Origin of the sequence: Ilumatobacter fluminis, from assembly GCF_004364865.1 — a bacterium.
Taxonomy (GTDB): domain Bacteria; phylum Actinomycetota; class Acidimicrobiia; order Acidimicrobiales; family Ilumatobacteraceae; genus Ilumatobacter; species Ilumatobacter fluminis.
This window is the reverse complement of record NZ_SOAU01000001.1, coordinates 4,550,908-4,664,700: the sequence shown is the minus strand read 5'-3', so window position 1 is coordinate 4,664,700 and position 113,793 is coordinate 4,550,908. Positions and strand designations below refer to the sequence as shown.

At 68.5% G+C, this 113,793-nt stretch carries 106 protein-coding genes, 5 tRNA genes, 1 other RNA gene and 1 pseudogene (2 of these 113 cut by a window edge); 55 read left to right on the top strand and 58 right to left on the bottom strand.

Annotation, left to right across the window (positions count from 1 at the left end):
- Positions 1–1,427: the 5' portion of a DUF6049 family protein gene (locus BDK89_RS22280; RefSeq protein ID WP_208294157.1), read on the bottom strand. The gene continues 1,027 nt to the left of window position 1, outside the view; 1,427 of the gene's 2,454 nt are visible here — the first part of the coding sequence; the start codon lies at positions 1,425–1,427; its stop codon lies off the left edge, out of view.
- 3 nt (positions 1,428–1,430) lie between these two features.
- Positions 1,431–2,147 carry a GNAT family N-acetyltransferase gene (locus tag BDK89_RS21030; RefSeq protein WP_133870826.1) on the bottom strand — a complete coding sequence of 239 codons (717 nt, stop codon included), beginning with the start codon at positions 2,145–2,147 and terminating at the stop codon, positions 1,431–1,433.
- Positions 2,148–2,262: 115 nt separating this feature from the next.
- Between BDK89_RS21030 and BDK89_RS21025 the strand changes: the two genes are divergently transcribed.
- Positions 2,263–3,684: a CCA tRNA nucleotidyltransferase gene (locus tag BDK89_RS21025; RefSeq protein ID WP_133870825.1), complete on the top strand. Its 1,422-nt coding sequence runs from the start codon at positions 2,263–2,265 to the stop codon at positions 3,682–3,684.
- Between the two features lie 72 nt (positions 3,685–3,756).
- Complete coding sequence (locus BDK89_RS21020; RefSeq protein ID WP_133870824.1) at positions 3,757–5,916, top strand: putative bifunctional diguanylate cyclase/phosphodiesterase; 2,160 nt, start codon at positions 3,757–3,759, stop codon at positions 5,914–5,916.
- A gap of 180 nt (positions 5,917–6,096) precedes the next feature.
- Here BDK89_RS21020 and BDK89_RS21015 read toward each other — a convergent pair whose 3' ends face one another.
- The 4 genes from BDK89_RS21015 to BDK89_RS21000 all read right to left on the bottom strand — a co-directional run bounded on the left by BDK89_RS21015 (position 6,097) and on the right by BDK89_RS21000 (position 10,119).
- Positions 6,097–7,533, bottom strand: a complete 1,437-nt coding sequence (locus tag BDK89_RS21015; protein WP_208294156.1) for a DUF2252 domain-containing protein — start codon at positions 7,531–7,533, stop codon at positions 6,097–6,099.
- Positions 7,534–7,617: 84 nt separating this feature from the next.
- A complete protein-coding gene (locus BDK89_RS21010; RefSeq protein WP_166657754.1) occupies positions 7,618–8,211 on the bottom strand; it encodes a class I SAM-dependent methyltransferase in 594 nt (197 codons plus the stop codon).
- A gap of 61 nt (positions 8,212–8,272) precedes the next feature.
- Entirely contained in the window at positions 8,273–8,863 is a 591-nt protein-coding gene (locus tag BDK89_RS21005) for a hypothetical protein (RefSeq protein WP_133870822.1), read from the bottom strand.
- Complete coding sequence (locus BDK89_RS21000; RefSeq protein WP_133870821.1) at positions 8,860–10,119, bottom strand: hypothetical protein; 1,260 nt, start codon at positions 10,117–10,119, stop codon at positions 8,860–8,862. The genes BDK89_RS21005 and BDK89_RS21000 overlap by 4 nt, the downstream gene beginning before the upstream one ends.
- Before the next feature lie 107 nt (positions 10,120–10,226).
- Between BDK89_RS21000 and BDK89_RS20995 the strand changes: the two genes are divergently transcribed.
- The 3 genes from BDK89_RS20995 (at position 10,227) to BDK89_RS20985 (ending at position 12,907) form a co-directional block, all read left to right on the top strand.
- Entirely contained in the window at positions 10,227–10,625 is a 399-nt protein-coding gene (locus BDK89_RS20995; RefSeq protein ID WP_133870820.1) for a DUF5318 family protein, read from the top strand.
- A 103-nt stretch (positions 10,626–10,728) separates the two neighbouring features.
- The gene (gene mftD / locus BDK89_RS20990) at positions 10,729–11,889 is read left to right on the top strand and encodes a pre-mycofactocin synthase MftD (protein WP_133870819.1); all 1,161 of its coding nucleotides are present in this window, start codon (positions 10,729–10,731) and stop codon (positions 11,887–11,889) included.
- Between the two features lie 31 nt (positions 11,890–11,920).
- Positions 11,921–12,907, top strand: coding sequence for an acrylyl-CoA reductase family protein (locus tag BDK89_RS20985; protein WP_133870818.1), 987 nt, complete (start codon positions 11,921–11,923; stop codon positions 12,905–12,907).
- A gap of 27 nt (positions 12,908–12,934) precedes the next feature.
- On the opposite strand, the gene BDK89_RS20980 is transcribed toward BDK89_RS20985, so the two are convergent.
- The gene (locus tag BDK89_RS20980; RefSeq protein WP_133870817.1) at positions 12,935–13,114 is read right to left on the bottom strand and encodes a hypothetical protein; all 180 of its coding nucleotides are present in this window, start codon (positions 13,112–13,114) and stop codon (positions 12,935–12,937) included.
- Between the two features lie 65 nt (positions 13,115–13,179).
- Here BDK89_RS20980 and BDK89_RS20975 point away from each other — a divergent pair, with 65 nt between their 5' ends.
- Positions 13,180–13,839, top strand: a complete 660-nt coding sequence (locus BDK89_RS20975; protein WP_133870816.1) for a DUF192 domain-containing protein — start codon at positions 13,180–13,182, stop codon at positions 13,837–13,839.
- A 10-nt stretch (positions 13,840–13,849) separates the two neighbouring features.
- Here the strand turns inward: BDK89_RS20975 and BDK89_RS20970 are convergent, their stop codons facing one another.
- From BDK89_RS20970 to BDK89_RS20960, 3 genes are all read right to left on the bottom strand, one after another.
- Positions 13,850–14,194 carry a 4Fe-4S dicluster domain-containing protein gene (locus BDK89_RS20970; RefSeq protein ID WP_133870815.1) on the bottom strand — a complete coding sequence of 115 codons (345 nt, stop codon included), beginning with the start codon at positions 14,192–14,194 and terminating at the stop codon, positions 13,850–13,852.
- Positions 14,195–14,371: 177 nt separating this feature from the next.
- Complete coding sequence (locus BDK89_RS20965; protein ID WP_133870814.1) at positions 14,372–16,174, bottom strand: ABC transporter ATP-binding protein; 1,803 nt, start codon at positions 16,172–16,174, stop codon at positions 14,372–14,374.
- Positions 16,175–16,185: 11 nt separating this feature from the next.
- Positions 16,186–17,922: an ABC transporter ATP-binding protein gene (locus tag BDK89_RS20960; protein WP_133870813.1), complete on the bottom strand. Its 1,737-nt coding sequence runs from the start codon at positions 17,920–17,922 to the stop codon at positions 16,186–16,188.
- A gap of 302 nt (positions 17,923–18,224) precedes the next feature.
- On the opposite strand from BDK89_RS20960, the gene rpsF reads away from it, so the two are divergent.
- From rpsF to dnaB, 6 genes and pseudogenes are all read left to right on the top strand, one after another.
- Entirely contained in the window at positions 18,225–18,554 is a 330-nt protein-coding gene (rpsF, locus tag BDK89_RS20955; protein WP_133870812.1) for a 30S ribosomal protein S6, read from the top strand.
- Positions 18,555–18,592: 38 nt separating this feature from the next.
- Complete coding sequence (ssb, locus tag BDK89_RS20950; protein ID WP_133870811.1) at positions 18,593–19,066, top strand: single-stranded DNA-binding protein; 474 nt, start codon at positions 18,593–18,595, stop codon at positions 19,064–19,066.
- A 92-nt stretch (positions 19,067–19,158) separates the two neighbouring features.
- Positions 19,159–19,407 (top strand): annotated as a pseudogene (rpsR, locus tag BDK89_RS22750) (30S ribosomal protein S18); the annotation flags it as partial.
- 173 nt (positions 19,408–19,580) lie between these two features.
- A complete protein-coding gene (gene rplI / locus BDK89_RS20940) occupies positions 19,581–20,024 on the top strand; it encodes a 50S ribosomal protein L9 (RefSeq protein ID WP_133870810.1) in 444 nt (147 codons plus the stop codon).
- Between the two features lie 271 nt (positions 20,025–20,295).
- Positions 20,296–20,802 carry a hypothetical protein gene (locus BDK89_RS20935; protein ID WP_133870809.1) on the top strand — a complete coding sequence of 169 codons (507 nt, stop codon included), beginning with the start codon at positions 20,296–20,298 and terminating at the stop codon, positions 20,800–20,802.
- 145 nt (positions 20,803–20,947) lie between these two features.
- A complete protein-coding gene (dnaB, locus tag BDK89_RS20930) occupies positions 20,948–22,357 on the top strand; it encodes a replicative DNA helicase (protein WP_133870808.1) in 1,410 nt (469 codons plus the stop codon).
- 66 nt (positions 22,358–22,423) lie between these two features.
- Here the strand turns inward: dnaB and BDK89_RS20925 are convergent, their stop codons facing one another.
- Together BDK89_RS20925 and BDK89_RS20920 are read right to left on the bottom strand one after the other, a co-directional pair.
- Positions 22,424–23,911, bottom strand: coding sequence for a hypothetical protein (locus BDK89_RS20925; protein WP_133870807.1), 1,488 nt, complete (start codon positions 23,909–23,911; stop codon positions 22,424–22,426).
- The gene (locus tag BDK89_RS20920) at positions 23,908–24,546 is read right to left on the bottom strand and encodes a GTP-binding protein (RefSeq protein WP_166657753.1); all 639 of its coding nucleotides are present in this window, start codon (positions 24,544–24,546) and stop codon (positions 23,908–23,910) included. Before BDK89_RS20920 ends, BDK89_RS20925 begins: the two co-directional genes overlap by 4 nt.
- Before the next feature lie 300 nt (positions 24,547–24,846).
- On the opposite strand from BDK89_RS20920, the gene BDK89_RS20915 reads away from it, so the two are divergent.
- Positions 24,847–24,934, top strand: a tRNA-Ser gene (locus tag BDK89_RS20915).
- 90 nt (positions 24,935–25,024) lie between these two features.
- Here the strand turns inward: BDK89_RS20915 and BDK89_RS20910 are convergent.
- Positions 25,025–26,632, bottom strand: coding sequence for an alpha/beta hydrolase (locus BDK89_RS20910; protein ID WP_133870805.1), 1,608 nt, complete (start codon positions 26,630–26,632; stop codon positions 25,025–25,027).
- Between the two features lie 112 nt (positions 26,633–26,744).
- Between BDK89_RS20910 and BDK89_RS20905 the strand changes: the two genes are divergently transcribed.
- Entirely contained in the window at positions 26,745–28,586 is a 1,842-nt protein-coding gene (locus tag BDK89_RS20905) for an ABC transporter ATP-binding protein (protein ID WP_243839265.1), read from the top strand.
- Between the two features lie 103 nt (positions 28,587–28,689).
- Here the strand turns inward: BDK89_RS20905 and BDK89_RS20900 are convergent, their stop codons facing one another.
- The 7 genes from BDK89_RS20900 to BDK89_RS20870 form a co-directional block, all read right to left on the bottom strand.
- A complete protein-coding gene (locus BDK89_RS20900; protein WP_133870804.1) occupies positions 28,690–28,974 on the bottom strand; it encodes a hypothetical protein in 285 nt (94 codons plus the stop codon).
- A gap of 298 nt (positions 28,975–29,272) precedes the next feature.
- The gene (gene msrA, locus BDK89_RS20895) at positions 29,273–29,965 is read right to left on the bottom strand and encodes a peptide-methionine (S)-S-oxide reductase MsrA (protein ID WP_133870803.1); all 693 of its coding nucleotides are present in this window, start codon (positions 29,963–29,965) and stop codon (positions 29,273–29,275) included.
- A 242-nt stretch (positions 29,966–30,207) separates the two neighbouring features.
- The gene (locus BDK89_RS20890) at positions 30,208–30,519 is read right to left on the bottom strand and encodes a hypothetical protein (protein ID WP_133870802.1); all 312 of its coding nucleotides are present in this window, start codon (positions 30,517–30,519) and stop codon (positions 30,208–30,210) included.
- A gap of 44 nt (positions 30,520–30,563) precedes the next feature.
- Positions 30,564–31,376, bottom strand: coding sequence for an ABC transporter permease (locus BDK89_RS20885; RefSeq protein WP_133870801.1), 813 nt, complete (start codon positions 31,374–31,376; stop codon positions 30,564–30,566).
- A complete protein-coding gene (locus BDK89_RS20880) occupies positions 31,373–32,155 on the bottom strand; it encodes an ABC transporter permease (protein WP_133870800.1) in 783 nt (260 codons plus the stop codon). The genes BDK89_RS20885 and BDK89_RS20880 overlap by 4 nt, the downstream gene beginning before the upstream one ends.
- A gap of 42 nt (positions 32,156–32,197) precedes the next feature.
- Positions 32,198–33,136 carry an ABC transporter ATP-binding protein gene (locus BDK89_RS20875; RefSeq protein ID WP_133871189.1) on the bottom strand — a complete coding sequence of 313 codons (939 nt, stop codon included), beginning with the start codon at positions 33,134–33,136 and terminating at the stop codon, positions 32,198–32,200.
- Positions 33,137–33,269: 133 nt separating this feature from the next.
- The gene (locus tag BDK89_RS20870; RefSeq protein ID WP_133870799.1) at positions 33,270–33,932 is read right to left on the bottom strand and encodes a C40 family peptidase; all 663 of its coding nucleotides are present in this window, start codon (positions 33,930–33,932) and stop codon (positions 33,270–33,272) included.
- A gap of 20 nt (positions 33,933–33,952) precedes the next feature.
- On the opposite strand from BDK89_RS20870, the gene BDK89_RS20865 reads away from it, so the two are divergent.
- The 3 genes from BDK89_RS20865 (at position 33,953) to BDK89_RS20855 (ending at position 35,585) form a co-directional block, all read left to right on the top strand.
- Positions 33,953–34,150 (top strand): hypothetical protein, encoded by a 198-nt coding sequence (locus tag BDK89_RS20865; protein WP_133870798.1) that lies wholly within the window; start codon positions 33,953–33,955, stop codon positions 34,148–34,150.
- A 29-nt stretch (positions 34,151–34,179) separates the two neighbouring features.
- Positions 34,180–34,680 (top strand): GNAT family N-acetyltransferase, encoded by a 501-nt coding sequence (locus tag BDK89_RS20860; protein WP_133870797.1) that lies wholly within the window; start codon positions 34,180–34,182, stop codon positions 34,678–34,680.
- Between the two features lie 167 nt (positions 34,681–34,847).
- Entirely contained in the window at positions 34,848–35,585 is a 738-nt protein-coding gene (locus BDK89_RS20855) for an SDR family oxidoreductase (RefSeq protein ID WP_166657752.1), read from the top strand.
- Between the two features lie 25 nt (positions 35,586–35,610).
- Here the strand turns inward: BDK89_RS20855 and BDK89_RS20850 are convergent, their stop codons facing one another.
- Positions 35,611–36,507, bottom strand: coding sequence for a DegV family protein (locus BDK89_RS20850; RefSeq protein WP_133870795.1), 897 nt, complete (start codon positions 36,505–36,507; stop codon positions 35,611–35,613).
- Between the two features lie 6 nt (positions 36,508–36,513).
- Positions 36,514–37,176, bottom strand: a complete 663-nt coding sequence (locus BDK89_RS20845) for a glycerol-3-phosphate acyltransferase (RefSeq protein WP_166657751.1) — start codon at positions 37,174–37,176, stop codon at positions 36,514–36,516.
- Positions 37,177–37,276: 100 nt separating this feature from the next.
- Here BDK89_RS20845 and BDK89_RS20840 point away from each other — a divergent pair.
- The 3 genes from BDK89_RS20840 to BDK89_RS20830 all read left to right on the top strand — a co-directional run bounded on the left by BDK89_RS20840 (position 37,277) and on the right by BDK89_RS20830 (position 37,569).
- Positions 37,277–37,352, top strand: a tRNA-Glu gene (locus tag BDK89_RS20840).
- A gap of 10 nt (positions 37,353–37,362) precedes the next feature.
- A tRNA-Asp gene (locus tag BDK89_RS20835) sits at positions 37,363–37,436 on the top strand.
- A gap of 60 nt (positions 37,437–37,496) precedes the next feature.
- Positions 37,497–37,569 (top strand) — tRNA-Phe (locus BDK89_RS20830).
- Between the two features lie 95 nt (positions 37,570–37,664).
- Here the strand turns inward: BDK89_RS20830 and BDK89_RS20825 are convergent.
- The 5 genes from BDK89_RS20825 to BDK89_RS21960 all read right to left on the bottom strand — a co-directional run bounded on the left by BDK89_RS20825 (position 37,665) and on the right by BDK89_RS21960 (position 43,405).
- Positions 37,665–39,308: a serine/threonine-protein kinase gene (locus BDK89_RS20825; protein ID WP_166657750.1), complete on the bottom strand. Its 1,644-nt coding sequence runs from the start codon at positions 39,306–39,308 to the stop codon at positions 37,665–37,667.
- A 13-nt stretch (positions 39,309–39,321) separates the two neighbouring features.
- On the bottom strand, positions 39,322–40,095 hold the full coding sequence (locus BDK89_RS20820) for an FHA domain-containing protein (RefSeq protein ID WP_208294154.1): 774 nt from the start codon (positions 40,093–40,095) through the stop codon (positions 39,322–39,324).
- A 5-nt stretch (positions 40,096–40,100) separates the two neighbouring features.
- Positions 40,101–40,859: a PP2C family protein-serine/threonine phosphatase gene (locus tag BDK89_RS20815; RefSeq protein WP_166657749.1), complete on the bottom strand. Its 759-nt coding sequence runs from the start codon at positions 40,857–40,859 to the stop codon at positions 40,101–40,103.
- Between the two features lie 140 nt (positions 40,860–40,999).
- The gene (locus tag BDK89_RS22270; RefSeq protein WP_208294153.1) at positions 41,000–42,364 is read right to left on the bottom strand and encodes an LPXTG cell wall anchor domain-containing protein; all 1,365 of its coding nucleotides are present in this window, start codon (positions 42,362–42,364) and stop codon (positions 41,000–41,002) included.
- Positions 42,365–42,580: 216 nt separating this feature from the next.
- On the bottom strand, positions 42,581–43,405 hold the full coding sequence (locus BDK89_RS21960; protein ID WP_166657748.1) for a hypothetical protein: 825 nt from the start codon (positions 43,403–43,405) through the stop codon (positions 42,581–42,583).
- A gap of 188 nt (positions 43,406–43,593) precedes the next feature.
- Between BDK89_RS21960 and BDK89_RS20790 the strand changes: the two genes are divergently transcribed.
- Positions 43,594–44,529: a type IV toxin-antitoxin system AbiEi family antitoxin domain-containing protein gene (locus tag BDK89_RS20790; RefSeq protein WP_133870787.1), complete on the top strand. Its 936-nt coding sequence runs from the start codon at positions 43,594–43,596 to the stop codon at positions 44,527–44,529.
- 85 nt (positions 44,530–44,614) lie between these two features.
- Here BDK89_RS20790 and BDK89_RS20785 read toward each other — a convergent pair whose 3' ends face one another.
- Positions 44,615–47,668: an efflux RND transporter permease subunit gene (locus BDK89_RS20785; protein ID WP_133870786.1), complete on the bottom strand. Its 3,054-nt coding sequence runs from the start codon at positions 47,666–47,668 to the stop codon at positions 44,615–44,617.
- Between the two features lie 262 nt (positions 47,669–47,930).
- Here BDK89_RS20785 and BDK89_RS20780 point away from each other — a divergent pair, with 262 nt between their 5' ends.
- The 7 genes from BDK89_RS20780 (at position 47,931) to BDK89_RS20750 (ending at position 56,206) form a co-directional block, all read left to right on the top strand.
- A complete protein-coding gene (locus BDK89_RS20780; RefSeq protein WP_133870785.1) occupies positions 47,931–48,533 on the top strand; it encodes a hypothetical protein in 603 nt (200 codons plus the stop codon).
- Positions 48,530–50,098, top strand: coding sequence for a collagen-binding domain-containing protein (locus tag BDK89_RS20775; protein ID WP_133870784.1), 1,569 nt, complete (start codon positions 48,530–48,532; stop codon positions 50,096–50,098). Before BDK89_RS20780 ends, BDK89_RS20775 begins: the two co-directional genes overlap by 4 nt.
- 359 nt (positions 50,099–50,457) lie before the next feature.
- Positions 50,458–51,270: an Ig-like domain-containing protein gene (locus BDK89_RS20770; protein ID WP_133870783.1), complete on the top strand. Its 813-nt coding sequence runs from the start codon at positions 50,458–50,460 to the stop codon at positions 51,268–51,270.
- Between the two features lie 27 nt (positions 51,271–51,297).
- Complete coding sequence (locus tag BDK89_RS20765; RefSeq protein WP_133870782.1) at positions 51,298–52,524, top strand: nickel pincer cofactor-dependent isomerase, group 22; 1,227 nt, start codon at positions 51,298–51,300, stop codon at positions 52,522–52,524.
- Between the two features lie 202 nt (positions 52,525–52,726).
- Positions 52,727–53,185, top strand: coding sequence for a hypothetical protein (locus BDK89_RS20760; RefSeq protein ID WP_133870781.1), 459 nt, complete (start codon positions 52,727–52,729; stop codon positions 53,183–53,185).
- Complete coding sequence (locus BDK89_RS20755; RefSeq protein WP_133870780.1) at positions 53,178–54,803, top strand: Ig-like domain-containing protein; 1,626 nt, start codon at positions 53,178–53,180, stop codon at positions 54,801–54,803. Before BDK89_RS20760 ends, BDK89_RS20755 begins: the two co-directional genes overlap by 8 nt.
- On the top strand, positions 54,803–56,206 hold the full coding sequence (locus BDK89_RS20750; protein ID WP_133870779.1) for a hypothetical protein: 1,404 nt from the start codon (positions 54,803–54,805) through the stop codon (positions 56,204–56,206). The genes BDK89_RS20755 and BDK89_RS20750 overlap by 1 nt, the downstream gene beginning before the upstream one ends.
- Here BDK89_RS20750 and pyrE read toward each other — a convergent pair whose 3' ends face one another.
- The gene (gene pyrE / locus BDK89_RS20745; RefSeq protein WP_133870778.1) at positions 56,207–56,776 is read right to left on the bottom strand and encodes an orotate phosphoribosyltransferase; all 570 of its coding nucleotides are present in this window, start codon (positions 56,774–56,776) and stop codon (positions 56,207–56,209) included.
- Positions 56,777–56,901: 125 nt separating this feature from the next.
- Between pyrE and BDK89_RS20740 the strand changes: the two genes are divergently transcribed.
- Positions 56,902–57,840 (top strand): LLM class F420-dependent oxidoreductase, encoded by a 939-nt coding sequence (locus BDK89_RS20740; protein WP_133870777.1) that lies wholly within the window; start codon positions 56,902–56,904, stop codon positions 57,838–57,840.
- Positions 57,841–57,924: 84 nt separating this feature from the next.
- Here BDK89_RS20740 and BDK89_RS20735 read toward each other — a convergent pair whose 3' ends face one another.
- A complete protein-coding gene (locus BDK89_RS20735) occupies positions 57,925–58,731 on the bottom strand; it encodes an acyl-CoA thioesterase (protein ID WP_133870776.1) in 807 nt (268 codons plus the stop codon).
- A gap of 48 nt (positions 58,732–58,779) precedes the next feature.
- Between BDK89_RS20735 and BDK89_RS20730 the strand changes: the two genes are divergently transcribed.
- On the top strand, positions 58,780–59,193 hold the full coding sequence (locus tag BDK89_RS20730) for a hypothetical protein (RefSeq protein WP_133870775.1): 414 nt from the start codon (positions 58,780–58,782) through the stop codon (positions 59,191–59,193).
- Between the two features lie 84 nt (positions 59,194–59,277).
- Here the strand turns inward: BDK89_RS20730 and hisD are convergent, their stop codons facing one another.
- Positions 59,278–60,594: a histidinol dehydrogenase gene (gene hisD / locus BDK89_RS20725; protein WP_243839264.1), complete on the bottom strand. Its 1,317-nt coding sequence runs from the start codon at positions 60,592–60,594 to the stop codon at positions 59,278–59,280.
- A gap of 85 nt (positions 60,595–60,679) precedes the next feature.
- Here hisD and BDK89_RS20720 point away from each other — a divergent pair, with 85 nt between their 5' ends.
- The 4 genes from BDK89_RS20720 (at position 60,680) to BDK89_RS20705 (ending at position 65,447) form a co-directional block, all read left to right on the top strand.
- On the top strand, positions 60,680–61,954 hold the full coding sequence (locus tag BDK89_RS20720; RefSeq protein ID WP_133870773.1) for an adenylosuccinate synthase: 1,275 nt from the start codon (positions 60,680–60,682) through the stop codon (positions 61,952–61,954).
- Between the two features lie 92 nt (positions 61,955–62,046).
- Positions 62,047–63,363 carry an adenylosuccinate lyase gene (purB, locus tag BDK89_RS20715; RefSeq protein WP_133870772.1) on the top strand — a complete coding sequence of 439 codons (1,317 nt, stop codon included), beginning with the start codon at positions 62,047–62,049 and terminating at the stop codon, positions 63,361–63,363.
- Positions 63,364–63,512: 149 nt separating this feature from the next.
- The gene (locus BDK89_RS20710) at positions 63,513–64,193 is read left to right on the top strand and encodes a response regulator transcription factor (RefSeq protein WP_133870771.1); all 681 of its coding nucleotides are present in this window, start codon (positions 63,513–63,515) and stop codon (positions 64,191–64,193) included.
- Between the two features lie 12 nt (positions 64,194–64,205).
- Entirely contained in the window at positions 64,206–65,447 is a 1,242-nt protein-coding gene (locus BDK89_RS20705) for a sensor histidine kinase (RefSeq protein WP_133870770.1), read from the top strand.
- Between the two features lie 21 nt (positions 65,448–65,468).
- On the opposite strand, the gene BDK89_RS20700 is transcribed toward BDK89_RS20705, so the two are convergent.
- From BDK89_RS20700 to BDK89_RS20665, 8 genes are all read right to left on the bottom strand, one after another.
- The gene (locus tag BDK89_RS20700) at positions 65,469–67,118 is read right to left on the bottom strand and encodes a hypothetical protein (protein WP_133870769.1); all 1,650 of its coding nucleotides are present in this window, start codon (positions 67,116–67,118) and stop codon (positions 65,469–65,471) included.
- The gene (locus tag BDK89_RS20695) at positions 67,111–67,623 is read right to left on the bottom strand and encodes an RNA polymerase sigma factor (RefSeq protein WP_166657746.1); all 513 of its coding nucleotides are present in this window, start codon (positions 67,621–67,623) and stop codon (positions 67,111–67,113) included. Before BDK89_RS20695 ends, BDK89_RS20700 begins: the two co-directional genes overlap by 8 nt.
- Before the next feature lie 167 nt (positions 67,624–67,790).
- Positions 67,791–70,307: an ATP-dependent Clp protease ATP-binding subunit gene (locus BDK89_RS20690; RefSeq protein ID WP_133870767.1), complete on the bottom strand. Its 2,517-nt coding sequence runs from the start codon at positions 70,305–70,307 to the stop codon at positions 67,791–67,793.
- 59 nt (positions 70,308–70,366) lie between these two features.
- Positions 70,367–71,722 carry a hypothetical protein gene (locus tag BDK89_RS20685; RefSeq protein ID WP_133870766.1) on the bottom strand — a complete coding sequence of 452 codons (1,356 nt, stop codon included), beginning with the start codon at positions 71,720–71,722 and terminating at the stop codon, positions 70,367–70,369.
- A complete protein-coding gene (locus BDK89_RS20680) occupies positions 71,719–72,054 on the bottom strand; it encodes a hypothetical protein (protein WP_133870765.1) in 336 nt (111 codons plus the stop codon). The genes BDK89_RS20685 and BDK89_RS20680 overlap by 4 nt, the downstream gene beginning before the upstream one ends.
- A gap of 126 nt (positions 72,055–72,180) precedes the next feature.
- Entirely contained in the window at positions 72,181–72,792 is a 612-nt protein-coding gene (locus BDK89_RS20675) for a hypothetical protein (RefSeq protein ID WP_133870764.1), read from the bottom strand.
- Positions 72,793–72,867: 75 nt separating this feature from the next.
- Positions 72,868–74,679 (bottom strand): acyl-CoA dehydrogenase, encoded by a 1,812-nt coding sequence (locus tag BDK89_RS20670; protein WP_133870763.1) that lies wholly within the window; start codon positions 74,677–74,679, stop codon positions 72,868–72,870.
- Positions 74,680–74,714: 35 nt separating this feature from the next.
- Entirely contained in the window at positions 74,715–75,125 is a 411-nt protein-coding gene (locus BDK89_RS20665; RefSeq protein WP_166657745.1) for a hotdog fold thioesterase, read from the bottom strand.
- Positions 75,126–75,196: 71 nt separating this feature from the next.
- On the opposite strand from BDK89_RS20665, the gene BDK89_RS20660 reads away from it, so the two are divergent.
- From BDK89_RS20660 to BDK89_RS20630, 8 genes are all read left to right on the top strand, one after another.
- Positions 75,197–75,739, top strand: a complete 543-nt coding sequence (locus BDK89_RS20660; protein ID WP_166657744.1) for a CAP domain-containing protein — start codon at positions 75,197–75,199, stop codon at positions 75,737–75,739.
- 52 nt (positions 75,740–75,791) lie between these two features.
- Positions 75,792–76,886 (top strand): ResA-like WAxxUGC motif-containing protein, encoded by a 1,095-nt coding sequence (locus BDK89_RS20655; protein WP_133870760.1) that lies wholly within the window; start codon positions 75,792–75,794, stop codon positions 76,884–76,886.
- Between the two features lie 94 nt (positions 76,887–76,980).
- Positions 76,981–79,959 carry a DEAD/DEAH box helicase gene (locus BDK89_RS20650; RefSeq protein ID WP_133870759.1) on the top strand — a complete coding sequence of 993 codons (2,979 nt, stop codon included), beginning with the start codon at positions 76,981–76,983 and terminating at the stop codon, positions 79,957–79,959.
- 370 nt (positions 79,960–80,329) lie between these two features.
- Positions 80,330–81,076 (top strand): hypothetical protein, encoded by a 747-nt coding sequence (locus tag BDK89_RS20645; RefSeq protein WP_133870758.1) that lies wholly within the window; start codon positions 80,330–80,332, stop codon positions 81,074–81,076.
- Between the two features lie 251 nt (positions 81,077–81,327).
- Positions 81,328–82,278 (top strand): AAA family ATPase, encoded by a 951-nt coding sequence (locus tag BDK89_RS20640; protein WP_208294150.1) that lies wholly within the window; start codon positions 81,328–81,330, stop codon positions 82,276–82,278.
- The gene (locus BDK89_RS20635) at positions 82,278–83,483 is read left to right on the top strand and encodes a DUF58 domain-containing protein (RefSeq protein ID WP_133870757.1); all 1,206 of its coding nucleotides are present in this window, start codon (positions 82,278–82,280) and stop codon (positions 83,481–83,483) included. Before BDK89_RS20640 ends, BDK89_RS20635 begins: the two co-directional genes overlap by 1 nt.
- A complete protein-coding gene (locus tag BDK89_RS21955; RefSeq protein ID WP_166657743.1) occupies positions 83,474–83,620 on the top strand; it encodes a hypothetical protein in 147 nt (48 codons plus the stop codon). Before BDK89_RS20635 ends, BDK89_RS21955 begins: the two co-directional genes overlap by 10 nt.
- A complete protein-coding gene (locus tag BDK89_RS20630) occupies positions 83,611–85,731 on the top strand; it encodes a transglutaminase TgpA family protein (RefSeq protein ID WP_133870756.1) in 2,121 nt (706 codons plus the stop codon). Before BDK89_RS21955 ends, BDK89_RS20630 begins: the two co-directional genes overlap by 10 nt.
- A 216-nt stretch (positions 85,732–85,947) precedes the next feature.
- Here the strand turns inward: BDK89_RS20630 and BDK89_RS20625 are convergent, their stop codons facing one another.
- Together BDK89_RS20625 and yihA are read right to left on the bottom strand one after the other, a co-directional pair.
- The gene (locus BDK89_RS20625; RefSeq protein WP_133870755.1) at positions 85,948–87,693 is read right to left on the bottom strand and encodes a class I adenylate-forming enzyme family protein; all 1,746 of its coding nucleotides are present in this window, start codon (positions 87,691–87,693) and stop codon (positions 85,948–85,950) included.
- A gap of 128 nt (positions 87,694–87,821) precedes the next feature.
- A complete protein-coding gene (yihA, locus tag BDK89_RS20620; protein WP_133870754.1) occupies positions 87,822–88,421 on the bottom strand; it encodes a ribosome biogenesis GTP-binding protein YihA/YsxC in 600 nt (199 codons plus the stop codon).
- 115 nt (positions 88,422–88,536) lie between these two features.
- Between yihA and BDK89_RS20615 the strand changes: the two genes are divergently transcribed.
- Positions 88,537–89,238: a hypothetical protein gene (locus BDK89_RS20615; RefSeq protein WP_133870753.1), complete on the top strand. Its 702-nt coding sequence runs from the start codon at positions 88,537–88,539 to the stop codon at positions 89,236–89,238.
- A 46-nt stretch (positions 89,239–89,284) separates the two neighbouring features.
- Here BDK89_RS20615 and BDK89_RS20610 read toward each other — a convergent pair whose 3' ends face one another.
- The 9 genes from BDK89_RS20610 to BDK89_RS20570 all read right to left on the bottom strand — a co-directional run bounded on the left by BDK89_RS20610 (position 89,285) and on the right by BDK89_RS20570 (position 96,168).
- Positions 89,285–89,497, bottom strand: coding sequence for a hypothetical protein (locus BDK89_RS20610; RefSeq protein ID WP_133870752.1), 213 nt, complete (start codon positions 89,495–89,497; stop codon positions 89,285–89,287).
- Between the two features lie 106 nt (positions 89,498–89,603).
- Positions 89,604–90,359 (bottom strand): mycothiol-dependent nitroreductase Rv2466c family protein, encoded by a 756-nt coding sequence (locus BDK89_RS20605; protein ID WP_133870751.1) that lies wholly within the window; start codon positions 90,357–90,359, stop codon positions 89,604–89,606.
- Between the two features lie 244 nt (positions 90,360–90,603).
- Entirely contained in the window at positions 90,604–91,383 is a 780-nt protein-coding gene (locus BDK89_RS20600; protein WP_133870750.1) for an ABC transporter permease, read from the bottom strand.
- Positions 91,380–92,363 (bottom strand): ATP-binding cassette domain-containing protein, encoded by a 984-nt coding sequence (locus tag BDK89_RS20595; RefSeq protein WP_133870749.1) that lies wholly within the window; start codon positions 92,361–92,363, stop codon positions 91,380–91,382. Before BDK89_RS20595 ends, BDK89_RS20600 begins: the two co-directional genes overlap by 4 nt.
- Before the next feature lie 77 nt (positions 92,364–92,440).
- Positions 92,441–92,887: a tRNA adenosine(34) deaminase TadA gene (tadA, locus tag BDK89_RS20590; protein WP_243839230.1), complete on the bottom strand. Its 447-nt coding sequence runs from the start codon at positions 92,885–92,887 to the stop codon at positions 92,441–92,443.
- 180 nt (positions 92,888–93,067) lie between these two features.
- Positions 93,068–93,769: an aquaporin gene (locus BDK89_RS20585; RefSeq protein ID WP_133870748.1), complete on the bottom strand. Its 702-nt coding sequence runs from the start codon at positions 93,767–93,769 to the stop codon at positions 93,068–93,070.
- Between the two features lie 254 nt (positions 93,770–94,023).
- On the bottom strand, positions 94,024–94,908 hold the full coding sequence (locus BDK89_RS20580; RefSeq protein WP_133870747.1) for a riboflavin kinase: 885 nt from the start codon (positions 94,906–94,908) through the stop codon (positions 94,024–94,026).
- Between the two features lie 22 nt (positions 94,909–94,930).
- Positions 94,931–95,015 (bottom strand) — tRNA-Ser (locus BDK89_RS20575).
- 250 nt (positions 95,016–95,265) lie between these two features.
- Entirely contained in the window at positions 95,266–96,168 is a 903-nt protein-coding gene (locus tag BDK89_RS20570; protein WP_166657742.1) for a LysR family transcriptional regulator, read from the bottom strand.
- Between the two features lie 126 nt (positions 96,169–96,294).
- On the opposite strand from BDK89_RS20570, the gene BDK89_RS20565 reads away from it, so the two are divergent.
- The 5 genes from BDK89_RS20565 (at position 96,295) to BDK89_RS20545 (ending at position 99,555) form a co-directional block, all read left to right on the top strand.
- On the top strand, positions 96,295–97,191 hold the full coding sequence (locus BDK89_RS20565; protein WP_133870745.1) for a HalD/BesD family halogenase: 897 nt from the start codon (positions 96,295–96,297) through the stop codon (positions 97,189–97,191).
- Complete coding sequence (locus tag BDK89_RS20560; RefSeq protein ID WP_133870744.1) at positions 97,191–98,396, top strand: M24 family metallopeptidase; 1,206 nt, start codon at positions 97,191–97,193, stop codon at positions 98,394–98,396. The genes BDK89_RS20565 and BDK89_RS20560 overlap by 1 nt, the downstream gene beginning before the upstream one ends.
- 146 nt (positions 98,397–98,542) lie before the next feature.
- Positions 98,543–98,641: signal recognition particle sRNA small type (ffs, locus tag BDK89_RS20555), an RNA gene on the top strand.
- Positions 98,642–98,711: 70 nt separating this feature from the next.
- Positions 98,712–99,209: a hypothetical protein gene (locus tag BDK89_RS20550; RefSeq protein WP_133870743.1), complete on the top strand. Its 498-nt coding sequence runs from the start codon at positions 98,712–98,714 to the stop codon at positions 99,207–99,209.
- Positions 99,210–99,240: 31 nt separating this feature from the next.
- Positions 99,241–99,555, top strand: a complete 315-nt coding sequence (locus BDK89_RS20545; protein WP_133870742.1) for a YbjQ family protein — start codon at positions 99,241–99,243, stop codon at positions 99,553–99,555.
- An 81-nt stretch (positions 99,556–99,636) separates the two neighbouring features.
- Here the strand turns inward: BDK89_RS20545 and BDK89_RS20540 are convergent, their stop codons facing one another.
- Genes BDK89_RS20540 through BDK89_RS20525 form a run of 4 tightly spaced genes read right to left on the bottom strand, consistent with a single transcriptional unit; the run spans position 99,637 to position 101,784 of the window.
- Entirely contained in the window at positions 99,637–99,990 is a 354-nt protein-coding gene (locus BDK89_RS20540; RefSeq protein ID WP_166657741.1) for a c-type cytochrome, read from the bottom strand.
- Positions 99,991–100,025: 35 nt separating this feature from the next.
- On the bottom strand, positions 100,026–100,547 hold the full coding sequence (locus BDK89_RS20535; RefSeq protein WP_133870740.1) for a hypothetical protein: 522 nt from the start codon (positions 100,545–100,547) through the stop codon (positions 100,026–100,028).
- Positions 100,548–100,564: 17 nt separating this feature from the next.
- Positions 100,565–101,215 carry a hypothetical protein gene (locus BDK89_RS20530; protein WP_133870739.1) on the bottom strand — a complete coding sequence of 217 codons (651 nt, stop codon included), beginning with the start codon at positions 101,213–101,215 and terminating at the stop codon, positions 100,565–100,567.
- Positions 101,212–101,784, bottom strand: coding sequence for an RNA polymerase sigma factor (locus BDK89_RS20525; RefSeq protein ID WP_166657740.1), 573 nt, complete (start codon positions 101,782–101,784; stop codon positions 101,212–101,214). Before BDK89_RS20525 ends, BDK89_RS20530 begins: the two co-directional genes overlap by 4 nt.
- 185 nt (positions 101,785–101,969) lie before the next feature.
- Between BDK89_RS20525 and BDK89_RS20520 the strand changes: the two genes are divergently transcribed.
- Entirely contained in the window at positions 101,970–102,848 is an 879-nt protein-coding gene (locus BDK89_RS20520; protein WP_133870737.1) for a 5'-3' exonuclease, read from the top strand.
- An 89-nt stretch (positions 102,849–102,937) separates the two neighbouring features.
- On the opposite strand, the gene BDK89_RS20515 is transcribed toward BDK89_RS20520, so the two are convergent.
- Positions 102,938–104,086 (bottom strand): IS30 family transposase, encoded by a 1,149-nt coding sequence (locus BDK89_RS20515; protein WP_133870736.1) that lies wholly within the window; start codon positions 104,084–104,086, stop codon positions 102,938–102,940.
- A gap of 222 nt (positions 104,087–104,308) precedes the next feature.
- On the opposite strand from BDK89_RS20515, the gene BDK89_RS20510 reads away from it, so the two are divergent.
- The 6 genes from BDK89_RS20510 (at position 104,309) to BDK89_RS20485 (ending at position 111,608) form a co-directional block, all read left to right on the top strand.
- Positions 104,309–105,070: an ABC transporter ATP-binding protein gene (locus tag BDK89_RS20510; protein ID WP_133870735.1), complete on the top strand. Its 762-nt coding sequence runs from the start codon at positions 104,309–104,311 to the stop codon at positions 105,068–105,070.
- Positions 105,067–105,780 (top strand): ABC transporter ATP-binding protein, encoded by a 714-nt coding sequence (locus BDK89_RS20505; RefSeq protein WP_208294149.1) that lies wholly within the window; start codon positions 105,067–105,069, stop codon positions 105,778–105,780. The genes BDK89_RS20510 and BDK89_RS20505 overlap by 4 nt, the downstream gene beginning before the upstream one ends.
- Before the next feature lie 4 nt (positions 105,781–105,784).
- A complete protein-coding gene (locus BDK89_RS20500) occupies positions 105,785–106,675 on the top strand; it encodes a branched-chain amino acid ABC transporter permease (protein WP_133870734.1) in 891 nt (296 codons plus the stop codon).
- A 3-nt stretch (positions 106,676–106,678) separates the two neighbouring features.
- Positions 106,679–107,968, top strand: coding sequence for a branched-chain amino acid ABC transporter permease (locus tag BDK89_RS20495; protein WP_133870733.1), 1,290 nt, complete (start codon positions 106,679–106,681; stop codon positions 107,966–107,968).
- Positions 107,969–108,103: 135 nt separating this feature from the next.
- Positions 108,104–109,666, top strand: coding sequence for an ABC transporter substrate-binding protein (locus BDK89_RS20490; protein WP_133870732.1), 1,563 nt, complete (start codon positions 108,104–108,106; stop codon positions 109,664–109,666).
- A gap of 445 nt (positions 109,667–110,111) precedes the next feature.
- Positions 110,112–111,608 carry an ABC transporter substrate-binding protein gene (locus tag BDK89_RS20485; RefSeq protein ID WP_133870731.1) on the top strand — a complete coding sequence of 499 codons (1,497 nt, stop codon included), beginning with the start codon at positions 110,112–110,114 and terminating at the stop codon, positions 111,606–111,608.
- Positions 111,609–111,808: 200 nt separating this feature from the next.
- Here the strand turns inward: BDK89_RS20485 and BDK89_RS20480 are convergent, their stop codons facing one another.
- The 3 genes from BDK89_RS20480 to BDK89_RS20470 form a co-directional block, all read right to left on the bottom strand.
- The gene (locus tag BDK89_RS20480; RefSeq protein ID WP_133870730.1) at positions 111,809–112,627 is read right to left on the bottom strand and encodes a transposase; all 819 of its coding nucleotides are present in this window, start codon (positions 112,625–112,627) and stop codon (positions 111,809–111,811) included.
- A gap of 198 nt (positions 112,628–112,825) precedes the next feature.
- A complete protein-coding gene (locus BDK89_RS20475; RefSeq protein WP_208294148.1) occupies positions 112,826–113,428 on the bottom strand; it encodes a GTP-binding protein in 603 nt (200 codons plus the stop codon).
- Positions 113,412–113,793: the 3' portion of a DUF742 domain-containing protein gene (locus BDK89_RS20470; protein WP_133870729.1), read on the bottom strand. 11 nt of this gene lie beyond the right edge of the window; only the last 382 of its 393 coding nucleotides appear in the window; its start codon lies beyond the right edge, outside the window; it ends in the stop codon at positions 113,412–113,414. The genes BDK89_RS20475 and BDK89_RS20470 overlap by 17 nt, the downstream gene beginning before the upstream one ends.

The window sequence follows — 113,793 nt, the reverse complement described above, 5'->3', positions numbered from 1 at the left end:
GTGAGCACCATGCCGCGTAGATCGGGCTCGAGCCCGTAGCGGACGGCGCCGGTGCCGGCCACGACCCGGACGGCGCGCTCGGTGGCATTGAAGCGGTCGTCGACGTCGCCGGCGAGACGCTCGTCGATCGCATCGACGATGATCATCCGCATCAGGGACCGGTCGGGGAGTTCGGCGCCCGACAGCAGCGTCGTGTCGACGAACGCGCCGATGTTGTCGTCGAACTCGAGGTACCGCTCCTGGGACACGACGAGGAGCGGGATGCCGAGGTCGCGCAACGTCGCTGCGCCGTCGGGGGTGATGTCGGTGGTGACCGGCCACGCCGACCGGGCGATCGGCACGCCGGGGAACGTCCGGGTGAGGAGTTCCTCGCCGACGACGACCCGGTCGGTGAACGTGCCGACGAGGTCGACCGAGGCGGCGGACGACGGGTCGAGCTCGACGTCGGGCAACGCCAGCAGCAGGTCGCCGGGCCCGAGCGCCGCCTGCAGCCGTTCGATCGCTGCGGGCTCGGTCGCGACGAACTCGGTGACGACGGTCGGTGGCAGGGAGAGGGTGACGGGCCCGTCGACGGCGTCGACCAGCTCGGCGACGCGTTCGAGCTGGGTGCGTGCGTCGTCGAGTTGTGCCTCGGTCGGTGTCGGTCCGAAGTCGTCGATCGCGGCGAACACGGCATAGGTGAGTGGTCCGCGACCGAACCGTGAGGTGTCGAGCACCTCGATGAAGGTCGTGTGGTCGGCGGCGATGCGGCCGTCGCGCCGGATCTGGACCGTGAGTGGGTACACCCCGGCCTCGGTGAGGTCGAGCCGATCGAAGTCGGTCCCGGTCTCGGTGAGTTCGATCTGGAGGTCGACGATGCGGTCGCCGGTCGCCTCGTCGACCCGGGCGACGTCGTCGAGATCGAACTGGACGATGTCGATGATGGGACCCGGGTCGCCGTCGTCGACCGCGTCGACCTCGGCGCGTGACTCGACGGAGGCGTGGGCGCGGACCTGGACGACCATCTCGGGACCGGCCGGCACCGTCGGGGTCGGGGCCGGTTCGGTGGTCGGCACCGTCGCCGCCGGTGTCGTCGGCTCGGGTGCGGGCGGCGGCTCCACCTGCCCGGGCACGGTGGTGGGGACCGTCGTCGTGGTGGTGGTCGTCGTCGTCGTGGTGGTGGTCGTCGTGGTGGTCGTGTTCGTGGTGGTGATCTCGGGGACGTCGCCGGTCACGAGCAACGAGAGGCGCACGGTGCCGCCCGGGTCGACGGTGTAGGTCTCGTCGAGCAGCGACATGCCGTCGGACGTGTCAGCCGTGTCGGACGTGTCGGACGATTGGGCGGGCCGCGCCGACGATGCGGTACCGGCCACGGTGACCACTGCGACCGTGACCAGCGCGACGACGAAGGCCGCCGTGATCGACGCGATGCTGCGGAGACGCGCCACGGGTCAGGTGAGCCGACGCTCGGCGATCACGAGTTCGTCGGTCAGGTCGACGAAGCCGAGCGACCGGTACAGGCTCAGCGCGGCATCGTTGGTGACGCCGGTGTTGACGAGCGCCTGATCGGCGCTCCGGCGCTGCATCCAGCGCAAGGCGTCGACGACCAGATCGTGTCCGGCGCCACGTCGGCGGGCATCGGGCCGGACGGCGAGTCGCTGCAGGTAGCCGTGGTCGCCGGCGGCCCCGGAGATCGCGAATCCGATGATCCCGTCATTGGATCGGGCAACGCGCGACGACGAACTGGGCGTGGCGTGGCGAATGTCGCGCAGGCTCGTCGCCGAGTTGCCCCACAGCAATCCGAACGACTCACGATCGATCTGGCTGCACGGGGTGAGGTGCCACGGTCGGAGCCGACCGAGCTGCACCTCGCCGCGCAGCTCGGGGAGTTCGGTGTCGAGATCGAACGCGAGCAGTGCCAGGCGGTCGATCACATCGAAGCCGTCGGCGAGCACGACGTCGGCCGCGCCCGGGAACATCGCCGAGGTCCGAATCGCGCGGGCGCCCTTGCGGATCGCGTGGGCGATTGCGTCGTCGAGTTCGTCGCGCGACGGGAGGTGCTGATGGTCGGTGAAGATCAGGTGCGCGACGGATGCGTCGCTCGGCCACGCACGCATCCGCCATGTGCGTGCCACGGGCCTGGTGGTCCGCACCGCAGATTGATTCACGCGCGAAACGGTAGTCCGCTCGACGAGCGTTTTCCTGGGCGCCCCGCCTGCGTCACCTCGTGATCATGGGTCGTTCGTGCCTGGCCTGCCGTCGGCTCGTTAGCCTGGTCGGGCCATGATCCCGGACCGCTTCGCCCCTGTTCTCGACGAACTCCGACCCGTCGCCGAACGGTTCGAGCAGGCGGGTCATCGGCTCTACCTGGTGGGCGGAACGGTCCGCGACCTGCTCGTCGACACCGGGCGGAGCGACTTCGACCTCGACCTGACGACCGACGCCCGACCGGATGCCATCAAGGCGTGCATCGAGGGATGGGCCGACGCGATCTGGACACAGGGGGAGCGGTTCGGCACGATCGGCGCCAAGTTCGGCGACCGCACCTACGAGATCACGACGTTCCGGGCCGAGATCTACGCCGACGACTCGCGCAAGCCCCACGTCACCTACTCCGACGACATCGAGACCGACCTCGCCCGACGCGACTTCACGATCAACGCGATGGCGCTCGAGCTGACCGGCGGCGCCACCCCCACCCTCGTCGATCCGCACGGCGGAGCAGCCGATCTGATGCAGCGGGTGCTGCGTACCCCGCTCGGCCCCGACATCAGCTTCAGCGACGACCCGCTCCGCATGCTGCGCGCCGCCCGGTTCATCGCCCGGTTCGAACTGACACCGACCGACGAACTCGTCGCGGCCGTCGAGACGATGCGCGCACGGATGGAGATCGTGTCGGCCGAGCGCATTCGCGACGAGTTCGACAAGCTGATCACCGTCGACCATCCCGCGGCGGGGCTCTGGTTCCTGCACGACACCGGTCTCGCCGACGAGTTCCTGCCGGAGCTGTCGGCGATGCGCCTCGAGCACGATCCGATCCATCGTCACAAGGACGTCCTCACCCACTCGATCGCGGTCGTCGAGAACGTCCGGCCGCCGCACGAGCAGCCCGACGACCGGCCCGAGTTCGACTTCCGGCTGGTTCGCCTCGCAGCACTGTTCCACGACATCGGCAAGCCGCGCACCCGCGGCTATCTCGAGGGCAAGGGCACCACGTTCCACCACCACGACGCGGTCGGTGCGCGGATGACCAAGAAGCGGATGACGGCGCTGCGCTACTCGAACGACGACGTCGCCGCCGTGACCGAGCTGGTCGCGCTGCATCTCCGATTCCACACGTACCGCCTGGGGTGGAGCGATGCGGCCGTGCGACGGTACGTGCGCGACGCCGGCGACCTGCTCCACGAGCTGAACGTCCTGACGCGTTGCGACTGCACGACCCGCAACGAGCGCAAGGCCCGCACCTTGTCGAAGCGGATGGACGATCTCGAGGAGCGCATCGCCGAACTCGCCGAGGCCGAGGAGATCGCCAAGATCCGACCCGAGCTCGACGGCAAGGCCGTGATGGACCATCTCGGCATCGGCCCCGGTCGTGAGGTCGGCGAGGCGCTCCAGTTCCTCCTCGACATCCGCCTCGACGAGGGGATCCTCGGTGAGGACGAGGTCACCCGACGCCTCGACGAGTGGTGGGCCGCCCGTTCCTGACACGGCCCGTCGTCGAACCTGATCACACTGCTATCCCCGATCTCACCCGGCGCGCGGCCCTAACCTCGTCACGTGAACCTGAGCGCTGACACCACCCTGGTCGTCATCGGCACCGTCTCGGTGCTGGCGCTCTCGGCGAGCGTCTGGAACACGCGGCGTCAGACGGTTCGGATGAACCGGCAGCTCGCCGTGGTCGAATCGGCCGAGGCCGAGGTGCGACGCCTGCTCGACGAACTGCCCGAGGCGGTGATGCTCGTCGACCGTGACGGCATCGTCCGCTCGACCAACGCCGCTGCGCTCGCGATGTTCGACCTGACTCGTCGGGCGATGGTCGACACCCACCTCGCCGACTACGTCGAGACCGATGATCAGGCCGACCTGCTCGCCGGATTGCAGCGTGCCTTCACCGGCGACGACGTCGAGCCGATCCAGATGCAGGTCCACACCGGCGCGACCGAACGCGCCGTGATCGAGGCGTCGTTCCACCTGCCGCGTCAGACCACCGTGTTCGATCAGGAGTCGCGTCTCGTCGTGCGGTTCCGCGACATCTCCGAACGCGAGCAGCAGGCCCGCGAGCTGAGCCAGGCGCGCAAGCGGTTCCATCAGGCGTTCCAGTCGGCACCGACCGGGATGGCCCTGGTGCGGCTCGACGACGGGCGCATCGTCGACGCCAACCAGTCGCTCGCCGACATGCTCCGCTACGACGTCAACGAGTTGGTCGGCTGCACCCTGCGCGAGTTCACCCATCCCGACGACGTGCGTGCGGCGCAGCCGCATCGCGCCCGGCTCGAACTCGGCATCGTCGACTCGTTCCGGATCGACCAGCGGTACCGCCGACGTGACGGCGAGTTCGTGTGGGCCCGCACCAGGGTGTCGACCACCGAGGACGACGGCCAGATGCTGGCGATCACCCATGTCGAGGACGTCACCGAGCAGCGCCGCGCCGCCGCCCAGCTCCGGTACGCGGCACGTCACGACGAACTGACGGGGCTACCCAACCGGTCGTTCATGATGCACAAGCTCGCCGACCGGTTGGCGACCGCCGAGATCAACGACGTGGCGGTGCTGTTCGTCGACGTCGACCAGTTCAAGGTCGTCAACGACAGCCTGGGGCACGAGGTCGGCGACCAGCTGATCCGCGAGATCGCCCGGCGTCTCTCGTCGGCGTTGCGTGACGACGACGTGCTCGCCCGCTTCGGCGGCGACGAGTTCGTCGTGATGCTGCGCGGCGAGCCGGTCGACGTTGCCGAGCGGCTCCGACGTGCGGTACATCCGCCGGTCACGATCGACGAGCACGACCTGTACGTCACCGCCTCGATCGGGTACTCGACCAACTACGAGGTCGGCATGTCACCGAACGACATGCTGCGCGACGCCGACGCCGCCATGTACCGGGCCAAGGCTCGTGGCCGCGACTGCGTCGAGGCGTTCGAGGCCGGCAGCCACGTGACCGGCGTGAAGGCGCTCAAGACGACGGGCGAGCTGCGACGCGGGATCGAGCGCGGCGAGATCGTGCCGTACTTCCAGCCGATCGTCGACCTGCCGTCGGGTCGCATCCAGGGGTACGAGGTGCTGTGCCGATGGCTGCACCCCGACCGCGGTCTGCTGCCACCGGGTGAGTTCCTCCCGTTGGCCGAGGAGTCGGGACTGCTGACCGATCTCGGCAACCGGATCCTGCGCGACTCGCTCGCGCAGCTGGCGGCGTGGCAGGCGTCCGACCTGCCCTTCGCCGACTGCTATCTGTCGGTGAACGTCGGCACCCGCCAGCTCGTCGACCCCGGCTTCTTCGACACCGTGTCGGAGGCGCTCGCCGAGACCGGCACCGACGCCGACAAGGTGTGGCTGGAGATCACCGAGACCGCGCTGCTCTCCGATGTGAAAGCGGCCAGCGTGGCGTTGCGTGAGCTGCGCAGCCTGGGCCTGCACCTGTCGGTCGACGACTTCGGCACCGGCTACTCGTCGCTCACGTACCTGAAGCGGTTCCCGGTGGAGACGATCAAGATCGACCGCTCGTTCGTCGCCGGGCTCGGCATCGAGCAGGAGGACTCGACGATCGTCGAGGCGGTCGTCCGGCTCGGACAGTCACTCGGGTTGAGTGTCGTGGCCGAAGGCATCGAGTCGCCCCTGCAGCTGAACCGGCTGCGCGAACTCGGGTGCGACAAGGGGCAGGGATACCTGTTCGGCCGGCCCCGTCCGGCCGCGCTCATCGAGTCGGAACGCGCCGGCGTCTGACGACGCCTGCGTGACCCTCGCCACATCGGCGCGAGAGTTCACCGGGACGAAACACGCGCGTCGGATCCGGCCCGTAGGTTGGTCGTCAGGCGTCGAGCCGGCGGGTGAGCGCAAACCCCCTCACGCTCACCCGCAGGCTCCGCCGTCCGACCCGCTCCGGTGCGCGATTCCACCGTTTCGTCAGATGTCGCGGACCGCGTCGATCGTGCCGTCGTCGATCGCCGCCAGGTGGCGACGGTGGTCGTCGTCGGTGAGATCGGCGTAGCGCTCGGAGAAGTCGGCGACCGCCTCGTCGAAGGTCGCGTCGTCGCCGAGGTACCCGGTGATCGCTGCGGCGTCACCGGTGCGTGCGTGGGCGACCGCGAGGGTCCGACCGCACAGGTCGCCGTAGATGCGGAGTGCTTTGCCGCCGAGTTCCTCGATCGGCCACGATCCCTTGCCGTCCCAGAGTTGCCGGAAGTAGAAGTCGGCGGTCTGGCCGGTGCTCGTGTAGGTGAACCGCGACCAGCCGAGGAAGACGTCGCCGGCGGCCTGCATGAGGCGCTGCCCCTGTACGACGCGTTCACCGGCGGTGTCGAACGCGCTCGGTTCGAGGGCCGGTTCGAGCACCGACGCCGTCGCCTCCTTGAACTGCAGCACCAGCGGGTCGCCGTCGGCGGTGGTGCACAGCAAGATCAGGCAGCGAGTGCCGACACTGCCGACCCCGACGACCTTGCGGGCGACGTCGACGGTCCGGTAGCGCTCGAGGACCCGACGGCGCGAGAGCGGCAGCGTGGCGAGGTACTGCTCGAAGAACGATCGGATGTCGTCGCGTTCGTCGTCGTCGAGGTCGGGCAGTCGTTCGACGAGCGGCGGGTCGTCGACGAAGCGGAGGCGACCGTCGACCTCGTTCGTGAGCTTCGACACGGCACGCAGACTGTTCTTCTTGCGAGCCTTGCCGATCAGCTTGTCGGCGTGTTTGCGACCCTCCGAGCGCAACCGGGCGATGATCTCGTCGACCTCGAGGCGGAAGTAGTAGAGCTCGAGCGGGTCGACGACGGCGAGCTTCGCGATCGCGTCGCGGTAGCCGGCGACGGCGGCGAGCGCGGCGCGGCGGGCCTTGCTCTCGCCGAGCTCGTTGGCGCGGGCGGCGACGACCATCGAGGCGGCCAGTCGTTTGACGTCCCACTCGAACGGACCGGGCAGCGTCTCGTCGAAGTCGTTGACATCGAACACCAGTCGGCGGTCGGGCCCGTTGAACACGCCGAAGTTCGACAGGTGGGCGTCGCCGCACAGCTGGACCCACAGCCCGCTCGACGGGACCGTCGAGAGATCGTCGGCCATGACGGCCGCTGCCCCGCGGTAGAACGTGAACGCGCTGGCGCTCATGCGGCCGTGGCGGATCGGGACGAGGGAGGCGAGTCGGTTCGTGTCCTGCCCGGCGAGGATCGCGACGGGATCGCCGCGTTCGGTCGGGACTCGTGCGTGCTCGTCGAGCGGGACGTCGCGTCGGCGTTCGACACCGAACGAGCGTCGGTCGGACGCCGTGGTCGTGGCGGATCGGCGGACGGCGTCGCCCGCCGACTCGTGGGATCGTCCGGTTCGGGGGGTGACCGGGGCCGGGAGTTGGTTGGTCACGGCTCGACGGTACTGCGTCGCCGGACTGCCCGTCGACGGGCCGTTGGTCCCGAACTCACGTCCACGATGGGGACGTGCCGAGTGTCAGTCGCCTTCTTTGACCGCCCGCAGGATCAGGGTGGTCGGCACCGGGCTGATCTCGCTGACACCCAGTTCGAGGATCTGGTCGACTCGGAAGTTGGAGCGCGCCAGATGGATGAACCAGTCGCCGATCGTGCGACCCACGGTGCCGTACGGATGCACCTTCGAACCCATCTCGTCGGTCGTGTAGACCCGGGCGAACGGGTGCGGCACGGCGATCACGAACGGCTTGCCCGATCGCATCACCCGGTGCACCTGGCGCAGCAAGCGGCCCAGGTCGTCGACGTCGAGGAGCGAGTGGTTGGCCACCACGAGGTCGAGCGACGCGCTGCTGATCGCGCCGAGGTCGGCGAGCTCGGTCGTGATGCCCTGGACGGTCACCTCCGCCTCGGCGGCAGCGCTGCGCAACGCCTCGATCTTCGACTCGTCGGGATCGACGGCGATCGATCGGGCGCCGCACGATGCGAACGCCAAGGCGTTCTGTTCGCGGCTGACGCCGAGTTCGAGTGCGCGCTTGCCGTCGCCGATGTCGCCGCAGACGCGCAGCTCTGCGTCGGTCGGGATGTCTCGGCCGAATCTGATCACTGACGTGGTCACGGCACCAGTTTGCCGGATCTCGCCCGGTTCGGACGGGATCGCTCGCTGCGGGGTGACGGGCTCAGGGTGTGATGGAACGCATCGGGCTGGCGGCCACGGGAAGGAGATCGGCGTCGTACGCGACGACCGCCCAACTCATGCCGTCGGAGACGCTGGGTCCGGGTGACCCGTCGGCCAGTTGGGTCGCGCCGCCCACGAACACCTCGGTCTCGCGTCCTCGCCACGCCCAATACGCCTCGCCGGACGGTGCGTAGAGGTAGACGGCGTAGTGATCGGCGCCGTCGACCGCATCCCAGATCAGGCGTGGTCGGAGCCCGCCGCCCGATTCCGGGGTGTGCTGTGCGATGACGACCTCGAAGTCGCCGTAGAACGGTTCGGGCGGCACCGTGGTGGCGATGGGCTGTGTGGTCGCCGTCGGGGCGGTGGTGGCGGGCGACGCAGGCTCGGTCGTCGCGGCGGTCGAGTCGGTGTCGGCCGGCGTGGTGACGGCGCTCGTGTCGTCGGGGCTGTCGTCCGCCGCCGTGTCCACGACGGTGGTCGTGTCGCCGTCGGAGGTCGTGTCGCCGTCGGTCGCCGTGTCGTCGTCGCCGGACGCGCAGCCGGCGACGAGCAGCAGCGCAGCGGCGGCCGCCACGAGGCGTCGGGCGGTCACTCGTCCGCTCCCGGCACGGCGCCTTCCCAGCTCTCGCCCAGGTCGGTCTGGTACACGGCGCGGGCGTCGTACGGGACGCCGTCGACCTCGTACGTCCACCCCATCGCCGCCCCGATCGCCATCACGCGGCGGGTGTCGTCGTTGATCGCGATCAGCCCGTCGGCCGGGTCGACGTTGGCGGCGAGGATCCGGCTCCCACCGTCGATGAGGGTGTTGAGGGCGGCGTCGGCGTAGAAGGGGTTCGGCGAGCCCGGACCGATCGCGGCGTTGCGGACCCCGAGGTGGACGAGGTGCTGGAACTGGGTCGACGTCATGGCGTCCTGGCCGGCGGTCGAGATGATGAGGTTCTGGATGACGAACGTCAGCCCGTTGATGAAGGTCTCGACGTTGTCGGGTCCGTAGAGCCGTCGGTCGCACTCCGACAGGTTGCGCAAGGTCGTGAGGACGGCCTCAGTCCGGGCGCCGAGCGACGCGACCTGGTCGAAGGTCCAGCTGCCCGCCCCGGCGAACGAGTTGTACTCCTGCAGGAGGCTGGCGGCGAGTTCGAGGATCTTGGCGCGGCTCGTGACATCGGCGCCGTCGACGGTTGCGGCGTCGAGGAGCTGGTCGATCCCGTCGGTCACCTCGGCCGACTGTCGATAGCCGAACCAGTAGCCGTCGAACGTCGCGTCCCATCCGAGGGTGTCGAACTCCTGCTCGACGGCGTACGCCCAACGGCCGTAGGCCTCGTCGCACGTCGTCGACTCGACCTCCAGCGCGATGGGGCTGATCGTGTTCGCATTGTCGATCGACATCGACCGTGCGGCGCCGGCGACGTCGACCCGGACCTGGCCGGTCGTCGACGAGTTGCCGCTGAGCACCAGTTGCTCGTTGCTGCCCCCGATCGGACCACCACCGGCGAACGTGAGGTCGGCGACGGCGGACAGCGTCGCCCCACCCGCGGATCCGGAGAACTCCATCGTCGCCTCGCCCTGGTGCGCCCAGGTGCCCTCGGCGGTGTCGTCGTCGAACACGCTGAACTCGAAGTCGGCGGGGATGCTGCCGTCCCAGGTGATCGTGATGCCGTCTTGCGTTGCCGTGGCTGCACCGAACGCGTAGCCGACGGCCAGCCACGGTCCGACCTCGAGCGGGAACGTCTCGACCGCCGGTTCGTCGGTGCTCGCGTCGACGCGCGGTGTCGCCGCCACCAACAGTCCCGCGACGACGGTGAGGATCGCCGCACCGCGCAGTCGCTTCCGCCGAAGTCGTCCGCCCATTGGCGTTGCACCTTAACAAGGCGGGCGGAGGGCGGCCGCCGGCGCTCGACGGGCGGGCGCGTGGGTGCGCCGGAGGCAGGTCGGGCGGGAGCATCTATGCTCGATGTATGGGCTTCTCGGTCGGTGCGTTGCGTGGAGGCGAACAGCCCCAACGCGGCATCGTCGACCATCGGCTGGCACGCCGGATGCTGATCAATCAGGTGCGGCTGGGGCGCATCTCGCGCACCGAGGTGTGCGACGCCCACCCCGAGCTCATCCGTGCCGCCCGGAACGTCGGCACCGAGACGGCGGCCGAATGCCCGATCTGCGAAGAATCGAAGCTGTCGATCGTCACCTACGTGTTCGGTCATCGGCTCCCGGCGTCGGGCAAGTGCGTGTCGACGGCGAAGGAGATCCGCGATCTGCGTCGCATGCTGCGCAAGTACGGCGGTGAGATGACCGCCTACGTCGTCGAGGCGTGCCCCGAGTGCCGCTGGCACCACCTGCTCCGCATCATCCCGGTCTGACCAGCCCGTCGACGACCGCGGTCCACCCGGTCGACCGATCGCCCCTCCCGGATCGCCGGTCCCGGATTGCCGGTCCGGGCGATGGCACCCCTACGCTCGGCCCATGCCCAACAGCTGGTTCGAATCGGTCGCAGTCGCGCAGCGGCGCGCGAAGCGGCTCCTCCCCCGTTCGGTCTACAAGGCGCTCGTCGCCGGCACCGAGCGCGGCCAGACGCTCGACGACAACGAGGCGGCGTTCCGCGAGCTCGGCGTGAAGCCGCTCACCGCCGGTCAGCCGGCCGAACGGGCCATGGCAACCGAGGTCATGGGCCAGCCGCTGTCGATGCCGGTGATGATCTCGCCGACCGGCGTGCAGGCCGTCCATCCCGACGGTGAGGTCGCCGTGGCTCGTGCGGCCGCCGCCCGCGGCATCGCGATGGGACTGTCGTCGTTCGCCAGCAAGCCGATCGAAGAGGTCATCGCCGCGAACCCGCAGACGTTCTTCCAGATCTACTGGGCGGGCGATCGCGACTCGATGGCGGCTCGGCTCGACCGTGCCAAGGCAAACGGCGCGGTCGGCCTGATCGTCACCCTCGACTGGTCGTTCGTGCACAGCCGCGACTGGGGCAGCCCCGACATCCCGCAGGACATGAGCCTGCGCACGATGGCCAAGCACGCACCCGAAGTGGCCGTGAAGCCGCTGTGGCTGTGGGAGTGGGTGCGCACGGGCGCGCTGCCCGGTCTCGGTGTGCCGAACTTCGTCCAGCCCGGTGAGCGCGTGCCCGGGTTCTTCGAGGCGTACGGCACCTGGATGGGCACGCCGCCGCCCACGTGGGACGACATCGCCTGGCTGCGCGAGCAGTGGGGCGGCGAGTTCATGGTCAAGGGCATCATGCGCGTCGACGAGGCCAAGCGGGCGGTCGACGCCGGCGCGACCGCCATCTCGGTGTCGAACCACGGCGGCAACAACCTCGACGGCACACCGTCGCCGATGCGGGTGCTGCCCGGCATCGCCGCGGCGGTCGGAGACCAGGTCGACGTCGTGATGGACGGCGGCATCCGCCGCGGCAGCGACGTCGTGAAGGCACTGGCGCTCGGCGCCAAGGCGACGATGATCGGCCGTGCCTACCTGTGGGGCCTCGCCGCCAACGGTCAGGCCGGCGTCGAGAACGTGCTCGACATCCTCCGGATGGGCATCGACTCGGCCATGTTGGGCCTCGGCAGGTCGTCGATCGACGACCTGTCCCCCGACGACCTCCTCATCCCCGACAACTTCGAACGCTGAAGCGGCGAGGCGTGGTCGGTACGGTGGCGGCATGACGGAGTTCCGGGGTTTTCAGGCGGTCACCGACGGCGAAGCGGTCGAGCGTGGGGTGACCACGCTCACCACCGACGATCTGCCCGATGACGGTGTGCTCGTCGAGGTGCATTGGTCGAGCGTCAACTACAAGGACGGCCTGGCCTCCACCCCGACCGGCAAGGTCGCCCGCATCTCACCGATCGTCCCGGGTGTCGACCTGAGCGGTGTGTTGCTCGAGGACGCGCCGGGTATGCCGGCCGGCACCGAGGTGATCGCCCACGGTTACGGCATCGGCGTGTCGCGCCACGGCGGCTACGCCGAACTCGCCCGCGTCCCCGCCGACTGGCTGGTGGCGTTGCCCGACGGCTTGTCGTTGCGCGACTCGATGGTGGTCGGCACCGGCGGCTTCACCGCCGCCCTGTCGGTGATCGCCCTGCAGGATCACGGCGTCACACCCGACGCCGGTCCGGTGCTCGTCACCGGTGCCACCGGTGGTGTGGGCTCGACCGCCGTCGACATCTTGTCGAACCTCGGGTACGAGGTCGTCGCCAGCAGCGGCAAGGCCGACGCCGCCGACTTCCTGCGTGGCCTCGGCGCCTCCGACGTGATCGACCGGGCCGAGTTCTCGGAGGAATCGAAGCGTCCGCTCGAGTCGACGCGGTGGGCCGGCGCGGTCGACTGCGTGGGCGGTGTCACGCTGGCGAACGTGCTGAAGCAGGTGCACTACGGCGGTTCGGTCGCAGCGAGCGGGCTCACCGGTGGCCCCGGCCTGCCGACCACCGTGCTGCCGTTCATCCTCCGTGGCGTCAACCTGCTCGGTATCGACTCGGTCGAGATGGACATCGCGCGGCGCCGCGCGGCATGGGCCCGCATCGGCTCCGACCTGAAGCCGTCGAATCTCGACGCGATCGGCCACGACGTGACCCTCGACGATCTCGACACGGTCCTCACCGACATTCTCGCCGGCAAGGCCAAGGGCCGCAGCGTCGTCGCGCTGCGCTGACGCGCGATCGACCCCCTGAGCTGTCGGCTACACGGCCGGTTCGTGGGGGTACTGGGTGAGGCACGAGAAGCACCAGCGCTCGACCTCGTCGACGACGCGCTCGCCCGCCTCCTGATCCCACGATCCGATCGTCACGTATTTGCGTCGGACCGGGTGGAGTTCGTCGGCGTCGGCGCCGCACGACTCGCAGATGAGCGCACTCGTCATGATCACGACGATACGGGCTCGGGCGACGGGTGTCCGATGTGGACGAGGCCTAGCCTGCATGGCCGATGCGTGGCGTGCTCGTGACCTTGATGCTGGTGGCCGGATTGGTCGGCTGCTCGTCCGACGACGGGTCGGGTGATGCCACCGCTGTCGCCTCGACCCTCGTCGACACGGCGCCGACGACACCGCTCGTGGCGACCGAGCCGACCGTCACGGCGAACGCCGAAACCGCAAGCACCGAACCGGCAGTCACCGATCCAGCCGGCACCGAGCTCGCGAGCACCGAGCCGGCGAGCACCACGGTGCCGGCCGAGTCGGTGACACCGGAGGGGTTCGACCGGGTGCGGGCCACCGTGACCACCGCCGACGGCGAGGTGTGCGAGTTGTGCCTGTGGATGGCCGACTCGTCGCGGTCGCGAGCACAGGGCTTGATGGGCGTCACCGATCTCGGCGACGGCGACGGGATGGCGTTCGTCTACGGCGCGCCGCACACCGGCACGTTCTGGATGAAGAACACGCCGCTGCCGCTCTCGATCGCGTTCTTCGACGAGCAAGGTGGCTACCTCGACTCGTTCGACATGGAGCCGTGCGAGGCCGACCCGTGCCCGGTGTACCCGACCGCTCCGCAGTTCCTCGTCGCGATCGAGACGGTGCAAGGCGGCCTCGACGCCCTCGGCATCGCCGAGGGCAGCCGCCTCCGACTCACCACCCTCGCCTGCGAATAGTGACCGCCGGTCAGGCGGTGGCGGTCGCTTCGGCGAAGACGAACCGGTTGACGTCGACGAACTCGGCTTCGTCGTCGGGCACCTGGTCGCCGGGGAAGATGGCGTCGACCGGACACACCGGCATGCAGGCGTCGCACGCCGTGCACTCGTCCGGATTGATGTAGAGCATCGAGTCGCCGTGCAGGTGCTGCAGGTCGGGGTGCGGCTGGTGCTCGTTGGCGACCTCGCCGTCGGGGAACTCGGAGACGAGCTTGCCGTCGCGGATCTCGTAGATGCACTGCACCGGACACACCTCCACACAGGCCTTGTCCTTGGTGTCGATGCACGGTGACGTGATGACGTACGGGTCTGCCATGTCGAGGTTCCTCCTCGTGTCGCTGACACCCGGGCCTACCCGCGGCACCGGTCCCCGAAACAGATGGGGTCAGGCACCTTCTGTTCCCTGACCGATCGGTCATCACCACCAGTTGAACAGAAGGTGCCTGACCCCTTCTGTTCAGGAGCTGAACAGAAGGTGCCTGACCCCATCTGGTCAGGTGGTGGAGGTGGCGGCGAGCCAGGCGTCGTACAGCCGGCGGTACGGGCCGTCGGCGGTGAGGAGCTCGTCGTGGTGGCCGTCTTCCACGAGCCGGCCGTGGTCGAGCACCAGCACCCGGTCGGCGCGCGCCGCCGTCGACAGGCGGTGTGCGATCGCGATGGTGGTCCGGCCTTCGGCGAGGTGCTGGAGGGCGCGTGACGTGCGCACCTCGGTGAGCGCGTCGACCGACGAGGTCGCCTCGTCGAGGATCAGCACGTCGGGGTCGGCGACGCCGGCACGCAAGAGCGCGACGAGCTGACGTTCGCCGGCCGAGAGCGCGTCGCCTCGTTCGCCGACCCGGGTGTCGAGACCCTCGGGCAACGAGTCGATCCAGTCACGGATGTCGAGCGTGTCGACGAGCCGATCGACCTGTGCTCGGCTGGTGTCGGGCTCGGAGAACACGGCGTTCGCGTAGATCGAGTCGTCGAAGAGGAATGGTTCCTGCGCCACGACGACGAGCCGGGAGCGCAGATCGGCGTCGGCCACCTGGCTGAGCGGCACCCCGCCGAGGCGGATGTCGCCGGCGATCGGGTCGGCCATGCGGGCGATGAGGCGGCCCAGCGTGGTCTTGCCCGAACCGGTCGCACCGACCATCGCCACCTGCTGGCCGGCGGGGATGTGGATCGAGATGTGTTCGAGCACGACATCGTCGGAGCCGGTGCGCACGCCGCGGCTGCGGTAGGCGAAGGTGACGTCGTCGATGTCGATGTCGAGGCGGCCGGCGGGCAGGGGGCGTGGGTGTTCGGGCGGTGGCGGTTCGACGGGGATGTCGAGCACGCCGAGCACGCGGCGCAGGCCCGCCACGGCGGTCTGGGTCTGGTCGAGCACCTCGGTGAACTCGGCGATCGGTTCGAGGAACCGGTACGTGAGGAAGATGAAGCCGATCAGGGCACCCGACGTGAGCCCGCCGCCTGGGCCGATGCCGACGCCGACCGCGACGATGGTGGCGATCGTGACGACCGAGAACACCTCGCCGAGCGGGAACAGGAACGCACCGATGATGCCGCCGCGGATCTGGGCGTCGGATCGCTTCTTCACCAGCTCGTTGTTCCGTTCGAGCAGCATGTCGCCGGCGTCGTACTCGCGAATCGTCTCGGCGCCGGTGACGAGTTCGCTGACGGAGCCGAGCATGTCGCCGACGCGACGACGTGCCGTCTCGTAGGCCTTCACCAGGTGACGCTGCACGGCTTGCAGCACGATGAAGAGCGGGATCGCGAACCCGATCGCGATCAGGGCGAGCAGCCAGTTGTAGGCGAGCATGACGCCCGCGACGATCACCATCAGGGTGCCGTTGATCAGCCAGGCGAGGCCTCCCCATCGGAAGAACTCGGCGAGGGTCTCGATGTCGCTGGTGGTGCGGGCGACGAGCGCGCCGCGACGTTCCTCGTTGTGGTCGGCGAGGCTGATCTTGTGGATGTGGTTGATGAGCCGCGTCCGCAGGTCGTTGAGGGCCTGCTCGCTGCGTGTGCCGAGGCGGACGATCGCGGTGCGTTGGCTCACCGCCGCGATCAGTTGGGCGACGATGCCGATCACGGCGCACCAGGCGACGAACGACATGTCGACGCTGATGCCAGACCCGCTGTCGTCGAGGCCGCGGTCGATCGCCTGCTGGATGACGATCGGCACGATGACGCGGCCACCGGCGCCGACGGCGGCGAGGAGCCAGGTGAGCGCGAGGCCCTGGCGCAGGATCGGTGCCTCCTGGAGGCCGCGGCCGATGGTGCCGGAGGCGGAGAAGCGGCCGATCGGTTCGGTCATCACGTGGTGGGTCACGACGCACCTCCGGCCGGTGCTGCGCGGTCGGTCTCGAACGCTTCGACGAGTTCTCGGTAGTCGGGCACGTCGTGCATGAGCCGCTCGTGTTTGCCGTGGTCGAGGATGCGGCCCTGCGCCATGAACAACACGTCGTCGGCGAGGGCGATGGTGGAGGGGCGGGAGGCGACCATCACGATCGAGGTGTGCTCGAGCGCAGTGCGCAGGTTGTCGAGCACGGCGAGTTCGGTCGCCGGGTCGAGCGCTGAGGTGGTGTCGTCGAGCAGCAGCAGGGCGGGCCGCCGGACCAGGGCGCGTGCGAGTGCGATGCGCTGACGCTGGCCGCCCGACAAGGTGACGCCGCGTTCGCCCACGGCGGTGTCGAGACCGTCGGGCAGGTCGCGGACGAAGCCGTCGGCGCATGCCCAGCCGAGCGCCTCCCACACCTGGTCGTCGGTGACGTCGAGACCGACCGTCACGTTGTCGCGGACCGTGCCGCCGAACAGGAAGGCCTCCTGGAACACGATCGCGGTCGGTCCGGGTGTGACCGAGACCGTCCCCGCCGTGGCAGGCAGCACACCGCCGATGAGGTCGACCATCGTGCTCTTGCCGGCACCGGTCGCTCCGACGATGGCGGTGACGGTGCCTCGCGGCACGAGCAGGTCGGCGGGGTGGACGACCGGTGACGACTCGCCGGGGTACGTGTACGACGCACCGTCGAGCTGCACGGCGAGTTCGCCGTGGGTGTGGCCGATCGAGTCACGTGGGTCGGGGTCGAGCGGCTCGTCGAGCACGGCTTTCACGCGGCGGTAGCCGGCGTCGGCGTGGGGCAGCTCCGACAGGGCGTAGCCGATGATCCGGAGCGGGAACACCAGCAGCGTGAACATGAAGATGAAGCCCGACAGCTGGCCGATCGTCAGGTCGCCCGACTGCACCCGGCTGGCGCCGAGCACGACGAGGCCGATGTTCGTGAGCGACGGGATCGACTCGAGAAACGCCTCGAACGTGCCGCGCAGGTAGACGGCGCGGACGCGTGCATCGCGGATCTTCGACGCCATGGTCGACAGGCGCTGCGTCTCGCGTTCGCCCGCGCCGTACGCCTTGACGAGCTGGACCGCCTCGAAGCTCTCGTGCACGGCACCGGAGAACTCGCCGAGTGCCTGCTGGGCGTTGTCGAAGTGGGCGTCGACACGGTGCTGGTAGATCACGTTGAGGATGATCAGGACCGGGAAGATCGACACGGCGACCGCGCCGAGCACGAGGTCGGTGGCGAGCAGGTAGGCCGCCGACACGAAGATCAGCAGGACGGTGCCGCATGCGAACGGGATCGGCGCGAGAGCGCTGATCGAGGTCTCGACGTCGACGCCGGCTCGGGCGACGAGCTGGCCGTCGCTCTGGCGGCGGTGCCAGCTGGCCGGCTGGCGGATGAAGCGTTCGCTCACCCGGTCGGACAAGGTCTCGGCGACACGCCACTGGGTCATGCCGGCGAACGAGCGCCGCATGACGACGCCGGTGGCGCGGACGACGCCGACGCCGATGATCAGGGCGCAGCCGGCGACGAGGGTGCTGCGGCTCACACCACCCGGTTCGAAGGCGGGCAGCACGACCTCGTCGATCACCCACTCGATCGCCATGCTGGACGCGACGGTGAACAGGGCGAAGACGAACGCGCCGGCGACCGCCGCCGCGAACAGTTTCGGGTGGAGACCGACGAGTTCGCGGACGAAACGGGCGTACCGCCGAGCGCGACTCACGGAGCGTTTCTACCAGCACACCCCGACAACCCGCATGTCGGTTGTCGGATGAGGTCAGACCCCAACCGACGAGTCTCGCGATGCGGGAGTCCTGGGTTCGTCGGTTGGGGTCTGACCTCATCCGACGTGTCGGTTCGGGAAACCCTGTCACAGCCCTGTGGCAGGCTCGTGCACATGTGCGAGTTCGCTCCGATACGCTTGCGGGGTCATATTCACCCTGCTCCCACACGCCTCGCACGGCACGGGGGAGCCTCAGGTCGGGCCGAGGGGCCCGATCGCAGTCCGAAGGGAGTGCATCACGCATGACGCGTGCTTACGAACTGATGGTCATCATCGACGGTGACGTCGACGAACCCAAGGCCCAGGCGTTCACCAAGATGGTGTCCGACGAGATCGACAAGGCCGGGGGAGTCCTGCACGGCAAGCCCGATTGGTGGGGCAAGCGAGCATTCGCCTACCCGATCAACAAGAGGGAAGCCGGCTTCTACTTCGTGGTCGAGTGTGTCGCCGACGGTGGCGCCCTCGACGAACTCGAGCGCCAGCTCCGCCTCGCGGACGAAGTCGTCCGCCACAAGCTGATCCGACTGCCCGACGCCGAGGCTGCTCGCCGCGGCATGGCGGTCACGGCCTGATCAGCCCCGGCTGACAGGCGAACACGAAGGGAGCCATCATGGCCAACGACAATTTCGTCCAGATCATCGGGAACGTCACCCGCGATCCCGAGCTGCGCTTCACGACCGGCGGCACCGCCGTCTGCTCGTTCGGCGTCGCTTGGACCCCGCGTCGGCGTAACCCCCAGACGGGCGAGTGGGAAGACGGCGAAACGACGTTCTTCAACTGCTCGGCCTGGCGTGACCTCGGTGAGAACATCGCTGCGACCATCTCCAAGGGCACCCGCGTCGTGGTGACCGGCTCGGTCCGGTCGCGCGACTGGGAAGACCGCGATGGCAACAAGCGCACCTCGATCGAGATCGACGTCGACGATTGCGCACCGAGCCTCCGCTGGGCCCAGGCCCAGATCGAGCGCACCTCCCGTCAGGGTGGGGGCGGCGGTCAAGGCGGCGGCGGTGGCTTCTCCGGCGGTGGCGGTGGCGGCGGTGGCCGTCAGCCCGATCCGGTCTACGGCGACGAAGAACCCTTCTGATCAGCCCCGACTCCTCTGTCGGCGTCGAGCGGTCGCTCGGCGCCCATTCGTAACGAACCGATCTCTGCATCGTCCAGGAAGGACCTGAACTCATGGCCAAGAAGGCACAACGGGGACGCGGGAAGCCCGAAAACCCCCGCAAGTACAAGAAGAAGACCAGCCCGCTCATCATCGAAGACGTCGAGTACGTCGACTACAAAGACGTCGACCTGCTCAGCCGCTTCATGAGCGACCGCGCCAAGATCCGCAACATGCGGGTCAGCGGCAACGACCGTCAGCAGCAGCTCGAGGTCGCCAAGGCGATCAAGATCGCCCGCGAGATGGCGCTGCTGCCCTACGCCAACCGTGTCGCCTCGGCGCCGCGTGGCGGCCGCCGCGACGACCGTCGCGACGGTGGTCGTGACGGCGATCGTCGTCCCCCGCGCGACGAGGGCTCCGACAGCCAGGTCGAGGGCAACGAGGCCGAGGGCGACGACAACGACGACGCCCCGACGCAGGAGGGTGAGGACTGATCATGCAGGTGATTCTCCGCAACGACATCGACGGCCTCGGCAAGCGCGGCGACATCGTCGACGTGGCCGACGGCTACGCCCGCAACTTCCTCCTGCCCAAGGGCCACGGCATCAAGGCGTCGGCCGGCGCGATCGAGCAGGCCGCCAAGATGCGCAAGGCACGCGACCTGCGTGACGCGAGCGACCGCGAGGCCGCCACGACCGTCGCCTCGACGCTCGTGCCGAAGGTGATCACGCTCACCGCCAAGGCGCACGACGGCAAGCTGTTCGGCTCGATCCACGACGCCGAGATCGTCGCCGCCGTGGCCGAGCAGACCGGCATCGAGATCGACCGCAAGGCGATCATCATCGACGATCCGATCCGCACCCTCGGTCAGCACCAGGTGAAGGCGAGCCTCCATCCCGAGGTCTCGTTCCCCATCACCCTCGACATCACCGAAGCCTGACCGAGTCGGGCCAGATCGCCCGCTCGCGGCGTTGCCATCGCCCGCTCGTTGCCGGAAGGCAACTCGGGGCTCGGCTGCCTGGCGAGCGAACGATCTGATCCCGACTCGGAGTCGGGAATTCGGGACACGTGTCCGTACTGCAGAGCCCGGCCTCCTCGATGAGGCCGGGCTCTGTCGCGTCCCGACCCCATCGATGTACTCCGGGTAGCCGGAGTGGGGTGGGGTGGGTAGCCCACTGTCGGCCGTGTCCACGGCCGTGTTCGATGGACCCATGAGCAAGCGTGTGTGGCATTCGACTCTCGGGCTGGCGCTGATCGCCTCGTTGGCGGCGTGCGGCGGGGGTGACGACGAACCGGCGGCCGAACCCGCCGCCTCGGCCGAGGAGTCGGCCGACTCGGCGGACGATGCGGTGAGCGACACGACGGTCACGGCGGAAACGGTCGACGAGGGCGGCAGCGGCCTGATCGCTGCCTCGCAGTCCTGTCTCGAGTCGGCGGGCATGACGGTCACGGCGCCCGACGAGTCGAACACCGGCATGAACGACGACATGCGGGCCAACCTCGGCATCGTCGACATGGTCGTGTGGAGCAAGGGCGCCGGATGGGGCGGCACGGTCGAGGCCTACGGTTCGTCGGAGCAGGCCGACGTCGCCGAGGCGGGCTACACCGACTCCGACTGGGGCTACGAGGTCGGTCGCGTCGACGACATCGTGTTCCGGTCGACCGGCAACCCCGACGACATCACCGAGATCACCACCTGTCTCGAACAGAACGGGTGACCGTCGGGGGGTCGCACAACTCGCGCGCACCCCCGCGTCAGACTTGTACACATGGGCGACCCCGGTGTCCACGTGCAATTCACAGCAAGTCCACACCCTTGTCCCCTTCCTCCACACAGGGGTTTCCCGGCAGGCTGGTCCCCCCATGGCTGGTGACGAGTACTTCCCCATCGAAACCAGCGGCGGCGACTTCCGACCACGCGACGAACGACCATCCCAGAGTTCGCGCGGGCGCGTCCCGCCGCACAACATCGACGCCGAAGAATCGGTGCTCGGTGCGATGCTGCTGTCTCGCGAAGCGATCGGCATCGTCAGCGAGATGGGCCTCATGCCGGCCGACTTCTACCGGCCGGCCAACCGCCACATCTTCGACGCCATCCGTTCGCTGTACTCCCAGGGCGCCCCGGCCGACACCGTCACCGTCGCCGACGAGCTGCGCCGTGCCGGGCTGATCGACGAGGTCGGCGGGCCTGGCGCGCTGCACGAACTGCAGAACACCACGCCGGCCATCTCGTCGGCGGGTCACTACGCCAAGATCGTCCAGGAGACGGCGCTGCTGCGTCAGCTGATCTTCGCCGCCGGCGACATCGCCGAGATCGGCTACAGCGAACCCGACGACGTCATGAAGGCGCTCGACGAGGCCGAGTCGAAGGTGTTCAACGTCGCCGAGCAGCGCGTCACCGACTCGACCCGCCAGATCGAAGAATTGCTGCCCCAGGTGATGGACCACCTGCAGGCCACCTACGACCGCGGCGACACGATCACCGGCGTCCCGAGCGGCTACGCCGATCTCGACGAACTGCTGTCGGGGTTGCAGGAGAACGCGCTGTACATCGTCGGCGCCCGCCCCGCCATGGGTAAGTCGGCGTTCCTGCTCGGCATGGCGTCGCACGTCGCGATGGAATCGGTGAAGCCGGTGCTGTTCTTCTCGCTCGAGATGGGCCACCAAGAACTCACCCAGCGAATCCTGTCCAGCGAGGCGCGGGTCGACTCCACCAAGATCCGCACCGGCAAGCTCGCCGAGTCCGACTGGGCCAAGATCGGCAAGGCGATCGGCCGCCTCGAGGTGCCCCTGTTCCTCGACGACAACCCGCGCGTCACCGTGATGGAGATCCGCGCGAAGGCCCGTCGCATCAAGGCCCGCTACGGCGGCCTCGGTCTGATCCTGATCGACTACCTCCAGCTGATGGGCGGCACCGGCAACTCCGAGAACCGCCAGCTCGAGGTCAGCGAGATCAGCCGAAACCTGAAAATCCTCGCCCGTGAACTCGAGGTTCCGATCATCGCGGCCAGCCAGCTCAGCCGAAGCCTCGAGGCCCGAGCCGACAAGCGCCCGATGCTGTCCGACCTGCGTGAGTCGGGTTCGCTCGAGCAGGACGCCGACGTCGTCATGTTCCTGTACCGCGACGAGGTGTACCACCCCGACTCGCCCGACAAGGGTTCGGCCGAGGTCATCGTCGCGAAGCATCGTGCCGGCCCGATCGGCACCAAGCGGCTCGTCTTCCTCGGCCAGTACACGAGGTTCGACAACGCGGCCCGCAGCGGCGGCGTGTAACGCTCCTCACGCTCGGCCCCGAGGCCCCGAGGCCTCGACGACCCGCCGCGATCGGCGCAGGACGCGTCAGTCGTCGGTCTTGCGGAGGCTGCCGATCAGGCGACGCAGGGCGCCGGCGCGCCGCTCGTTGTCGTCGTCGGCCGGTGCGTCGTGCACGGGCGCCGTCGGCGGTTCGGCCGGCTGGGCGTCGAACACGGATCCGGTCGGTCGCTCGCTCCCGTTCCGCCAGGCCGTGTGGTGGTCGCGGCCGACGATGAGACGGCCCGGCGGTGTCGGCAGATCCTCACCCGGCGACGCGAGTCGGCGGCGCACGGCGAGCGATCCGGTGTCGATCGTGGCGACCGCCCGTCGCACTGCGAGCGCGTCGTCGTGCGGTGCCGGTTCGTCGACAGAGTCGTCGCGATCGCCTGTCGACTCGGCCGGCTCGGTTGCGTCGGTGCCGTCGGTCGGTTCGGGCGACGACGACCGGGTCGACTCCGTCTGCTGCTCGCCGGCGTCGTCGATGCCGTCACCGGCGTCGTCGTGCGGCCCGTTCGTCGTGTCGCCACCCGTCGGCTCCGGCGAAGACGTGTCATCGCCGTGGTCGAGCGGCCCGGAGGTGGTGACGTCGTCGACTTCGCCCGAGGGCCAGATCACCTCGAACTGCTCCACCGGTGGCACCGCAACGGGCGGCAGCTTCGCGTGTGTCGCTGCTGCGGCGGGCGCATCGCCAACGCCGTCGGGTCCGAGCTCGTCGACCCAATCGGTCTCGCGCAGCGGCGGACTGGCCGGGAACAGCTCCCGTCGTTCGTGCGTGGTCGCGGCGGTGATCGTGCTGGTCGTCGTGCTGACGAGCATCGACGGCTCGTCCCACTGGACGACGTCGTCGAGGAACAGGTCGGCCGCCGGGTCGGACTGCAGGTCGGGTCGCTCCTGCGTCGGCGGCGCCGGTCGGGCGGCCGCCGAGTCGGTGGGAGCGGGACCGGGTGCCTCTGTGGTCGGAGCTGGAGCGGGCGCCGGAGCGGGCGCCGGTTCCTCGTCCGACACCGGGCGGGCGTCGGGCGCCGGCGCCGGGAGTGCCAGCTCGGGGAGCTCGCCCCACGGTGCCGGACTGCGCGACAGATCGAGCGTCGTCCAGCGGTGCATGCCCGACGGGTGGTGCCGGTACGGCGTCGCCTCGACGTCGGTGATCGACCGCGCCGCCATCGAGCGCATCGTCTCCTCGGTCATCAACTGGTTGAGGACGAACACGGCGTCGCGGTTGATCGACGGCACACGGTCGAAGAGCCGACCGAGGTGCTCGATCTCACCGATGCGCAACATGCCGTACTCGAGTTGGGCGGTGTTGATCGCGCCGGCCTCGACGAGGCGGATGCCGAGCGTCGGGTCGGTCGAGCGTTCGGCGCAGTACACGTCGCCGCGATCGACGTACACGTGGAACTCGAGACCGTTGTCGGTGTGCGCGCGCAGTTCGCCCGTGAAGCGCTGTTCGCGAGCGGTGTCGAGGACCGTCCAGCCGGGTGCCGGCAGCGATGCCCGCAGCCCGAGCACGTCGGGGTGCGGTTGCTCGGTCATGCGGCGACCGCCTCGGTGCGGCGCAGGGCGTCGATGACCCGCTGGAGCGGGGTGCGCCACGAGTCGGGCCGCTCGAGCCGTTCGAGCGCGGCGATCAGTGCGGCGACGACGACGTCGCGCGCCGACTCGCCGTGGATCAGCTGGCACGGCACGACGGCCTCGTTCGACAGGGCGCCCAGTCGGCGTGCGATGCGGTGCGCCTCGTCGGGGTCGTCGCAGCGGTTGACGGCGACGACGAGCGGGGTGTGCAGATCGGCGAGGAGCGATCGCATCGCCTGACCGGCGAGCTGGTGCGAGGCGTCGTCGCTGCCGTCGACCACCGAGATGACGGCGTCGACGTCGCCCTTCATCACGTCGGTCATGAACGCGAAGCGGGCCTGGCCGGGCGTGCCGAACATCAGCAACTCGACGCGGCCTTCGTCGTCGGTCACCGAGTAGGTGCCGAAGTCCATCGCCACGGTCGTGCGTTGCTTGGTCGCGGCTTCGTCGCCGGTGGTCGCGACGTCGGTGTCGACGACCGGGGTCTGGCTGATCGAGCCGATGAGGGTGGTCTTGCCCGCGTTGAACGGGCCGGTGACGAGGAGCTTGACGACATGGTCGTCGTGCGCGTCCGCGCCGGTGTCGGGCGACGACATGTGTTTCCCTCCTTGTCGGTTGTTCATCGGTGCGTGGTCACGTCACCGAACCGCCTCTCCTGGCTGGCTATCGACCGATCCCACCGAGGTCTTGAATCCCGGTGTTATCGGCGACCACGGATGCGGTCCGGCGGCGAGAAATTACCACGACCGGTGGTGACAGCCGCCTGGCGACCGCTGCTGGAGCACCCCGAGTGGCACGAACGGCGGCTCGGCCGGTGGTGTGCGGCGTGTTCGAGTCCCCGTCGCAGCAGGCTCACCTGTCCGCACGGGGCGCGAATCCCGCTAGCCTCGCTCGACGGAGAGGTGCCCGAGTGGCCGAAGGGACACGCCTCGAAAGCGTGCGACGTGCAAGCGTCCGTGGGTTCAAATCCCACCCTCTCCGCCAGACGACGACGCCGGTCCGCCACGTGCGGCCGGCGTCGTTGCGCGTCCGGGATCGGGTCGTGGTGTCGCCGCCGGTGTCAGCGCCGTCGAGTCAGCGACACTCGGTGCCGGACTCGGGTGCGTTCAGATCGACGAGGTAGTCGTTGACGACATCGATCACGCACCGGTTCACGCCGTAGCCGGTGTGCTGGTCGGCCTCGACGATGACGAGGCGGCCGTCCTCGAGCGTCTCGGCCATGCGCACCGTCGACTCGAACGGCGTCGCCGGGTCGCCGGTCGTGCCGATCACGACGATCGGTCCGGCTCCGGCACCGGTGATGTCGACACGTGGGTCGAGCGGTGTGTCGAAGAAGGTGCAGAAGTAGCTGCCGATCGAGCCCTCGGGCACGAGCAGGGGTGCGACCTCGCGGAACTGTGCGACCTCGGCGTCGGCCTCCTCGACCGTCTCGCGGTCGGCGGTGTCGGCGCACGAGATCACCTGGAACGCCTCGAGTTCGTTGCCGTAGGTGCCGTCGGACTGGCGTTGGTAGTACGCGTCGTTGAGCGCGAGCAGGCCGGCGGCGTCGCCGTTCGCAGCGTCGGCCAGCGCACGTTCGAGCGCCGGCCAGAACGACTCGGAGTACATCGCCTGGATCGTGGCGACGAGGGCGACGTCGCGGTTCACCGGCGGCCGATCGGGCTCGACGTCGGACGGTTCGGCGTCGAGCGACGCCAGCAGGTCGACGAACGCCGTCTCGGCGTCGCCGTCGTTGTGGAACTCGCAGCTGCTGTCGGCGCTGCAGCGAGAGAGGAACGTCTCGAGCGACGCCTGGAAGCCGGCCATCTGCTGCAGCGATCCCTCGAGGGCGTCGGCGTTCGGGTCGGCAGCGCCGTCGAGCACGGCGGCGCGCACGGTGTCGGGGAACAGGGTCGCCCAGGTGGCACCCAGCTCGCTGCCGTAGCTGAACCCGAAGTACGAGATCTCGTCCTCGCCGAGCGCCTGTCGCAACGCGTCGATGTCGCGAGCCGAGTTGTTGGTGCCGACGTACTCGAAGTAGCCGGCGTTGTTCGTCTCGCACGCCTCGACGAAGTTGGCCGCGACGCCGACGGCGTTGGTGCGGTCTTCCTCGGTCTCGGGTGTGAGGTCGACGGCGGTGAAGTACGGGTCGAAGTCGTCGATGCAGTCGATCGCCGGTTCCGACTCACCGGTGCCGCGCGGATCCCAGCCGACGATGTCGAAGTGGTCGAGCAGGTCGCGATCGAACACCTGGGTCGCGAACAGTGCGTAGTCGGATCCGCCGAAGCCGGGTCCGCCCGGGTTGATGAGGAGCGAGCCGATCCGCTCGTCCTGGTCGAGGGCTCGGTGTCGGGCGACGAACAACTCGAACTGGTCGCCACCGGGGTTCTCGTAGTCGACCGGCACCGACACGGTGGCGACGTCGACGTCGTCGTCGAACTCGCTCCACTCGATCGGCGCCACCTCGAACGTGTCGGGCTCGTCGCCGGAGGCCGGCTCGTCGGTCTGCTCGTCGGCGTCACCGTCGTCGGCCGGTTCGTCGACATCGTCGGTCGCGGGTTCATCGGCCGGCTCGGCGTCGGTGGTCGGTGACGCCTCGGTCGACTCCGGTGCTGCGTCGTCGTCGGAGCCGGAGCTGCACGCCGACAGTGCGAGGGAGGTCAGGGTGATGGCGGCCACCGCCGCTCGCGTACGCCCGGTCATAGCCGAGCAGCGTAGGGGCCGACCCGGTTCGTGCGGTGGAGCGGGCCCGATCCGTCTCGGCTCGATCTCAGGCGTCGCTGCCGATCCGTGCTCGTAGCCTGCTGGTGTGCGGATGGGTCCCCACCACATGATGCCCCGCGACACCGACGCCGTGAAGGACGCGGCGGTCGGCCGCGACACGATGCGGCGCGTATGGGGATTCGCCCGCCCGTATCGGGGCACGATCTTCTTGTTCCTCGGCGCGATCCTGCTCGCCGCACTCCTGGCGCTCGTGCCGCCGTTCGTCGTCCGGGCGATCCTCGACGACGCGATCCCGAACGAGGACCGGGGTCAGATCTGGTGGTTGGCCGGCATCGCGGTCGCCGCTGCGCTGACCGACGCCGTGCTGCAGATCTTCCAGCGTTGGTGCAGCGCCCGTGTGGGCGAAGGGCTCATCGCCGATCTGCGCAGTGCCCTGTTCGCCAAGGTGCAACGGCTGCCGCTCGCCTTCTTCACCCGCACCCCGACCGGCACCATCACGAGCCGCCTCAACAACGACGTGATCGGGGCCCAGAGCGCCGTCACCTCCACGCTCGGCAGTGTCGTCAGCAACGTCGTCGTGCTCGTCACCACACTCGCCGCGATGCTCGCGCTCGAGTGGCGCCTCACGATCCTCGCCCTGATCGTGTTGCCGGTCTTCATCGTGCCGGCGCGGCGTGTCGGGCGGCGACTGCAGGACATCTCGCGTGATCAGATGCAGCACAACGCCGCGATGAACACCCAGATGACCGAGCGGTTCAACGTGTCGGGCGCGATGCTCGTCAAGCTGTTCGGCACGCTCGATCGTGAGCAGTCGCAGTTCGACGTCCGTGCCCACGCCGTCCGCGATGCGGGCGTGCGGTCGGCGATGCTCGGCCGTGTCTTCTTCGTGGCGCTCGGCCTCGTCGCCGCGGTGGGCACGGCCGCGATCTACGGCATTGGCGGTCAGCTCGTCGTCAGCGGTGACATCACGGCCGGGACCCTCGTCGCCCTCGCCGCGTTGGTCACGCGCGTGTACCAGCCGCTCACCGGCCTGACGAACGCCCGCGTCGACCTGATGACCTCGATGGTGTCGTTCGAACGGGTCTTCGAGGTGCTCGACGCTCCCGAACCGATCCACGACCGTCCCGGTGCCGTCGACTTGGTGTCGCCGCGTGGCGAGGTCGAGTTGCGTGACGTCACCTTCCGGTATCCGCCCGCCGCCGATTCGGCGATCGCGTCGATGGAGACGCAGGCGATCCCGGGTGCCGACCCCGACGTCGACGTGCTGGCGGGACTGTCGCTCCGGGTCGCGCCCGGCGAGACGCTGGCGCTGGTCGGCGCATCGGGCGCCGGCAAGAGCACGCTGGTGTCGCTGGTGCCGCGCCTGTACGACGTCAGTGAGGGGGCGGTGCTCGTCGACGGGGTCGACGTGCGCGATCTCACGCTCGCGTCGCTGCGCGGGTCGATCGGTGTCGTCGCTCAAGACCCGCACCTGTTCCACGAGTCGATTGCCGACAACCTCCGCTACGCCCGCCCCGACGCGACCGAGGTCGACCTGATCGAGGCGTGCCGTGCGGCCCGCATCCACGAGACGATCGCGGCGCTGCCCGACGGGTACGACACGATCGTCGGTGAGCGCGGCTACCGCCTGAGCGGGGGCGAGAAGCAGCGGGTGGCGATCGCCCGGCTGTTGCTGAGGAACCCGGCGATCATGATCCTCGACGAGGCGACCAGCCATCTCGACAACGACAACGAAGCGCAGGTGCAGGCGTCGATCGACGCCGCGTTGCACGGGCGGACGGCGATCGTGATCGCGCATCGCCTGTCGACCGTGCGATCGGCCGACCGGATCGCGTTCCTCGAGGCGGGCCGCATCGTCGAACTCGGCTCGCACGAGGAGCTGCTCGACCGCGACGGCCGCTACGCCGCCCAACTCCGCGTCGGCCTCCCCTGAGTCGGCCGCGCCACCGATCGGGAGGTCAGTCGGTGTCGTCTGGCTCGGGACGCGCAACGGGCCACCCGTTGCCGGGTGGCCCGTCGGTGATGCGTGCGTGTGATCAGGCGTTGTCGTCGTCGGCTGCCGCTGCCTCGGCGGTCGGGGTGTCGGTGGTCGGCGCCTCGTCGGCGAGGGCTTCGGGGCCGCTGATGTTCTCGGGCTTGTCCTCGCCCTTGGCCTTGTCGGACACCTTCTCGTAGGTGTCCTTCGCCGTGGCGGTGGCCTTGCCGGCGAGGTCCTTCGTCTTGGCCTTGGCCTTCTCGACCTGCTCGCTGTCCATCGTCTCGTCGAACTTGTCCTTCGCCTTGCCGAAGGTGTCCTTGAGCTTGTCCATGAATCCGGCCATCTGCGTGTCTCCTCGCTGGGTCGTGGGGGTGGCCGCAGCGTCGTCGTGATTGCTGCGTGGCCGCCACCTTACCGGCGGGTAAACACCGGGTTGGACGGCGTCACCCACCCGAGCGACTCCGACCCGCCACGACCCCCCCACGTTCTCGGTGGGTTCGGTCCGGGTTGCCGGACGAGAGCCGCCGAGATCGTGGGTCGGTGAGCGAGCTCGGGTTCTCGGTGAGTCGGGTCCGGGTTGCCGGACGAGAGCCGCCGAGATCGTCGGCGGCCCCGCGGCTCACCGGGGGGCGGGCGTCGGGTCAGGCGTCGGGGAGGATGGCGCGGGCCGTGCCCTGGCCGTGGGCCTCGAGGTCGTAGCCGACCTGGCAGAAGCCGTGGTTGCAGTAGCCCCGCGGGTTCTTGTGGAGGTAGCCCTGGTGGTAGTCCTCGGCGTAGTAGAAGACCCCGTCGCCGGCCTCGTCGGCGAGGGCGATCTGGGTCGTGATCTCGCCGTAGCCGGCAGCGGTCAGCGCCGCCTGGTACCGGTCTCGCGATGCCAGCACGGCGTCGAGCTGCTCCTGCGTGCTCGTGAACACCGCCGAGCGGTACTGGGTACCGATGTCGTTGCCCTGACGGTTGGCGGTGGTGGGATCGTGGTTCTCCCAGAACGCCTTCATGAGCTGGTCGACGGTGATCTGCGCGGGGTCGTACACGACGAGCACCGACTCGGTGTGGCCGGTGCGGGCGGTGCACGTCTCCTCGTAGGTGGGGTGCTTCGTCCAGCCGCCCATGTAGCCGGCGGCGGTGGTGTAAACGCCGGGGAGCTGCCAGAAGATGCGTTCGGCGCCCCAGAAGCAGCCCATGGCGACGACGATCTGTTCGGTGCCGTCGGGGAACGGCGGCACGATCGGCGTGCCGAGCACCACGTGCTCGGGGTTGACCTGCAGCGGCGTGTCGCGACCGGGCAGCGCTTCGTCGGGGGTGATCATCCGAGTCTTTTCGCGCGAGAACATGCTTCCAGCGTACGACCACCCACAACGCCTGCCAGGTCGCCCCACCCGAGTTCGCGAATCGTTTCGCCCCGCCGGATCATGCGGGTCGGGTGTCGTACGGAACACCGAGGCGCAGCCGAGGCGTTTCGGGAGATCACCCGACCCGGACGCGTACTCGCGGCGCCGGAGTCGGGTGATCTTCGGAAACGTCGACTCCGTCGCCGTTCCCTCCGACACCCGACCCGACTGCTTTCGGACTGCGATCAGCGGTGGCGAGTGAGGGTTCGTTCGGTGGCTTCGGCGCGGGCTCGGTCGGCGTCGGCGTCGGGGGGTTCCCACCAGGGGTGGCCGCGTTCGCCCAGGGCGATCTTGGCATCGTGCACGGCGTCGCGTGCCGTCCGTTCGGCATCCTCGTCGCCGGATCCGCGAGCCGCACCGACGGCGCGCCGGGCGCTCATCAACGCGTGTCGCAACTCCGTCGCGAGTTCCTCGGGCAGCGACGGGTCGGTGGCGCGCCAGCGTCGTCCGTCGACGACGATGTATCGACCGTCGGGCGTTCGTTCCACCTCGCTCATCGAACGAGCGGCTACCCGAACGAGCGGGTGTCGAAACGGCGACGTCAGCGCAGGAGGAGGCGTTCGATCCGTCGGGCGGTCAGGGTGAGGCCGCCGATCGCCAGCGCGACGAGCACGCCGATGTGTGCGAGCATGGCCCACGTCAGGTCGCCGTTGTTGAGGCCCCGCATGGTCGCCACGCCGTGGTACAGCGGGCTGAACTGCACCACCCACGCCCAGTCGCCGTACGACGACAGGGGGTAGAACGTCGCCGAGAACAGGAACAGCGGCAGCATCACCGACGGCACGTACTCGAAGTCGGCCCACGACCGCATGAACGTCGTCGCCGCCATCCCGATCGCGCTGAACGAGAACGCGATCAGCACGGCGACCGGCAGCATCAGCAGCGACCACCACGACGCCGTCATGTCGAGCACCCCCATCGTCGCGAGGAACGCCGCCGAATACACGGCGCCACGGATCGTCGCGTTGAGGATCTCGCCGAGCGCGACGTCGCCCGACGTCATCGGTGTGGCGAGCACGGCGTCGTACAACTTTTCGTACTTCAACTTGAAGAAGATGTTCATCGTCGACTCGTACACGGCACCGTTCATCGCGGATGCGGCCATCAGCGCGGGTGCGACGAACTCGGCGTAGGGGATGAGGGTGCCGTTGTCGTCGACGTCGCCGACGAGGGCGCCGAATCCGACGCGGATCGACAGCAGGTAGAACAGCGGCTCGAAGAAGCCGGTGACGAAGATCGCCCAGCCGCCGGCGCGGTTGACCATCCACTGTCGTTCGAGCATCCGCTGGGGACGGCGGGCGTGGCGGATCTGGGGCGGGACGATCCGCAGCGGCGTCGCGTCGATCACGCTCATTGCGTCAGCCTCCGTCGGAACGAGCGTGCGGCGAGCAGCCACCCGACGGCGGCCATGGCAACGAGGTAGGCGATGTGGCCGACGGTCGGCCACAGTTCGAGCCGGTCGTAGACCGAGTTGCGGCACAGTTCGACGCCGTGCCACAGCGGGGTGGCGATCGCCACGGTCTCCATCCAGTCGGGCAGCTGACTGATCGGATAGAAGGCGCCGCCGAACAAGAACAGCGGGACGATGACGAACCGGTTGATCGTCGGGAACGAGTGGTCGGTCTCGCGGCTGGCCGACCAGGCGCTGATCGGTGCGGCGAACGCGGCGCCGGTGAGGGTGCCGAACACGATCGCGAGCAGGACGCCCCACGACCGGGTGTCGGGGAAGATCAGCAGCACGGCCGCCACGCCGAACACGGCGATGAACGACTTGGTGATCTGCCAGAGCGCGACGCCGCCGGCGATCTCGTTCGGGGTGAGCGGCGTCGCCGCCTCGGAGTGGAACTTCTTCCACCACTTGAAGCCGCCGAGCACCGGCCACAGCGCCTCGTTCGACGCGATCATCATCGCCGTGGTCGCGAGCAGCGCCGGTGCGAGGAACTGGAAGTAGGTGAGCCCGTCGAGGAGGGTCTCGTTCTGGTTGCCGTCGTCGACGAGAGCGCCGACGCCGAGCCCCATCCCGAGCAGGTACAGCAGCGGCTGCACGAACGACCCCATCACGTTCGACTTCCACACGCTGCGGTACAGCGTGACGTGCGCCTCCCAGGCGCGGATCGATGCGGGGGTGCTCACGCCGGTCGTCCCGGGTGCGGTCGGCGGGTCGAAGGCCTCACGTCAGTCGACCAGGGAGCGGCCGGTGAGCTTGAGGAACACGTCTTCGAGCGAGCTGCGCCGCACGAGCACCGACTCGGGGATGCTGCCGCGGGCGTGCACCTCCTTGAGGGCGACCTCGCCGTCGTCGGCGTAGATGAGGATGCGGTCGGGGAGGATCTCCTGGCGGTGCCCGATGCCGTCGACCTCGAATGCGTGGTCCTCGTTGGTGCCGGCGGGGTAGCGCAGCTCGAGCACCTCGCGGGGCGAATGTTCGCGGATCAGCTCGGCCGGTGACCCCTCGGCGACGAAGCGGCCGCCGTCCATCACGACGAGGCGGTCGCACAGCTGCTCGGCTTCGTCCATGTAGTGGGTGGTGAGCACGAGCGTGACGCCCTGCTGCTTGAGCCGGTACAGGCGGTCCCACAGCACGTGGCGTGCCTGGGGGTCGAGGCCGGTGGTGGGCTCGTCGAGCAGCAGCAGGTCGGGTTCGTTGATGAGCGAGCGGGCGATCGAGACGCGTCGCTTCATGCCGCCCGACAGTGGTTCGATCTTGCTGTCGGCGCGGTCGGTGAGCTGGACGAAGTCGAGCAGTTCCTTGGCCCGTCGCTTGCACTCGGCGCGGGGGATGTCGAAGTAGCGGCCGTAGACGATCAGGTTGTCCATGACCGTGAGCTGTTCGTCGAGCTGGTCGAGCTGGGGCACGACGCCCATTCGGCCCCGGATCTCCTTGCCCTGCGTCGCTGCGTCGAGCCCGAAGATGCTCAGGTTGCCGCTGGTGGGCGGCGACACGCAGCCGATCATCCGCATCGTCGACGACTTGCCGGCGCCGTTCGGGCCGAGGAAGCCGAACGACTCGCCGGGCCGCACCTCGATGTCGATGCCGCCGACGGCGGTGAAGTCGCCGAAGCGCTTGACGAGGTCGTGTGCCTCGATGAGCGGGGAGGGTTCGGGAGGGGTCATGACCGCAGCGACGCTACCGGTCGTCGACGTCTCGCTGCGGGTCGGTTCGGGTGCGGCTCGTCCGTGCACGGCCGGCACGGTACGACTTCAACCATGGTTGAAGTCAAGGTCGGGGTGGGCCGCTCACGACGGTTCAGGCGTCGTCGGGATCGGGCGGAGTGGGCGGCAGGTACTCGCCGATGTCGGTGACGGCGATCTCGTCGCCGAGCGAGGCGCCGTCGAGGCGGAGGTGGTCGCCGCTCCAGAACTTGCCGGGGTCGTACCAGTTGGGTGGCCGCTCGCCCGACAGCAGTCCCATCCGTTCGAGCGTGATCGCGACGACCTCGGCGCAGAACAGCGCCTCGAGCGACGTCTTGCGTCGCGCCCGACCCTTCACCCAGCCGGTGGCGAGCGACCGGGTGCGCGGGAACGCGCTGCCGTCGAGCTCGTCGATGGTCCGCAGCACGGCGTCTTCCTGCGCTCGGGTGACCTCGATGTCGATCGGACGCATCCACGCGTCCTGGCCATACTTGTGGTGCCACACCGACACGGCATCGGCCATCCGGTGCAGCTGGGTGCCGCGCTGGTGCTCACCGGTCCACACGTCGGGCAGTGAGCGACCGAGTTCGGCGTGCCACATCAGGGGTGGCAGATCGTCGATCGCGACGACCATGCCGACGTGGTTGACCGGGCTGTTCGTCGCTGCCCGGATCGCCTTGTCGGCCGCCGACCGGCCGCGGAACAACCAGATGTCGCCGGTGCGCGCGACCGCTGTTGCCTCGGTGAGCGTGATCGAGCCGGTCTGCTGATCGGTCATGGCGGCCTACAGTACCGATCGTGCGCTGGTGGAAGATCGTGGGCCTGGCCGGACTGATCGGTGGTGTCGCCGTGGGTGTCACCCTCGGTGCTCGACAGGTGCAGCGGTCTCGGCGCGAGTACGTCGACGGCGACATCCGCGACCTGCACGAGCGGCTGCACGCCCGCTTCGCCCAGGTCGCCCCGCTCGACGACGAGAACGCAACGGTCTCGGCGTAGCCGCCACTCGCGGTCTACCGTCGGCGCCCATGCGCATCCGCGACTACACCGCTGCCGACCTCGCCGCCATCCACGCGATCAATCAGGCCGAGGTGCCCGCCGTCGGTGAGGAGACGCCGGAGGCGTTGGCCCGCATCGGCGAGTTGTCGACGATCGCACTCGTCGCCGTCGATGACGAGGTCGGGGAGAGCACGATCGGCGGGTTTTGCATGGTGCTCGAACCCGGCACCGAGTACGAGTCGGGCAACTACCGGTGGTTCGACGAGCGGTACGACTCGTTCGTCTATCTCGACCGGATCGCGATCGCTCCGTCGTTCCAGCGGCGTGGGCTGGGCCGTCGCTTGTACGCCGAGGTGGAGCGTCTCGCCGCCGAGCGCTGCGCCGACGCCGAGCAGTTCACGCTCGAGGTGAACCTGCGCCCCCGCAACGACAACTCGCTGGCGTTCCACGCCGCGCTGGGGTTCGTCGAGGTCGGCCAACGAGAGACCAGCTACGGAGCCCTCGTCAGCCTCATGGCCAAACCCCTCTGAGCGGTCGGTTGACAGATGGGGTCAGGCACCTTCTGTTCAGGCCGGCTGTGGCGTCAGGCGGTCGGTGGCACAGAAGGTGCCTGACCTCACCTGTTCAGGCGGCCGGTGGCACAGAAGGTGCCTGACCCCATCTGTTCGTGGTGGGGGTTCGTGGGAGGATGGGCGGCATGACAGGAGCGTTGGACGGACGTCGGGTGTTGATCACGGGCGCGAGTTCGGGGATCGGGTCGGCGATCGCCGACGCGGTCGTCGCCGCCGGGGGACGGGTCGCGCTGGTGGCCCGATCGGCCGAGGCGTTGGCGGAGCAGGCCGAACGCCTCGGTGATACCGCTATCGCGGCTCCTGCCGACGTCACCGACGCCGACGCCCTCGCTGCCGCGATCGAGCGGGCTGCGGACGAGCTGGGCGGTCTCGACGCCGTCGTCTGCTCGGCCGGGCTCGTCCGCCCGGGCGGGATCCTCGAGACCTCGCCCGACGACTGGCAGGTCATGTTCGACGTGAACGTCATGGGCGTGCTCAACACCGTTCATGGAGCGCTCGGCCGATTGCGGGCGGCCGAGACCGCCGACGTGATCGTGCTGTCGTCGATGTCGGGCCGGCGCCGATCGTCGGTCGCGATGGGCTTCTACTCGGCGTCGAAGTTCGCCGTCCATGTCCTGTCGGACAGCTTGCGTGAAGAACTCGGCCCGGAAGGTGTTCGAGTGACGGTGATTTCGCCGGGCTTCGTGAACACGCCGATCTTCGACGGTGTCGAGGACGACGCCACACGCGAGCAGTACCAGACGGCCGTGTCGACGCAGGGGCTGCCGCCCGAGGCGGTCGCCGCGAACGTCGTCCATGCGCTGGCGCAGCCCGCTGGTGTCGACCTGGTCGAGATCGCCATGTTGTCGACCGAGCAGCGCTGAGCCGTCGGCCACGACTCGCGACGGGTCAGCGTATCGTCGGGAAGACGAACAGCCCGAACGTGCCCGGTCCGGTGTGGGCGCCGACCGACGGTCCGACCCGGTAGTGCACGACGTCGTCGATGCCCGGCACGTCGGTGAGTGCCGCTGCCAAACGGTCGCTCAGCGGACGGCTCGGTTCGTCGGCGGTCCCGATCGCCACGGTGACGCCACCGGGTTCGCGCTCGACCCATGATGCCGCGTAGGTCGACATGACGTCGATCGTGTCCTCGACCGTGCTGACCTGTTCGAGCACGCGCACGTCGCCGTCGTTCATCGCCAGCACCGAGATCGCCTCGCCGGGGATCTCGAGGTCGCCGGCCCGACCGCCACGCTCGACGAGCAAGGGCACCCCGACCATGAAGGTCGTGCCGAGCCTGCCGACGAACGACTCGATGCGGCGGCGGACGTCGTCGACGTCGCCACCACGATCGCGAACCACGCCGGCGGCCCAGACGCACGCCCCGACGCCGAAGCTGGCACTACCGGTGTCGATCACGTGCACCGGCACGTCGACCTCGCCGGCACCGAGCTGGGCCGACGCGACGGTGCCCGACATCGCCTCGGCGATGTGGATCGACCAGATCTCGGTGCAGCCCCGGTCGACGAGTCGCCGGTAGGCGATCGCGAAGCTGCCCGGTGACGGCTGACTGGTCGACACCTCGGGCGGTCGGCCGTCGAAGAACCCGTAGAAGCCGTCGGCGTCGAGGTCGACGCCTTCGAGGTGGTCGATGCCGTCGACGGTCACGGTCATCGGCACCACCTCGACGTCGAAACGTTCGGCCAGATCGGCGGTCAGCTGGCTGTTCGAGTCGGTGACGATGCCGACCGTCGAACCGCCCGACGTGGTCGATGTCGGTGTCGGCGTCGTGTCGTCGGCGGTCATGCGAGGTCAGCCCTCGTGCTGGTCGTGGTCGTCGCGGTGGTCGTCGCGGTGGTGGCCATGATGGTGGGAACGCTGTCCGGCGGCGAAACGTTCCGCGATCACCGCGCTGCTCACCGCGGCGGCGATGGGCAGGGCGGCGCTCGGCGTCGGGCCCCAGCCGTTGCTCCACCCGCGGCGCCACCACACGACGCCGCCGGCGACCCAGCACGCCGACGACACCATCGTCGCCCCGAACGCCCGCTGACGCCACCACGGCATCGCCGCCGTGGCGGCGCCGACGGCGAGGTCGATCGGGAAATAGGCGGGGAAGGTGACGAGGCATTGGCCGACGCTGGCGGCGACACCCTTCCCACCCCGGAACCCGTTCCACGCGGGGTAGCAGTGGCCGATCACGGAGGCGCTCCCACCGACGTGGGCCCCGACGGGCCCGGCGACCGCACCGCCGACGACCGATGCCAGCGCTCCCTTGCCGAGGTCACCCACGAGCACCGCGGCGCCGGCCTTCGCGCCGAGCACGTTGACGGCGTTCATGGTGCCGGGGTTGCCCGATCCGGAGCGTCGGAGGTCGACGCGACCGGCCGATGCCCGCCTGGCCACGAGGTCGGCGGTGGGGAACGTGCCGAGCAGATAGCCGATCGCCGCGGCGGCGAGGAGGGAGCGGGCACGCATCGGCGGTACGTTAGATGACCAGATCCGTTTCATCTCAGGGTGGAGTTTTCCGAGACGCCTGCTAGGTTTTCGTCGCTCCTCAACGAAGATGAGGCTCCAAGCCCCCATCGTCTAGTGGCCTAGGACACCACCCTTTCAAGGTGGCGGCACGGGTTCGAATCCCGTTGGGGGTGCCACATACAACTTGGTCTCGTAGCTCAGTTGGTTAGAGTGCCGGCCTGTCACGCCGGAGGTCGCGGGTTCGAGTCCCGTCGGGACCGCTACAGGGCCGCTTTCGAGCGGCCCTGTTGCACATACGGCCCACTTTGGTGGGTCGGCTTGGTCGAGTAGCTCAGTTGGCAGAGCACACGCCTGAAAAGCGTGGGGTCACCGGATCGACGCCGGTCTCGACCACACCGAACACCCCTCGCCGTCAGGCGGGGGGTGTTGTGCGTTCATGTCGCGAATTCGACCCCTCATCGGAACTGAGCGCGACATGAACGAGGGGGCTACTGGCCGGAGCCGGCGGCATCGCCGACGAGGCGGGCGTCGGGGAGGCCGAGCAGGCACTGGTAGCCGCGGTCGCCGTCGGCCCACGTGTCGGCCGACGGGCGGGTGACGGCGATCTCGAACTCGCTGGTGCCCGGGTCGCTGCCGACGAAGTCGATGAAGGCGGCCCGGCAGGCGTCGTTCGTTCCGGCCCCGACGGCATCGGCGACGAACGCCGCATCGGGCGGGAAGGTAGCTGCGTCGAGCGAGTCGACCTCGAACCGTTGGAGGTCGTGCGGCTCGTCGCAGCCGATCGGCGTCAGCGTGTCGGCGCCGGCTTCGAGGACGAGGCACTCGCCGACCGGCCCGAACGGCCACGTGATGTCGTCGCCGCCGAGCTCGGGTACATCGCTCGGTCGCTCGACGAACGACACGGCCGGCGCCGCCGCGGTCGACGCCGTCGTTGCGGGCGTGACGGTCGGTTCGGTCGGTGGCGGCACGGCGTCGGCGGTCGTGTCGCCGGTGCTCGACTCGGGGGCGTCGGCGTCGTTCGGCCAGAGCAGTGCGAGCCCGACACCCACGAGGGCCGCCACGGCGATCGCGGCGACGATCCACGGCCAACGTTGATCGCGGCGGGTGGGAGTCGGGTCGGGTCGGGCCGCCGGGCGCGGACGGTCGGGTCGGAGCACGGTCGACGCAGACGTGTCGTCACCGAACAGGGCAGCCGCCGCTACGGGAGCCACCGGCTCGCCTCGGACGTCACCGGTGACGTCGACGGGCTCGCCGACGTCGTTCTGGTCCGCTTCGACGAGGTGCGGTGCCCGCGCCTCGTCGGTGGGTTCGACCACCGGCAGGGCGCGGCACCGATCGGTGAGTTGCCAGTCGAGTTCCTCGAGCCGGTCGAGCACGTCGGCCGCCGTCGGGCGCTCGCTCGGTTCGGGATGAAGGCACGCAGCGATCACCTGGTCGAGCGCCGCCCGATCGGCGTCGGCACCGTCGTCGTGGGAGTCGGTCGGGTGCCACGACGCCAGCCGCTCCTTCAACGTCGGCGGCGCGCCGTGCGCGAGGTGGAGGAGCGTGGCGCCGAGGCTGTACACGTCGGACGCCGGGCCGACCTCGGCGTCCTCGTCGAGGTCTTCGGGGCTCGCGTACCGCATCGACAACGCGCTCGTCCTGGTGCGGAACTCCTCGGAGCGGGTGAGCGAGGCGATCCCGAAATCGCACAGCTTGATCTGTCCGTAGCCGTCGATCAGGAGGTTCTGCGGCTTCACGTCGCGGTGGACGATGTCCTGGTCGTGGGCAGCGTCGAGTGCGTCGGCCGCCTGGCGTCCGATCAACACGATCTCGGCGACGTCGAGCGTGTCGTCCGGGCGCGCTGCCAGCAGGTCGGCGACCGATCCGCCGGGCGCGTACTCCATCACGAGCGCCGGCCCGGTCGGCAGGTCGAGGAGCTCGAGCAGCCGGATCACGTGAGCGTGGCCACTCAGTGACACGAGCGCCGTCAGCTCGCGACGGGTTCGATGCCACGCGACCGACGAGTCGGACACGTCGCGCAGCACCTTGATGGCGACGGGACCGCCGGTCGACAGGCGTTCCGCGCGATAGACGTCGCCGAGGCCGCCGTGTCCGATCGGGCGGAAGTCGTCGAACCCCTCGATGCGCATCGGGTGACCGGCGTCAGCCCTCGTCCTGGTCGAGGAGATGGAGGTCGTCGCGGGTGACGAGGCGCATCGCCAACGCGTACTCGACCAGCCGAGCTCGACGGTTGGACGCCAGCCGGCCCGGCTCGCCATGGAGGCCGCGCACGCCCTGGGCGGTGAGCTTCTGGCACACGTTGTCGAGCTTGCGGTTGAACTTGGTCGTGGTCCAGCCCAGTCGTTCGGCCGCTTGCGCCGACGAGGGCATCGCCGTGCCGGGGCGGCCGCCACCCTGCAGGTTCGGCTCCGCGAGGGCGAGGACGAGCCGCAGCTGGTCGGGGGTCATCGCGACGCGGCCGATGGTGGTGTCGCCGCCCGGCGTCTCGTCGACGCGCACCGACTGGAACGCGGCGTCGGCCATCCGGATCGTGAACTCGTAGGTGGTCGGCCCGGCCGTGAAGCGCACGACGGTGCGTTCGAACACGAGTGGCAGCGCGGCGCCCGGGGCGAGGAACGCCTCGAGGAGGCCGTCGGTGTCGGACACGGTCGCCGAGAGCTGGTCGCCGACGTTGTGCAGCACCCACACCGGGCCGTGCTGATCGAGCCGGACGAAGTGGCGGTGGAGGAAGCGGTTCTCGTCGTCGATGACGTAGTCGGCGTCGCGGCCGATCGTGAACGGGGTGCGGTCGACGGCGACCACCTCGCCGCAGAACTCGACGAGCAGCGACGTCGCGCCGTCACCGGTGTGGGTGGCGTTCGTGTCGCCGTCCGTGACGTCGGGCGTTGCGGACGGTGTGGTGTCGGTCGGGCTCATGACGGTCATCGGCCGACCTCCGGGTCGGCGTCGCGACCATTGTCGCCGATCGTGGGGGTGTCGACGACGAGTGCGGTGGTGTCGTCGTGGGCATCACCGTCGAAGGCGAGTGCAACGAGCCGTTCGGCGGCCTCGTCGGGACGCTCGATCCCGGCGAGTGTTCGGCCGATCGTGCGGGGGCCGAGTTCGGCCGTGAGACCGTCGCTGCAGAGCAGGAACCGGCTGGGTCGCGGGTCGACGTGGACGAGATCGGGGGTGTGGTCGCCGTCGAGGCCGAGCGCTCGGGTGACGACGTTGCGGAGCGGGTGGGTGCGGGCCTGTTCGGTGGTGAGTCGACCGGCGTCGATCAGTTCCTGCACGTGCGAGTGATCGCGGGTGAGGAGTCGGAGTTCGCCGCCGACGAGGCGGTAGCAGCGGGCGTCACCGACGTGGAAGACCACGACGCCGGCGCCCGTCTCGACGAGGCCGACCACGGTGCTGCCCATCCCGGGTTCGTCGGCCGAGGCTGCGGCGCGTCGGATCGCCGTGTGCGCGTCCTCACACGCGGCCTCGACCGCTGTGCGGGTGTCGCCGAGGACCGTCGACTGGGTGAACGTGTCGATCACGGCCCGGCTGGCGATGTCGCCGCGGCGATGGCCGCCCATGCCGTCGGCGACGACGAACCAGGTCGGCCCGGTGAGGGCTGCGTCCTGGTTGGTGTCGCGTCGACGGCCGGCGCGGGTCGCCAGACCGAACGGTGCCGTCGAGAGGGCACGAGTCGTCATGTGACGATCGTGCCCTCTCGCCGCCGGCGAGGCGATGGGGAGGACTCCCCGCCCTTCGGGCGTACGGGCCGATGTCGTTCGCCCAGTGCGGCGCAGCCGGGACCGTCCCGTCGCTGCCGCCGTCATCCGGCGATCGGTTCTCAGGCGATGGAGCGGCGGCGGGACACGACGAGTGCGCCGAGACCGAGCAGGATCAGCGACGCCGCTGCAGCGGTCTGTGAGCCGGTGCCGGAACCAGTGCTCGGGAGCGTGTCGACGGGGGCCGGCGTGTCCGTCGGCGCCGCGTCGATCGTGAACGTGGTCGAGTCGGACGACGAGGTGACGGTCGCCGTGCCGAGCGTGGTGCCGTCGGCGGCGAGGACGGTCCACGTACCGGTCGGCATCCCGGACAGGTCCCAGCTGCCGTCGGCACCGGTCGCGATCTGCACGTCGATGTCGTCAGCGGTGCCGGGCGTGCCGTCGTAGCCGGCCCACACGAGGGTGACGGGCGTTTCGGAGACGGGTGTGCCGGCAGAGGTGACGAGTCGTCCGGCGAGGCGGCCGTCGGCCGTGAGGGTCACGTCGGCCGAGTCGGCGGTCGCCGGCACGGTGACGGGCACGAAGCCGGGGACGGCGAGGACGAAGTCGGTGGTGTCGGCCGGGATCTCGATGGCGACGGTCAGGGCCGAGGTGTCGGCGGCGGCGACGCGTTCCTGGCTCCGGAACCCGGCAGCCGCATGTGGTGGCACCGGACCGTTCGATGACGTCACGGTGATCGTGCTACCGATGGCTTCGAAGTCCACGTCGAGCGCCAGAGAGAACTCGCGCTTCAGCACGTCGACGAGCCGCTCTGCTTTCTTGTCGGTGTCGATGAGGTTCATGCTGACCGCGAAGGAGAACCTGACCGTCAGGGTCCGAACCGTCCGAGCGGTGGTCGTCGTGGTCGTGGTGGTGGGTGCGACGGTCGTCGTGGTGGTGGGTGCGACGGTCGTCGTGGTGGTGGGTGCGACGGTCGTGGTGGTGGTGGGTGCGACCGTCGTGGTGGTCGTGGTGGTCGTGGTGGTGGGTGCGACGGTGGTGGTGGTGGTGGGTGCGACCGTCGTGGTGGTTGTTGTGGTGGTAGGTGCGAGGGTGGTCGTGGTCGTGGTCGTCGTGGCGGGCGTTCCGACTTGGTAGAAGTCGAGGCCGCAGGTTCCCATCAGGCCGAGCTGCGGGTCGTCGAGGTCGAGGTCGACGCGACCGAGCCAGGCGCCGGGCGACACGGACGATCCGGTGTGCGTGACCCGAAGGGTCGTCCGGTTGTCGTGCGCAGTCGAGAAGTCGACGGTGTTCGTCACCGTGTACGTCGCACCGAACGGGGTGTCTCCACATGCTGCGGGAAGATCGATCACGAGCTGACCGCCCGGCGTGATGTCGAAGTTGGTCGCTCCTCCCGGGTTCGCTGCCTGGCCCGATCCTCCCGACGCCGTGATCGCCGTTGCGGCGACGAGCACGCCGGTGAGTAGCCCGGCGACTCGACGCCGCACACGTACGCGTTCATCCACAACAGTCCTGTTCGACACTCCGCTTCCCTTCGATCGGCCCGGCAAACCTTCCGGGCGGTCCATGTCACCCGTCCGGGGGTTCCGAACGACTCGACGGGTGACCATCGGCCGGTCCCGCCGTCGGCTTGAGCCGGTTCTCGAGTCGAGCAGCTCGCCGGTGGCGGCCGCTACGTCCGGCGACGCCCGGCGACGGCGAGCTCAGTCGTCGTCGGTGTCGTCGTCGTCGCCCTCGAGGGGTGGGCAGCCGACGGTGTGGTTCGGTGGGAGGTCGTCGCTCAGCTGACGGGCGTACGAGCCCTCGGTGCCGTCGGCGCGGGCGGTGCAGGCGTCGTCGGCGTTCGGGAACGGACCGAAGTAGACGACATAGATCGGCTGGCCGTCGACCGACGGGTTGAGCGACGGGCACGTCTGGTCGGTGCGGAGGTAGTTCGACCCGTCGTACTGCTCGAGGACGGCTTCGATGCCGCCGGGCGTCGCCTGGGCGCCGACGGCCGAGGCGATGATCGTGATGTACGACTCGTCACACGCCGGCTGCTGCATCGGGTAGTCGTCGATGCCGAGGTCGCCGGGGACCGCGCCGGGTTCGGAGTCGGGTGACGTGGTCGGCGTCGGGGGTGGTGCCGGTGTCGTGGTCGTGGTCGGCCGGGCGGTCGTGGGCGCAGCCGTGGGTGCCGGTGTCGGCGTCGGGGTCGGTGCTGCCGTCGGGGCCGGGGTGGGCGGCGTGGTTGGTGCTGGAGCGGGTTGTGTCGTGGGTGACACCGTCGTGAGCACCGGGAGTGGGACGGGCGTGGTGGTGCCCGGCACCGTGCTGCTGGTCGTTGTGGTGAGAGCGATCGTCGACGTGCTCTCGATGCTCGTGTCGGTGGCGACCTGGTCGTCGCCGCCGGTCGAGGTGATGACCCAGATGATGACGCCGAGCAGGAACACGAAGACCACGCCGATCACGGCGGGCATGTTGACGTTCCAGCGTTCGTTGGGCGGAGGCCCCGCGGCCGGTGAGTTGTCGTACGGCACGTTCGACATCGGCGCCAGTGTGTCACCGAACCCAGAAGATCACCCCGCGCCCCCACCTCCGAGCGAATGCGTGAACAAACTGCGGAACTATTCCGCAGTTTGTTCATGCGTTCGCCGGATGGGAGGGGTGGGCGACCGAAGTCGGTACCGTCGGTGACGTTGGCCGTCGGCCCATCCGGTTTTCCTGGAGGTACGCCATGGCCCAACTGTCTTCCCGACTCGCCGCTCTCGTCGCCGAGCGGCACGGCATCGTCACGCTCGACCAGCTTGCCGCCGATGGCTGGAGTAGCCACGCAATCCGCTACCAGTTGGCGACGGGTTCGCTCGTGCGCGTGCACCACGGCGTGCTCCGCGTCGCTACGTCACCCGACACGTTCGAGGCTCGGTGTGCTGCTGCGTGCGCTGCCGACCCGGCGGTGGTGATCACCGGCGCGGCGGCGGCTCGACTGTGGGAGTTCCGCCACGTGTTCCGCCCGGACGAGCCGATCGTGCTGATCGAGCACGACCGGACCCCGATCACCCACGGCGTTCTCCTCCGCCGGACGAACGTGCTCGACTCGACCGACTGGGTCGACCGGCCCGACGGCATCCGCGTCGCCTCACCTGTCCGGGCCTGGTTCGACTGCGCACGCGACCTCGACGATGAACGGTTCGAGCGGCTCACGGAATGGGTGCTCGACCATCATGCGAGCGTGCCGACGGTCTGGGCAATGGCGCGACGGATGTCGGCACGTGGTCGGCCGGGCATGGCACGGGTGAATCGGGTGCTTAGCCAACGCGAGCCCTGGCAGAAGCCGGCGGGCTCGGGCCTCGAGCTCCGAGTGCTGAAAGCGCTGGAAGCTCGTGGTGTGACCGGGATCGTCCGGCAACATCCGATCCGGCTGCGGAACGGGATCGTGATCCATCCCGACGGTGCGCTTCCCGACATCCGATGGGCGCTCGAGATCGATCACGTGATGTGGCACGGCGGGCGGCTCGACGCTCAGCACGACAAGGGGCGCGACCGCCAGCTCCGTCGCATCCACTGGCAGGTCGACCGGGTCACCGATCAGGAGATCCGTGAGCGCTTCGAGGCGGTGATCGCCGAACTCGTCGAGCTGGTCGACCTCCGCCGCCGCACCCTCGCCGCCTGACAACGCATGAACAAACTGCGGAACTATTCCGCAGTTTGTTCACGCATTCGTCGGGGTTGCCGGGTCGTGGGGTGGAGCGGTCGGGTCAGCCGAACTGGGCGGCGATGGCGGCTTCGACGGCTTCTTCGGGGACGCCGCACATGGCCGAGCCCTCGCGCAGGACGTCGAGGGCCTCGGGGTTGCCGTCGGCCAGGCCCATCGCGAGCAGGGTCTGCTCGTCGACGATCGTGTACGACGTCTGCACGGCGCAGTTCGCCTGATTGCCCGGCACGCCCTGGTCGACCAGCAGCTGCCACAGCACCGGCCCGACGACGGTGCCTTCGGGCGGCGCGTCGGGGAAGTCGGCCGGGTCGACCTCGGGGCCGGCCGGCTCGGTGGTGTCGGTCGGCTCGGTCGTCGGCGGGTCCTCACCCTCGGGCACCGTCGTGGTGGTGGTCGTCGTGGTCGTGGTGGTGGTCGTCGTGGTGGTCGGCAACGGCACGGCCGCGTACTCGATCTCCTGCGACGTGTCCTCCGACGTGTCGGCCAGCGCGTACACACCGGCGGCGGCGCCGGCGATCGCCACGGTGCCGACACCGAACGCGACGAGCTGTCCGCCCGCGGCCGGCGCGGCGAGGACCACGGCGGTGCTCGGGTCGACCTGATCCTTCGTTCCGAGCCAGCCCTTGATGTCGACCCACACCATCATCGGCGGCATGACGATCAGCGCCGCCAGGAGGGCGATCGCCACGTTGAGGGTGACGATGATGCCGAAGTCACGCAGGAGCGGGAGCGGCGACACGATCAGCACGGCGAAGCCGCCGATCGTGGTGCACGCCGACGTGAAGAAGGCGCGTCCGGTGCGCGACGCCGCAGTGTCGCTGGCGTTGCGCGGTTCGAGTCCGGACTGCCGTTCCTCCAGATATCTGCCGAGGATCAGTACGGAGAACTCGGTGCAGCTCGCGATGATCAGCGGGCCCGACACGGTGGTGAGCGGGCTGAGCTGGATGCCGAGCAGGCCGACGATCAGCGACGAGGCGCCGACGGCCAGGAACACCGGCACCAGGGCGAGGAGGGCCCGGCTCAGGCTGCGGAACCGCAGGATGAGGAACAGCCCGGCGAGGCACAGCGAGAAGTAGGTGAGCACGGCACGGTTGGCCGACAGGTTCTCGAGCAGGCCGACACCGACGACGGCGAGGCCGGACGGGGTGGCACGCACCGGGTCCTGGTCGTCGGGCAGGTCGACGAGCAGGATCGAGTCGGCGTCGATGTCGAGGTCGGCGATGCGGGCGTCGAGATCGTCCTGCAATTCGTCGACGAGGACGGCGCGCTCTTCCAGACTCGACGCGGCCAGGCGGAGGTTGACCTGCGCGGCTGTGGCGTCGTCGTTGACGAGTGCCGTGCGGATGTCGTCGGGTGCGACCTCGGCGGCCGCCTCGATCTCCTGGGCGGTGGGCGGGATCGGTGTGGCGCCGTCGACCTTCAGGATCTTGCCCATGGTGTTGACGAGCGACGAGGTGGTGATGACTTCGGGTCGCTCCTCGGCGTCGAGGGTGAACTCCCACAGCATGGTGACGACGTCGTCGTCGTACACGTTGTTGGCTTGGACGAGGATGCCCATCGTCGACGCGAAGCCGGTCGCCTCGGTGAGGTGGTCGACGTCTTCGACGACCTGGCTGTCCTGGTCGATCCAACGCAGCGGGTCGGATTCGATCTTGGTGCGGCCCTCGACGAGGATGCCGCCGACGAAGAGGAACAGCGAGACGAACACGAGCACGAGGCCGGCCTTGGTGGGCAGCCCGCCGAGCTTGACCACGATCTTCTCGACCCACGACTCACCGCGGTCGGCGGTGCGGCTCTTGAACTCGCGGATGCCGAGCAGGGTCGCCGGCACGATGATGCCGACGATGAGGAGGATGCCGACGCCGATCATCAGCAGCCAGCCGAAGTCGCGGATCATCGGCACCTTCGACAACTGCAGCGCGATGAAGGCGACGATGCCGGCGAGCGCGGCAGCGATGAGCGGCGGGGCGAGGTTGGCGACGGTCTCGGAGATCGGGTGCTCGTCGTGGTCGAGCACCACTTCTTCCTCGACCCGGTTGTGGATCTGGATCGCGAAGTCGATGCCGAGGCCGATGAGGATCGGCAGGCCGGAGATCGTCACGAGTGACAGGTCGATGCCGATCCAGCCGATGAGGGCGAACGTCCAGACGACGCCGATCGCGACGGCGAGCAGCGGCAGCAGGCGCCAACGCACCTGGAACATGACGGCGAGGACGATCGCCATAACCGCCATGGCGATCAGGCCGAGGGTGATCATGCCGCCCTGGAGGTAGTCGTTGATCTCCTTCAGGTACACCGGCGAGCCGGTGACGGTGAGATCGAAGTTCTCGAAGCTGGCGGTGTCGAGCAGCTCGAGGATCTCGTCGGTGATGAGGCTTTGGTCGTCGAGGCTGATGTTGCCGGTGAGCACGATGCCGCCGACGGCCGTTTGGGTGTCGGGGAACGAGCCGGCAAGCGAGAGCCGGATGCCGTGCTCGTCGATCGACGGCGGGACGGGTTCGCCGTCGACGATCTCGTAGCCGGTGTTGTCGAACAGGAGCAGTTCGATCCACTCGGGGTTCGGCTCGCCGCCGTCGGTGCCGGTCTCGATGACCTTGTCCTCGTTCGGCACGGCGCCGAGACGGACGAAGCTGGTCGAGATGTCGGCGCTGCGCGTCTCGGCGCCGGCCTCGTCGCGGCCGGGTGCGGCGAGCAGCGCCGCCTGACCCGGTCCGTTGAGGAGCTCGCTCGAGTACTCGAGCGCGTTGAGCGGCGTGACGATCGACGAGATGAGGCCCGTCTCCTCGCGCAGCGCTTCGAGCTCGGCGATCAACCGCCGCATCTCGGCGATGTCGCCGTCGCGGAACAGATCGCGGATGTCGGCGTCGCCTTCGGCTTCGAACAGCAGGATGATCGCTTCGCCACCGAACTGGTCTTGGAACTCGACGTTGTCGAGCGCGACCTGTGAGTCGGGGTTGAGATACGAGTCCTGCCCGGTCGCGAACTCACTCCGGGTGAGTCCGATGCCCAAGACGACAGTGATGACGGCGAGGGCGAGCACCACAAGCTTCCACTGCTTGCCGAGCTGCACCCCCGCGTTCCTCCAGAACGCTTCCACGGCCGAGAGGCTAGGGGTCATCCAGAAATTGCGCCATGGCCCGAAGTCACCTTCCGTTCACTTCGGCAACCCGGACCACCAGATCCCACGTACAGCGCCGCGCCGAGCACGCGTGGCGCGCAAATGCACAAATTCGCAGTGCTTCGGCCCAAATCCGCGGGACACCGAGCCGCGATGCGTTCTACTCTGGAACGAAACGAGTGCTGGGGCGGGCCCGCAACGACCACCCCGCGCCATTCTCGGTAGGGACAGGGACCACACCGTGATCAACGGACACGAACAGGCGGACGAATCGGCTGACACCGTCGTTCCAGCGCGCCGCGACGCCGGTGCGACATTCATCGAGCTGTTGGTGTCGATCGTTCTGCTCGGCACAATCGGTGTCGCCGTTCTGGTGGCAACGACAGCGGCACTCGCCGGAGCACGCACGAGTGACGAGATCGCGAAGTCCCAAGCAACGGTGGCCGAGGTCGCCGACTTCTTGACCGACACCGATCCTGAGAACGTGCCTTGGCTGGACTGTTCGACCCTGGCAGATCCATCGAACGACGCGCGGACGTCGTACCAGTCCACGCTTGACGGTGCATTTCCTGGATCGGTCGAAGTTGTTGCGGTTCTCTTCTGGGATCGCACGACGGAGACGTTCTCCACTACCTGCGGGACGACCGCTGGCTATCGATTGCAGCAGATCACGTTCAGGACTGTCGTGAACGATGCTGAGCGGGAGGTAACGGTGGTGAAGCGGCCTCCAGACGTTCCCACTCTTGATCTGGTGCCGGCCCCACCTGCGCCGCCGTACGCAGGCGGGTCCGGTCAGGCAAGTGTCTCCATCAACCCGGATATCAACGGAACGGGGTCACCGTGATCGAGCATCTCAGACGGCGCCATCGAACTGACTCTGGCTTCACCCTCATCGAGGTCATCGTCACGGTTGCGTTGCTGGGGGTGGTCTCAGCTGCCGTCGCCGCAGCGGTGATCGTGATCTTCCGATCCCAGGACGGCGTTGTGGCGTCGACGGCCGAATCACACGACACGCGACAAATTGTTAGCTATCTGCCGCTCGACATCGAGTCGGGGCCGAGTCGGGCAGACGCATACCGGGCTACCAACGGCGGTGCAGTGGGTGACTCCGGAAGCGGCTGTTCCGAAGCGGGGACCGAGAACGTGCTTCGCATAGATGTGACGGATCGTCGCAACGATCAAGTTGACAAGCGGATCGCCTACCGTCTGACCGCCTCGGCGGAACAAGCCAGGATCGACCGGTACGAGTGCACGTTCGACGCAACGAACCTTGTGTGGATTGAATCGTCGGTCCTAAACGTTGCTGACTATCTCGACCCGGATGCGTCGCCAATTGCTGAGGCGTCAGTGGTCGTCAATGACTCCTCGCTAGATCCTACAGACCAAGAGGTTGAGTCGGTCTCGGTTCGATATGTCCAGCGCGGTGATGTCGAGACAATTCGGGCCGCCCCGCGAGAGGAACAACCCTTCAGCAACTCCGGAGTCTGTGGGACGGACCCGCTTGAGGCAGCGCGCAACATCGCGACCTTTGTCGAAGGGGATGTGATTCTCCATGGCACCACGGTGAAGAGCTCACTGTTCGTTGGCGGGACACTTGAGTTCCACGGCGGCTCTGTGGCGCAGGCTCTCCCGGACCTGCCGGAGTCCCCTATTCCTAGCAACGTCGGCCTTCTAGCAGGGTCGATCGACTGGGCCGGATCCACCGGTCAGCTTGAGGTAAAGCCACATCACGATGTCATCATCGAGGACGGCAACTACCTCGTTACCGGGGACAAGATCACCGAATCATCCCCCGGAGCCAGCCCGTCGATCGACGTCGGTGGCTCGGCCACCGTCATCCCGCCGGGCACGGACCGCTTGGTCATCCCTGGTGAGGCGTTCGCTGAGCTTCGAGCCTGCTCCGATCGGCTGGCCGGCCTGCCGGATAGCTGCAACAACGGAGCGTGCGCGGTTCACGTCGATCTTCCGAGCGGTTATGGCGGGACCTCGACGGATGCTTCGAACACCCGCCTCACACTTACCGACGGCAAGGCGAACGCGTTCAACATCGATGAGTCGAATCTTCTCGATCTCGAGACGATCCAGATCAAGTTTGCTCCGGGAGATGCGCCAACGACCGACACCCCGCTGATCATCAATGTTCGAAGCACCGTTGGTGGCACGGTCGACTTCGAGGCGCCGACTCTCCAAGGCTCTGGTTCGAACTCGGTCTACGTCGTGTGGAACTTTCCGAACGCGGACGCGGTCAATCTGCTCGCTGGGGACGAGTTGCGGGGATCGATTCTGGCGCCTTATGCGACCGTGACGAGTCAGGCGAGCATTCAGGGCGGCGTCATTGCTCGGACGTTCGAGATGTTCGGATCATCGCTGAACGATGTCCGCTCGTTCCAGGGCACGTTGGATTGGTGATGGGTCGTTCGCGCCGCAGCGACCGCGGAGCCGTCTTAGTGCTCACGCTGGTGCTGACAGTCGTGTTGGCGCTTGTCGTCCTCGCCCTAGTGAGCTACGTAACGGTTGGACTTCGAACGTCTGACACGGCCAGCGAGCGATCGGAAACCAACGCAGACTCATCGAATGTTATGCAGTGGGCGATCGAACAATTTGCCAAGAAGCAACTCGTCCCAGACTCTGATTGTGCCGACGCTCCCTCGTACGCGACGATCGCGGTCCCTAGCGCTCTTGTATCGAACGGATCGACTACCACTCTCCGGTGCGCACAGACCGAACCGATTACCGGAGACCCGGTAGTGCATCTCATCGCAGCCTCCGTGGCGGATCAGACCCGGGTCGTCGAAGCGACGGTTGAAGTCCCTTTGTACGTGTACGGCGCACGCGTTGCGGACTGGCGTGTGGACATTCCGATCGATGTGCCCCCTTACGTGACAACGACGACATCTCCATCCGCCACGACGACAACAACCACTACTACGCCGAATGTTGCGCCGACAGCCGGTGACATGAGCGTCGCGGTCAACCCCGGTTCGACAACGTCCTTCACGCTGAACGCAACTGATCCCGATGGGACGATTGTCTCATCAAGTGTCAGCGGCGAACCAGCGTCATGGACCGTCAATACCTCGGGTGTCAATGTCGACGTGACCGTTGACGGATCACTCGGTCCGGTGACGCTGACCTACACCGTGACCGATGACGACGGGGCCACCTCGGCGGTAGCAAACCTCACGGTGGACGTTGTCTCGACCCCGACGACGACAACCACGACAACGTCGACAACCACGACAACAACGCTGCCGCCGATGCCCGATTGCGAGTTCGAGATCACACAGGATCAGGGCAATGGTCAGAAGGGTGAAGGCAATCTGTCGGTGTCAAACACCGGCAGTAGCTTCACTGGCTGGACGGTCGAGATTTCGCAAGCGAACCCCTCGGACCTCTGGCGCTTCTACAATTGGGCCAGCGGCGTCACCGTCGTTGGCAGCACCTCACCGACGATCGAAGTGACCGGTTCCGACACGATCGGCGCCACCGTGAACTACTCCGTGAAACTTGACCAGGCCGATCAAGGCGCGATCAGCGCAGGCGACACACTGAGCTGCGCAGTGCTTTCGATCGGCCCGTAGCGTCGCTCACCTTTCTACACTTCAGCCATGTCGTGGGATCAGCTCGTTGCTGGGGTGGAGCTTCCGTTTCCTGAGGGGTTGACGGTTCCGGAGCTGCATCCGTTTCCGCTCGAGGTCCCGTCACCTCCCGGGGTGCACGATGTCGAGGCGGCTGCGTTCACGGCGGCGATCGACGCGTACTCCGACGACGTGAACCCCGGTATGACCGTGGCGGTCGGTGCCGGCTCTCGCGGCCTCACCGGTCGGGTCGAACTGGTCCGCGGCACCATCCGTGCGTTGCGTCAGCTCGGGGCCGAGCCGTTCGTGGTGCCCGCGATGGGCTCGCACGGCGGCGCCACCGCCGAGGGCCAGCGGCAGATCTTGCACGATCTCGGCATCACCGAAGAGTCCGTCGGCGCCGAGATCCGGGCCACGATGGACACCGTCGTCGTCGCCCACACGAGCGCCGGAACGCCGGTGCACCTGGACGCCAATGCCGCCGCCGCCGACCGGTTCCTGCCGGTCAATCGAGTCAAGCCGCACACCTGCTTCAAGGGGCCGGTCGAGTCGGGCTGCATGAAGATGGCCGTCGTCGGTTTCGGCAAGCAGCCCGGAGCAGCGCTGGTTCACACGTGTGGCCCGATCGAGATGCGCGACCGGCTCCTCGATGCGTGCGCCGCCCTCCGGGAGAGCGGACGCCTGCTCGGCGGCATCGCCTCGATCGAGGCGGGCACCGGCGAGATCGTCCGTGTCGAAGGACTCCGCACGAACGACGTCGGCGGCGACTATGAGCACGAGCTCACCGAGTACGCCCGTACCCTCGTCCCACCGCTGCCGTTCGACGAGATCGACGTGCTCGTGATCGAGAAGGGCGGCAAGGACATCTCCGGCACCACGATGGACCCGAACGTGACGGGCCGCTTCTGGGTCCCCGGCCTGGCCGACCTCGAGAAGCCCCGGGTCAGCGCGATCGTGCTGCTCGACCTCACCGAGGTCAGCGGCGGCAACGCCCTCGGCATGGGTTTCGCCGACTTCATCCCGGCCTCGCTCGCCAACCAGCTCGACTTCCGCAAGACCTACATCAACTGCTTCACCGCCGGCCCGGCCGGCATGCGGCGGGCGCGTATGCCGATGGTGCTCCCCGACGAGGAGTCGTGCATCAAGGCCGCCGTCGCGATGTGTGGCCGGGGCGACGGCGAACCGATCCGCATGGTGCGGATCGCGAGCACCCTGCACCTGACCGAGTGTCAGGTGAGCGACGCCCTCCTTCCCTGATCGAACCCCGCAGGTGCTCTGACCTGCGCGAATTTGCCGCGAAGTCCTGGTCTGCGGCTCAAGTCGCGCCCTGAACCGGCCGAATCACTGATACGTGCCCTCCCGCAACCAACGGGGCACGTACAGGGAAGCGGATATGGAAATCAGGGAATCCAGTCCGGTCTCGCGTCGTCGTGACACCGGAGCCACACTGGTCGAAGTCGTGATCGGCGTCGTGCTGCTCGGCATGGTGCTGACCGTCGTGCTCGGCGCGTCGCAAGCGTCGATCATCGGCACGCGCCTCGAACGAGACCACGCCAAGTCGTACCAGTGGCTGCAATCCGCCAACGGCGTGCTCCAAGCCGCCGAGCGCGTGAGCTGCGACTACGACCCGGCCAACGTGCCCGAAGACGCCGCGTTCAGCAGCGGCGAAGAGAAGGTGCGCCTGACGTACCAGCAGACGATCCGCGACGGCGTCGTCAACCCGCCCGAGTGGGCCGACTACCAGCTCACCGTTCTGTACCCGGTGATGGTCTGGGACGGGTCCAGCTACTGGGAGCCCGCCTCTGCGCCCGAGCCTTGCTACGACTACGCCGGCTATCTGCTGCAGCTGGTCACCATGCAGGTGACGAGCCCCGACGGCGAGATCATCGAGACCATCCAGGTGGTGAAGCGTGATTGATCGACCGAACGCACACGATCGGGACGGATTCACCCTGATCGAGATCCTGATCGTCGTCACGATCATGGGCGTCATCGCCGCGGCGATCTCCGTCGCGTTCACGGTGGTGATGCGAACGGCGCCGCCGACCGAGGCGCGTGCCGACGACGCCCGGTCGCTGCTCGGCATCTCGACGTGGCTACCCGCCGACGTCAGCGCCACACCGAACGCCCCGCTCACCGCAGCGACCGACTTCTGGGACGACGCGCCCGGCCGCACCTCGGGGTGCACCGGCACCGACCCGGGCACGAACCTCATCCGACTGTCGTGGCGTGAGTCGATCAGCGGCTCGCCGAACATCTACGTCGCGAACTACCGCCTCGTCGACGAGGGCGATTCCAGCAAGATCGTCCGCGTCACCTGCGTGAACGGCGGAACTCCCAAGACGCAGAAGCTCACTGCCGGGTTGCCGCTGTCGGGGACCAACCCGACCCAGGTGACGTGGAAGACGGATCTGGTCGACGGCGTCGACCACATCATCGGCGTCGAGCTCGAGCTGCGCACCTTCGAGGGCGACACCCTCCGTGTTGACGCTGCGTCTCGCAACCCCGCCCAGACGTTGAGCACGCTCCCGCAGGCGGCCACGACCACGACGGCGGCCCCGACGACGACCACGTCGACGACCACGACCACCATCCCGAACCAGCCGCCGACGGCGGGCCCGCTCGACTTCAACGCGAACCCGAGCGTCCCGGTGACGTTCACGCTCCCGGTGAACGATCCGGAAGGTGAGGCCCTCACGGTCACGCTGACGAACGTGCCGGCCACCTTCACCTCGTCGGTGAGCGGTGTCGATGTCACGCTCACACCGGACAACGTCAACGCGACCCACGTCATCGACTACACGGTGACCGACCCCGGTGGACTGAGCGCGAGCTCGACCATCACGGTCAAGGTCAATCCGTCGTCGACGACGACCACGACGTTGCCGCCGAACGATCCGCCGACGGCGTCGCCCGTCACGGTCGCCGCCGATCCCGGCGTGAAGGTCGGCGTGAACCTGCCGGTGTTCGATCCCAACAGCGATCAACTCACGGTCACCCTCGGCACGCTTCCCGACGGATGGACCGCCCAGGTCGTCACGCTCGACGCCGGAACGACCTCGATCGACGTGGAGATCACTCCGGCGGCGACGGCGTCGCCCGGCATCTCGACGATCGACTACACCGTCACCGACCCCGACGGCGCAACGGCCAGCTCGACGATCGACGTCGACGTCAGCCGGATCCCCTGCGTGGCGTCGATCCAGTCCGTGAGCCCGAACCCGGTGTCGGTGAGTGGTGGCAACGGCAAGCAGGCCGGCCCACTAGTCGAAGACGTCGAGGTCACCATCAACAAGTCGGGCAACTGCAGCGAACTGGTGCTGCGGTACATCCGAGTCGTCGATGCGCCGAACGGACAGGCGAGTTCGGACGATCGCCAGCCGCAGGTCGACACGTTCGGCGACGGCATCGTCATCACACTGCTGTCGTCGTCGGTCGAGCGTTGGCAGAAGGGCAACCGTCCGCTCGAACTCGTCGAGTTCGCCGGGCTGCCCGAAGAGATCGTTCACGACTCCGAGACCCTGGTGGTGGAGTGATGCGTCAGAACACGAACCGTCGGCACCATCGGGACGAGGGTGCGATCCTGCCGCTCGTCCTCGTGGTGACCGTGGTGCTGTCGATCATCGTCGTCGGCATCGCCACCTACACCTCCGCGGGCCTCCGGTACGGCCAGCAGTCCGAGGCTCGGGCCGGCCGACTGGCGTCTGCGCAGGGTGCCATGGACGATGCGCTCGAGCAGCTCGAGTTGCGCAGTTCGCTCTGCGCGACCGCCGCGGGCGGCGCCGGTATCGACGTGCCGTTCCCGGAAACCGTCAACGGCAGCGATGTCGTGGTGTCCTGTCGGATCGTCGGTGGCGCGCTGCCGCCGGCGGACGGTTGGGCCATCGTCATCACCGAGGAAGGTGCTCCGGCGACGGGCAACACCTTCGAGTTCAGCCTGGGTGGCAAGCCCGAGATCAACGGCCCGGTCTTCCTCAACTCGCCGAGCCGTAGCAACTTCTCGCAGCCCACGACGATCGTCGAGGGCGACATCTGGTATCCGGACGACGGCTGCGCCGTTTCGAACCCGTCAGACTCGGGCGTCCAGTTCGCCCGGTCGTCGGTGACCCTGAACAACCTCAGCTTCGACCCGACGACTCGCGGCATCTACTGCGTCAACCGAACCTGGGACCAGCTGTTCGGCACCAACCTCACCGTGTCCACGAAGGTCGCCGAGTACGAGGCCGACCTCGGCACCTGGCAGAACCCGGGCTACAACATCGAGGGCTCGTGCCGGGTCTTCGAGCCCGGCTACTACACGAGCCTGCCGCTCGGCAACAACAACTACTTCAAGTCGGGCGACTATGTGTTCGACAACCTCGGCCTGGTCACGCTCAAGGGCAAGACCATGACGATGGGCAACATCACCCGCCAGGAGTATCCGGCGATCGACAACACCGACTGCGACTCGGTGCGACTGGCCGACTCCGACGACGGCGCGACCCTCTACATCAAGGGCAACACCCGGTTCGAGAGCCAGGCGAACAGCGGCATCGAGGTGTCGGGTAAGCAGCAGGGCACCGCCTTCGTCGCCGTGCACGTGCTCAACTCGAGCCTCGGCTACAGCACGCCGCTCTTCACCGCCAACAACGGTGCCAAGAAGGAAGTGGCCGTGCAGGCGCTGCTCTGGGCCCCGTACAACTCGCTGCAGTTCGACACGATCCCAGCACAGAAAGCCGCCGTGCTCCGCGGTGGTGCCGTGGTCGCCGGCTTCACTGGCGGGGTCTCGGCCGCTGCGGTCGGTTTCGTGATCGAGGTGCCCACGTCGGCGGCGTCGACCAAGCTGCTCTTGGAGTCGACCGCGACCGACAGTCAGGGTGAGAACACGGTGCGGGTCATCGCGAACTACCGGCCCTCCACCGGTGAGGTCGCCGTTGCCTCCCGTCGAGTGCTCGACTGATCAGTCGTCGGGGCCGAAGCCGAGGTCGTGCGAGGTCAGCAGCGGCTGATAGCGCACGCCTGCGGCTTCGCACAGGGCGGCGCACGTGTCGCCGCGGTCGACGATCAGAGTGACGAGGACGACCTCGCAGCCGTACTCGCGCACCACGTCGACGGCCTCCATCAAGGAGGTGCCGCGGGTGGTGGTGTCCTCGGTGATGACGACCTTGTCGCCGGGCTGGAGTGCACCCGCTAGGCGGCCGGTCACGCCGTGACCCTTGGCTTCCTTGCGCACGCTGAAGCTGCGCAGGTCGCGGCCGCGGGTGGCGGCCACCGCTGCCACGCCGAAGGCGACCGGGTCGGCGCCCATCGTGAGCCCGCCGATCGCCGTGGCGTCGTCGGGGATGATCTGAAGCATGGCGTCGGCCATGGCGAGGACGCCGTCGGGGCGGCACGCCGTCTGCTTCGTGTCGAGGAACCAGGTCGACTTCGCACCGGACTTGAGGGTGAAGTCGCCTCGCTTCACCGAGTGCTCCAGCACGTGCGCTCGCACAGCATCGAGTTCGGGCGAGAGCGACGGTAGGTCGTGCATCGTGGGATGACGTTAGTGGTCGCGCGCCTGTCACGGGTCAGGTGACCGCCGGTAACGGCTCGTTCCTCGCCGTCACCTCTGGCACCTGACCCGGAGGTTCGGCGAGCGGCTGTAGCGTCGGGTTCATGGAACTCGCCGACCTTCGGATCTTCACGGAGCCCCAGCAGGGCGCTACGTACGACACCCTCCTCGCCGTCGCCCAGCGCGCCGAGCAGCTCGGCTACGGGGCGTTCTTCCGCAGCGATCACTACCTCAAGATGGGCGACGTCAGCGGCCAGCCCGGCCCCACCGACGCCTGGATCACCCTCGGCGCCATCGCCCGCGAGACCTCGACGATCCGCCTCGGCACCCTCGTCACCGCCGCGACGTTCCGCATGCCCGGACCACTCGCCATCTCGGTCGCCCAGGTCGACGAGATGTCGAATGGTCGCGTCGACTTCGGCTTCGGGGCCGGCTGGTTCGAGCAGGAGCACACCGCCTACGGCATCCCGTTCCCCGGCCTCGGCGAGCGCTTCGACAACCTCGAGGAGCAGATGGCCATCATCCACGGCCTCTGGAACACGCCCGAGGGTGAGACGTTCTCCTACGACGGCGACGTGTGGCAGGTCGCCGACTCGCCGGCGCTCCCGAAGCCGGTGCAGGCCGGCGGTCCGCCGATCATCGTCGGCGGCCGTGGCAAGTCGCGCACCCCGAAGCTGGCCGCGACTTACGCGTCGGAGTTCAACATGCCGTTCGTGTCGCGCGACGTGTTCGAATCGCAGTGCGCCGTGGTGCGCGAGGCCTGTGAGTCGGCCGATCGCGACCCGTCGACGATGACGTGGTCGGCGGCGCTCGTCGCCTGCGTCGGCGCCGACGAGGCCGAGTTCGAGCGGCGCGCCGCCGCCATCGGCCGTGAGCCCGACGAGGTGCGCGAGAACGGCGCAGCCGGCACGCCCGAGCAAGTGGCCGAGACGATCCGGGCCTGGCAGGAGTCGGGCGCCGAGCGCCTCTACCTCCAGATCCTCGACCTCGACGACCTCGACCACCTGAACCTCATCGCCGAAGCCGTCGCCCCGCTCCTCTGAGAACAGAAGGGGTCAGGCACCTTCTGTTCCACGAGTCGCTTGACACCCAGCCAAGCTGAACAGAAGGTGCCTGACCCCTTCCGTTCAATCTTTGGGTTCTCGGAGGAGGACCTCTTGGCTGACGGTGGCGATGTGGGTGCCATCGGGTTGGAAGACGTGACCGACGGCGAGGCCGCGGCTGCCGGTGAAGTGATGGCACGAGAAGTCGTGCAACTGCCAGACGTCGGTGCGGAACGGACGATGGAACCAGATCGTGTGATCGAGGCTCACACCGGAATATCGGGGCTCGCCGTCGTCGGTCCGGTACTGCGAGTGGGCCGATCGCACGGTGTCGGTTGCGAGGTCGTCCGACAAGAACGCCAGCCAGCATTGTTGGATGATGTCGGCATCGGGAGCGCCGCTTTCTGGCAACTCGTGAGGGACTCGCATCCACGCCATGACACGCCCTTCGCCATCTCGTTCGACGATGTTGTCGGCGGTCGGTTCGGTGAAACGACGGTCGAAGTCACCCGAGAACGCTGTGTTCTCCACATCGTCGGGCGGGGTGACCGACGGCGCCTGGATCGTCTGCACATCGAGTGACGATTCGGGCTTCTGGAACGAGCACTCGGCGTTCAGGATCGCCCCGATCGCCTGCCGGGCAACCACACGCCTGGTCACGAAGCTGCGGCCGTTGCGGATCCGGTCGACTTCGTAGCGCACGGGCTCCTGATGGTCGCCGCGTCGGATGAAATAGGCGCGGATCGAGTGGGCGCGGAATCCCTCGTCGACCGTCAGCGCCGCAGCACGGAGCGCCTGCGCCACGATCTGGCCGCCGTAGAGGCCACCCCACGGATATCGCGGGCCGGTCCCGACGAAAGTGTCGGGGCCGTGATTCACCAATTCGAACATGTCGGAACCTCTGGAAAGAAATAAAGATCGTGGGATACGATCGTGATCATGGCAGGCAAGCGTGGCCCGAAATCGATGACCGACGAACACAAGGCTGCGCTCGAGCGCGGTCGCGCCGAAGGGCGCATCGTGCGCGACTACCTGGAAGCACTCCGCAACAGTAAGCCGAAACGAGGCCGCAAGCGCACGCCCGATTCGATCAAGTCACGCCTCGCCAAGATCGAAACCGAACTCGAGTCGGCGTCGGCGATCGACGAGTTGCAGCTGGTGCAGGAACGCCGTGATCTCACCGAAGAACTCGAGTCGTTCAACTCGGCGGTCGATCTCACCAAGCTCGAGGGCGACTTCGTGAAGGTCGCCAAGTCGTACGCCGACCGCAAGGGCATCTCCTACTCCTCGTGGCGCGACGTCGGCGTCCCCGCCGCCACCCTCACCAAAGCCGGCATCAAGCGCGGCAGCTAGTCGCCGCTCGGTCGGATGATGTCAGACATCATCCGACACGGCGTGCGGCCTGTACCGGTCAGGTCGGTCGGATGATGTCTGACATCATCCGACGGGGCGGTTGCGGAGGGCGGCGGCGTGGGCGGGGAAGCCTTCGTGGTCGGCGAGGGCGACGACCGACGGGGTCATCCGCTGCAAGGCTCGTTCGTCGGCGCGTGCTATGGCGGTGCGCTTCAGGAACGTCGATGCGGTGACGCCGGAACTGACGTTGGCGAAGCCGCTCGTCGGCAGCGACGCCGGGCAACCGATCACAAAGTTGGCGGCCGAGAACGGGGTGTGCTGGCCGATGAGGATCTCGCCGGCGTTCACCAACCGCTCGACCACGGCGTCGACCGCGTCGTCGGCGACTGCCACCTGCAGGTGCTCGGGTGCGTACTCGCTCGCCACGTCGGCGGCGACGAGCACGTCGTCGGTGAGCACGCAACCGCCGTTCTCGCCGAGAGCGGCACGTGCCGCCGTCGCACGGACCTCGGGCAGGTCGGCCAGCTGACGCTCCAGCTCGGCGTCGACCGCATCAGCGAGTGATCCGCTCGGCGTCACGAGCACGACCGAGCTGTCGGTGCCGTGTTCGGCCTCGATCAGCAGGTCGGCGGCGAGCCGGATCGGATCGGCGGTCTGGTCGGCGACGACCACGCTCTCGGTCGGGCCGAGCAGCATGACCGTGCTCACCCCGTGGCGCTGCATCTCGACCTGGGCGATCGTGACGGCGGGCGACCCCGGTCCCATCAGCTTCGCGACCCGGGGGATGCGCTCGGTGCCGAATCCCATCGCGGCGATGCCGGCCGGGCCGTTCACCCGGAAGATGTCGCGGATGCCGAGTTTGCGGCACACCGTGAGCACGGCGGGGTCGACCTCGCCCGACCCGCCCGGTACGGGCGGCACCACGACGACGATCGTCCCGACGCCGGCCACCTGCGCCGGCACCGCCAGCTGGAACGTGACGCTCGGATAGCTCGCCTTGCCCGACGGCGTGAACAGCCCGGCCGACGCAATCGGGGTGATCTTCTCGCCGACGGTCAGGCCCGGCTCGGATTCGAACGACCAGTCGCCGAACCGTTCCATCTGCTGCTCGTTGAAGGCCCGCAGGTGTTCGATCGAGTCGTCGATCGCTGCGTCGACCTCGGGCGACACCGCCGCCGAGTCGATCTCGTCGTCGGTCACGCGCAATCCGTCGGGTTCGACCTTCATGCCGTCGAACTTCGCGAGGGCCTCGCAGACGGCGACGTCGCCGCGATCGCGCACGTCGAGCAACAGGTCACCGATCGAGGCGCGGAGCCCGTCGTCGAAGATGTCGGCCAGACCGCGATCGAACAGGCCCCGTCGGGCGGCGTCGTCCATCTCGGTCCAGGTCTGCCTGCGCATCACTGCCACGAGAAATGAGGGTATCGGTACGCCTCTGGTACGATCACCACACGTTCCAGTCCGCATTTCTACGGGGAGCGTGCCCATGCCCGTCACCGTCGTCGTCGGAGCCCAATGGGGTGACGAAGGCAAGGCCAAGATCATCGACCTGCTCTCGAAAGAGCACACCTACGTGGTGCGTTACCAGGGCGGCCACAATGCCGGCCACACCGTCGTCGTCGACGGTGAGAAGTACGCACTCCAGCTGGTGCCGAGCGGTGTCCTGTACGATCACGTGATCCCCGTGATCGCGAACGGCGTCGTCGTCGATCTGCCGACCCTGTTCCACGAGATCGACATGCTCGAGAGCCGCGGTATCTCGTGCGCCGACCTCAAGGTCTCCAGCCGAGCCCACCTGATCTTCCCCTGGCACCAGGCGCACGACGCCATCGCCGAGGCGATGCGGGGTGACGACAAGATCGGCACCACCCTCAAGGGCATCGGCCCCGCCTACGCCGACAAGGCCCGCCGCGTCGGTGTGCGGGTCGGTGAGGTTGTCGACCTCGATCACTTCGCCGAGACGGTCCGGGCCCGTGCGATCGCCGAGAACCTCGTGATCGTCCAGGCCGGCGAGGAGCCGCTCGACGTCGACGAGATCGTCGAGCGCTTCGTCGAGTTCGGTCGCCGCCTCCAGCCGTACGTGGCCGACACGGTCACCCTGCTGCACGACGCCCTCGCGCAGGGATCGCAGGTGCTGCTCGAGGGTGCCCAAGCCACGTTCCTCGACCTCGATCACGGCACCTACCCGTACGTCACGTCGTCGAACCCGACCGCGGGCGGCGCGTGCGCCGGTTCGGGTCTCGGGCCGCGCGACATCGACCGCATCGTCGGCATCACCAAGGCGTACACGACGCGTGTCGGTGCCGGACCGTTTCCGACCGAGCTGCTCGATGCCGACGGCGACACCCTGATCGACGTCGGCAAGGAGTTCGGCACCGTCACCGGCCGGCGTCGTCGCGCCGGCTGGCTCGACTGCGTGATGCTGCGCCAGGCGGTGCGCCTGAACAGCCTGACCGAACTCGCCCTCACCAAGCTCGACATCCTCGACGGGTTCGACGAGGTGAAGGTGTGCACCGGCTACCGCCTCGACGGCCAGGCGATCGACTACTACCCCGACCGATCCGACATCCTCGCCCGGGTCGAGCCCGTCTACGAGACGCTGTCCGGGTGGAAGACCGACCTGTCCGGTGCCCGCGAGCGCGGCCAGCTGCCGCCGGCGGCTCAGGAGTTCCTGGCGATCGTCGAACGCGAGGTCGGTGTGCCGGTCAACGTCGTGGGTGTCGGCGCCGAGCGCGACGACTACCTCCTCTGGACCGCCTGATGCCCGCCGGGTCGGGTGATCTTGCGAAACGCCTCGGCTGCGCCTCGCCGTTCCGTACGACACCTGACCCGAAGTGACCCGAGAGGACGCTGATGATCCCCCGCTACTCCACGCCCGAGATGACCGACGTCTGGTCCGACACCTCCAAGTGGGGCCGGTACCTCGAGGTCGAACTGCTCGCCACCGAGGCGCACGCCGAGATCGGTGTCGTGCCCGCCGACGATGCGGCGTCCTGCCGGGCCAACGCTCCCACCGCCGACGACGCCTTCGTCGAGGCGATCCTCGAACGCGAAGCGGTCACCGATCACGACGTCGCTGCGTTCGTCGACGTCGTCCAGTCCGCCATCATCGACGCAGCCGGTGTGGACGACGGTGCCGCCAAGTGGATCCACTACGGCATGACGTCGAGCGACGTCGGCGACACCGTGTTGTGCTGGCAGCTGCGCGACGCCGCCGACATCCTCCTCGCCGAGATCGACCGCCTGATCGAGGTGCTCGTCGGCCTCGCCCGTGAGCATCGCGACACCGTCATGATCGGGCGCACCCACGGCGTGCACGCCGAGCCGACCACGTTCGGGGCCAAGGTCGCGCTGTGGGCACTCCAGGTCGCCCGCGACCGCACCCGCCTGCAGGCGGCCCGCGACACCGTCGCCGTCATGAAGCTGAGCGGCGCGGTCGGCACGTACTCGAACGTCCCGCCGTCGGTCGAGGCGTTCGTCGGCAACGCGCTCGGCCTGCAGCCGGTGCCCGCCACCCAGGTGATCGCCCGCGACCGCCACGGCGAGTTCTTGTACGCATGCGCCTCGATCGGCGCGACGTGCGAGCTGATGGCGGTCGAGCTGCGGCACTTGCAGCGCACCGAGGTGCGTGAGGCGCAGGAGGGCTTCAAGCCGGGTCAGAAGGGTTCGTCGGCGATGCCGCACAAGCGCAACCCGATCTCGGCCGAGACGGTCAGCGGCCTGTCCCGTGTCCTCCGCTCGAACCTGCTCGCCGGTTTGCAGGACGTCGCCCTCTGGCACGAGCGCGACATCTCGCACTCGTCGGTGGAGCGCGTGGTGCTGCCCGACTCGTCGCACTTGGCGCACTATGTGATGCGCCGGATGGGGCGCCTGCTGTCGAACCTGGTCGTCTTCCCGGAGCGGATGCAGGCCAACCTCGACGCCAGCTACGGGCTGGTGTTCAGCCAGCCGGTCCTGCTCGGCCTCGTCGCCAGCGGGCTCACGCGCGACGACGCCTACCGGATCGTCCAGCGCAACGCGATGCAGGCGTGGGACGACGGTGTCGACTTCCGCTCCCTGCTCGAGGCCGACGACGAGGTGCCGAACGACATCCTCGACGACGCCTTCGACCTCCGCCGCAGCCTCAGCAACCTCGACACCATCTTCACCCAACTCGACGACCTGCCCTGAACTGACAACCGCCTCGCCCTGGGGGCGAGGCGTCACCTGTGGCACCTGACCCGAAGGAACTGACTCGGGCGGAGGCGGATCGATGACTCGTTGTGGGTTCGATGCGCGCGGCGCGTGATCTGGCGGTCACGGTGGCGTACGATGGGCGGGTGACCACGATCTTGCTGGTTGAGGACGACGAACGGATCAGCGAGCCCCTGCTGCGCGTGCTCGGTGGTGAGGGATACGAAGTGGTCCACACCTCGACCGGTGGCGACGGCTTGCAAGCCCTCGAAGCCCGCTCACCCGACCTGCTCCTCCTCGACCTGACGCTGCCCGACATCGACGGCCTCGACGTGTGCCGCAAGGTCCGCGAGGACCGTCCCGAGCTCCCGATCATCATGCTCACCGCCCGTGCGGAGGAGATGGACATCATCGTCGGGCTCGGCGCCGGTGCCGACGACTACGTGCCTAAGCCGTTCCGGCTGGCCGAGCTCGTCGCTCGCATCAAGGCTCGTCTCCGTGTCGCCCAGGTCGCCCAGCAGATCCCCCGGGAGCTCACGGGCGGCCCGCTCCGAGTCAACACCGAGTCACGCCGCGCCTATCTGAACGGCGACGAGCTCGAGCTGACCTCGAAGGAGTTCGACCTGTTGGCGCTCCTCATGAGCAAGCCCGACGCCACCTTCACGCGCGAGCAGATCATGGCGACCGTGTGGGACGAGAACTACTGGGGGTCCACCCGCACCCTCGACACCCACATCTCGACGCTCCGCCGCAAGATCGGTGACGACTCCGATCCGCCCACGCTGATCGTGACGGTGCGCGGCGTCGGCTTCCGCTTCGAGGGGTAGCCCCACCCGGCCATGCGCCGCCGCCTCGTCGTCTCCACGATCGCGATCGTCCTCGTCGTGCTCGGCACGCTCGCGCTCCCGGTCGGGATCATCGTGTACAACACGGCGGAGGACCAGCTCAACGCACAGCTCGCCGATCAGGCGACCGCGGTTGCCGGCACGATCACCGAGAACGAGTTGCTCGGACGCACGACGCTGTATGCGCAGCTCGACAACGATCTCGCGGCCGGTGAGGGGCTCGAGATTTTCGGACCGAACGGTGAGGAGCTGTACAGCAATCCGGCGGTCGCCGACTCGACACGAGAGGCGATCGCACGAACGGTCGGCGGTGAGACGGTGATCGTGTCGACCTCGGCCGACCTGCTAGACGAGAACTTCCAGTCGCAGCTGCAGGTGCTCCTGTTGTTGGCGCTGGGTGCGATCGCTGCGGCCGCCGGTCTGGCAGCGGTGCAGGCACACCAGCTCGCTCGTCCGCTCGAGCGGCTGTCCCGCCGTGCGGGCGCGATCGGCGAGGGCGACTTCTCACTCGGTCCGTTCGTACGCACCCGGATCCCCGAGATCGACGGCATCGGCTCGGCGCTCGAGACCAGCTCGCAGCGCGTGCACACGATGCTGGCGAACGAGCGGCACTTCACCGCCGATGCGACCCACCAGCTCCGGACCGGGATTGCCGGGATCGCGATGCGGGTCGAGATCATGACGATGAATCCCGAGCCCGACATCGCGAACGAGGCCCGCACGATCCTCGCCCAGACCGATCAGCTCAACGCAACGATCGACGAGCTGCTCGCGGCCGCCCGGAACCGGTCGACGAGCGAACGTGGCGACTTCGACCTCGTCGCCCTCGTGGAGCACCACGTGGAGGAGTGGGAGCCTCGCTACGCGACGGCTCGCCGCCACATCGGCATGGTCGTGAGTTCGGCGCCGCCGCTCGTCCACGGCACGCGCGGTCTGGCCGGTCAGGTGATCGACGTGCTGATCGACAACGCGTTGCGTCACGGCGCCGGTTCGGTGACGGCACTGATCGACGGGCCGAGCGTGACGATCATCGATCAGGGCCCGGGGGTCGACCCCGAGCGCCTGAAGGTGCTGTTCGACGGCCCGGTCGACCCGGCCGCACGCCACGGCCGTGGCCTGTCGTTGGCGCGGCGCCTGGCGCAGGTCGACGGCGCCTCGCTCGACGTCGTGGGCAACCGACCGCTCCGCCTTCGCCTCACCCTCCCGAGAGCCGACTCGGCCCCGAGCGGCAACTGACGCCAGGGCTGCAGAACGTCGTCAGACGCAGGGTTCGGTCGTGAAGTCCTGATGACCTCGCCCCGGCTGGCACGCTTGCGTTGCCCTCCCAGCCGTCACGTCGTACGTCCGGCTGTCGACCTGCTCGATGATCAGCTCCCACCGGACGGCGCCGACGGAGTCATCGAAGAGGTTCGACGTCGTGACCGTCGCCGTCCATTCGGTCTCGCTCCGGCGGTCGATCTCGACGGTTCGGATCTCGTTGACGTCGGCGGCCGGTGCGATGGCGTCGACGAACTCGACGACCGATCCGGCCAACACGTCGGTCGTGTCGTCGAAGGTCAGCGAGCGGTCGGGCTCGATCGTCACGTCCCCGGCCCACTGCGCGGCACCGTTGGCGAACGGGTCGACCCGGGCGAACTGGGTCGCGAGTTCGGAGACGTCGCCGAGGAGGATGCGACCGGCCGGGTCGGCGTCGGCGGCGACGACCAACTCCGGGCCCAAGACGACCTGATCGAGGCGGCCGTCGGCGTAGCCGCGGGCGAGGATCGAGCCGCCGCTACCGAGCTCGTCGGCCACGAACCCGCCGTCGAACGTCGCGGTGAGGTTCGGCATGCCGCGCGACATCCAATCCCCGGCTGGTTCGTAGGTCCAGCTGCGCGTGCTGCCATCCGGGTTCTTCCGGTTCACGGTGAGGGCGGGATACTCGATCTCGACGACGAAGAACGGTGTCTCGAGTGCGATCGGTTCGCCGTTGCGACCGAGCCACGGCACGAGGACGTCGGCGTCGGGCGCCGGTCGGATGGTGTCGGGTCCACAACAGCCGACGCTCACGAGCCCGTCCCGTGTCGGGACCAGCGACGAGTCGCCCACCGTGTTCGCGACGCCGGACCATCGTCCGATCTCGCGACCGGCGTCACCGTCGGCGAGCGTGATGGCGACGACGTCGGCCGCGAGCTCGTCGGGGACGGCTGGCGCAATCGAGAGGTAGACGACGTCATCCGGGCCCGCCGCCAGCACGAAGCCGGCGTCGCCGAACTCGCTCGGCAGGCTCGTAGCGACCTCTGGGACGCCGTGGCGGGTCAGGGTTCGTGCCGTCGGCTCATAGGTGATCGGATGGCCAGCGGCGTCGTGGACGAGTTGCGTGCACTTCGCCGCGCCCAGAGCGCAGGAACCGGGTATGCCCGAGCCCTCCAATCGGAAGTCCCGCCAGTCGGACGTCTCGATGTCGTCGGTCGATGCCGCTGTGGTCGCTGGTGAAGACGTGCTCGTCGCCGGATCGGTCGTCGTGGACGCAGTGGGAGCTGGCGTCACCTCGGTCGGCGGTGGGACGGCCGGTGCGGTGGTCGCCGGTGCGGTCGCGGGGGTCGTCACAGTCGCGGTCGTCGGTACGGTCAACAACGCGTCGATCGGGGCCTGAGACGACGACGGCGTCGACCCGTCGATCGTCACGACGTCGTCGCCGGTGCCGCGTGTGAAGAGGATGCCGGCGCTCAATGCGAAGGTGAGCGCCGCCGCGGCCGTCAACCAACCTGCGACTCGTCGATGTCGAGGTCGGCGCAGCGCCACCGCGGTCGTGCCGGTCGAGGAGTGCACTGCGTCGAGTGCTCCGTCGACGTCGAGGTCAGCCTCTGCCTCGGCGCGTGCCGCGCGTGCGAGCTCGCGCATGCGGTCGTCGAACGGGTCACTCATCGTCGCCTCCGATCTCGCCGGCCCCGTGCTGCTTGCGGAGCGTTCGGCGTGCTTTGAACAGGGCTGCCTTCACGGCGCCTCGACTTGTGCCGAGGAGGGCGGCGATCTGGGCGACCGACAGATCATCGGCGTAGTAGAGCGTGACGATCATGCGATGGCGGTCGGGGAGCGGCGCCACGAGCTCGTTCCAGCGATCGAGCGCCGTGATCGGTGTGCGGTCCTGACGTGTCTCGTCAACGAGTCGGTCGGCGAGTCGGTCGACGGCGCGCCGCTCGGACACCACGGAGCGGTGATGGTCGATCAGGAGGTTCGTCATGACCGTGTGGCACCAGGCCGCCGGCGCGTCGTACGTCGACAGCTCCTCCCAGCGAGCGTGGGCTCGCAGCATCGTCTCCTGAGCGAGATCGCGAGCGATGTCGGCGCGGCCGGTCTTCAGCGCACCGAGTGACACGAGCCGCGGGAACACCTCGCGGAACACCGTGTCGAAGTCGTGGGTCGTCGCCACCGTCACGAACCGTGACACGGATCAGGGGCGTCGCCGGTTACTCGTGGTCGTGACCTGTCCGAAAAAACCAATCGCCCCCTCCAGACGGCGGGAGTCCTGGAGGGGGCGAGCGGAAGGAAACATCAATAGGTTCCCATACCGACTGTCAGTGGCCGGACAACGCGAAGTCAACTTTCCGTGAAATCGGCGACCTCGAGCCGAAGTGAACGCTGATCAGGGTTTTCGCGGTCGACGACGACCCGCAACGTGCTCCCCTCGGGCGCCTTGCCCTCGAGGATGAACACGGCGGCCTGGTCGCCGAGCTCGCGTTGGATGACCCGCTTGAGCGGCCGCGCGCCGAACGCAGGATCGAAGCCGGCCTCGGCCAGCAACGACATCGCGTCGTCGGTGACATCGAGCGCGATCCGACGGTCGGCCAGTCGGCGACGCAGGTGCTCAAGCTGGATCCCGACGATGTGCCGCAGGTCGTCCTCGGTGAGGGCCCGAAACCGGATGATGTCGTCGACCCGGTTGACGAACTCGGGCTTGAAGAACTCGCGCGGATCGCCCGGCAGGTTCGACGTCATGATCAGCACCGTGTTCGTGAAGTCGACCGTGCGACCCTGGCCGTCGGTGAGACGACCGTCGTCGAGCACCTGGAGCAGCACGTTGAACACGTCGGGATGCGCCTTTTCGATCTCGTCGAGCAGCACCACCGAGTACGGGCGGCGACGAACGGCCTCGGTGAGCTGGCCGCCCTCGTCGTAGCCGACGTACCCCGGGGGCGCACCGATGAGGCGCGACACCGAGTGCTTCTCCATGTACTCGCCCATGTCGATGCGGACCATCGCCCGCTCGTCGTCGAACAGGAACTCGGCGAGCGCCCGGGCGAGCTCGGTCTTGCCGACGCCGGTGGGGCCGAGGAACATGAACGATCCGATCGGCCGGTTCGGGTCGGACAGTCCGGCCCGGCTGCGACGGATCGCGTTCGACACGGCGACGACCGCGTCGTCCTGGCCGATCACCCGCTGGTGCAGCATGTCTTCGAGGTGGAGCAGCTTCGTCATCTCCGACTCCATGAGTCGGGTCATCGGCACGCCCGTCCACTTGGAGACGACCTCGGCGATGTCTTCGGCGTCGACCTCTTCCTTCAGCATCGGCTGCTCCGACTGCAGGTGATGGAGGTGGTCGGTCGCCTCCTCGATGCGGCGCTCGAGTTCGGGGATGCGTCCGTAGCGGATCTCGGCTGCCAGGTTGAGGTCGGTCTCGCGCTCGATCTGGGTGCGCAGCTGCTCGAGCTCTTCTTTCAGATTGCGGATCGCGTCGATGCCCTGCTTCTCGGCTTCCCAGTGCTGCTTCATGTCGGCGAGCTGCACGTTGAGGTCGGCCAGTTCGTCGTGGAGCGCGTCGAGTCGCTCCTTCGACGCGTCGTCGCTCTCCTTCTCGAGCGCGACCTGTTCGATCTCGAGCTGGAGGATGCGGCGCTCGACGATGTCGATCTCGGTCGGCATCGAGTCGATCTCGATGCGCAGCTTCGACGCCGCCTCGTCGACGAGGTCGATCGCCTTGTCGGGGAGGAAGCGGTTGGTGAGGTAGCGGTCGGAGAGCGCCGCTGCGCTGATGAGCGCGGAGTCCTGGATGCGCACGCCGTGGTGCACCTCGTAGCGCTCCTTGAGGCCGCGCAGGATGCCGATCGTGTCTTCGACCGTCGGCTCGCCGACGTACACCTGCTGGAACCGACGCTCGAGTGCGGGGTCTTTCTCGACGTACTTGCGGTACTCGTCGAGCGTGGTGGCACCGATCATGCGCAGCTCTCCGCGTGCGAGCATCGGCTTGATCATGTTGCCGGCATCCATGGCGCCCTCGGCGCCGCCGGCGCCGACGATCGTGTGCATCTCGTCGACGAAGGTGATGATCTCGCCCTCGGCGTCGGTGATCTCCTTGAGCACCGCCTTGAGCCGTTCCTCGAACTCGCCGCGGTACTTGGCGCCGGCCAGCATCGAGCCGACGTCGAGCGCGATCAGGCGCTTGCCCTTCAGGCCTTCGGGCACGTCGCCGTCGCTGATGCGACTGGCGAGCCCTTCGACGATGGCGGTCTTGCCGACGCCGGGTTCGCCGATCAGCACCGGGTTGTTCTTCGTGCGGCGCGACAGCACCTGGATGACGCGACGGATCTCGTCGTCGCGTCCGATGACCGGGTCGATCTTGCCCTCGGCGGCGCGCTGGGTGAGGTCTTGGCCGTACTTCTCGAGCGCGGCGAACTTCTCTTCGGGGTTCTGGTCGGTGACGCGATGGCTGCCGCGGACGTCTTTCAGGACGGTGAGCAGCTCATCGGTCGAGACGCCGAGCCGGTCGGCCATCGCGAGCAGCAAGTGCTCGACCGACAGGTAGTCGTCTTTCAGGTCTTTGCGGAACTGGCCCGCCTGATCGGTGACCTGGTTGAGCTCGCGACCCATGCGCGGCTCGTCGCCACCGTGGGCCTGGGGAAGCTTGTCGACCTGGGCGAGGGCGCGATCGCGCACCATGCCCGGCGACTGACCGAGCTTCGCGAGCACGGGCGCGACCACGGTGCCTTCCTGGCTCGTGATGGCCACGAGCAAGTGGTCAGGGGTGAGTTCGGGGTTGGACTTCGCCTTGGCCTGGTCGATGGCCGCGGCGAACGCCTCCTGTGTCTTGACCGTCCAGGTCTTCGGGTCGAACGCCATGCGTGCATCGTACGGTCTCGTCCTAAACTTGACAACAAGCGACTCAGGTTTTCTTCACACTACGATTCAGGCACGGACACGTCGACGGCGACGAGGGCCCCGTCGGCGTCGTAGCCCTGCGCCGAGATCGACGCCAGGAACGCCACCACGTCGGGATGATCGACGTCGGCGACGTGGTCGATGTAGTTGCTCGGATGGTGCCCGACCCCGTCGCCACCGCCCTCGAACACGTCGACGACGTGATCGCCGTTGCGCCGCACGCCCGGATCGAGCACCAGCAGGTCGAGTGCTGCGCCCTGCGCCACGGTCCAGTCGTGCTGGATCGTGCCGAGGGTGATGTCGGCCAGTTCGTCGGCGTGGTCGACGAGGAAGCCACCGGCGTCGACGACCGTGCCGGCGTCGTGGCGGACGGCATCGACCACGTGGCCGACCGCTCCCACCACGTCGAATCGGAGTGCGTCCGACAGCGCATTGGCCCGCTCGGTCACCGATCCGGCCGCATTCGAGTGGCCGAGTCCTTCGACGATCACTGCGGCGTCGCGGTTGTTCTGCAGCACGAGCACGTCGGTGCCCGCGACGACGTCGGGCAGTTGCGGCTGCGAGTGGTAGCCGGCGGCGACCACGTGGGTCACCGTGTACTGCTCGCCGTTGAACGTGGGGTCGGCGGCCAGGTCGAGCGCCGTGTCGGCCCCGAACGAGTGGCCGACGATCATCAACTCCGAACCGTCGGGCACGCCGCGTGCGCGGAGGGCCTCCCACACCAGCGACGCGTACCGGTTGTCGGCGACGCTCGACGAGCGCGAGGACGGGACGGCGTACTGGTCGAGGTCGCGCACGCTGCGGTGCTCGTCGCTGAGGAACAGGTCGGGGCTCGACAGGTCGGTCACGCCCGGCAGGACGACGATGTAGCGGTCGTCGGCGAGTTGGACGACGGCGAACTCGTCCTGTCGGATCTGCATCGGGTCGGACAGGTCGGCGAGCAGGCGCCCGACGAGTGACCGGGCTCGCGAGACGGGGTCGGTGCCGAACACGTGAAGCGGTCGCCGGAGCTCGCCGTCGAACACGCCGCCGAGGTCGCCACCATCCGGGGACGCGCCGAGGAGATCGCGCACGACACCGAACGCGCCGTGCCGTCCCTCGACGCCGCTCGCGAGCCGCCACAGGTCGGTGGCGTCGAGCGGTGTGATGTCGGCGTCGGTGAGTCGGTCGGCCGTCAGCGTGAGGAACGCGGCGTTGCGCCACAGCTCCTCGGCCGACTCCTCGAGCGCCCGCCGCCCGGCGAACCCGTGTCCGGTCAGGTCGAGTTCGTCGAGGCGGGAACGCCACGCGAACGCCTGGTCGTAGAGCGAGTTGCCGATCATCGACATGCCACGTGCGACGGCACGGGCGGCGATCGGGTCGAGGGCGACGGTCATCCCGTGACCCAGCGGGCGGGCGGGATCGGGTGGGGCGTCGACAGTCGCAGGATCAGCGGGAGCGACCGCCACACCATCACCTCGTGGTCGTAGGCCTCGCAGACCGCCGCTCGTCGGTCGCACTCGGCCGCCAGTTCGGTCGCCTCGTCGGCGGCGAGCGCCAGGTGGGTGCCGACCGCGTCGACCGACGCGTCGTGGATCGTCGCCACCGGTCCGAGGGCGCCGATCATCGTCGCGTCGAGTCGGCGGTGGGCGGTGGCGATGTCGGTGAAGCCGGTGCTGGCTCGGCGCAGGTCGGCGGCGGCGTTTCGGTAGGACGAGGCTCGGGACATGGGTCACCTCCGGGTGAGTCCGGGTCGGTTCGGGCGAGGTGCCGATGCCTCACGAACCTACGAGCCGACCCAGTGCGGCGACATGGGGACAACTCCCCGCCGCTACCGGGCGTCGACGCGCCGGCGTCAGCCGCAGGTGATGTCGAACGAGACCGGTTCGGCCCCGTCGAAGTTCGCGCTGCCCGTGATCGTCAGCCCGTCGCGCTCGAACGAGACATCGTTCGTCTCGTCGCCGGAGAAGTCGGCGCCGAGCTCGACGTAGGGCTCGCCGTCGTTCACCCGGAACGTGAACTCGAGGTCGTCGTCGAGCTTCACGATGATGTTGGCGTCGCCCTCGAACGCCGGGTTGACCGCCTCGCAGATGAGGAAGTCGCCGTCGAGGTCGATGTAGCCCCCCGACTCCATGTCGAAGACCTGCGCGAACCCTTCGGCCTCGTACGTCTCGGCGCCCTGCGTGACGGTGGCGGTCGGGTCGGCCAGATCGGCGCCGGGGTCGGCCGGCACCTCGTCGATCTCGACACCGCCTTCCACGAGCGTGGTGGCCACGGCGACGGCGTCGTCGGACGGCGGTGCGGTGGGTGGCGCGATCGACTCGGCACCCGACGCCACATCGGCGGTCTCGACGGCACCGTCACCTCCGTCGACTGCGTCGCTCGAGTCGTCGCCGCCGCCACATGCGGCGAGCGCCATCACGGCGACGAGCGGGACGATCGTTCGGAGGGTGGAGGGGATCCGCATGGGGCGACGGTATCGAACCCCGTCGCCCCTCGCCCGTGGTTTACCGGTCGGCGGCATCAGCCGAGCTCGGCGGCATCAGCCGAGCTGGGCGGCGTCGAGGGCGTAGAGATCGTCGGCGGTTGCCTGCACGGCCGGCAGCAGGCCCTGCACGGTCGGCAGGATCTGCTCACCGAAGAACTTGGCCGACACGACCTTGGCGCGACCGAAGTCGTCGCCCCGTTCGGCGGCGGCCACGGCGCCCTTGGCGACGAGACCGGCGCACACGGTCGTGCCGAGCAGACGCAGGTACGGCGACGATGAGCCGAGCAGGCTCTTGGGGTCGGACTGGCCGACCTCGACGAGGTGCGCCGTCGCGGTGCGGGCCGTCGCGACGGCGTCGCGGAGACGGTCACCGAACGCTCCCATGCCATCGACCTGGTCGGTCGCGGCGGCGTTCTGTTCGCACTCGTCGAGCAGGTCGGTGACGACGCCACCGCCGCGCATGCCGAGCTTGCGACCCACGAGGTCGGCGGCCTGGATGCCGTTCGTGCCCTCGTAGATGGCGGCGATGCGGGCGTCGCGGTAGTGCTGGGCGACCCCGGTCTCTTCGACGTAGCCCATGCCACCGTGGATCTGCACGGCGAGCGACGTCATCTCGTTGCCGACATCGGTGCACAACCCCTTGGTGAGCGGGATGAGCAGGTCGGCGCGCTCCTGCCAGAAGCGGGCCTGGTCGGCGTCGCCGGCGGCCTTCGCGGCGTCGGCTCGGTCGAGCGCGGCGGCGTTGGTGTAGACGAGGGCGCGCATCGCGTCGATCCACGAGCGCTGCGTCATCAGCATGCGGCGGACGTCGGGGTGCTCGATGATCGGGCTCGACGTGCCGGCCGGCGCACCGATCGCACGACCCTGCAGGCGCTCCTGGCTGTACTGGAGTGCGTCCTGGTAGGCGCGCTCGGAGATGCTGAGGCCTTCGAGGCCGACAGAGAGGCGGGCGTTGTTCATCATCGTGAACATGTTCCGCATGCCCTCGTGCTCACCGCCGACGAGCCAGCCGATGGCGTTGTCGTACGACATCACGCAGGTGGGGGAACCGTGGATGCCGAGCTTGTGCTCGATCGACACGACCTCGGCCGCGTTGCGCTCGCCGATCGATCCGTCGGCCTCGAGCAGGAACTTCGGAACGAGGAACATCGAGATGCCCTTGGTGCCGGGAGGCGAGCCGGGCGTGCGGGCCAGCACGAGGTGGACGATGTTGTCGGTGAAGTCCTGCTCGCCCCACGTGATGAAGATCTTCTGGCCCGTGATGCGATAGGCGTCGGCACCCCAGCGCTCGGACGCCTCGGCGTCGGGTTCTGCCTTCGAGGTGACGGCACCGACGTCGGAACCGGCCTGCGGCTCGGTCAGGTTCATCGTGCCGGTCCACTCGCCGGTGAGCATCTTCGGGAGGTAGGTGGCCTTCTGCTCGTCGGAGCCGTGGGCGTGGATCGCGTCGATCGCGCCCTGGGTGAGCAGCGGGCAGAGCGACAGCGCCATGTTGGCGCTGGTGAGCAGTTCCTGCACGGCGATCGCCGACAGCCACGGGAAGCCGGCGCCGCCGTAGTCGGGATCGAACGGCATGGCGCCGAAGCCCGACTCGACCCACTTGGCGTAGGCGGGCTTGAAGCTGTCGGGCGTGACGACCGTGGCGGGGCCACCGTCGCCGGCGTGCCACTGCGAGCCAATGGTGTCGCCGTCGCGGTTGGTCGGTGCGATCACCTCGGCCATGAACCGGCCGACTTCGGCGATCACGTCGTGGATCGTGTCGGCGTCGACGTGGCCGAAGCGCTCGGACGCGGTGATCGAGTCGAGATCGGCGACCTGATCCATCACGAAACGGATGTCATCGAGAGGCGGCTGGTAGTCACTCATCACCCCCAAGGCTACGGGCGAGACGATGGGGTCGGTCAGGTGCGGGGGACTTGGCGGGTGCGGCCTCGGAAGACGGCGATCGTGGTGTCGTCGGTCTCGTCGCGTGTGGCGATGGTGATGTCCCAGAGTCCGGATCGCTTGCTGCCCCATCGCCGGGTGGCGGTGGCGACCAGGGTCTGGCCGGCACGGGCGGGGGCGAGCCAGTCGATCTCGGCGGAGGTCGCGACGGCCGGCATGTCGCCGGAGTTGCTGGCGAAGGCCATGGCCGAGTCGGCGAGCAGGAACACCATCCCGCCGTGCACGATCCCGAGCCCGTTGCACATGCCCGGCTGGATCTCCATCCGCACCTGCGCGCCGTCGGTGTCGGCAGCGATCAGCTCGATCCCGTACGTCACCGCCGACGGATCGTTGGCGTAGAGCGCCGCCGCCTCCTCACTGATCCCCATCCCCGAACCGTACCGCCCGACCTCGGCTCGGTCGGCAGGTGGACGGGCTCTGCCCGGTACCATCGACGGACGTGCCCGCCCGCCGACACCTCGCCGCCGGAATCGTCGCGCTCGTGGCGTTCGCCGGGGTGACGGTCGTGTCGGCCGGAGCGGTCGACGAGCCGGCCCGGGTCGGCTACCGGGCGTGGCGGATCGATCCGCCCGGCTACATCGCCGATCCCGAGCAACGGGCTCGCGTGGCGGTTCGCAACGAGATCAACGCGATCCGTGCCGAGCACGGGCTCGACCCGCTCTCGCTGCACTCGAAGGTCAGCAAGGCAGCGCAGATGCACGCCGACTATCTCGCATCGATCCGCAAGCTCGATCACCTCGGACCGGGCGCCACCGACACTGGCTACCGCCTCCAGCAGGCGGGCTTCTCGTGGTGGGCGTGGGGCGAGAACGTCGGCGCCGGTTTCGGCGACCCGGCCGTGCTCGTCGACACGTGGTTCAACAGCAGCGCCCACCGCGCCCAGATCCTGGGCGACTACCCGTACATGGGTGTCGGCGTCGGCGTGACCCCCGACAACGTCCCGTACTGGGTGCTCGTCGTCGCGGCCGCTCCTCCCTACTGAGCCGACCCGCCCCCGTCGTAGCGTTCGCCGGGCGCTCTGCCACGATGGGGGCATGATCCTCAGCGACCTCGACGTCGGTACCGACGAGTTCGAGCGCGGCACCGGTTGGAGTGTGAAGCCCGAGGGGGCGTGCCGCGGCGACGTGTGCATCCCGCTCGGCGGCGCCGTCCGAGACGGTCGTATCGACGTCCGAGCGGCGGCTGAACGGATGGGGATGCCGCTCGTACGAGACGAGCAGCACGACCTGTGGGCACTCGGTCCGTGGACCGGTTCGGGGCACGCGCTCGTCTCGGCGGAGGCGCCCGAGCTCGCCCTGCCCGACCTGCACGGTGACGATTTCCGGTTGTCGTCGCTGCGCGGCCAGAAGGTGGTCGTGCTGTCGTGGGCGCCCTATTGAGGCTGCTCCCGTGACCTGCCCGTGTGGCGGGAACTGCGCGACGAACTGCATCCGACGGGCTTCGAGCTGGTCACCGTCGGCATGGACACGGTGGGCGCCGAGGCCTGTCGTCCGTTCATCGAGGCGGCGGCACCGACGCACCCGTCGCTGATCGACGAGCACCACGCGATGGCCGAGCTGTTCGGCGTCGTCAACATCCCGAACAGCGTCTGGATCGACGAGCGAGGGACGATCGTCCGTCCGGCCGAGGCGGCACCGCCACCGCGCCGTGAGGAACGGCCCGGCGCCGCGCCGGGCACCGTCCCCGGGCGGTTCGGCGAGATCATGGGTGAGGCCGCCAAGATCCGCACCGACGCCGAGTCCTACCACGCAGCACTGCGCGACTGGGTCGAGCGTGGTGCCGACAGCGAGTTCGCCCTCTCGCCCGACGAGGTCGTCGCCCGGTCGAGGCCCCGCGACGCCGACGCGGCACGGGGCACGGCGCACTTCGAACTCGCGACGCACCTCGAACAGCGCGGCCACCACGACGACGCGATCGCCCACTTCCGGGAGGCGCACCGGCTGGTGCCCGACAACTTCTCGTACAAGCGACAGGCCTGGTCGCTCGAGCCGGGCGCCGACGGCCCCCTCGCCCGCTTCTGGCAGGGTCCGGCCGACGACGACCCCGACGCCTGGCCGTACGACGGTGACTGGCTCACCGACGTGCGCGAGTTCGGCGCTGAGAACTACTACCCGTCGTTCACCCCCTGATCGCGCCGCGATCGGGCCACGACGGGAACACGACCGGGTTCGCCCGGCCCGCTGCGGCGTTTCGTTGTGATACCCGCTCGGTACTCTGCAACGGATGTCCCGCGATCGCGCGCCGTACGTCGCCCAGGGCACCTGGCGGTCCGGCGCGCTACACGTGTGGGGCTGGAACGGTGACTCGGCGGCGTCGGCCGCCTGGCTGTACGGCGGGTTCGGCCGGAGCCAGTGGAGCGGCCGCGGGGAGCAAGGTTGGCACGACACCCCGATCTCCTACGGCGAGCTCGGCCGCATCCAGCTCGAACTCGGCGACGCCGGCCAGAAGGGCGTGCCGGCGGTGCGGCTCGATCCGTTCGGTGCCGCCGTCTGGCTGAGCGAGACCCCGTCGGGCGATCAGCTCAGCGCGTCGCTCGCCTGGTTCGCCCGGCTCACCCAGTTCGCGGTGCGTATCGTCGCGGCCCGGCGCCTCGTGCCCGAGGTGCTCGACGAGGGGCCGTTCACCGTCGCCCGTTGGCGGCCCGTGCTCACCGATGCCCAGCAGGAGGCGCTCGATCACGCGGCCGCGTCGGCACCACCGATCTGCCGCAACGGGTCGTCGGCCACCACGTTCGACATCTTCGCCGCGCTCGTCGACGGCTTGTCGCGCTCGGTCCTCCATCACGCCGGCTGGAAGCCCGATCTGGGGCGGAAGCGGTCGCTCGAGGTGCAGGCCGCTCGTGGCGTGTTCGCCGCGTTGGCGAAGCCCGACCCCGTCGTCCGTTCCGGGAGCGACGAGTTCGAGCGGGCCGTCGCCGAGACGTCGGGTGTGCTCGATCGTCACCGTCGCCGGTTGGGCGGCGAACCGGTCGTGCGTGGCCGAGTCCGACTCACGATCCCCGACGACGCCCACGATCCGTGGGTGATCGATCTCGAACTGGTCGACGACGCCGATCCGGGCCGCTGGTGCACCGTCGCCGACCTGCGTGCCGAGGCCGCACGAGCCCTCGATCTCGCCGGCGGTTCGGTCGCCCGCCTCGGGGCGCTGCACGAGGAAGCCGAACGGCTCGTCACCGCCGTCGCCGGCGCCGTGCCGATGCTCGAGCAGGTCGCCGAGGCCGACCACGACGGCCACGTCGAGCTCGACATCGAGGAGGCCGACGAGTTCATCGATCAGGCGCCGCTGCAGCTCGAACAGGCCAACGTCGAACTGATCGGCCCGGAGCACCTGATCCGGGCGAAGGTGTCGGTGAAGGGCACCGCCAGCGAGGGGCCCACCGACGACCGTCGGGGCCGGTTCGGCAAGGAGGCCCTCGTCGAGTGGCAGGCCGTCATCGACGAGACGCCGATCTCGGCCGCCGACCTCGAACGCGCCGAGGCCGCCGGGGTCAGCCTGTTGCGCACCGGCCATCGCTGGGTCCGCATCGACACCGCGGCGCTCCGCAAGGCGCGCAAGACGTTGAGCGAGCAGGTGGAGGAGAAGTCGTCGATCTCGGCGCTCGAGCTGTTGCGGCTGTTGTCGGGTGCCGAAGGCGACGACGAGATGCCGATCGAGCTCGAACTCGCCGACGAACTCGGGCTCGCCGCCGACGATGCAGCCGCCGACGATGCGGCCGACGCATCGTGGCTGCACGAGCTCGTCGCCGGGCTGCCCGACGACCGCCTGGAGGAGACGAGCGAGGCCGACGGGTTCGTCGGTGAGCTGCGTCACTATCAGCGGCGGGCGCTGTCGTGGATGCAGTTCCTCGCCCGCACCGGGTTGGGCGGCTGTCTGGCCGACGACATGGGTCTCGGCAAGACCGCCACCACGCTCGCCCATCTGCTCGAACGCCCGGGGCCGCACCTGGTGGTGTGTCCGCTCAGCGTGGTGCACAACTGGGAGGCGGAGGCGCATCGGTTCACGCCCGGCCACACCGTGATCGTCCATCACGGTTCCGATCGGCATCAGGGCGAACCGGCACTGTTCGGTCTGGCCGACGCCGACATCGTCATCACCACCTACGGCCTGCTGCCGCGCGACCTCGAGTCGTTGGCCGAGATCGACTGGACCACCGTCGTGCTCGACGAGGCGCAGATGATCAAGAACCCGGCGACCAAGGCCGCCAAGGCGGTGCGCAAGCTGCGCGCCGCGCAGAAGCTGGCGCTCACCGGCACCCCGGTCGAGAACCGGTTGAGTGAGCTGTGGGCGATCCTCGACGCGTGCAACCCGGGGCTGCTCGGGAGCCAGCAACGCTTCCGTGAGGAGTTCGCGACGGCGATCGAACGCAACAACAGCGAGGAGGCAGCGGCCCGTCTCCGCCAGCTGACGCAACCGTTCGTGCTGCGTCGCACCAAGGCCGACAAGCGGCTGTTGCCCGACCTGCCCGACAAGATCGAACAGATCGCGTACGCGCAGCTCACCAAGGAGCAGGCGACGCTGTATCAAGGTGTGGTCGATCAGCTGCTGGTCGACGCGAAGGATCTGGAGGGGATGCAGCGGCGCGGTCGCGTGTTGGCCGCGCTCACCCGACTCAAGCAGATCTGCAACCATCCGGCGCACGCGCTGAAGGACGGGTCTCGTCTCGCGGGTCGGTCGGGCAAGCTCAACCGGTTCGACGAGTTGATCACCGAGTTGCTCGACGTCGACGAGCGAGCACTGGTGTTCACCCAGTTCCGCGAGATGGGCGACCTGTTGCAGGTGCACCTGCAGTCGCGGTTCGAGATCGACGCGCCGTTCCTCCACGGCGGGGTGTCGAAGAACCGGCGTGATCGGATGGTCGCCGAGTTCCAGGAGGGACTCGGGGCGCCGCTGCTGATCGTGTCGCTGAAGGCCGGCGGCACCGGCCTCAACCTGACGGCGGCCAGCCAGGTGATCCACTACGACCGGTGGTGGAACCCGGCGGTCGAAGATCAGGCGACCGACCGTGCGTGGCGGATGGGTCAGAAGCGCACGGTCAACGTGCACAAGCTGGTGTGTCAGGGCACGGTCGAGGAACGCATCGGCCAGGTGATCGACGAGAAGCGTGCGATCGCCGACGCCGTGATCGGTTCCGGCGAGGCCTGGCTCAGCGAGTTGTCGACCGACGAGTTGGCCGACCTCGTCACCCTGGAGGTCCCCCGATGACCAGCCCACCCACCAGGTCGGCCATCGCAGGAAACAGCGACGAAGGAGGCACCGGGTCGGGTGTCGCAGGGAACGGCGACGGAGGAGGAACCGGGTCGGGTGTCGCAGGGAACGGCGACGGAGTCGACGTTTCCGGAGATCACCCGACTCCGGTGACGAGGGTGCGCGCAGTCGACGGGTCGGGTGACTTCCCGAAACTCCGCGGCTTCGCCTCGCCGTTCCGTCCGACACCCGACCCGTCGGGTGATCTGTTCGTCGGGTCAGGTGTCAGAGGTGACGGCGAGGAACGAGCCGTTACCGGCGATCACCTGACCCGGGGTCGGTGCGCGAACCAGCGGTCCGTTCCCGTTCGTCCGAGCGGAGGTGTCGCATGAGCAAGCCACGCAAGCCGTACGGTCCGAACCCGCCCGGTCGCCTGCACGCCACGATGATCAAGGTGCTGGCGGCCGAGATGAGCGACCAGCAGCGCCTGGCGCGTGGCCGCCGCTACTACAACGAGGACGCGGTGATCGACATCGTGATCGGCCACGGCTCGGTCACCGCCGAGGTGCGCGGCAGCCGATACGAGCCCTACGTGGTGACGATGGAGGCCGACGGCGGCTCCGGCGTGCCGCGCCGGAGCGAGCTGTGGGTGTCGTGCTCCTGCCCGGACGACACGGGCACCGGCACCGACCTCTGCAAGCACGCGGTGGCGTCGATGTTCGCGTTGAGCGATGAGATCGCGATCGACCCCGGCCTGCTCGATCGCTGGCGTGCGAGCCGCCGGCGTCCGGCCGCCGACGGTGTGGCCGACGTGACCGAGCTGAACTCGCGTCGTCGTGGCGACATCGAGACCGATGCCGACGACACCCCGCCCGACCATCGGGCGCCGGTCATCCCGTTGCGCGGTCGTGGTTCGACCGAGTCCGGCGGCGAGGACGACGACGCGTACACCGAGCGGACGCCGATCGTCGACGACACCGCCGAGGCGATCGCCGTCCTGCTCGGTGCCCCGGCCGGCGCCGCGCCGCCCGACTTCCCCGATCCCGAACCCGTCTCCCACGCCAGCCTGCGCGACCCCGTGCTCCGAGGCGTACTCGACGACGCCCTCGATCACCTCGAACTCCGCTGGGAGTAACCCGACCCCACCCACTGCGTGCCCCGGACTCCTGGTCGATTGAATCGCCTGGGTGTCCACGGGTGGACTCCTGGTCGATTAAATCGCCTGGGTGTCCACGGGTGGACTCCTGGTCGATTAAATCGCCTGGGTGTCCACGGGTGGACTCCTGGTGGATTTAATCGCCTGGGTGTCCGGGCAGCGGGACACGGGTGAAGGTGCGCTGCGCAACCGACCTACCACGGGTCGCGCGGGGTCGTACACTCGCGGAGGTGTCGCGGGAGATCTCGTCCGTCGTCCAAGCGCTCGTCGACAATGTCGACAAGGCGGTCAGGGGCAAGCATCAGCAGATCCGCATGGCGGTGAGCTGTCTCCTCACCGAAGGCCACCTGCTCCTCGACGACGTGCCCGGCACCGGCAAGACCACCCTCGCCAAGGCGATCGCCGACTCGATCTCGGGCAGCTGGACCCGCGTGCAGTTCACCCCCGACCTGCTCCCGAGCGACATCACCGGCGTCATGGTCTACGACCAGGCGAACGGGGTCTTCAACTTCCGTGAGGGCCCGGTCTTCTCCAACGTGCTCGTCGGTGACGAGATCAACCGCGGTAGCCCGAAGACGCAGTCGGCGCTGCTCGAGGTGATGGAGGAACGTCAGGTCACCGCCGACGGTGTGTCGCGCCGTGTGCCGCGCCCGTTCTTCGTCATCGCCACCCAGAACCCGCGCGACTTCCAGGGCACGTTCCCGTTGCCCGACGTGCAGCTCGACCGGTTCACGATGCGCATCAGCCTCGGCTACACCGATCATCAGACCGAGGTGCGTCTGCTCGAGGACTATCACCGCTCGCAGCGCGACGAGTCGGTCGAGTCGGTCACCGACGCCGAGCAGCTCGAGCGGGTGATCGAGGCGGTCGACTCGATCGAGGCCGCACCGAGCATCAACGACTACATCGTGCGGATCGCCGCGGCGACCCGAGATCACGCCGACCTCCGTCTTGGCGTGTCGACCCGCGGCAGTATCGCCCTGCTCCGTGCGTCTCGGGCGTGGGCGGCGACGGCCGACCGCGACTACGTCACGCCCGACGACGTCCAGGACGTCGCGACAGCGGTGTGCGGTCACCGCATCGCCCTCACGCCGGAGGCCGAGCTGCGCGGCGCGAGTACCTCGTCGATCATCGCCGGAGTGCTCGACGAGGTCGAGGTGCCGCGACGGCGCGACGCCTGATGTCCGGACGCCGCCGCTCCACGTCGGCAGAAGCCGAACCCGGCTCCGACACCGACGCGGCGACCGACGAGGGCCGGGTCCGCCCGGCCGGCCGCTTCCTCACCTGGTCGGGCCTCGGCGCGGCGATTGCAGCGGTCGTGTTCGCGATCGTCGGCTGGTGGTGGCAGTACGAGGAACTGTTCGTGATCGCGGTCGGCTTGGCGGTCGCCGTCGTGGCCGCCGTGTGGAGCGCCCGCGTCGCCCACGCTGCGAGGATCGTGCGCCGCGTCAGCACCCCGCGGGTCGCCCGCGGTGAGCCGCTCCGGGTGCGGTACCGGGTCAACAACCAGGGTCGGCGTCGTACGAACCGGGCGACGCTGGTCGACTCGTGCGACGGCGAACTCGGGGTCACCGAGGTGCCGCCGGTCGCTCCGAAGGACCGCACCGACATCACGGCGACGATCCCGACCCGCCGCCGTGGCGTGCACCGGATCGGGCCGTGGTATCTGGAGCGTCATGACCCGTTCGGGTTGGCGGTCGGCCGGCGGTCGAGCGGTGACACCGGCACGGTCATCGTGCACCCGAAGGTGCATCAGCTCGCCGGGCCGTACGGGGCGATGCACATCGTCGAGCACGAGGCGGTGATCCGCCGGGTGGCGTCCGATCCGCTGAGCGGATTCGTGTCGTTGCGGGAGTACGTGCAGGGTGACGATCCACGCCTGATCCACTGGCCGACCACCGCTCGGATGGGCACGCTCATGCTGCGCGAGCACGTCGAGTTGCGCCGGCCGGAGTTCACGGTCGTGCTCGACACCGCCGCGAGCGTGGCGCCGGCCGACGACTTCGAGGAGATGATCGACGTGGTGGCGTCGATCGCGGTGCACGCGATCCGCAGCGGCGTCGACGTGACGGTGCGCACCACCTCGAAGGAGTACCCGGGCAGCCGCCGGTCGATCGGCGCCGAGCAGACGGTGCTCGATCTCCTGACCCCGGTCGGACAGACCGAGGGCGACTCGATCCTGCGCCTGTCGGAGTTGTTCCGCGACGGACTCGACCACACGGCGATCGTGATGGTCACCGGTCCCGACGGCCCGGCGTCGGTGTTGCCGCGCGGCGACTCGATGTCGATCGTCCGCGTCGGTCAGGACGCCGCGCTCGTGCCCGGTATCGCGCTCGCCGTCGACGATGCGGCCACGTTTGCGCAGAAGTGGCGGCCATGGCGTTGACGACGTCGGTACGGAGCCTGATCGCCGGATCCCTGGGTCTCGTGCTCGCCGTGCCCGTCGCGGCCGGTGGGACGGCACCGGTGCCCGCGCTCGACGACGCGGCGACGTGGACGCAGCGGGGGCGGCCATGGCGCTGACGACGCTGGTGCGGAGCCTCATCGCCGGAGCGCTCGGTCTCGTGCTCGCCGTGCTCGGCGGGACGGTGTTCGACGCGGTGCTGTGGCAGGTCCTGCTCGTGCCCGTCGTCGTGACGGCCGCCGTGATCGTGGCTGCCCGGTGGGGGACGATCGCCGTGGTGGTGGCCGGGGTCGCGTCCGTCGTCGTGACGACCGCGGTTGTCCCGGTGGTGTCGGACGGTTCGGTCGTCGATGCGTTCCCCGGCGTGTGGCGGGCGCCGAAGCGCCTCCTGAGCACCGAGTGGCCGAGTCCGTCCGACCCGGCCATGATCGCCGCGATCGCGCTCCTCGTCGGTAGCGCCACGGCGGTGGCGGTCGGGCTCGCGACGAGCCCACGTTGGCGCCTGCTGCCGCTGTTGCCCATCGCCGTCGCCGGCACGGTCCTGTTGGCGCTGGCGGCGCCCGAGTCGCCCGACGTCTGGTTGTTCGTGGTGACGGTCGTGCTCGTGATCGCCTTCATCGGCTCGGTGCCGGGCCAGCCCGTGCTGAGCCGCCGCTCGCTCGTGCCCGAACGCACCGTGCTCGCGACCGTGGCCGTGATGGCGGTCGTCGGCATCGGTGCTGCGACGGCCGTGGCGTGGGACGACCGGGCCGACCCGCGCGACACCGACGAACCCGAGGTGTCGGCCACACTCCTCGATCCGATCGAGGCGACGGTCGCGATCCGCACGACCGAGCCAGTGCGCGAGCTCGCGACGATCAGCGACCGCTCGGTGCTCGCCCGACCGTCGATGCCCGGCCGTTGGCGGCTCGCCGCGTTCGAGGAGTACGACGGTCAGCGATGGGTGCCCGACATCGACCTCCGTCCGATCGGCGGCCGCCTCGCCACGGTGCCGAACGACGCCGAAGCCGACGTGCTCGACTACCGGGTCCAGTTCGACTCGGACGACCTGGATCTTCTCCCGCTCCCGGGTGCGGCCGTCGTTGTCGACCGCGACGTCGAGACCGACCTCGACCGCGTCGCAGTGCGGTTCATCGAGCGCCCCGGCCCCGACACCGTGGTCGACGCCACTGCCGTGCTCCCTCCGTCGACAGCCGAGGCGCTGGCCGCAAGCGTGGTCGTGGCCCCGGCCGACGAGATCGCGGCCGCCTACACCGATGTGGCTCGCACACTGGCGGGTGACGGCGCCGACGTCGAGCGGCTCGGCCGCTTGGCGCAGGAGATGCGGTTCGGATGGGAGCTCGACGCGGCCGCCGCCGGGTTCGGTCAGCAGCTCGCGCTGATCGACCGCTTCATCGTCGAGACCAAGCGGGGGACGGCGGAGCAGTTCGTGACGGCGTTCGTGTTGCTGGCGCGCTCGCTCGGCTACGAGACACGCATCGCCGTCGGGTTCGACGTGCCGCCCGACGACCTCGGTGCGATCTTCGCCATCCGCACCGAGCACGCGGCGGTCTGGCCCGAGGTGCTCCTCGACGACGGCCAGTGGTTGCCGTTCGATCCGGTGCCCGACTCACAGGCGACCGACGTCGACGACGACGAGCCGCTCCCCGCACAGCAGACACCGGCTGCGGCGCAGCCGCCGGCGGCCGAACCGGTCGAGAGCGATGACGAGATCGAGGAGACCGGCGACGACGACGCGGTGAGTGACACGGGTTGGGGAACCTGGGCGACGTGGGCGCGCCGGGTCGGCACGGTGTCGGCGGTCGTGCTGTTGCCGATCGTGGTGATCGTCGGAGGAATCCTGCTGCTCAAGCTCCGGCGACGGCGCGAGCGGTTGCGTGCTGCCGACCCGGCCGCACGGGTGCGGGGCGCCTGGGCGAACACGACCGACTCACTGGTCGACGCCGGGCTGACCATCGGCCCGTCGTGGACCGACGACCGCATCGCCGACTCGTCGTCGGCGGTGGTGGCGGGTGTGCCGCACGAGACCCGTCGCCTGGCGGCGATGTCGTCGGCGGTCACCTTCGGGACCCGTCCGAACGAGGAGGCGGCCCGGCTCGCCGACGATGCCGCACGCACGGCCTCGGCGATCGATGCCGCCATCCGTGCGTCGCGCACCCGGTGGGAACGGCTCCGCTGGCGCCTGAGTCTGCGTTCGCTCCGCCGCGCCACCCGCAGCCCCGTCACCTGACGCCAGAGTTCGCGGGTCAGGTGCCAGAGGTGACGGGTGAGGCGCAGCCGAACCCGTTACCGGCGGTCACCTGACTCCGGGGTCCTGTGGGTCGGCCCGACGACTCGTTCCCGAGGGTTCGCGCACCGATCCCGGGTCAGGTGACCGCCGGTCACGGCTCGTTCCTCGCCGTCACCTCTGGCACCTGACCCGAAGGCGTTGTCGGGTCGTGGAGGGTCAGGCGGTGCCGAGGAGTTCGTCTTTGAGGTCTCGCTTGACGAACTTGCCGTTGGCGTTGCGGGGGAGGGGTTCGTCGCGGAACCAGACCGTCGAGGGGATCTTGAACTTGGCGAGGCGTTCGGCGAGGAAGGCGCTGAGCTCGTCCTGGTCGAGCGACTCACCCGGCCGGGTCACGACCGCAGCGACGACCTCTTCACCGAGGCGATCGTCGGGCTTGCCGAACACGGCGGCCTCGGCAACGGCCGGATGCTCGTAGATGGCGGCCTCGACCTCGGTGCAGTAGACGTTCTCGCCACCGCGGATCACCATGTCCTTGGCGCGGTCGACGATGAAGACGAATCCGTCCTCGTCGATGCGGGCGATGTCGCCGGTGTGGAACCAGCCGTCGCGGATCGAGTCGGCCGTCGCGTCGGGACGGTTCAGGTAGCCCTTGATGACGATCGCGCCCCGAACGCACAGTTCACCGACCACGTTCGGGCCGGGCTCGAGGACGTTGCCGGCCTCGTCTTCCAGGCGCCCTTCGAGCGTCGGCACGATGCGGCCGCACGAGGCGGGCTTGGCGGTGTAGAGCTTGGCCGAGTTGGCGGTGACGATGCCGTGCGTCTCGGTGAGGCCGTACCCGGTCGAGGGCACGCCGCCCTTCAGCGACTTGTCGATCTTGTCGACCAGGTCGGGCTGGATCGCGGCGCCGCCACCACCCATCGACTTGAGCGACGAGGTGTCGCGCAGCGACCAGTCCTCGTGCATCAGCATCTCGCGACTCATGGTCGGCACGCCCGAGAAGTTGGTGACCTTCTCGCGCTCGATCAGCTCGATCGCCCGACCGGCGTCCCACTTGTACATGAACACGATCGCGCCACCCGCCATGGTGCACGGCTGGAGCAGGCAGTTGTTCGCCGTGACGTGGAACAGCGGGGTGGGCGCCAGGAACACCGGCGGAGCGGCGGGGTCGGCGTCGGCCGGGGCGGGCTCGGGTGCGGGCAGTTCGCCGGCTTCGACGGCCTTCGCCTCGGCGGCACCGGCGACCATGGTCATGAAGACGATGTTCATGATGTTGTGGACCGAACCACGATGCGTCAGCTGGGCGCCCTTCGGGAACCCGGTGGTGCCCGAGGTGTAGAAGATGGTGACGTCGTCGTCGGGGTCGATGTCGGCGTCGGGCAGGGTGGCGGGCGCCTCGTCGGGCTTGACGACGTCGGCCCAGCGGCTCGAGTCGTCGGGAAGTTCGCGGTCGCTGCGGACCGACATGATGTGGAGCGGCGCTTCGGCGCGGAGGGCGTCGAGTTCGGGGAGCACGCGCTCGACGCGCTCGTCGTCGGCGATGAGCACCTTCGGCTTCGAGTCACCGAGGCCGTAGGCCATTTCGGGGCCGGTCCACCAGGCGTTCATGCCGACGGCGGCAGCGCCGAGGCAGGCGATCGCCCAGTAGGAGACGACCCATTCGGGGTAGTTGCGCATCGCGATCGCGACCCGGTCGCCGCTGCCGACGCCGTGCACGTCACGCAGGTGGTTGGCGAGCGAGCGGACCTGGGCGCCGATCTCGGCGTAGGTGTAGCGCTCGTCCTCGAACACGATGTAGGTCTTGTCGCCGTGGAGTTGGGCGATGTCCCAGATCGCCCGCATGTGGGGCGGGGCACTGGGGAAGATGCGGGTGGGGACACCTCGCACGTCGATCTCGGAGACGGCGAATCCCGACCCCTCGGCGGTCAGTTCTTTCCAGGCGGCATCGAAATGGTCGAACACGTCGGCGAGTCTGCCAGACCACCTGTACAGACCAAGTATCGGGTCGGATGATGTCAGACATCATCCGACCAGGTCTGCGTGGTGTCCTCCCGGGTCCGTCGGATGATGTCTGACATCATCCGACCGTGTCAGCTCAGGTGGGAGCGGACGAGGTCGCGGAGTTGGTCGATGTTGACGTCTTTCGCGGAACTGACCCAGACGATGTCGCCGACCTCGAGCCGGCAGCCTTCGGCCAGCTCCTTTTTGCGGGTGCGCCGTTTCGACGACTTCACCTTGTCCATCTTCGTGGCGACGATGGTGTGGGGCACCTCGTTGTCGGCGAGCCAGTCGAGCATCTGCACGTCGAGCGGTGTCGGCCCGATCAGGCCGTCGACCAGCACGAACACGGTTTCGAGGCCCTCTCGTTCGAGCAGGTAGCCCTCGATCATCGGGCCCCAGTCCTTCCGCACGTGTCCGGGCACCTTGGCGTAGCCGTAGCCCGGCAGGTCGACGAGGGTGCCGCCGCCACTGCCACCGCCGCCGACCACCTCGAACACGTTGATCAGCTGGGTGCGGCCGGGCGTGTTCGACACGCGGGCCAGTTGCTTCTGGTTCGCGAGTGCGTTGATCAGCGACGACTTGCCGACGTTCGACCGGCCGACGAAGGCCACCTCGGCGGGTGTGTCGGGCAGTTGGTGGGTGCGGGTCGCCGACGAGACGAATCGGAGCTTCAGCGGCGGGCCTGGCATGCCGAGAGTGTACGAGCGGGCCGGTCGAACGACCGGAGATAACGGTCGACACGGACCCGCGGCCGTATGCGACGATGGAACAGCACCGGGCGGTCCGGTGCGAAAGGAACGAATCATGAAGCGGATGACTGGCAGCGCCCTGGCGATTGTGGCGCTCGTCGGATTGGCGGGCTGCAGCAGCGAGAACATCGCCGAGTCGATCGCCGAGCGAGCGATCGAAGCGGAAGGCGGCGGCGACGTCGACCTCGACCTCTCCGACGGCGAGTTCTCGGTGCAGACCGAGGACGGCTCGTTCGAGATCACGACCGACGAGGACGGCAACGTCGTCATGCAGGCCGAGGACGCCGACGGCAATCAGGTCTTTTCGGCCGACTCCGAAGACGGTGTGACCCAGATCGAGACCGAGGACGGCGACGCCACGATCACCCAGACCGGTGAGGGCGACGACGCCGAGGTCGTGATCGAGACCGAGGACGGCACGGCCACCTACTCCCAGGGCGGCGACCTGCCGGACGACTTTCCGGAGATCCCCCTGCCCGACGACCTGGCGGTGCTGATGAGCCAGCAGTCCGACGCCGGCGACGGCGTGTCGAACGTGCTCGTGGCGTCGGCGCCGGGCGATTGGGAGAGCTACCTCGACGAGCTGACGTCGTTCTTGGAGGACAACGGCTACACCCAGCAGTCGCTGACGACGACGCCGGACGGCGCGTTCTTCCAGTACGTCGATGCGAGTGAGTCGATGTTCGTCTCGGGCGGCGTCGCCGACGATCCCTCGTCGGGCGGCATGTCCCTCAACCTCGCCATCGGCCCCAACTGACGATCTGACGCGCCAGGTCCCGCGGACCTGACCCGCAGGCCTGGGGTTATCCGGTGACGAGGGTGGCGATGGCCCAGACGGCGGCGACCAGGCCGATCACGGCGTAGACGACACTGCGGGTGAGCGGGGCGCGCTCGAGCGCGTCGTCGGACTTGTGCTGCTTCGGGGGTCGCAGGATCGCCGCCACGTTGCCGACGAACAGCGCCCCGCCGAGCGCCAGCAACAGGTAGAGGATCAGATCCTCGCCGAGGAACAACATACGTCCCCGAACCTACCGACCGCGGCGCCCTCCCCGCCCTTCGTTCATGTCGCGCTCAGTTCCGTCATCGGAGCTGAGCGCGACATGAACGGGTGGGGTCGGGGGGTCAGCGGTCGCTGACGAGGTGGCCTCGGCGGTGTCCGCCCTGCCAGTCCTCCTGGACCGGGGCGTCGCTGACGCCGCCCAGCAGGTTGAGCTGCGGTCGCTCGCGCATCGAACGCTTCATCTCGGCGAAGCCCGGGAAGGCGGCCAGCTTGGTGACGGCGTCCCAGAGTTCGAGCGCCTCCTCGTCGGAGGGGACGCGGGAGATGACCGGCCCGAAGAACGACAGGCCGTCGGGCGGCTGGAACGTGATGAGCGGCGTGCCGACGTCTCGTCCGGTGCGCTGCAGCGCCATCTCGCCTTCGGCGTCGATCATTGCGTCCCACGAGTCGTCGTCGAGCGCGTCGGCGAAGCGGATCGGCAGGCCGGCGGCTTCGAGCACCGTCTCGAGGTGGTCGGGCTTGGCGAGGGTGGCGGCGTCGACCGAACCCTCCGGCTCGTCCCAGTAGGAGTGGCCGAACGCGGCGACGAACGGGCCGAGGGCGTCACGGCCGAGCTCGTCGCGGATCGCAGCAGCGACACGCAGCACGCGGAGGCCGGCAGTGTGGCCCTCGTCGTAGCCGGGCGGGAACTCGGTCGCGTAGTCCTTGTCCTTGTTGATCAGGCGAAGGGAGATGAAGCGCCAGTCGACTTGGAAGTCGCGCTGCGCCGCCACCTTGGCGACCCAGCGGGACGTGATCCAGGAGAAGGGGCAGATCGGATCCCAGAAGAACTCGATGTCGTAGGCGGGATCGGACGGCGGGGGCACCGTGGAGGTCATGCCCGGTGTAACCCGACCACCCCGGTCACCATTCCCTCACAAACGGGTCGGGTGTCGTACGGAACGGCGACGGAGTCGACGTTTCGGGAGATCACCCGACCCGGGTCGCACACCGTAAGGAATCCGGAGTCGGGTGATCTCCGGAAACGCCTCGGCTGCGCCTCCTCGTTCCCTCCGACACCCGACCCGCTTCAGGGCTGCGCCTCACCCGTCACCTCTGGCACCCGACCCGGTGACCTGACCCTCAGGCGACGGTGCTCGTGTTGAACTTGCGGATGGCGAGGGTGGCGAAGACCGCGGTGATGCCGAACGACCACAGCAGCGAGTAGATCGCGTCGTTGCCGACCGGCAGGCCGTTGTACAGCGCACGGGCCGCGTTGGTCACGATCGTGAACGGGTTGGCGTTCGCGATCGGCTCGAGCCAGTCGGGCATCGTCTCGGGCGGCACGAACGCCGACGACACGAACGTCAGCGGGAACATCCAGATGAAGCCGGCGGAGTTCGCCGCCTCGACCGACCCGACCGACAACCCCATCAGCGCCTGCACCCAGCTCAGCGAGTAGCTGAACAGGAGCAGCAACAGGGTGGCGAGCGCCGCCTCGACCAGCGTGCCCTCGAAACGGAACCCGATCGGCCAGAACGCGATCAGCAGCATCACGAAGAACGTGAACAGGTTGCGCACCAGGTCGCTGAGCGTGCGGCCGACGAGCACGGCCGACCGTGCCATCGGCAGCGAGCGCAGCCGGTCGACGAGCCCCTTCGAGAGGTCTTCGGCGATGCCGACACCCGTGAAGGCCGAGCCGAACACGACCGACTGGGCGAAGATGCCGGGGATCAGGAACTGGTCGTAGTTCGAGAAACCCGGTGCCTGGATCGCGCCGCCGAACACGTACACGAACAAGACGATGAACATGATCGGCTGGATCGTGGCGAAGATCAGCAGCTCGATGTTGCGGGGGATGATGCGCAGATGGCGCTCGGCTTCGACCCACGAATCGTGGACGGCCCAACGGACGCGGCTCATGCCGACACCTCCTCGTTCTCGTCGCTGGTCGTTCGCCCGGTGAGGGTGAGGAACACGTCGTCGAGCGTGGGTCGGTGGACCTCGACGTCGAGCACGTCGACGCCGGCGTCGTCGAGCGCACGGATCACTCCGGGCACGACCCGGTCGCCGGCGTGGATGGGGGCGGTGAACGTGCGGCCCTCGCCCGACACCTCGACCTCGCCGGTGCACAGCGGCCGCAGCGTGCTGAGCGCCGCCTCGCGGTTCTCGACCCTGGCGATGCTGACCCGCAGACGATCGCCGCCGATCCGGTCCTTGAGCTCGTCGGCGGTGCCGTTGGCGATGACCTGGCCGTGGTCGATCACGATGATCCGCTCGGCGAGGCGGTCGGCCTCGTCGAGGTACTGGGTGGTGAGCAGCACGGTGGTGCCGTCGGCCTCCAGCTCTTCGATCAGCTCCCACATCGCGAGCCGGCTGCGCGGGTCGAGGCCGGTGGTGGGCTCGTCGAGGAACAGCACCGAGGGCTTGGCGATCAGGCTCATCGCGATGTCGAGCCGGCGGCGCATGCCACCGGAGAAGCCGTTGACGACCCGGTCGGCGGCGTCGCTCAGGTCGAACCGTTCGAGCAGTTCATCGCCCCGGGCGGCGGCTTCGGCCTTCGTCATGTGGAACAGGCGGCCGATGTACGACATGTTCTCGCGAGCGGTGAGACGCTCCTCGACCGCCGCGTACTGGCCGGTGAGGCCGATGCGACGTCGCACCCCGTTGGGGTCGTTCACCGCATCGACACCGTCGACGAGCGCAACACCCGAATCGGGGCGGAGGAGGGTGGTGAGCACGCGCACGGTCGTGGTCTTGCCGGCGCCGTTGGGGCCGAGCAAGCCGTAGATGGCGCCGCGCGGCACCTGGAGGTCGACGCCGTCGAGGGCCTTCGTGTCGCCGAACTGCTTCACGAGGCCACGCGCGTCGATCGCAAGATCCGGTGTTGCGTGGAGGGTCATGTCGGCCAGTCTGCCTTGGGGGTGTGACGGAGTGGCCGGAGGTTTCGCAGGTTCACCGCTCGTTCATGCACGACGGTTCATCGCCGGGCGGCGAAGAACTCCTTCAGGATCCGGCCGCATTCGTCGGCGAGGATGCCCGATTCGACCGGCACGCGATGGTTCAGCTCGGTCGTGTTGGTGATGTCGAACACGCTGCCGGACGCACCGGCTTTCGGGTCGGTCGCCCCGTAGACGAGGTGTCCGAGGCGGGCGTTGACCATCGCCCCGGCGCACATCGTGCACGGTTCGAGGGTGACGACGAGGGTGCAGTCGAGGAGCCGCCAGTGACCGATGTGGGCCGCCGCGTCGCGCATGGCGAGGATCTCGGCGTGGGCGGTGGGGTCGCCGGTGAGTTCGCGTTCGTTGTGGCGAGCGGCGATCACGACTCCGTTCAGCAGCACCACCGCGCCGACCGGCACGTCGCCGTGCTCCGCGGCCGCCCGCGCCTCGTCGAGCGCGAGCTGCATCGCCACGTCGGGTTCCATGCCGCCCAGTCTGCCCGAACCCTCCGGGTCGGGTGTCGTACGGAACGGTGAGCCGCAGCCGAGGCGTTTCGGGAGATCACCCGACCCGACGATCAGAGCCTGCGGTTGTACCCGGGTCGGGTGATCTTCGGAAACGTCGACTTCGTCGCCGTTCCCTGCGACACCCGACCCGGGGGGGGTTCAGGAGGGGGGCGGGACCTTGTTGCCGTTGAGGAAGGCGTGGGCGGCCCAGCCGAGGGCGCCGCCGATCAGCGGGAAGACGACGAACGCCCAGACCTGCTGGATGTGATCGGTGCCGGCGAAGAGAGCGGCGCCGATCGAACGGGCCGGGTTCACCGAGGTGTTGTCGACCGGGATCGTCGCCATGTGGATACCGGCCAGCGCGATACCGGCGACCAGGCCGCCGAAGCCCACCGGGTAACCCTCACCGGTCGTGCCGAGGACGACGAAGGTGAGGATCGCCGTGAACAGGATCTCGACCACGATGACCGAGCCGAGGCCGAACGGTGTGCCGAGTGTGTCGCCCCAACCGTTCGAGGCGAACACTCCGGTGGCGTCGAGGTCGCCGCCTTCGGTCGCGATGTAGAGCAGGAGACCGCCGACGATCGCACCGACCACCTGGGCGCCCATGTAGAAGCCGGCCGTCTTGTTGTCGATCTTCTTGGCGAGCAGGAACGACAGGGTGACCGCCGGGTTGATGTGACAGCCCGAGATGTTGCCGATCGTGTACGCCATGATCGTCAGTGCGAAGCCGAACGCCAGCGCGATGCCGGGTGCGCCGACCGCCTCGATCGCGAAGATCGCCGTACCTGGACCGATCAGCATCAGCACCATGGTGCCGATCGCCTCAGCGGCGTACTTCTTCATGTCGTCGTCGAGCATCGTTGCTCCCTTTCCCGCAGGGTTGGTCGGACGCACTGGAGCGTAGATCAGCGTCCCTTTGTGAATGCGTGATCCTCATCACTCCGACGGGTGACGGCCGTCCGGTCGGGTCGGGTGTCGTAGGGAATGGCGAGGCGCAGCCGAGGCGTTTCGGGAGATCACCCGACCGACGATCAGAGCCTGCGGTTGTAACCGGGTCGGGTGATCTTCGGAAACGTCGACTTCGTCGCCGTTCCCTGCGACACCCGACCCGGTCAGGGGTTGAGGTGGCGGACGGTGTCGACGTCGCGGGCGAGCTGTTCGGTGAGGGCGTCGAGGCTCTCGAACCGGTGCTCGTCGCGGACCCGGTGGGTGAGCGACACGGCGATGCGCTGGTCGTACAGATCGATGTCGACGTCGAGCAGGTGGGCTTCGATCACGAGCCGGTCGGACGCGTCGACGGTCGGACGGACCCCGACGTTCACCGCCGCCAGATAGTCGACACCGTCGTGCCGCACGTGCGCGGCGTACACGCCCTTGGCCGGGATGACCCGGTCGGCGGGCGGTTCGAGGTTGGCGGTCGGGAACCCGATCGTGCGGCCGAGCTGCTGACCACGCTGCACGATGCCGGTGATGGGGTACGGCTCGCCGGTCAGTTCGATCACGGCAGCGATGTCGCCGGTCTCGACCGCGGTCCGGACCCGTTCGGCGGTGACCGGCCCGGCGTGGTCGACGACCCGGTCGACCTCCACGACGTCGACGCCGCGCGTGCGGAACTCGGCACGGACGTCGGGGTACGCGTCGGCGATGCCGTCGGGCGCACAGGCCATGACGACGAGCGCCGGGTCGAGGCCGGCGACGATCGAGTCGGCGACGTCGGTTGCGTCGACGGAGTCGAGCGGCACGGCGAGCACCCGGATCTGGGACACGCCGTATCGGAGCAGGGCACGCGAGCGCTCGGCTTGGTCGTGCAGCACCCGGTCGCGGCCGACGTCGAACACGACGGCGACGAGTGGGCGTTCGGCGAGGCGGGCGACGCGTGCCGCTGCCTCGAGGAGGTGGCGGTGGCCGAGGTGGAACCCGTCGAACTCGCCGAGCACGACGACGGGCTCGCGCGTCGGCATCGGATCGCCGAGGGAGGGGTGTCGTGAGGCGCTCATCGGTCGTTCACGGGCTGTCCAGCGGAGGAGGTGGGATTCGAACCCACGGAAGGTTGCCCTTCACACGCTTTCCAAGCGTGCCGATTCGGCCGCTCTCGCACTCCTCCCGAGTTGTCGCTGCGAGGCTATCGCCGGACGACCCCACTCGGGCCGGGTCACCGGGTCAGGTCCGCGGGTCAGGTGCCAGAGGTGACGGGTGAGGCGCAGCCGAACCCGTGACCGGCGGTCACCTGACCCGGGGTCCTGTGGTCTGGCAAAGCGGCTCGTTCCCTGGTTCGCGCACCCACCCCGGGTCAGGTGACCGCCGGTAACGGCTCGTTCCTCGCCGTCACCTCTGGCACCTGACCCGGCTCTTCGTCAGGTGTCGTGGGCGAGCCAGGTGGCGAGGTCGGTGGCGACCCGGGCTTCGGGGGCGTGGTCGGGGGTCGACTCGCGCAGGACCGCGTTCCACGCGAGTTCGAGGCCGCGGTGGCCGCACGGGATGGCGGCGACCTTGCCCTCCTCGATCGACGGGCGCGTCGCCCACCGGCTGAGGATCGACACGCCGAGCCCGGCCGCCACCATCTCGACGATGGCGCCCGTGTCCTCGATCACCAGCACCGAACTCGGCACGACGCCCGACGGGCGCACGAACCGGTCGTACTCGAAGCCCGGCGACGGTGTCCGGCCGTACGTGAGGTACGTCTCGTCGGCGAGCGCCTCCGGCTCGACCCATCCCCGGTCGGCCAGGGCGTGGTCGGGCGCGGTGAGCAGCACGAGCTCGTCGGTGAACAGCGGCCGGGTCACAACCGGCCCGGACGGGCTGCCGGGTGCGAGCACGACGTCGACGTCGCCGTCGAGGAGTCGGGCACCGGGCGCGTCGCCGACGACGACCAGTTCGAGCAACACGTCCGGCAGCGTCTCGACGAGTCGTCGGTGGTAGCCGGGCAGCCAGTGGTAGCAGTCGTACGAGCCGACGCCGATCCGGACGACCTCGGCGGCAGCGCCGGCGGCGCGGATGACGTCGCGCTCGGCGCGGAGCAGGTCGGGGAGGGCTCGGGCGGCCGACTGGTAGAGCCGCAATCCGGCGGGCGTGGGCTGGAGGCCGCGTGCCGGGCGTCGTTCAAAGAGTGGTTGACCGATCCTTCGTTCCGCTTCGGCGAGGCGGTGGCTCACGGCCGACTGGCTGACCGAGAGGTGGTCGGCGGCGGCGGTGAGCGAGCCGGCGTCGACGATCGCCTGCACGGTCGCGAAGTGGTGGAGCTCGAGCCTCGGGTGCACCCGGCCAGTCTGGCCAAACATGAGCAGTGCTCATGGAAATCACGCAGGATTCTCAGTTGCTTCATATGGCATCCGCTGGCTTGCTGGAGCGGTCCCCGTACCGACCCGCTCGACCAGGAGGTTTCCTTGTCCACCCTCGCCCGCTTCGCCGACCCCGAATCCGACCGACTCGACGGGATCGTCGACCTCGAGCGCTACCCGATCGAACGTCCCGGCTCCCCCGAGTGGTGCGCCGTCGTCGCCGATGCTCGGGTGTCGATCGAGGCCGACGGCTGCCTCAGCCTGCCCGGCTTCCTCGACGCCGATGCACTCACGGATGCGCACGCCGAGGTGGCGTCGCTGGCCGGCAAGGCCGTTCGTCGAGAGGCGTGGTCGAGCGTCTACGCCCGCATCGAGCTGGAGGGCGACATGGCTCCCGACGACCCTCGACGGGTCGAGGTGCGCCGCTGCCTCGGCCACGTCACCCGCGACCAGATCGCTCCCGACACGGTGGTGGCTCGGCTCTACGCCTCGCCGGTGTTCAAGGCGTTCGTCGCCGGCTGCCTCGGGCTCGAGCGTGTGTACGAGTACGCCGACCCGTTGGCCGGCCTGATCGTCACGGTCGTGCCCGACGGTGGTGAGCTGTCGTGGCACTACGACACGAACGAGTTCGTCGTCTCGCTGATGACGCAGCAGCCCGACGATGGCGGCCTGTTCGAGTTCTGTCCCGACCTGCGCAAGCCGTCGGACGAGAACATCGACGGGCTCGGCCGTGTGCTGCGCGGCGAGGCCGACGAGCTGGTGCACACCCGTGCGCTCCGGCCCGGCGATCTGCAGATCTTCCGTGGCCGTTACTCGCTGCACCGCGTGACGCCGGTACGCGGCGAGCAGGAGCGGCACGTCGTCTGCCTCGGCTACGCCGACCGCCCCGGCGTGATCGGCCCGGTCGACCGGACCCGTGCGGTCTACGGCCGTGTCACCGAGGCGCATCTCCTCGCCGAGGGTCGGGCCACGACTGCCGCACCCGACGGGCTGGTGCTCTGATGGCCCCGGGAACGACAGCCGACCAGGACCGGCACGACCGCCACGATCTCGAGCTCGGCCGCCTGGCCCGGCTGCGTGAGCAACTCGTCGCCGCCGACTGCGACGCCGGTGTGTTCGTCGACCCGATCAACATCCGGTACGCGACGGGCACGTCGAACATGCAGGTGTACTCGCTGCACAACCCGTGCCGATACGTGTTCGTCCCGGTCGAGGGGCCGGTCGTGCTGTTCGACTTCAAGGGCTGCGAGCACCTGTCCGACGGCCACCCGGCGGTGTCGGAGGTGCGTGACGCGACGAGCTGGTACCACTTCGTCACCGGGCCCCGCACCGAGGAGTTCGCCCGCCGGTGGGCCGACGAGATCGTCGACCTGCTCGGCGCCGGCGGTTCGGGAGGACGGCTCGCGGTCGACCGGCTCGACCCGTACGGGCTGCGGGCGCTGGAACGCCACGGCGTCGAGGTCGTCGACGGGCAGGCTGTCGCCAACTTAGCCAAGGCCGTGAAGACCTCGGCCGAGGTCGACGCAGTGCGGGTGGCGATGGCGGCGTGCGACGAAGTGATCGCTCAGATGCGCACGGCGTTCCGTCCGGGCATGACCGAGCAGGAGCTCTGGGGTGTGCTGCACCGCGCCAACATCGCAGCGGGCGGCGAGTGGTTCGAGACCCGTCTCCTCACCTCGGGACCGCGCACGAACCCGTGGTACCAGGAGTGCTCGGACCGGGTCATCGAACCGGGCGACCTGGTCGCGTTCGACACCGACCTGATCGGGATCGGCGGCTACTCGATCGACATCTCGCGCACCTGGGTCGCCGGCGACGCCCCGCCGTCGGACGAGCAGCGTCGGCTGTACACGGCGGCGTACGAGCAGGTGGTCAACAACATCGAGCTGATCCGGCCGGGTGTCTCGTTCCGGGAGCTGTCGGAGAAGGCGTGGCTGCCGCCGGAGGGGTTGCACTCCCGTACCAACGCGTGTGTCGCGCACGGGGTCGGGATGTGCAACGAGTACCCGCTGATCGTCAACCAGGACCACTTCCCGGGCGGCGGCTACGACGGCGTGATCGAGGAGGGGATGGTGCTCTGCGTCGAGAGCCTCGTCGCCCCACCCGGCGGCCCCGAAGCGGTGAAGCTCGAAGAACAGGTGCTCGTCACCGCCACCGGCGCCGTCCCCCTGTCGTCCACCCCCTACGACGACGTCTTCCTCGGTTGATCCACGGACGTGACGGATGGTCGGATGAGGTCAGACCCCATCCGACTTGGTCGTGCGTCGAGTGCCGTGGCGGTGTGTCAGATGGGGTCTGACCTCATCCGACGGTACACTCGGGGGCACTCGTCGTTCCCGGCGGGTGAGGTGATGACCGGGTCCTGTGCAACTGGCGCCCGTGAACCAGGTCAGGCCAGGAATGGAGCAGCCTTCATCGGCATCGTCGGTGTGCCGCAGATCGCCTGGTCATCGCCTCACCCGGCGGGAACGTTCGCGTCCGGGCCCGGTTTGGGCGGCCGCTCCGACGGATATCGGTGTGGCGTGGAGACGATCGACTACCTCGCCATCTATCTGGACGATCATCGTGCCGGTGCGGCCGGCGGTTCCCGACTCGCCCGTCGCATCGCCGACCAGTACGGCGAACGTCCCGGCTTCGAGGCGGCGCACGATCTCGCCGACGAGATCGCAGCCGACGTCGACGAGCTCGAACGGATCCGCGAAGAACTCGGCGTCGACGGCAGCTGGCAGAGTGCGTTGAAGCGGACGTTGGCGGTCGTCGGTGAACAGGCGGGTCGCTTCAAGCTGAACGGGCACCTGTTCGATCCGAGTCCGCTGTCGCCGGTCGAGGAGCTGGAGGGCATGGCCGCCGGCATCTTCGTGAAGCGTGGGCTCTGGACGACGCTGTTGCAGCTCGCCAAGGACCCCGCTTTCGTCGGCGAACTCGACCCGACGGCGCTCGAACGACTGGTCGATCGCGCCGACGAGCAACTCGTCGTCGCCGAGCAACTCCATCACGCCGCCGTGTCGCAACTCGTCTGACTTCGGCCCTCGACTCTCCTACGGTGGGTGGATGATCATCACCACCACCGAGACCGTTCCGGGACGCGACATCCGGGAGATCCTCGACGTCGTGTCGGGCAACACGATCCGCTCGAAGAACGTCGGTAAGGACATCGGTGCGGGCTTGAAGAGCCTGGTCGGCGGCGAGCTGCGGAGCTACACGGCGATGCTGACCGAGGCCCGCGAGGAGGCGAAGCAGCGGATGACCGAATCGGCGCAGGTGCTCGGCGCCGACGCGATCGTCAACGTGCGCTTCACCACCTCCCAGGTCGCCGGCGGCGCCGCCGAACTCCTCGCCTACGGCACCGCCGTCAAACTCACCTGACCCGCGGTCGGTTGATGTCAGACATCAACCGACCGGTTCACCGTGGGCGTCGGTTCGTGGGTGGTCGGTTGATGTCTGACATCAACCGACGTGGTCGAGGAGGTAGGTGACGAGGGCGTCGATCTCGTCTTGGGTGACGGTGAGGGTGGGCATCCAGGGCACGCCTCCGGCGTAGGCGGGGGAGACGAAGACAGCCGGGGCGACGATCGATTCGGCGATGTACTCCTCGGCCGTCATGCCGGGGCGTCGGTCGCCCGCCCAGTCCACGGCGCGGCGGAGCGACGGCGCCCCACCGGGGCGTGCGGTCGAACTCGGTCCGTCGTGGCAGCTCGCGCAGCCCTTGGCCTCGAACAGGCCGGCACCCTCGAGCGCCGCTGCCTCGGTCGACGAGTCGGTGTCGCTGTTCCAGAACGTCAGGGTGAGCGCGACCAGCACGACGGAACCGAACGCGGACAGGCGCCCCCACCGACTCATGCCGGAGCGAGGCGCCGGCGGCGGGCCAGGGCGAGGTCGGCCACCGCGACACCGGCCAGCAGCAACGCACCGCCGAGGGCGACCCATCGCAGGTCGGACCAGGCGAGGAACGAGCCGGCGTCGGGCGCCTGCACCTCCACCGAACCGAGTTCGTGGTCGCCGAACCAGCCCATCCGGATGCGCCAGTCGTAGCGGCCGGCGGTCTCGGGCCAGGTCACGGTCGCGACGTAGTGGCCGGTCTCGCCGGTGCCGATTGCCGGGAAGAACGTCGGGTCGCCCGTCCCGTCGACGAGGCTGATGCCGACGTCGCCGTCGAGATCGGCGGGCCGGACGCCATGCTGCAGGATCGTGAACGACACGTCTTCGGTGGTGCCGGCTTCGGCGTCGGGGGTGGCGTCGAGCGATGCGATCGCCCAACCGCCGGCTCCGGCCGGTGCGCCCACACCGGCGAGCGCAACAACCGTCAACGTCACGGCGGCGAGGGTTCGGACGAGGCGTGAGGTGCTGAATGCCGTCATGACCCGTCCGACACCGGTCAGCCGGATCGGGTTCCGTTCGCGAACGCGAGGGCTTCGTCGAGCTCGGTGAAGCCCTCGACGCGGAACAGCACCGTGCCGTCCTGCCACAGGAGCGTGTTCGCCGCGACGCGGGTGACCTCGAACTCGCCCTCGGGTGTCTCGTACGCGACCTGATGGGATCCGCCGGCGATCCACAGCCCGGGCCGGCCACCGACGTCGACGTCGCTCACCTGGTCGGACGACTGCACCGTCTTGGTGATGCCGATCTCGGACAGCCCTCCGTCGATCGCAGAGACGAGCACCTCACGGCCGTCGACGGTCACGACTCGGGTCTCACCCGGGCCGGGGAGATCGAACGACTCGGTGACCGGCTCGAGCTCCACGGTCGGGTCGACCTCGATGGTGACCCCATCGAGCCCGAACCACCGCGCCATCGCGTCGCGACTCGCCGGCGTGACGACGAGTCCGATCACCAGCACGATCACGGCGGCGGCGGCCAACCAGACCGTTCGTGCCGGACGGTCCGGGGTGGCGTCGTCTCTGATGCGCACGAGCACGTCGTCGATCAGACGGTCATCGCCGTCGTCGCCGCTGACGTCGCCGCCGAGGTCGAGGTTGCGGCCCAGCGCCTCGAGCCGCGTCACCACGTCGTCGTGGGTGGTGTTCATCGCCCCTGCTCCTCGAGCTCGCGCGCCATCCGGTCGAGGGCGCGCGACGTGCGCGATTTGACGGTTCCGACCGGCACACCGAGCACGTCGGCGGTCTCGGCTTCCGTGAGACCGGCGAGGAATCGGCAGCCCAGCACCTCCCGGTCACGACGGCCCAGGCGCCCGAGCGCGGCGGCGACACGCTCGTGTTCGAGGCGCCGCTCCGCTGCGACGTCGGTCGGTTCGGCGGTGTCGGTCGATCGGAGGCCCAGTCGGAAGTGGCGGTCCTCGTGTCGCCGCCGGCGGGTTCGACCGCGGACATGGTTCTTCGCCTCGTTGGCGACGACGCGCAGTAGCCACGACCGTGCGGAGCTCTCGCCGCGGAACGTCCCGAGTCGACCGTGGGCGCGTACGAACGCCTCCTGGACGACGTCGGGTGCGTCGTCGGTCGATCCGGTGATCACGGCAGCCACCCGCAGTGCGGCGCCGCGGTGGCGCCGCAGGAGCTCACCGAAGGCGGCATCGTCTCGATCGAGGGCGCGCGTGACCAACGCAGGGTCATCGACATCGGTCCATCCTCCAGCGGTCATCGTCGAACACAGTCTCGTACCCCGTCCGACACCGCCGCAGCCGATCGCGTTCCCGTCGGTCGGTGTCGGTTCGGTTGATGTCAGACCAGAACCGACCGGGTCGTCGTGGGCCGACTTCGTGGGTGGTCGGTTCTCGTCTGACATCAACCGAGACATCGACCGGCGAGGGGGTACTGTCGGCCGGCATGAAGGTGCATCTGGTCGACGGGACGTACGAGCTGTTCCGGCAGCACTTCGGGTCGAAGAACCGGCGCGGTGAGTCGGGCTCCGATTCGGGGCCGTACGACGCGACGATCGGGGTGCTCACCTCGACGCTGCAGCTGATCGAGGACGGCGCCACCCACGTCGGTGTGGCGAGCGACCACGTGATCGAGTCGTTCCGCAACGAGCTGTGGGACGGCTACAAGACCAGCGAGGGCATGCTGCCCGAACTGCTCGAGCAGATCCCCCTCATGGAAGAGGGTCTGATGGCGATGGGCGTCACCACGTGGGCGATGGTCCAGTGGGAGGCCGACGACGCGCTCGGCGCGGCGGCCGCGGTGGCCGACGCCGACGAACGGGTCGAGCAGGTGTTGATCGTCACGCCCGACAAGGATCTCGGCCAGTGCGTGAAGGGTCGCCGGGTCGTGCAGTACGACCGGCGCAAGCGCGAGATCATCGACGAGGACGGGGTGCGCGAGAAGTTCGGCATCGAGCCCGAGTCGATCCCCGACTACCTCGGGCTGGTCGGCGACACCGCCGACGGCTTCCCCGGCCTGCCGGGCTGGGGCGCCAAGAGCACCGCCGCCGTGCTCGCGCGTTATACCCACCTCGAGAACATCCCGACCGAGGCGAGCCTGTGGGAGGTCGAGGGGTTGCGGGGCGCCGCCAAGTTGTCCAAGACACTGCAGGACAACATGGAGTTAGCGGTGCTGTTCCGCATCATCGCCACCGTCGACCTCGACGTGCCGGTCGGCACCGTCGACGAATGGGAGTGGCAGGGCCCGACCGACGACTTCGCCGCCTTCTGCGACCGCATGGGCGTCCCCGCCCTCGCCGGTCGAGCCGCCGCCCTCGCCGGCTGAACAGAAGGGGTCAGGCACCTTCTGTTCTCAGGAGTCCGGGCGACGCGACGAACTGAGAGAACAGAAGGTGCCTGGCTGGATTCCAGTGGTCAGTGCAACACGAGTTGGTCGAAGACTTCTAATGGTGTCAGGAAGCTGTGGCGTTTGCGTGGCCGGTTGTTGAGTTTGTGAGCGATCGCGTCGAGTTGTTCTTGGCTGAACTGGGACAGGTCACTGTCTCTGGGTAGGTATTGGCGTAGCAGCCCGTTGATGTTTTCGTTGCTGCCTCGTTGCCAGGGAGCGTGCGGGTCGCAGAAGTACACCTTCATGTCGGTGGCCATCGTGAACCGGCGGTGAGCAGCCATTTCGGTGCCGCGATCCCAGGTGAGTGTTCCCTGCAGCACGGCCGGCAGGGTTCGGACACGTGCTGCGATCGCGTCCGCGACGTGATCGGCTTGTTTGGTGCCAAGTTTGGACAGCATCACGAGTCCGGTGGTGCGCTCCACGAGCGTGCCGACCTGGGAGCCGTTGTTGCGACCCATGATCAGATCGCCTTCCCAATGGCCAGGCACCAGACGGTCCTCGATGTCGTCGGGACGTTCCGCGATCGACACCAGGTCCGGGATCGAGGACTGGTCCCGGTTCCGAGCCGTGACCGGGCGGGCCCGGCGATGCTGAGGTTGAGTACGTAGACACGCAGCGAGTTCTTTACGGAGCCCGCCCCGACCATGCACATACAACGCTCGATAGATCGTTTCGGGGGACACTCGCATCGTCTCGTCGTCGGGAAACTCGAGCACCAGCCTGGCACTGATCTGTTCCGGCGACCACTGCTCGAGATCAAGCCAGCACGCAACCACCATCGCCAGCAACGGGAACTGCTCGAACTTGAACAACTTCGGTCGCTTCGCACGCTGCTGAGCGGCCAGATGCGCAGCAACCGCCCGATACTCGTCGCGGCCACCGTTGTTGTTGATCTCACGGCCCACCGTTGAACGATGCCGATCAATCCGACGCGCGATCTCAGCGTTGGAAACCCCTTCCACGATCCCACGAGAGATCTCTTCCCGGTCGGTCAACGTCAACCGGCTCACTGATGTGTCACGAACCTGTTTCTCCACCTCGGGATCATGAGCAATCCGACGCACCGTTGTCGAAGACAACCCGAACCGTCGAGCCACCCCAGCTTGTGTGTGACCATCGGCCACCAACAACCACACCCAACAACGAACCTCATCAGCAACACGCTGTCTCGGCATGAACACCTCCAAAAGATCAAGGTGTTGCAACGACCCTCGGAACCCAGCCTGACCCCTTCTGTTCGGGGAAGTTCAGCTCTGGTGTGACCGGCGGCACACCTTCCACGTATGATCAGCTCCGGTTGGTCCGACCGACGTTCGTTTGTTTAGGTTGTCCGACTCGTAAGGGGATGGCTGTCGACCCGCCGGCAGTCACACAACAACATGGGGGAGGACGAGAGCATGGCAATGCTCGAAGTCGAGGGCATCACCGTCAGATTCGGCGGCCTACAAGCCCTCTCGTCGTTGTCGTTCACGATCGACAAGGGCCAGATCGTCGGCCTGATCGGCCCGAACGGCGCCGGCAAGACCACGCTGTTCAACGTCATCAGTCGCATCTACGACCCGACCGAGGGGTCGGTCACGTTCGACGGCAAGGACCTGCTGGCGATCCCGCCGCACAAGATCTCCCGTGAGGGCGCGTTCCGCACGTTCCAGAACCTGGCGCTGTGGCCGCGGATGAGCGTGATCGAGAACGTCATGGTCGGCGCCCACACCAAGAGCAAGCAGAACTTCTTCACCGCCATGCCGCGCATCGGTCTCGGCAAGGAGGAGCGTCGGCTCAAGCTCGAGGCGTGGGACATCCTCGGTCAGCTCGGCCTGCACGACGTCGCCTTCCAGGCGTGCGCCGGCCTGCCGTACGGCACGATGAAGCGCATCGAGTTGGCCCGCTGCCTGATCGGCCACCCGAAGCTGCTCATGCTCGACGAGCCGGCGACCGGCCTGACCCATTCCGAGGTCGGTGAGCTGTCCGACCTCATCAGCCGGATCCGCAGCGAGTTCGACCTGACGATCCTCCTCGTCGAGCACCACATGGGCATGGTGATGAGCATCTCCGAGAAGCTCGTCGTGTTGAACTTCGGTCAGAAGATCGCCGAAGGCCTGCCGAAGGAAGTGCAGCAGAACCCCGACGTGATCGAGGCCTACCTGGGAGCTCCCGCATGAGCGAACGAATGCTCGACGTCTCCAACCTGACGGCCGGCTACGGCCCGGTCTCGGTTCTGCGGGGCATCGATTTCCACGTCAACGAGGGCGAGGTCGTCGTCATCCTCGGTGCCAACGGCGCCGGCAAGACGACCACCCTGCGAGCCCTCTCCGGCATGATCGACACCGCCGGTTCGGTCAAGTTCGAAGGCGAAGAGCTGGTCGGCCAGCCGCCGCCCAACATCGTGCGCAAGGGCATCGCCCACATCCCGCAGGGTCGTGGCACGTTCCCCGAGCTCTCGGTCGAAGACAACCTCCACGTCGGTGCGTACATCCGCAACGACAACGAGATCGACGCCGACATCGAGAAGTGGTACGAGGTCTACCCGGTGCTCAAGAACCGGCGGAACCAGACGGCCGGTTCGCTGTCGGGTGGTGAGCAGCAGATGCTCGCCGTCGCCCGGGCGCTCATGAGCCGCCCTCGCATGGTGTTGCTCGACGAGCCGTCGCTCGGTCTGGCACCGTTCCTGGTGCAAGACCTGTTCCAGCGCTTCGGTGAGCTGAACCGCGACACCGGCACCACGCTGCTCGTCGTCGAGCAGAACGCACAGCTCGCGTTGGGCATCGCCCATCGCGGCTACGTCCTCGAAGCCGGCCAGATCGCGATCCAGGGATCGGCCGACGATTTGATGCACGACGACGCCATCCGGCGCGCGTACCTGGGGGTCTGACCACATGGATTTGTTCCTGCAACGCCTGTTCGACGGCTTGGCCAACGGCTCCGCCTATGCGCTCATCGCCGTCGCACTGGTGCTCATCTTCAAAGCGACGACGCTGATCAACTTCGCCCAGGGCGAGTTGGCCATGCTCGGCGCCTTCATCTCGCTGCAGCTCTGGTATTGGGGCGTCCCGATGTGGGGTGCGGTGGTACTGGCGATGCTGATCACGGCGGTGCTCGCCGCCGGTGTCGAGCGGACCCTCATCCGCCCGTTCGACCCGAAGGATCACCTGCCGCTCGTCATTATCACGCTCGGCTTGTTCCTGCTGATCAACGCGTTGGCCGGCATCATCTGGCGCTTCGACCCACGCCAGTATCCGGAGCTGTTCCCGTCGGGGAACGCCCTGAACATCGGCAGCCGCGGCCTGTCGTGGTACGCCGTGTTCACGATCGGCCTGACGGTGCTCGTCATCTTCTTGCTGACGGTGCTGCTCAACAAGTCGAAGGTCGGCCTCGCCTTCCGTTCGGTGTCGTCGAACCTCGAGTCGAGTGAGTTGGTCGGCATCAAGGTCGGCTCCACGCTGCAGTTCGGTTGGGCGCTCGCCGCCGCCGTCGGCACGCTCGGCGCCTGCGTCTACGTGTCGAACCCGCTGCTGTCACTCGAACCGTCGGTCATGCTTCGTGTGCTGATCTTCGCCTCGTCGGCGGCCGCCCTCGGTGGTCTCGACAGCATCTGGGGCGCCCTCGTCGGCGGCCTGGCAATCGGGTTCGTGCAGTCGCTGCTCGTGCAGTACCTCGATTTCATCCCGACCGAGATGAGCCTCGCCGCCGCCGTGGTGGTGCTGCTGATCATCCTCTTGTTCAAGCCAGCCGGCCTCTTCGGTACGGCGTCGGTGGAAAGGGTCTGACCAATGGCGACCAAGTACATCCTCGCCGGCACCTCCCAGCACAAGATCTGGAAGTACGGCACCTGGGGCCTGTTCATCCTGCTCGTGATCCTGGTGGCGTTCGCCTACGTCGACACCGGGTTCATCGAGATCGGTGGCAACAAGTACAACATCTCGATGATCCGCCTCAGCAAGGCGGTGGCGTTCGCCGTGGCGATCCTCGGTCTGCAGTGCGTGGTCGGTTTCACCGGCCAGGTCGCACTCGGTCAGAGCTTCTTCGTCGGTTCCGGCGCCTACCTGACCGCCTGGCTGGTGGCCGATCATCAGTGGCCGTATCTGCTGACCCTGGTGGTGGTGATCCCGGCGTGCTTCCTGATCGGCATGATCCTGGGTCTGCCCGCCTTGAGAATCAAGGGCCTGTACCTGGCCCTCGTCACGTTGGGCATGGCTGCGGTGTTCCCGTCGATCGTGAAGCTCGACTCCCTGTCCGACAAGACGGGTGGTTCGGGCGGCAAGTCGACCGCCGAGTCGAAGCTGGAGGCTCCCGACTGGGCGGCCAGCATCTTCGACGGCATCGCCGGCGCACTGCAGCAGATCCCGTTCTTCGGCCAGTACTTCGGTGAGGGCGACCTGTCGAGCCGTGAGGCCGACCGCATGTGGAAGTTCCTGATCTTCTCGATCGTCGCCGCGATCTGCTTCTGGCTCGTGAACAACCTGGTGAAGAGCCGGCCCGGTCGTGCGATGCGTGCCATCCGCGACAACGAGACCGGTGCTGCCGTGTCGGGTGTCGATCTCGCCATGACGAAGACGCTCGCCTTCGGTGTGTCGTCGGCGCTCGGTGGTGTGGCCGGCACGCTCTACGTGATGGAGGTCGGCATCGCCTCGCCGGACGACTTCACGCAGCTGCTCGCGATCAACCTCATCGTCGGCCTGGTGGTCGGCGGTGTCGGCACCTTGTCAGGTGCCGTGGTCGGCGGTCTGGTGGTGGTGCTGATCCCCGACTGGGCGGCCTCCACCGAATCGGCGGCGTTCGTGCCGCAACGCTGGCTGCAGGGCCCGACCGGCGGCTTCCTGCTCGGCCTGATGCTGATCATCCTGACCTTCGTCCTGCCGGGCGGCATCGTCGCCGGCTTCCGCAAGCTGCGGGCCCGGTTCGTGCAGGTCGTGCCTCGCCCACCCGACGGCTCGGTGCCTGCCGCGTTCGCTGCGGCGACCGCCGGTGCCACGACCGCCGGCGAGGCTATGTTGTCGTCCGAGAGCGACGACGAGCTGGTGCACTCCGGCCCGTCGGATGGAGGCTCGACCGACGAATGATCGACGGTCGGGGTGCGGGGGCACCTCGACCCGACAGATGTGAACACGGCCGGTGGGCAATGGGGCCACCGGTCTTCACAACCAGCGACCGCTCCGGCGGTCGCAACCAACAACCACAACCCAAGGGGGAAATACATGAGCAAGCGCAAGGGGATGCGGTTTGCCGCTGCCGTGCTGTCGCTCTCGCTCGTCGCCGCTGCGTGCGGTGGGGACGACGACGAAGACAGCGGGGACGACTCGACCGAAGAACCCGCTGAGGAGCCCGCGGAGGAGCCTGCTGACGACAGCGAGGAGCCTGCCGAGGAGCCCGCCGACGATTCCGACATGGACGAAGGCGACGACTCCGACATGGACGAAGGCGACGATTCCGACATGGACGAGGGTGACGACTCCGACATGGACGAAGGCGACGACGACATGTCCGACATGGAAGAGCTGCCGCTCGAGGGCGAAGTCGAAGTCGCTGCGGGCACCGTGCTCAACCTGCCCGAGTGTCCCGACGACTGGAACCCGCTCCAGGGCGTCGAGGGTGACGAGATCCGCGTCGGTCAGACGCTGCCGCAGTCGGGTGCGCTCGCTGCGTTCGGCGCCATCGGCGAGGGCATGCAGATGTACTTCGACTACGTGAACGAGACCGACCCGATCGAGGGCAAGGAAATCGTTCTGGTCACCAAGGACGACGGCTACGAAGCCGGCCGTGCCGTGGCCAACGTCGAAGAGATGATCGACACCGAAGACATCTTCGCGTTCGTGCACTCGATCGGTACGCCGGTCAACTTCGCGATCCGTCCGATCACCGACGAGAACTGCGTGCCGCAGCTGTTCAACTCGACGGGCTTCCCCCTGTGGGGCGACCCGGCGAACTACCCGTGGACGATCGGCAACATCCTCAACTACGTCACCGAGACCGAGATCTGGTGTGGCGCCATCATCGACGAGTTCGGCGAGGGTGCGACCGTCGCGGCGTTGTACATGAACAACGACTTCGGCACGACGTACAAGAACACGATGGACAACAGTGAGGCCTGCGCCTCGCTCGACGTCGTCGAAGAGGCCTTGCACGACCCGGCCGCCGACTCGGTGCAGAACGAGATGACGACGCTCATCTCGTCCGATGCACAGGTGTTCCTGGCCGGTACGACGGCGGCGTTCTGCCCGCAGACCGTCGGTGCCGTGGCTGCTTCGGACTGGCGTCCGCGCTACTTCATGTCGTACACCTGCAACAACCTGTCGAGCTTCTTCGCTCCCGTGCAGGATGCTGCCGGCCTGCTGGCCGACGAAGGTGCCGGCGTGCGCATGACCAACTCCAACAAGGTCTGTGGTGACCCGGCGTACGCCGACGATCCCGCGATCCAGGAGACGGAGCAGATCCTCGCCGACTACGGCGGGGTGAGCTGTGCGGACGGTTCGTACTCGACGGGCGTGCTCTACGGCCAGTTCGTGGAGGACGTGTTGCGTTCGGCAGCGTCCATGCCGGGTGGCCTGAACCGGGTCAACCTGATGGCTGCTGTGTGGAACGGCGACTTCACCAACGACCTGCTGCTGGGCGGCACCCTCCAGACCGACGGCGTCAACGACGCCTACTGGACCGAGGCTGCGCAGATCCAGGAGGTCCAGGTTCAGGACGGTGGACTCACCTTCGTGAACGCCGGTGACTTCGTCGACCTCGAAGGTCAGGGTGGCAGCTACGAAGGCTGACACGAACTGACCTGAGTTCCGGAGAGGCCCGGGGTGCAAGCCGCACCCCGGGCCTCGTCGCGCCCCACCCCGGGGTCGGGTGTCGCAGGGAACGGCGACGGAAAGGAACCGGGTCGGGTGTCGCAGGGAACGGCGACGGAGTCGACGTTTCCGGAGATCACCCGACTCCGGTGGCGACGGTGCGAACCCGATCGTCGGGTCGGGTGATCTCCCGAAACGCCTCGGCTGCGCCTCGTCGTTCCGTACGACACCCGACCCGGTGGGGCTCGCCTCGCCGTTCCGTACGACACCCGACCCGACATGAACGTGTCTTGCTCCGATTCGTCGTTCGGTCGGTGGTGGTGTCAACATGCGCCCTGGCGGGGGTCGAGTGGCACCCGCCGCGGTCGCTCCCCCCGACTTCGTGGCCGCTGTTGTTACCCCCAACTACCCCCGAAGGATGGATATGAGTAAGCGTTTGGTCCGCGTCTCCGCGGCCGTTCTGTCACTCTCGCTCCTCGCTGCCGCGTGCGGTGGCGACGATGACGACACCAGTGACGACACCTCGTCGGAAGAAGCCGACGAACCCGCTGCCGACGACGGTGACGACACCGCCGACGAGCCTGCGGGCGACGACACCGCCGACGAACCGGCCGGTGACGACGACACGGGTGACGAGCCCGCTGCCGACGGCGAGGCCCTGCCCCTCGAGGGCGAGGTCGAGGTCGCTGCCGGCACGACCCTGAACCTGTCGGAGTGCCCCGACGACTGGAGCGCCACGCAGGGCGTCGACGGTGACGAGATCCGTCTCGGCATGACGTTGCCGCAGTCGGGCCCGCTCGCCGCGTTCGGCCAGATCGGCGAGGGCATCCAGATGTACCTCGACTACCTGAACGACACCGACCCGATCAACGGCCAGGAGGCGACCCTCGTCCTGAAGGACGACGCCTACGAGGCCGGCCGTGCGGTCGCCAACGTCGAAGAGATGATGGACACCGAGGACGTGTTCGCGTTCGTGCACTCGATCGGTACGCCGGTGAACTTGGCGATCCGTCCCATCACCGACGACAACTGCGTGCCGCAGCTGTTCAACAGCTCGGGTTTCCCGCTGTGGGGCGACCCCGCCAACTTCCCGTGGACGATCGGCAACATCCTCGACTACTCGACCGAGACCGAGATCTGGTGCCAGACCGTCGTCAGCGAACTGGGCGAGGGAGCGACCGTCGCTGCGTTGTACATGAACAACGACTTCGGCAACACCTACAAGGCGACCGTCGACAACAGTGAGGCCTGCGCCTCGCTCGACGTGGTCGAGGAGCAGACCCACGACCCGGCCGCCGACTCGGTGCAGAACGAGATGACGACGCTGATGGCGTCGGAAGCTCAAGTGTTCTTCGCCGGCACGACCGCTGCCTACTGCCCGCAGACCGTGGGTGCCGTGGCGGCGTCGGACTGGCGTCCGCAGTACTACATGTCGTACACCTGCAACAACCTCTCGAGCTTCTTCACGCCGGTGCAGGACGCTGCCGGTCTGCTGGCGGACGAGGGCTCGGGCGTGCGCATGACGAACCTCAACAAGGTGTGTGGCGACCCGCAGTTCGCCGACGACCCGGCGATCCAGGAAGTGGAGCAGATCCTGGCCGACTACGGCGACGTCAGCTGCGCCGACGGTTCGTACTCGACGGGTGTCCTCTACGGCCACATCGTGGAGGACGTGCTGCGTTCCGCCGCGGCGATGCCGGGTGGTCTGAACCGCGTCAACCTGATGGCGGCGGTGTGGAACCTCGACGAGACCGATGACCTCGTGCTCGGCGGTACCCAGCGCACCGACGGTGTCAACGACGCCTACATCCAGGAAGCCGCCCAGGTCCAGGAAGTCCAGGTCGTCGACGGCAGCCTGACCTTCGCGGGCATCGGCGACCTCGTCGACCTCGAAGGCCAAGGCGGCAGCTACTCCGGCTGACCCCTCGCTGTCGAACTGCCACGAAGGCCCCGGGCAACGCCCGGGGCCTTCTCGCGCCCAGGGGTCAGGTGTCAGAGGTGACGACTCGCATGGGGGTCAGGTGTCAGAGGTGACGCCTCGCATGGGGGTCAGGTGTCAGAGGTGACGACTCGCATGGGGGTCAGGTGTCAGAGGTGACGACTCGCCCTCTGGGCGAGGCGTTACCGGCGATCACCTGACCCCGGACCGGCAACCTCGGTCGAGTACTCGAGCACGGCTCGGAGACGATCGACCACCGGGCCCAACTCGTCCGTCCGACGCCGGGCGCGATGTCGCGCCGTTCGCTCGTTCTCGGCAGACGCGAACCCGAGCTCGCGGATCAAGGTCTGCGACAACGTCGCCTCGGCACGGTCGGCGAGCAGCAGCACGATGTCGCGTACGTCTCGATCACGCGATGATCGCATCCCGCGTACCTCGTCGATGGCGAGTCGCGCCATCTCGACGATCTGCTCGGCGTCACTCCGACCGTCGTCGATGAACCGCCGGTATCCGTCGCTGCCGCCGAACAAGTCGACCACGTCGCTGGTCAGCCACGGCGGCTGGTGGCCGGTGACGATCGCTCCATGGCTCGACCAGCCGTAGCGGTCGATGTCGTATCGGTCGATCGCGACAGGATTCAGTGCGACGTAGCGAATCGTCGCGATCAGCTGCACGTCGCCGGCGATCGGGACGTCGTGGTATCGCCCGGCGAAGACCGGTCCGATGCGCCCGTGCCGCTTGTTGAACGCCTGGCTGTATCGCTGAGCGAAGCCCTTCATCAGGCGACCGAGCTGGTCGGCGCTCGCTTCGACGATGAAGTGGTAGTGGTTCGTCATCACGCAGTAGGCGTGAACGGAGGCCTCGGTCTGCGCCAGCGCCATCTCGAGTGTGGCCAGGAGTTTGCGTCGGTCGGCGTCGTCGCGAACGACGGGTTGTGACGCGACGCCGCGGTTCATGATGTGGAACCAGCCGGTCGGGCTGAATCTGCCGGTGCGTGCCATGGGCCCAGTGTGAGCCGGGGGTGTGACAACGCTGTTTGGTTACTGACCGATCCCGGGTCAGGTGACCGCCGGTAACGCCTCGCCCTGGGGGCGAGGCGTCACCTTTGGCACCTGACCCGGAACTTGGCGAGTCGTCACCTCTGGCACCTGACCCGGAACTTGGCGAGTCGTCACCTCTGGCACCTGACCCGGTCGGGGTTAGGCGTGGGTGGTTTGGGCTTTGGCTCGTTCTCTCCTCAGCGCCAACTCGACGAGGGAGATGAGGCCTTGTTTGGCGTCTTGGCGTTCGCGGGCGTCGCAGTAGAGCATCGGCACGGCTTCGTCGACCTGGACGGCTTCACGGACCGCTTCGATGGGGTGGCTGCGCTGGCCGTCGAACGGGTTCACCGCCACGACGAACGGCACGCTGCGTGCCTCGAAGTAGTCGATCGCCGGGAAGCAGTCGCCGAGTCGCCGGGTGTCGGCCAACACGACCGCACCGATCGCGCCACGGGACAGCTCGTTCCACATGAAGTGGAATCGTTCCTGACCCGGCGTACCGAACAGGTACAGCACGATCTCCGGCGTGAGTGACACTCGGCCGAAGTCCATGGCGACCGTGGTGGTCTGCTTCGTCGAGATCTGGGAGAGGTCGTCGTGCGTGGCCGAAGCCGACGTCATCGTCGCCTCCGAACGCAACGGTTCGATCTCCGAGATCGTGTTGACGAAGGTCGACTTGCCGACGCCGAAGCCGCCGGCGACGACGATCTTGACCGGGATCTTGTTGCCGGTCGGGGGCTGGTGGTTAGAGGTTGCGGACACCGTCGAGCACCCTTTCCAAGAGACTGCTGAAGTTCTGAGTCGGTTGCGGGACGTGGAGGACCACGGCACCGTCGTCGACGAGGTCGGCGACGAGGACGCGGGCCACGCCGATCGGGAGTTCGAGCCGGGCCGCGATCTCGATCAGGGCCGTCGGCGCCTGGACGAGTTCGATGAGCCGTGCGGCTTCCCAGCGATACGCGCCGACCAGTTCGTCGGCACGATGACTCGCTTGAATCTGGGCTTCGAGACTGATGTCGGTCTCTGCGCCGGTTCGTCCGCCGGTGATGGCGTACGGCCGGATCAGGCGACCCGTCTCGTCACCCTCGTCGTGTTCGACATCGTCGAACTCGACGTCGAGGGTGTTG

What these genes read in the sequence shown, in the direction of transcription:
- BDK89_RS21025 (WP_133870825.1), top strand. Translation starts at nt 2,263, where the DNA reads ATGATCCCGGACCGCTTCGCCCCTGTTCTCGACGAACTCCGACCCGTC.
- BDK89_RS21000 (WP_133870821.1), bottom strand. Translation starts at nt 10,119, where the DNA reads ATGGGCGGACGACTTCGGCGGAAGCGACTGCGCGGTGCGGCGATCCTC.
- BDK89_RS20995 (WP_133870820.1), top strand. Translation starts at nt 10,227, where the DNA reads ATGGGCTTCTCGGTCGGTGCGTTGCGTGGAGGCGAACAGCCCCAACGC.
- mftD (WP_133870819.1), top strand. Translation starts at nt 10,729, where the DNA reads ATGCCCAACAGCTGGTTCGAATCGGTCGCAGTCGCGCAGCGGCGCGCG.
- BDK89_RS20985 (WP_133870818.1), top strand. Translation starts at nt 11,921, where the DNA reads ATGACGGAGTTCCGGGGTTTTCAGGCGGTCACCGACGGCGAAGCGGTC.
- BDK89_RS20980 (WP_133870817.1), bottom strand. Translation starts at nt 13,114, where the DNA reads ATGACGAGTGCGCTCATCTGCGAGTCGTGCGGCGCCGACGCCGACGAA.
- BDK89_RS20975 (WP_133870816.1), top strand. Translation starts at nt 13,180, where the DNA reads ATGCGTGGCGTGCTCGTGACCTTGATGCTGGTGGCCGGATTGGTCGGC.
- BDK89_RS20970 (WP_133870815.1), bottom strand. Translation starts at nt 14,194, where the DNA reads ATGGCAGACCCGTACGTCATCACGTCACCGTGCATCGACACCAAGGAC.
- BDK89_RS20965 (WP_133870814.1), bottom strand. Translation starts at nt 16,174, where the DNA reads ATGACCGAACCGATCGGCCGCTTCTCCGCCTCCGGCACCATCGGCCGC.
- rpsF (WP_133870812.1), top strand. Translation starts at nt 18,225, where the DNA reads ATGACGCGTGCTTACGAACTGATGGTCATCATCGACGGTGACGTCGAC.
- ssb (WP_133870811.1), top strand. Translation starts at nt 18,593, where the DNA reads ATGGCCAACGACAATTTCGTCCAGATCATCGGGAACGTCACCCGCGAT.
- rplI (WP_133870810.1), top strand. Translation starts at nt 19,581, where the DNA reads ATGCAGGTGATTCTCCGCAACGACATCGACGGCCTCGGCAAGCGCGGC.
- BDK89_RS20935 (WP_133870809.1), top strand. Translation starts at nt 20,296, where the DNA reads ATGAGCAAGCGTGTGTGGCATTCGACTCTCGGGCTGGCGCTGATCGCC.
- dnaB (WP_133870808.1), top strand. Translation starts at nt 20,948, where the DNA reads ATGGCTGGTGACGAGTACTTCCCCATCGAAACCAGCGGCGGCGACTTC.
- BDK89_RS20925 (WP_133870807.1), bottom strand. Translation starts at nt 23,911, where the DNA reads ATGACCGAGCAACCGCACCCCGACGTGCTCGGGCTGCGGGCATCGCTG.
- BDK89_RS20920 (WP_166657753.1), bottom strand. Translation starts at nt 24,546, where the DNA reads ATGTCGTCGCCCGACACCGGCGCGGACGCGCACGACGACCATGTCGTC.
- BDK89_RS20910 (WP_133870805.1), bottom strand. Translation starts at nt 26,632, where the DNA reads ATGACCGGGCGTACGCGAGCGGCGGTGGCCGCCATCACCCTGACCTCC.
- BDK89_RS20905 (WP_243839265.1), top strand. Translation starts at nt 26,745, where the DNA reads ATGGGTCCCCACCACATGATGCCCCGCGACACCGACGCCGTGAAGGAC.
- BDK89_RS20900 (WP_133870804.1), bottom strand. Translation starts at nt 28,974, where the DNA reads ATGGCCGGATTCATGGACAAGCTCAAGGACACCTTCGGCAAGGCGAAG.
- msrA (WP_133870803.1), bottom strand. Translation starts at nt 29,965, where the DNA reads ATGTTCTCGCGCGAAAAGACTCGGATGATCACCCCCGACGAAGCGCTG.
- BDK89_RS20890 (WP_133870802.1), bottom strand. Translation starts at nt 30,519, where the DNA reads ATGAGCGAGGTGGAACGAACGCCCGACGGTCGATACATCGTCGTCGAC.
- BDK89_RS20885 (WP_133870801.1), bottom strand. Translation starts at nt 31,376, where the DNA reads ATGAGCGTGATCGACGCGACGCCGCTGCGGATCGTCCCGCCCCAGATC.
- BDK89_RS20875 (WP_133871189.1), bottom strand. Translation starts at nt 33,136, where the DNA reads ATGACCCCTCCCGAACCCTCCCCGCTCATCGAGGCACACGACCTCGTC.
- BDK89_RS20870 (WP_133870799.1), bottom strand. Translation starts at nt 33,932, where the DNA reads ATGACCGATCAGCAGACCGGCTCGATCACGCTCACCGAGGCAACAGCG.
- BDK89_RS20860 (WP_133870797.1), top strand. Translation starts at nt 34,180, where the DNA reads ATGCGCATCCGCGACTACACCGCTGCCGACCTCGCCGCCATCCACGCG.
- BDK89_RS20855 (WP_166657752.1), top strand. Translation starts at nt 34,848, where the DNA reads ATGACAGGAGCGTTGGACGGACGTCGGGTGTTGATCACGGGCGCGAGT.
- BDK89_RS20850 (WP_133870795.1), bottom strand. Translation starts at nt 36,507, where the DNA reads ATGACCGCCGACGACACGACGCCGACACCGACATCGACCACGTCGGGC.
- BDK89_RS20845 (WP_166657751.1), bottom strand. Translation starts at nt 37,176, where the DNA reads ATGCGTGCCCGCTCCCTCCTCGCCGCCGCGGCGATCGGCTATCTGCTC.
- BDK89_RS20825 (WP_166657750.1), bottom strand. Translation starts at nt 39,308, where the DNA reads ATGCGCATCGAGGGGTTCGACGACTTCCGCCCGATCGGACACGGCGGC.
- BDK89_RS20820 (WP_208294154.1), bottom strand. Translation starts at nt 40,095, where the DNA reads ATGAGCCCGACCGACACCACACCGTCCGCAACGCCCGACGTCACGGAC.
- BDK89_RS20815 (WP_166657749.1), bottom strand. Translation starts at nt 40,859, where the DNA reads ATGACGACTCGTGCCCTCTCGACGGCACCGTTCGGTCTGGCGACCCGC.
- BDK89_RS21960 (WP_166657748.1), bottom strand. Translation starts at nt 43,405, where the DNA reads ATGTCGAACGTGCCGTACGACAACTCACCGGCCGCGGGGCCTCCGCCC.
- BDK89_RS20790 (WP_133870787.1), top strand. Translation starts at nt 43,594, where the DNA reads ATGGCCCAACTGTCTTCCCGACTCGCCGCTCTCGTCGCCGAGCGGCAC.
- BDK89_RS20765 (WP_133870782.1), top strand. Translation starts at nt 51,298, where the DNA reads ATGTCGTGGGATCAGCTCGTTGCTGGGGTGGAGCTTCCGTTTCCTGAG.
- BDK89_RS20750 (WP_133870779.1), top strand. Translation starts at nt 54,803, where the DNA reads ATGCGTCAGAACACGAACCGTCGGCACCATCGGGACGAGGGTGCGATC.
- pyrE (WP_133870778.1), bottom strand. Translation starts at nt 56,776, where the DNA reads ATGCACGACCTACCGTCGCTCTCGCCCGAACTCGATGCTGTGCGAGCG.
- BDK89_RS20740 (WP_133870777.1), top strand. Translation starts at nt 56,902, where the DNA reads ATGGAACTCGCCGACCTTCGGATCTTCACGGAGCCCCAGCAGGGCGCT.
- BDK89_RS20735 (WP_133870776.1), bottom strand. Translation starts at nt 58,731, where the DNA reads ATGTTCGAATTGGTGAATCACGGCCCCGACACTTTCGTCGGGACCGGC.
- BDK89_RS20730 (WP_133870775.1), top strand. Translation starts at nt 58,780, where the DNA reads ATGGCAGGCAAGCGTGGCCCGAAATCGATGACCGACGAACACAAGGCT.
- hisD (WP_243839264.1), bottom strand. Translation starts at nt 60,594, where the DNA reads ATGCGCAGGCAGACCTGGACCGAGATGGACGACGCCGCCCGACGGGGC.
- BDK89_RS20720 (WP_133870773.1), top strand. Translation starts at nt 60,680, where the DNA reads ATGCCCGTCACCGTCGTCGTCGGAGCCCAATGGGGTGACGAAGGCAAG.
- purB (WP_133870772.1), top strand. Translation starts at nt 62,047, where the DNA reads ATGATCCCCCGCTACTCCACGCCCGAGATGACCGACGTCTGGTCCGAC.
- BDK89_RS20705 (WP_133870770.1), top strand. Translation starts at nt 64,206, where the DNA reads ATGCGCCGCCGCCTCGTCGTCTCCACGATCGCGATCGTCCTCGTCGTG.
- BDK89_RS20700 (WP_133870769.1), bottom strand. Translation starts at nt 67,118, where the DNA reads ATGAGTGACCCGTTCGACGACCGCATGCGCGAGCTCGCACGCGCGGCA.
- BDK89_RS20690 (WP_133870767.1), bottom strand. Translation starts at nt 70,307, where the DNA reads ATGGCGTTCGACCCGAAGACCTGGACGGTCAAGACACAGGAGGCGTTC.
- BDK89_RS20685 (WP_133870766.1), bottom strand. Translation starts at nt 71,722, where the DNA reads ATGACCGTCGCCCTCGACCCGATCGCCGCCCGTGCCGTCGCACGTGGC.
- BDK89_RS20680 (WP_133870765.1), bottom strand. Translation starts at nt 72,054, where the DNA reads ATGTCCCGAGCCTCGTCCTACCGAAACGCCGCCGCCGACCTGCGCCGA.
- BDK89_RS20675 (WP_133870764.1), bottom strand. Translation starts at nt 72,792, where the DNA reads ATGCGGATCCCCTCCACCCTCCGAACGATCGTCCCGCTCGTCGCCGTG.
- BDK89_RS20670 (WP_133870763.1), bottom strand. Translation starts at nt 74,679, where the DNA reads ATGAGTGACTACCAGCCGCCTCTCGATGACATCCGTTTCGTGATGGAT.
- BDK89_RS20665 (WP_166657745.1), bottom strand. Translation starts at nt 75,125, where the DNA reads ATGGGGATCAGTGAGGAGGCGGCGGCGCTCTACGCCAACGATCCGTCG.
- BDK89_RS20650 (WP_133870759.1), top strand. Translation starts at nt 76,981, where the DNA reads ATGTCCCGCGATCGCGCGCCGTACGTCGCCCAGGGCACCTGGCGGTCC.
- BDK89_RS20645 (WP_133870758.1), top strand. Translation starts at nt 80,330, where the DNA reads ATGAGCAAGCCACGCAAGCCGTACGGTCCGAACCCGCCCGGTCGCCTG.
- BDK89_RS20635 (WP_133870757.1), top strand. Translation starts at nt 82,278, where the DNA reads ATGTCCGGACGCCGCCGCTCCACGTCGGCAGAAGCCGAACCCGGCTCC.
- BDK89_RS21955 (WP_166657743.1), top strand. Translation starts at nt 83,474, where the DNA reads ATGGCGTTGACGACGTCGGTACGGAGCCTGATCGCCGGATCCCTGGGT.
- BDK89_RS20630 (WP_133870756.1), top strand. Translation starts at nt 83,611, where the DNA reads ATGGCGCTGACGACGCTGGTGCGGAGCCTCATCGCCGGAGCGCTCGGT.
- yihA (WP_133870754.1), bottom strand. Translation starts at nt 88,421, where the DNA reads ATGCCAGGCCCGCCGCTGAAGCTCCGATTCGTCTCGTCGGCGACCCGC.
- BDK89_RS20615 (WP_133870753.1), top strand. Translation starts at nt 88,537, where the DNA reads ATGAAGCGGATGACTGGCAGCGCCCTGGCGATTGTGGCGCTCGTCGGA.
- BDK89_RS20610 (WP_133870752.1), bottom strand. Translation starts at nt 89,497, where the DNA reads ATGTTGTTCCTCGGCGAGGATCTGATCCTCTACCTGTTGCTGGCGCTC.
- BDK89_RS20605 (WP_133870751.1), bottom strand. Translation starts at nt 90,359, where the DNA reads ATGACCTCCACGGTGCCCCCGCCGTCCGATCCCGCCTACGACATCGAG.
- BDK89_RS20600 (WP_133870750.1), bottom strand. Translation starts at nt 91,383, where the DNA reads ATGAGCCGCGTCCGTTGGGCCGTCCACGATTCGTGGGTCGAAGCCGAG.
- BDK89_RS20595 (WP_133870749.1), bottom strand. Translation starts at nt 92,363, where the DNA reads ATGACCCTCCACGCAACACCGGATCTTGCGATCGACGCGCGTGGCCTC.
- tadA (WP_243839230.1), bottom strand. Translation starts at nt 92,887, where the DNA reads ATGGAACCCGACGTGGCGATGCAGCTCGCGCTCGACGAGGCGCGGGCG.
- BDK89_RS20585 (WP_133870748.1), bottom strand. Translation starts at nt 93,769, where the DNA reads ATGCTCGACGACGACATGAAGAAGTACGCCGCTGAGGCGATCGGCACC.
- BDK89_RS20580 (WP_133870747.1), bottom strand. Translation starts at nt 94,908, where the DNA reads ATGAGCGCCTCACGACACCCCTCCCTCGGCGATCCGATGCCGACGCGC.
- BDK89_RS20560 (WP_133870744.1), top strand. Translation starts at nt 97,191, where the DNA reads ATGGCCCCGGGAACGACAGCCGACCAGGACCGGCACGACCGCCACGAT.
- BDK89_RS20545 (WP_133870742.1), top strand. Translation starts at nt 99,241, where the DNA reads ATGATCATCACCACCACCGAGACCGTTCCGGGACGCGACATCCGGGAG.
- BDK89_RS20535 (WP_133870740.1), bottom strand. Translation starts at nt 100,547, where the DNA reads ATGACGGCATTCAGCACCTCACGCCTCGTCCGAACCCTCGCCGCCGTG.
- BDK89_RS20530 (WP_133870739.1), bottom strand. Translation starts at nt 101,215, where the DNA reads ATGAACACCACCCACGACGACGTGGTGACGCGGCTCGAGGCGCTGGGC.
- BDK89_RS20525 (WP_166657740.1), bottom strand. Translation starts at nt 101,784, where the DNA reads ATGACCGCTGGAGGATGGACCGATGTCGATGACCCTGCGTTGGTCACG.
- BDK89_RS20520 (WP_133870737.1), top strand. Translation starts at nt 101,970, where the DNA reads ATGAAGGTGCATCTGGTCGACGGGACGTACGAGCTGTTCCGGCAGCAC.
- BDK89_RS20515 (WP_133870736.1), bottom strand. Translation starts at nt 104,086, where the DNA reads ATGCCGAGACAGCGTGTTGCTGATGAGGTTCGTTGTTGGGTGTGGTTG.
- BDK89_RS20510 (WP_133870735.1), top strand. Translation starts at nt 104,309, where the DNA reads ATGGCAATGCTCGAAGTCGAGGGCATCACCGTCAGATTCGGCGGCCTA.
- BDK89_RS20505 (WP_208294149.1), top strand. Translation starts at nt 105,067, where the DNA reads ATGAGCGAACGAATGCTCGACGTCTCCAACCTGACGGCCGGCTACGGC.
- BDK89_RS20500 (WP_133870734.1), top strand. Translation starts at nt 105,785, where the DNA reads ATGGATTTGTTCCTGCAACGCCTGTTCGACGGCTTGGCCAACGGCTCC.
- BDK89_RS20495 (WP_133870733.1), top strand. Translation starts at nt 106,679, where the DNA reads ATGGCGACCAAGTACATCCTCGCCGGCACCTCCCAGCACAAGATCTGG.
- BDK89_RS20490 (WP_133870732.1), top strand. Translation starts at nt 108,104, where the DNA reads ATGAGCAAGCGCAAGGGGATGCGGTTTGCCGCTGCCGTGCTGTCGCTC.
- BDK89_RS20485 (WP_133870731.1), top strand. Translation starts at nt 110,112, where the DNA reads ATGAGTAAGCGTTTGGTCCGCGTCTCCGCGGCCGTTCTGTCACTCTCG.
- BDK89_RS20480 (WP_133870730.1), bottom strand. Translation starts at nt 112,627, where the DNA reads ATGGCACGCACCGGCAGATTCAGCCCGACCGGCTGGTTCCACATCATG.